This window comes from Allobosea sp. GW821-FHT09G06 (assembly GCF_059416005.1).
In genome coordinates this window covers 394,864-507,413 of sequence record NZ_JBWKOI010000002.1, presented here as the reverse complement: position 1 = coordinate 507,413, position 112,550 = coordinate 394,864, and the positions used below count along the sequence as shown (strand labels likewise).

The 112,550-nt window shown below is 67.4% G+C and carries 107 protein-coding genes, 1 tRNA gene and 2 riboswitches (2 of these 110 only partly in view); of the genes, 38 read left to right on the top strand and 70 right to left on the bottom strand.

Annotated features, from left to right (window positions below; translation table 11 throughout):
• Nucleotides 1–254 carry the beginning of an aliphatic sulfonate ABC transporter substrate-binding protein gene (locus tag AC07NY_RS12535; protein WP_494584111.1) on the bottom strand. The gene continues 709 nt to the left of window position 1, outside the view, so only the first 254 of its 963 coding nucleotides appear in the window; the start codon lies at nt 252–254; the stop codon falls past the left edge of the window.
• A 307-nt stretch (nt 255–561) separates the two neighbouring features.
• Here AC07NY_RS12535 and AC07NY_RS12530 point away from each other — a divergent pair, with 307 nt between their 5' ends.
• The 3 genes from AC07NY_RS12530 (at nt 562) to AC07NY_RS12520 (ending at nt 4,670) form a co-directional block, all read left to right on the top strand.
• The gene (locus AC07NY_RS12530) at nt 562–3,330 is read left to right on the top strand and encodes a [protein-PII] uridylyltransferase (RefSeq protein WP_494584673.1); all 2,769 of its coding nucleotides are present in this window, start codon (nt 562–564) and stop codon (nt 3,328–3,330) included.
• Between the two features lie 112 nt (nt 3,331–3,442).
• Nucleotides 3,443–4,045, top strand: coding sequence for a nucleotide exchange factor GrpE (gene grpE / locus AC07NY_RS12525; RefSeq protein ID WP_494584110.1), 603 nt, complete (start codon nt 3,443–3,445; stop codon nt 4,043–4,045).
• A 4-nt stretch (nt 4,046–4,049) separates the two neighbouring features.
• Complete coding sequence (locus AC07NY_RS12520; RefSeq protein ID WP_494584109.1) at nt 4,050–4,670, top strand: trimeric intracellular cation channel family protein; 621 nt, start codon at nt 4,050–4,052, stop codon at nt 4,668–4,670.
• Here AC07NY_RS12520 and AC07NY_RS12515 read toward each other — a convergent pair.
• The 3 genes from AC07NY_RS12515 to AC07NY_RS12505 all read right to left on the bottom strand — a co-directional run bounded on the left by AC07NY_RS12515 (nt 4,667) and on the right by AC07NY_RS12505 (nt 7,255).
• Nucleotides 4,667–5,290 (bottom strand): alpha-ketoglutarate-dependent dioxygenase AlkB family protein, encoded by a 624-nt coding sequence (locus tag AC07NY_RS12515; RefSeq protein WP_494584108.1) that lies wholly within the window; start codon nt 5,288–5,290, stop codon nt 4,667–4,669. The genes AC07NY_RS12520 and AC07NY_RS12515 overlap by 4 nt on opposite strands.
• A gap of 2 nt (nt 5,291–5,292) precedes the next feature.
• Complete coding sequence (gene dapB / locus AC07NY_RS12510) at nt 5,293–6,099, bottom strand: 4-hydroxy-tetrahydrodipicolinate reductase (protein WP_494584672.1); 807 nt, start codon at nt 6,097–6,099, stop codon at nt 5,293–5,295.
• 163 nt (nt 6,100–6,262) lie between these two features.
• Nucleotides 6,263–7,255, bottom strand: coding sequence for a Tim44 domain-containing protein (locus AC07NY_RS12505; protein ID WP_494584107.1), 993 nt, complete (start codon nt 7,253–7,255; stop codon nt 6,263–6,265).
• 241 nt (nt 7,256–7,496) lie between these two features.
• On the opposite strand from AC07NY_RS12505, the gene AC07NY_RS12500 reads away from it, so the two are divergent.
• Together AC07NY_RS12500 and AC07NY_RS12495 are read left to right on the top strand one after the other, a co-directional pair.
• Complete coding sequence (locus tag AC07NY_RS12500; protein WP_494584106.1) at nt 7,497–7,748, top strand: hypothetical protein; 252 nt, start codon at nt 7,497–7,499, stop codon at nt 7,746–7,748.
• Nucleotides 7,749–8,343: 595 nt separating this feature from the next.
• Complete coding sequence (locus AC07NY_RS12495) at nt 8,344–9,480, top strand: extensin-like domain-containing protein (protein WP_494584105.1); 1,137 nt, start codon at nt 8,344–8,346, stop codon at nt 9,478–9,480.
• Between the two features lie 131 nt (nt 9,481–9,611).
• On the opposite strand, the gene mepA is transcribed toward AC07NY_RS12495, so the two are convergent.
• Nucleotides 9,612–10,550: a penicillin-insensitive murein endopeptidase gene (gene mepA / locus AC07NY_RS12490; RefSeq protein WP_494584104.1), complete on the bottom strand. Its 939-nt coding sequence runs from the start codon at nt 10,548–10,550 to the stop codon at nt 9,612–9,614.
• A gap of 118 nt (nt 10,551–10,668) precedes the next feature.
• On the opposite strand from mepA, the gene AC07NY_RS12485 reads away from it, so the two are divergent.
• Both AC07NY_RS12485 and AC07NY_RS12480 read left to right on the top strand, forming a co-directional pair.
• Nucleotides 10,669–11,649 (top strand): tripartite tricarboxylate transporter substrate binding protein, encoded by a 981-nt coding sequence (locus AC07NY_RS12485; RefSeq protein WP_494584103.1) that lies wholly within the window; start codon nt 10,669–10,671, stop codon nt 11,647–11,649.
• Nucleotides 11,650–11,740: 91 nt separating this feature from the next.
• Nucleotides 11,741–11,911 (top strand): DUF3309 family protein, encoded by a 171-nt coding sequence (locus AC07NY_RS12480; RefSeq protein WP_492284546.1) that lies wholly within the window; start codon nt 11,741–11,743, stop codon nt 11,909–11,911.
• Nucleotides 11,912–11,931: 20 nt separating this feature from the next.
• On the opposite strand, the gene AC07NY_RS12475 is transcribed toward AC07NY_RS12480, so the two are convergent.
• The 7 genes from AC07NY_RS12475 to rpsA form a co-directional block, all read right to left on the bottom strand.
• Entirely contained in the window at nt 11,932–12,228 is a 297-nt protein-coding gene (locus AC07NY_RS12475) for a hypothetical protein (protein WP_494584102.1), read from the bottom strand.
• A 35-nt stretch (nt 12,229–12,263) separates the two neighbouring features.
• A complete protein-coding gene (gene lhpI, locus AC07NY_RS12470) occupies nt 12,264–13,211 on the bottom strand; it encodes a bifunctional Delta(1)-pyrroline-2-carboxylate/Delta(1)-piperideine-2-carboxylate reductase (RefSeq protein ID WP_494584101.1) in 948 nt (315 codons plus the stop codon).
• Nucleotides 13,211–13,549, bottom strand: a complete 339-nt coding sequence (locus AC07NY_RS12465; RefSeq protein ID WP_494584100.1) for a LapA family protein — start codon at nt 13,547–13,549, stop codon at nt 13,211–13,213. The genes lhpI and AC07NY_RS12465 overlap by 1 nt, the downstream gene beginning before the upstream one ends.
• Before the next feature lie 38 nt (nt 13,550–13,587).
• A complete protein-coding gene (gene ihfB, locus AC07NY_RS12460) occupies nt 13,588–13,872 on the bottom strand; it encodes an integration host factor subunit beta (RefSeq protein ID WP_199085290.1) in 285 nt (94 codons plus the stop codon).
• A gap of 28 nt (nt 13,873–13,900) precedes the next feature.
• Nucleotides 13,901–14,872: a signal peptide peptidase SppA gene (gene sppA / locus AC07NY_RS12455; RefSeq protein ID WP_494584099.1), complete on the bottom strand. Its 972-nt coding sequence runs from the start codon at nt 14,870–14,872 to the stop codon at nt 13,901–13,903.
• 70 nt (nt 14,873–14,942) lie between these two features.
• Nucleotides 14,943–16,232 carry an Hsp70 family protein gene (locus AC07NY_RS12450; RefSeq protein ID WP_494584098.1) on the bottom strand — a complete coding sequence of 430 codons (1,290 nt, stop codon included), beginning with the start codon at nt 16,230–16,232 and terminating at the stop codon, nt 14,943–14,945.
• Nucleotides 16,233–16,379: 147 nt separating this feature from the next.
• Nucleotides 16,380–18,083 (bottom strand): 30S ribosomal protein S1, encoded by a 1,704-nt coding sequence (rpsA, locus tag AC07NY_RS12445; RefSeq protein WP_492284552.1) that lies wholly within the window; start codon nt 18,081–18,083, stop codon nt 16,380–16,382.
• Between the two features lie 461 nt (nt 18,084–18,544).
• Here rpsA and AC07NY_RS12440 point away from each other — a divergent pair, with 461 nt between their 5' ends.
• The 3 genes from AC07NY_RS12440 to AC07NY_RS12430 all read left to right on the top strand — a co-directional run bounded on the left by AC07NY_RS12440 (nt 18,545) and on the right by AC07NY_RS12430 (nt 20,543).
• Nucleotides 18,545–19,102 carry a LemA family protein gene (locus AC07NY_RS12440; RefSeq protein ID WP_492284553.1) on the top strand — a complete coding sequence of 186 codons (558 nt, stop codon included), beginning with the start codon at nt 18,545–18,547 and terminating at the stop codon, nt 19,100–19,102.
• Between the two features lie 37 nt (nt 19,103–19,139).
• Nucleotides 19,140–20,201, top strand: coding sequence for a M48 family metallopeptidase (locus AC07NY_RS12435; protein WP_494584097.1), 1,062 nt, complete (start codon nt 19,140–19,142; stop codon nt 20,199–20,201).
• Between the two features lie 78 nt (nt 20,202–20,279).
• Nucleotides 20,280–20,543, top strand: a complete 264-nt coding sequence (locus AC07NY_RS12430) for a hypothetical protein (RefSeq protein WP_492284555.1) — start codon at nt 20,280–20,282, stop codon at nt 20,541–20,543.
• 19 nt (nt 20,544–20,562) lie between these two features.
• On the opposite strand, the gene AC07NY_RS12425 is transcribed toward AC07NY_RS12430, so the two are convergent.
• Together AC07NY_RS12425 and AC07NY_RS12420 are read right to left on the bottom strand one after the other, a co-directional pair.
• On the bottom strand, nt 20,563–20,760 hold the full coding sequence (locus AC07NY_RS12425; protein WP_494584096.1) for a hypothetical protein: 198 nt from the start codon (nt 20,758–20,760) through the stop codon (nt 20,563–20,565).
• Nucleotides 20,739–21,347 carry a 2-hydroxychromene-2-carboxylate isomerase gene (locus AC07NY_RS12420; RefSeq protein WP_492284557.1) on the bottom strand — a complete coding sequence of 203 codons (609 nt, stop codon included), beginning with the start codon at nt 21,345–21,347 and terminating at the stop codon, nt 20,739–20,741. The genes AC07NY_RS12425 and AC07NY_RS12420 overlap by 22 nt, the downstream gene beginning before the upstream one ends.
• Nucleotides 21,348–21,594: 247 nt before the next feature.
• On the opposite strand from AC07NY_RS12420, the gene AC07NY_RS12415 reads away from it, so the two are divergent.
• On the top strand, nt 21,595–22,827 hold the full coding sequence (locus AC07NY_RS12415; RefSeq protein ID WP_257735359.1) for an argininosuccinate synthase: 1,233 nt from the start codon (nt 21,595–21,597) through the stop codon (nt 22,825–22,827).
• 90 nt (nt 22,828–22,917) lie between these two features.
• Here AC07NY_RS12415 and AC07NY_RS12410 read toward each other — a convergent pair whose 3' ends face one another.
• Entirely contained in the window at nt 22,918–23,202 is a 285-nt protein-coding gene (locus AC07NY_RS12410) for a GIY-YIG nuclease family protein (RefSeq protein WP_494584095.1), read from the bottom strand.
• 161 nt (nt 23,203–23,363) lie between these two features.
• Here AC07NY_RS12410 and AC07NY_RS12405 point away from each other — a divergent pair, with 161 nt between their 5' ends.
• Entirely contained in the window at nt 23,364–23,714 is a 351-nt protein-coding gene (locus AC07NY_RS12405; RefSeq protein ID WP_494584094.1) for a hypothetical protein, read from the top strand.
• Between the two features lie 66 nt (nt 23,715–23,780).
• On the opposite strand, the gene AC07NY_RS12400 is transcribed toward AC07NY_RS12405, so the two are convergent.
• From AC07NY_RS12400 to AC07NY_RS12375, 6 genes are all read right to left on the bottom strand, one after another.
• Nucleotides 23,781–24,026, bottom strand: a complete 246-nt coding sequence (locus tag AC07NY_RS12400) for a DUF2188 domain-containing protein (protein ID WP_492284560.1) — start codon at nt 24,024–24,026, stop codon at nt 23,781–23,783.
• Nucleotides 24,027–24,080: 54 nt separating this feature from the next.
• Nucleotides 24,081–24,914 carry an enoyl-ACP reductase FabI gene (fabI, locus tag AC07NY_RS12395; protein WP_494584093.1) on the bottom strand — a complete coding sequence of 278 codons (834 nt, stop codon included), beginning with the start codon at nt 24,912–24,914 and terminating at the stop codon, nt 24,081–24,083.
• Between the two features lie 137 nt (nt 24,915–25,051).
• A complete protein-coding gene (locus AC07NY_RS12390) occupies nt 25,052–25,324 on the bottom strand; it encodes a DUF3303 domain-containing protein (RefSeq protein WP_494584092.1) in 273 nt (90 codons plus the stop codon).
• Between the two features lie 7 nt (nt 25,325–25,331).
• Nucleotides 25,332–26,558 carry a beta-ketoacyl-ACP synthase I gene (gene fabB / locus AC07NY_RS12385; RefSeq protein ID WP_257735365.1) on the bottom strand — a complete coding sequence of 409 codons (1,227 nt, stop codon included), beginning with the start codon at nt 26,556–26,558 and terminating at the stop codon, nt 25,332–25,334.
• Nucleotides 26,559–26,670: 112 nt separating this feature from the next.
• Entirely contained in the window at nt 26,671–27,183 is a 513-nt protein-coding gene (gene fabA / locus AC07NY_RS12380) for a 3-hydroxyacyl-[acyl-carrier-protein] dehydratase FabA (protein ID WP_047578039.1), read from the bottom strand.
• A gap of 112 nt (nt 27,184–27,295) precedes the next feature.
• Entirely contained in the window at nt 27,296–27,931 is a 636-nt protein-coding gene (locus tag AC07NY_RS12375) for a LysE family translocator (protein ID WP_494584091.1), read from the bottom strand.
• 185 nt (nt 27,932–28,116) lie between these two features.
• Between AC07NY_RS12375 and irrA the strand changes: the two genes are divergently transcribed.
• Nucleotides 28,117–28,581 carry an iron response transcriptional regulator IrrA gene (irrA, locus tag AC07NY_RS12370; RefSeq protein WP_306226588.1) on the top strand — a complete coding sequence of 155 codons (465 nt, stop codon included), beginning with the start codon at nt 28,117–28,119 and terminating at the stop codon, nt 28,579–28,581.
• 32 nt (nt 28,582–28,613) lie between these two features.
• Nucleotides 28,614–29,384 carry a YbaY family lipoprotein gene (locus AC07NY_RS12365; protein ID WP_494584090.1) on the top strand — a complete coding sequence of 257 codons (771 nt, stop codon included), beginning with the start codon at nt 28,614–28,616 and terminating at the stop codon, nt 29,382–29,384.
• 16 nt (nt 29,385–29,400) lie between these two features.
• Here the strand turns inward: AC07NY_RS12365 and AC07NY_RS12360 are convergent, their stop codons facing one another.
• Entirely contained in the window at nt 29,401–29,931 is a 531-nt protein-coding gene (locus AC07NY_RS12360; RefSeq protein WP_492284565.1) for an SH3 domain-containing protein, read from the bottom strand.
• A gap of 176 nt (nt 29,932–30,107) precedes the next feature.
• Between AC07NY_RS12360 and AC07NY_RS12355 the strand changes: the two genes are divergently transcribed.
• Complete coding sequence (locus tag AC07NY_RS12355) at nt 30,108–31,103, top strand: 2-hydroxyacid dehydrogenase (protein ID WP_492284566.1); 996 nt, start codon at nt 30,108–30,110, stop codon at nt 31,101–31,103.
• Between the two features lie 201 nt (nt 31,104–31,304).
• Here AC07NY_RS12355 and AC07NY_RS12350 read toward each other — a convergent pair whose 3' ends face one another.
• Nucleotides 31,305–31,985 carry an HAD family hydrolase gene (locus AC07NY_RS12350; protein WP_494584089.1) on the bottom strand — a complete coding sequence of 227 codons (681 nt, stop codon included), beginning with the start codon at nt 31,983–31,985 and terminating at the stop codon, nt 31,305–31,307.
• A 20-nt stretch (nt 31,986–32,005) separates the two neighbouring features.
• Nucleotides 32,006–33,010 carry a complex I NDUFA9 subunit family protein gene (locus AC07NY_RS12345; protein ID WP_494584088.1) on the bottom strand — a complete coding sequence of 335 codons (1,005 nt, stop codon included), beginning with the start codon at nt 33,008–33,010 and terminating at the stop codon, nt 32,006–32,008.
• Nucleotides 33,011–33,296: 286 nt separating this feature from the next.
• Here AC07NY_RS12345 and AC07NY_RS12340 point away from each other — a divergent pair.
• Nucleotides 33,297–33,383 (top strand) — tRNA-Leu (locus AC07NY_RS12340).
• Between the two features lie 378 nt (nt 33,384–33,761).
• Here the strand turns inward: AC07NY_RS12340 and AC07NY_RS12335 are convergent.
• Complete coding sequence (locus AC07NY_RS12335) at nt 33,762–34,649, bottom strand: LysR family transcriptional regulator (protein WP_494584087.1); 888 nt, start codon at nt 34,647–34,649, stop codon at nt 33,762–33,764.
• Nucleotides 34,650–34,734: 85 nt separating this feature from the next.
• On the opposite strand from AC07NY_RS12335, the gene AC07NY_RS12330 reads away from it, so the two are divergent.
• The gene (locus tag AC07NY_RS12330) at nt 34,735–35,310 is read left to right on the top strand and encodes an NAD(P)H-dependent oxidoreductase (RefSeq protein WP_494584086.1); all 576 of its coding nucleotides are present in this window, start codon (nt 34,735–34,737) and stop codon (nt 35,308–35,310) included.
• Nucleotides 35,311–35,346: 36 nt separating this feature from the next.
• On the opposite strand, the gene AC07NY_RS12325 is transcribed toward AC07NY_RS12330, so the two are convergent.
• The 16 genes from AC07NY_RS12325 to AC07NY_RS12250 form a co-directional block, all read right to left on the bottom strand.
• Nucleotides 35,347–36,966, bottom strand: coding sequence for an MFS transporter (locus tag AC07NY_RS12325; protein WP_494584085.1), 1,620 nt, complete (start codon nt 36,964–36,966; stop codon nt 35,347–35,349).
• A complete protein-coding gene (locus AC07NY_RS12320) occupies nt 36,963–37,385 on the bottom strand; it encodes a DoxX family protein (protein WP_494584084.1) in 423 nt (140 codons plus the stop codon). The genes AC07NY_RS12325 and AC07NY_RS12320 overlap by 4 nt, the downstream gene beginning before the upstream one ends.
• 2 nt (nt 37,386–37,387) lie before the next feature.
• Nucleotides 37,388–39,385, bottom strand: coding sequence for an amidohydrolase (locus tag AC07NY_RS12315; RefSeq protein ID WP_494584083.1), 1,998 nt, complete (start codon nt 39,383–39,385; stop codon nt 37,388–37,390).
• On the bottom strand, nt 39,385–39,654 hold the full coding sequence (locus AC07NY_RS12310) for a XapX domain-containing protein (RefSeq protein WP_494584082.1): 270 nt from the start codon (nt 39,652–39,654) through the stop codon (nt 39,385–39,387). The genes AC07NY_RS12315 and AC07NY_RS12310 overlap by 1 nt, the downstream gene beginning before the upstream one ends.
• A 61-nt stretch (nt 39,655–39,715) precedes the next feature.
• Nucleotides 39,716–40,552, bottom strand: a complete 837-nt coding sequence (locus AC07NY_RS12305; RefSeq protein ID WP_494584081.1) for an alpha/beta fold hydrolase — start codon at nt 40,550–40,552, stop codon at nt 39,716–39,718.
• Nucleotides 40,553–40,554: 2 nt separating this feature from the next.
• Complete coding sequence (locus AC07NY_RS12300; protein ID WP_494584080.1) at nt 40,555–41,208, bottom strand: hydrolase; 654 nt, start codon at nt 41,206–41,208, stop codon at nt 40,555–40,557.
• Nucleotides 41,209–41,338: 130 nt separating this feature from the next.
• Nucleotides 41,339–41,773, bottom strand: a complete 435-nt coding sequence (locus AC07NY_RS12295; RefSeq protein ID WP_494584079.1) for a response regulator — start codon at nt 41,771–41,773, stop codon at nt 41,339–41,341.
• A 62-nt stretch (nt 41,774–41,835) separates the two neighbouring features.
• Nucleotides 41,836–42,483 carry a response regulator transcription factor gene (locus AC07NY_RS12290; RefSeq protein WP_494584078.1) on the bottom strand — a complete coding sequence of 216 codons (648 nt, stop codon included), beginning with the start codon at nt 42,481–42,483 and terminating at the stop codon, nt 41,836–41,838.
• Nucleotides 42,480–44,060 carry a sensor histidine kinase gene (locus AC07NY_RS12285; RefSeq protein WP_494584077.1) on the bottom strand — a complete coding sequence of 527 codons (1,581 nt, stop codon included), beginning with the start codon at nt 44,058–44,060 and terminating at the stop codon, nt 42,480–42,482. The genes AC07NY_RS12290 and AC07NY_RS12285 overlap by 4 nt, the downstream gene beginning before the upstream one ends.
• A gap of 232 nt (nt 44,061–44,292) precedes the next feature.
• Nucleotides 44,293–45,735, bottom strand: a complete 1,443-nt coding sequence (locus AC07NY_RS12280) for a metal-dependent hydrolase family protein (RefSeq protein ID WP_494584076.1) — start codon at nt 45,733–45,735, stop codon at nt 44,293–44,295.
• 148 nt (nt 45,736–45,883) lie between these two features.
• Nucleotides 45,884–47,329 carry a GntP family permease gene (locus AC07NY_RS12275; RefSeq protein WP_494584075.1) on the bottom strand — a complete coding sequence of 482 codons (1,446 nt, stop codon included), beginning with the start codon at nt 47,327–47,329 and terminating at the stop codon, nt 45,884–45,886.
• A gap of 65 nt (nt 47,330–47,394) precedes the next feature.
• A complete protein-coding gene (locus AC07NY_RS12270) occupies nt 47,395–48,447 on the bottom strand; it encodes an urea transporter (protein WP_494584074.1) in 1,053 nt (350 codons plus the stop codon).
• Between the two features lie 145 nt (nt 48,448–48,592).
• Nucleotides 48,593–50,296, bottom strand: coding sequence for an urease subunit alpha (ureC, locus tag AC07NY_RS12265; protein WP_494584073.1), 1,704 nt, complete (start codon nt 50,294–50,296; stop codon nt 48,593–48,595).
• Between the two features lies 1 nt (nt 50,297).
• Entirely contained in the window at nt 50,298–50,609 is a 312-nt protein-coding gene (locus AC07NY_RS12260; RefSeq protein WP_492284584.1) for an urease subunit beta, read from the bottom strand.
• A 9-nt stretch (nt 50,610–50,618) separates the two neighbouring features.
• A complete protein-coding gene (gene ureA, locus AC07NY_RS12255; protein ID WP_310094298.1) occupies nt 50,619–50,921 on the bottom strand; it encodes an urease subunit gamma in 303 nt (100 codons plus the stop codon).
• A 30-nt stretch (nt 50,922–50,951) separates the two neighbouring features.
• Nucleotides 50,952–51,845, bottom strand: coding sequence for an urease accessory protein UreD (locus AC07NY_RS12250; RefSeq protein ID WP_494584072.1), 894 nt, complete (start codon nt 51,843–51,845; stop codon nt 50,952–50,954).
• Between the two features lie 338 nt (nt 51,846–52,183).
• On the opposite strand from AC07NY_RS12250, the gene AC07NY_RS12245 reads away from it, so the two are divergent.
• From AC07NY_RS12245 to AC07NY_RS12210, 8 genes are all read left to right on the top strand, one after another.
• The gene (locus tag AC07NY_RS12245; RefSeq protein ID WP_494584071.1) at nt 52,184–52,777 is read left to right on the top strand and encodes an urease accessory protein UreE; all 594 of its coding nucleotides are present in this window, start codon (nt 52,184–52,186) and stop codon (nt 52,775–52,777) included.
• Between the two features lie 60 nt (nt 52,778–52,837).
• The gene (gene ureG, locus AC07NY_RS12240; protein WP_494584070.1) at nt 52,838–53,488 is read left to right on the top strand and encodes an urease accessory protein UreG; all 651 of its coding nucleotides are present in this window, start codon (nt 52,838–52,840) and stop codon (nt 53,486–53,488) included.
• 3 nt (nt 53,489–53,491) lie between these two features.
• Nucleotides 53,492–54,187, top strand: a complete 696-nt coding sequence (locus tag AC07NY_RS12235) for an urease accessory protein UreF (RefSeq protein WP_494584069.1) — start codon at nt 53,492–53,494, stop codon at nt 54,185–54,187.
• Nucleotides 54,188–54,264: 77 nt separating this feature from the next.
• A complete protein-coding gene (gene nikR, locus AC07NY_RS12230) occupies nt 54,265–54,714 on the top strand; it encodes a nickel-responsive transcriptional regulator NikR (RefSeq protein WP_494584068.1) in 450 nt (149 codons plus the stop codon).
• Nucleotides 54,715–54,814: 100 nt separating this feature from the next.
• On the top strand, nt 54,815–56,347 hold the full coding sequence (locus tag AC07NY_RS12225) for an ABC transporter substrate-binding protein (RefSeq protein WP_494584067.1): 1,533 nt from the start codon (nt 54,815–54,817) through the stop codon (nt 56,345–56,347).
• A 9-nt stretch (nt 56,348–56,356) separates the two neighbouring features.
• Nucleotides 56,357–57,313, top strand: coding sequence for an ABC transporter permease (locus AC07NY_RS12220; RefSeq protein WP_494584066.1), 957 nt, complete (start codon nt 56,357–56,359; stop codon nt 57,311–57,313).
• Nucleotides 57,310–58,143 carry an ABC transporter permease gene (locus tag AC07NY_RS12215; RefSeq protein WP_494584065.1) on the top strand — a complete coding sequence of 278 codons (834 nt, stop codon included), beginning with the start codon at nt 57,310–57,312 and terminating at the stop codon, nt 58,141–58,143. Before AC07NY_RS12220 ends, AC07NY_RS12215 begins: the two co-directional genes overlap by 4 nt.
• Complete coding sequence (locus AC07NY_RS12210; protein WP_494584064.1) at nt 58,140–58,844, top strand: alpha/beta hydrolase; 705 nt, start codon at nt 58,140–58,142, stop codon at nt 58,842–58,844. Before AC07NY_RS12215 ends, AC07NY_RS12210 begins: the two co-directional genes overlap by 4 nt.
• 13 nt (nt 58,845–58,857) lie before the next feature.
• On the opposite strand, the gene AC07NY_RS12205 is transcribed toward AC07NY_RS12210, so the two are convergent.
• From AC07NY_RS12205 to AC07NY_RS12100, 22 genes are all read right to left on the bottom strand, one after another.
• Nucleotides 58,858–60,579 carry an alpha/beta hydrolase gene (locus AC07NY_RS12205; protein WP_125988456.1) on the bottom strand — a complete coding sequence of 574 codons (1,722 nt, stop codon included), beginning with the start codon at nt 60,577–60,579 and terminating at the stop codon, nt 58,858–58,860.
• 125 nt (nt 60,580–60,704) lie between these two features.
• Nucleotides 60,705–62,504, bottom strand: coding sequence for an SLC13 family permease (locus AC07NY_RS12200; RefSeq protein WP_494584063.1), 1,800 nt, complete (start codon nt 62,502–62,504; stop codon nt 60,705–60,707).
• 19 nt (nt 62,505–62,523) lie between these two features.
• The gene (locus AC07NY_RS12195) at nt 62,524–64,155 is read right to left on the bottom strand and encodes a complex I subunit 5 family protein (RefSeq protein ID WP_494584062.1); all 1,632 of its coding nucleotides are present in this window, start codon (nt 64,153–64,155) and stop codon (nt 62,524–62,526) included.
• A complete protein-coding gene (locus AC07NY_RS12190; protein WP_494584061.1) occupies nt 64,155–65,675 on the bottom strand; it encodes a complex I subunit 5 family protein in 1,521 nt (506 codons plus the stop codon). Before AC07NY_RS12190 ends, AC07NY_RS12195 begins: the two co-directional genes overlap by 1 nt.
• Nucleotides 65,672–65,977 carry an NADH-quinone oxidoreductase subunit K gene (locus AC07NY_RS12185; RefSeq protein ID WP_494584060.1) on the bottom strand — a complete coding sequence of 102 codons (306 nt, stop codon included), beginning with the start codon at nt 65,975–65,977 and terminating at the stop codon, nt 65,672–65,674. Before AC07NY_RS12185 ends, AC07NY_RS12190 begins: the two co-directional genes overlap by 4 nt.
• Nucleotides 65,974–66,906: a hydrogenase subunit MbhD domain-containing protein gene (locus AC07NY_RS12180; RefSeq protein WP_494584059.1), complete on the bottom strand. Its 933-nt coding sequence runs from the start codon at nt 66,904–66,906 to the stop codon at nt 65,974–65,976. The genes AC07NY_RS12185 and AC07NY_RS12180 overlap by 4 nt, the downstream gene beginning before the upstream one ends.
• Nucleotides 66,903–67,196 carry a monovalent cation/H(+) antiporter subunit G gene (locus tag AC07NY_RS12175; protein ID WP_492284600.1) on the bottom strand — a complete coding sequence of 98 codons (294 nt, stop codon included), beginning with the start codon at nt 67,194–67,196 and terminating at the stop codon, nt 66,903–66,905. Before AC07NY_RS12175 ends, AC07NY_RS12180 begins: the two co-directional genes overlap by 4 nt.
• Nucleotides 67,193–67,480 carry a monovalent cation/H+ antiporter complex subunit F gene (locus tag AC07NY_RS12170; RefSeq protein ID WP_494584058.1) on the bottom strand — a complete coding sequence of 96 codons (288 nt, stop codon included), beginning with the start codon at nt 67,478–67,480 and terminating at the stop codon, nt 67,193–67,195. Before AC07NY_RS12170 ends, AC07NY_RS12175 begins: the two co-directional genes overlap by 4 nt.
• Nucleotides 67,473–68,015, bottom strand: coding sequence for a Na+/H+ antiporter subunit E (locus AC07NY_RS12165; protein WP_494584057.1), 543 nt, complete (start codon nt 68,013–68,015; stop codon nt 67,473–67,475). The genes AC07NY_RS12170 and AC07NY_RS12165 overlap by 8 nt, the downstream gene beginning before the upstream one ends.
• Before the next feature lie 95 nt (nt 68,016–68,110).
• A complete protein-coding gene (locus AC07NY_RS12160; protein WP_494584056.1) occupies nt 68,111–69,169 on the bottom strand; it encodes an AI-2E family transporter in 1,059 nt (352 codons plus the stop codon).
• Between the two features lie 65 nt (nt 69,170–69,234).
• Complete coding sequence (locus AC07NY_RS12155) at nt 69,235–70,290, bottom strand: patatin-like phospholipase family protein (protein ID WP_494584055.1); 1,056 nt, start codon at nt 70,288–70,290, stop codon at nt 69,235–69,237.
• Nucleotides 70,291–70,350: 60 nt separating this feature from the next.
• Nucleotides 70,351–70,860: a DUF1269 domain-containing protein gene (locus AC07NY_RS12150; RefSeq protein ID WP_492284605.1), complete on the bottom strand. Its 510-nt coding sequence runs from the start codon at nt 70,858–70,860 to the stop codon at nt 70,351–70,353.
• Nucleotides 70,861–70,956: 96 nt separating this feature from the next.
• The gene (locus AC07NY_RS12145) at nt 70,957–72,090 is read right to left on the bottom strand and encodes an efflux RND transporter periplasmic adaptor subunit (protein ID WP_494584054.1); all 1,134 of its coding nucleotides are present in this window, start codon (nt 72,088–72,090) and stop codon (nt 70,957–70,959) included.
• Nucleotides 72,087–75,167 (bottom strand): efflux RND transporter permease subunit, encoded by a 3,081-nt coding sequence (locus AC07NY_RS12140; protein WP_494584053.1) that lies wholly within the window; start codon nt 75,165–75,167, stop codon nt 72,087–72,089. The genes AC07NY_RS12145 and AC07NY_RS12140 overlap by 4 nt, the downstream gene beginning before the upstream one ends.
• Nucleotides 75,164–76,264, bottom strand: a complete 1,101-nt coding sequence (locus AC07NY_RS12135; RefSeq protein ID WP_494584052.1) for an efflux RND transporter periplasmic adaptor subunit — start codon at nt 76,262–76,264, stop codon at nt 75,164–75,166. The genes AC07NY_RS12140 and AC07NY_RS12135 overlap by 4 nt, the downstream gene beginning before the upstream one ends.
• Nucleotides 76,265–76,455: 191 nt before the next feature.
• On the bottom strand, nt 76,456–77,727 hold the full coding sequence (locus AC07NY_RS12130; protein ID WP_494584051.1) for an MFS transporter: 1,272 nt from the start codon (nt 77,725–77,727) through the stop codon (nt 76,456–76,458).
• A gap of 3 nt (nt 77,728–77,730) precedes the next feature.
• A complete protein-coding gene (locus AC07NY_RS12125) occupies nt 77,731–78,684 on the bottom strand; it encodes an AraC family transcriptional regulator (protein ID WP_494584050.1) in 954 nt (317 codons plus the stop codon).
• Nucleotides 78,685–78,899: 215 nt separating this feature from the next.
• The gene (locus AC07NY_RS12120) at nt 78,900–80,018 is read right to left on the bottom strand and encodes an alpha/beta hydrolase (RefSeq protein WP_494584049.1); all 1,119 of its coding nucleotides are present in this window, start codon (nt 80,016–80,018) and stop codon (nt 78,900–78,902) included.
• 693 nt (nt 80,019–80,711) lie between these two features.
• Nucleotides 80,712–81,737, bottom strand: a complete 1,026-nt coding sequence (locus AC07NY_RS12115) for an amino acid ABC transporter substrate-binding protein (protein WP_494584048.1) — start codon at nt 81,735–81,737, stop codon at nt 80,712–80,714.
• Between the two features lie 35 nt (nt 81,738–81,772).
• The gene (locus AC07NY_RS12110) at nt 81,773–82,396 is read right to left on the bottom strand and encodes a L,D-transpeptidase (RefSeq protein ID WP_492284613.1); all 624 of its coding nucleotides are present in this window, start codon (nt 82,394–82,396) and stop codon (nt 81,773–81,775) included.
• Between the two features lie 14 nt (nt 82,397–82,410).
• Nucleotides 82,411–82,860 (bottom strand): hypothetical protein, encoded by a 450-nt coding sequence (locus AC07NY_RS12105; protein WP_494584047.1) that lies wholly within the window; start codon nt 82,858–82,860, stop codon nt 82,411–82,413.
• A gap of 827 nt (nt 82,861–83,687) precedes the next feature.
• A complete protein-coding gene (locus AC07NY_RS12100; RefSeq protein ID WP_492284615.1) occupies nt 83,688–83,954 on the bottom strand; it encodes a YMGG-like glycine zipper-containing protein in 267 nt (88 codons plus the stop codon).
• Between the two features lie 770 nt (nt 83,955–84,724).
• Between AC07NY_RS12100 and AC07NY_RS12095 the strand changes: the two genes are divergently transcribed.
• The 3 genes from AC07NY_RS12095 to AC07NY_RS12085 all read left to right on the top strand — a co-directional run bounded on the left by AC07NY_RS12095 (nt 84,725) and on the right by AC07NY_RS12085 (nt 88,016).
• Complete coding sequence (locus AC07NY_RS12095) at nt 84,725–85,603, top strand: LysR substrate-binding domain-containing protein (RefSeq protein ID WP_494584046.1); 879 nt, start codon at nt 84,725–84,727, stop codon at nt 85,601–85,603.
• 92 nt (nt 85,604–85,695) lie between these two features.
• Nucleotides 85,696–86,880 carry a trans-sulfuration enzyme family protein gene (locus tag AC07NY_RS12090; protein ID WP_494584045.1) on the top strand — a complete coding sequence of 395 codons (1,185 nt, stop codon included), beginning with the start codon at nt 85,696–85,698 and terminating at the stop codon, nt 86,878–86,880.
• 113 nt (nt 86,881–86,993) lie between these two features.
• Nucleotides 86,994–88,016, top strand: coding sequence for an amino acid ABC transporter substrate-binding protein (locus AC07NY_RS12085; protein ID WP_494584044.1), 1,023 nt, complete (start codon nt 86,994–86,996; stop codon nt 88,014–88,016).
• A 51-nt stretch (nt 88,017–88,067) separates the two neighbouring features.
• Here AC07NY_RS12085 and AC07NY_RS12080 read toward each other — a convergent pair whose 3' ends face one another.
• From AC07NY_RS12080 to AC07NY_RS12060, 5 genes are all read right to left on the bottom strand, one after another.
• Nucleotides 88,068–89,597 (bottom strand): copper resistance CopC/CopD family protein, encoded by a 1,530-nt coding sequence (locus tag AC07NY_RS12080; RefSeq protein WP_494584043.1) that lies wholly within the window; start codon nt 89,595–89,597, stop codon nt 88,068–88,070.
• A gap of 107 nt (nt 89,598–89,704) precedes the next feature.
• Nucleotides 89,705–90,217, bottom strand: coding sequence for a YcnI family copper-binding membrane protein (locus tag AC07NY_RS12075; RefSeq protein WP_494584042.1), 513 nt, complete (start codon nt 90,215–90,217; stop codon nt 89,705–89,707).
• 292 nt (nt 90,218–90,509) lie between these two features.
• A complete protein-coding gene (locus tag AC07NY_RS12070; protein WP_494584041.1) occupies nt 90,510–90,902 on the bottom strand; it encodes a hypothetical protein in 393 nt (130 codons plus the stop codon).
• A gap of 90 nt (nt 90,903–90,992) precedes the next feature.
• Nucleotides 90,993–92,120: a ribonucleotide-diphosphate reductase subunit beta gene (locus AC07NY_RS12065; RefSeq protein WP_494584040.1), complete on the bottom strand. Its 1,128-nt coding sequence runs from the start codon at nt 92,118–92,120 to the stop codon at nt 90,993–90,995.
• Nucleotides 92,121–92,203: 83 nt separating this feature from the next.
• Nucleotides 92,204–95,119, bottom strand: a complete 2,916-nt coding sequence (locus AC07NY_RS12060) for a ribonucleoside-diphosphate reductase subunit alpha (protein WP_494584039.1) — start codon at nt 95,117–95,119, stop codon at nt 92,204–92,206.
• 113 nt (nt 95,120–95,232) lie between these two features.
• A riboswitch (cobalamin riboswitch) is annotated at nt 95,233–95,432 on the bottom strand.
• Between the two features lie 152 nt (nt 95,433–95,584).
• A riboswitch (cobalamin riboswitch) is annotated at nt 95,585–95,787 on the top strand.
• Nucleotides 95,788–95,903: 116 nt separating this feature from the next.
• Here AC07NY_RS12060 and metE point away from each other — a divergent pair.
• A complete protein-coding gene (gene metE / locus AC07NY_RS12055) occupies nt 95,904–98,252 on the top strand; it encodes a 5-methyltetrahydropteroyltriglutamate--homocysteine S-methyltransferase (RefSeq protein WP_494584038.1) in 2,349 nt (782 codons plus the stop codon).
• A gap of 62 nt (nt 98,253–98,314) precedes the next feature.
• Here metE and AC07NY_RS12050 read toward each other — a convergent pair whose 3' ends face one another.
• Nucleotides 98,315–100,666, bottom strand: a complete 2,352-nt coding sequence (locus tag AC07NY_RS12050; protein WP_494584037.1) for a xanthine dehydrogenase family protein molybdopterin-binding subunit — start codon at nt 100,664–100,666, stop codon at nt 98,315–98,317.
• 425 nt (nt 100,667–101,091) lie between these two features.
• On the opposite strand from AC07NY_RS12050, the gene AC07NY_RS12045 reads away from it, so the two are divergent.
• Nucleotides 101,092–102,231, top strand: coding sequence for a GNAT family N-acetyltransferase (locus AC07NY_RS12045; protein WP_494584036.1), 1,140 nt, complete (start codon nt 101,092–101,094; stop codon nt 102,229–102,231).
• A 10-nt stretch (nt 102,232–102,241) separates the two neighbouring features.
• Nucleotides 102,242–103,240 (top strand): glycosyltransferase family 2 protein, encoded by a 999-nt coding sequence (locus tag AC07NY_RS12040; RefSeq protein ID WP_494584035.1) that lies wholly within the window; start codon nt 102,242–102,244, stop codon nt 103,238–103,240.
• 3 nt (nt 103,241–103,243) lie between these two features.
• On the opposite strand, the gene AC07NY_RS12035 is transcribed toward AC07NY_RS12040, so the two are convergent.
• Complete coding sequence (locus tag AC07NY_RS12035; RefSeq protein WP_494584034.1) at nt 103,244–104,506, bottom strand: lipopolysaccharide biosynthesis protein; 1,263 nt, start codon at nt 104,504–104,506, stop codon at nt 103,244–103,246.
• 265 nt (nt 104,507–104,771) lie between these two features.
• Between AC07NY_RS12035 and AC07NY_RS12030 the strand changes: the two genes are divergently transcribed.
• The 7 genes in view from AC07NY_RS12030 to AC07NY_RS12000 are tightly spaced (at most 13 nt apart) and all read left to right on the top strand, a layout consistent with a single transcriptional unit that may run on beyond the window.
• Nucleotides 104,772–106,196, top strand: coding sequence for a GumC family protein (locus tag AC07NY_RS12030; protein ID WP_494584033.1), 1,425 nt, complete (start codon nt 104,772–104,774; stop codon nt 106,194–106,196).
• Nucleotides 106,193–107,509 carry an O-antigen ligase family protein gene (locus tag AC07NY_RS12025; protein WP_494584032.1) on the top strand — a complete coding sequence of 439 codons (1,317 nt, stop codon included), beginning with the start codon at nt 106,193–106,195 and terminating at the stop codon, nt 107,507–107,509. Before AC07NY_RS12030 ends, AC07NY_RS12025 begins: the two co-directional genes overlap by 4 nt.
• Before the next feature lie 13 nt (nt 107,510–107,522).
• On the top strand, nt 107,523–108,320 hold the full coding sequence (locus AC07NY_RS12020) for a polysaccharide deacetylase family protein (protein WP_494584671.1): 798 nt from the start codon (nt 107,523–107,525) through the stop codon (nt 108,318–108,320).
• Nucleotides 108,317–109,543 (top strand): glycosyltransferase family 4 protein, encoded by a 1,227-nt coding sequence (locus AC07NY_RS12015; protein WP_494584031.1) that lies wholly within the window; start codon nt 108,317–108,319, stop codon nt 109,541–109,543. The genes AC07NY_RS12020 and AC07NY_RS12015 overlap by 4 nt, the downstream gene beginning before the upstream one ends.
• A complete protein-coding gene (locus tag AC07NY_RS12010) occupies nt 109,543–110,754 on the top strand; it encodes a glycosyltransferase family 4 protein (RefSeq protein ID WP_494584030.1) in 1,212 nt (403 codons plus the stop codon). The genes AC07NY_RS12015 and AC07NY_RS12010 overlap by 1 nt, the downstream gene beginning before the upstream one ends.
• A gap of 2 nt (nt 110,755–110,756) precedes the next feature.
• On the top strand, nt 110,757–111,662 hold the full coding sequence (locus tag AC07NY_RS12005; RefSeq protein WP_494584029.1) for a class I SAM-dependent methyltransferase: 906 nt from the start codon (nt 110,757–110,759) through the stop codon (nt 111,660–111,662).
• Nucleotides 111,659–112,550, top strand: partial view of a glycoside hydrolase family 5 protein gene (locus tag AC07NY_RS12000; RefSeq protein ID WP_494584028.1) — the 5' portion only. Its footprint extends 350 nt past the window's final position; only the first 892 of its 1,242 coding nucleotides appear in the window; the start codon lies at nt 111,659–111,661; its stop codon lies off the right edge, out of view. Before AC07NY_RS12005 ends, AC07NY_RS12000 begins: the two co-directional genes overlap by 4 nt.

The window sequence follows — 112,550 nt, the reverse complement described above, 5'->3', positions numbered from 1 at the left end:
GAGCCGAAATCGATCGAGCCGGCATTGAGGAATTCGAGGGCCTTGTTCGATCCAGCGGACAGGACCCAGCGCACCTTGATGCCGTCGGCCTCAAGCGCCTTCTCGAGGATGCCGCGCTCCTTCAGCACGAGACTGACGGGATTGTAGGTCGCGTAGTCGATCCGGATTTCCTTGGGCGCCTGCGCGAAAGCCGGCGCGGCAAGGGCGGCGGCGGCAACAAAAGCGAGCGCAAGGCGGCGGGTGATGCTGGTCATGGGGCCTATCCCTCTGTCGATGGTGCGAGGGATCGGGACGGGTGGCGTCCTGGGCCCCACGCTTTAGCTGCACTTGTTTCGCGCCCGCAAGCTGGTGGCTCAAATCGGCGCGTATCCGACCTATAGGTCCGATCGTTCTGTTTGTCAAACAACACGTGCGGCGGTGTTTTTATCTTAATTTCACATTAATAGATGTTTAATTTTATCCTCTCCCTGCCCCCTCGCCCATGTTACGAAAGGCGATGCTCGCCGGACCGGAGCCTTCGTGACCACGCCTCCCGCCAAGCCCGCCCTGTCGCTCGCCGAGATGCTGCATAGCCCCGAGGCCGGGATCGCGCGGCTGTTCGAGACCATCAGCCGGCGGGACAAGGCGCAGATGCGGCAAGCCCTGGTCACCGGGCTCAGGCAGGTGCTCGACGAAGGCCACGCCTCCGCGCGGGCGATCCTGGCGGGGCCGCGCGCCGGCCTGGCCTGCGCGCATCGGCTCTCGGCAGTGATGGATGCCGTGGTGCTGGGGCTGCACAGCGCGGCGACCGCCTATTTCTATCCGGCCGACAACCCCTCGCAGTCCGAGCGGATCGCAGTCGTCGCCGTCGGCGGCTATGGGCGCGGCACGCTGGCGCCGGGCTCGGATGTCGATCTGCTCTTCCTGTTCCCGCACAAGCAGACGGCCTGGGGCGAGAGCGTCATCGAATCGATGCTTTATCCCCTCTGGGACCTGAAGCTGAAAACCGGCCATTCCGTGCGCTCGATCGACGATTGCGTGCGCGAGGCCCGCGCCGACATGACGATCCGCACCGCCCTGCTGGAAGCGCGCTTCCTGGTGGGGGACCGTTCGCTGTTCGACGAGATGGTCAGCCGCTTCGATGCGGAGGTCGTCGAGGGCACGGCCCAGGCCTTCACCGAGGCCAAGCTTGCCGAGCGCGAACTCAGGGTGCAGCGGGCCGGCGCCTCGCGCTATCTGGTCGAGCCGAACGTCAAGGATGGCAAGGGGGGCTTGCGCGACCTCAACACGCTGTTCTGGATCGCGAAATATTCCTACCGCGTCCAGGACGTGCGCGAGCTCGTCGAGGCCGGGCTGTTCGACCAGCAGGAATTGCAGATGTTCCAGCGCTCGGAGGAATTCCTCTGGCGCGTGCGCTGCTGGCTGCATTTCATCACCGGCCGGGCCGAGGAGCGATTGTCCTTCGATCTGCAAAGGCAGGTCGCAGCCGAGATCGGCTATGCCGGACGCAGCGGGCAGGCGCCGGTCGAGCGCTTCATGAAGGCCTACTTCCTGATCGCCAAGGATGTCGGCGACCTCACCGCCATCGTCTGCGCCGCGCTGGAGGCGCGCCAGCAGAAGCCGCGCGCCACCCTCTCACGGCTGTTCGACACGCTCGCCAAGCGCAAGCGCGAACGCTCGCTCGGCCATCCCGATTTCAAGCTGACGAGCCAGCGCCTCGATGTCGTCGACGACAGTGCCTTCGAGCGCGATCCGGTCAACCTGCTCCGGCTCTATGCCATCGCCAGCCGCGAGGACCTCGCCATCCACCCGGATGCCAGCCGCCTCGTGACGCAGTCCCTCCGTCTTATCACGCCCGGCCTGCGCAACGAGCCGGAAGCCAACCGCATCTTCCTGGAGATCCTGACCGGCCGGCGCTCCCCCGAGGTCGTGCTCAGGCGCATGAACGAATCCGGGCTGCTCGGCCGCTTCGTCCCGGATTTCGGCCGCATCGTCGCGATGATGCAGTTCAACATGTACCACCACTACACGGTGGACGAGCACCTGATCCGCGCCATGGGCGTGCTGGCCGAGATCGATGCCGGCGTGCTGGAAGCCGAGCATCCGCTCGCCAACGAGATCATGCCGACCATCGCCAACCGGCGGGCGCTCTATGTCGCGCTCTTCCTGCACGACATCGCCAAGGGCCGGCCGGAGGACCATTCGATCGCGGGAGCCAGGATCGCCCGCAAGCTCGGCCCGCGCTTCGGCCTGACACCGGCGCAGACGGAAACCGTGGCCTGGCTGGTCGAGCATCATCTGGACATGTCGACGGTGGCGCAGAGCCGCGATCTCGGCGACCCCAAGACGATCGAGAGCTTCGCCGCCACCGTGCAGACGCTGGAGCGGCTGAAGCTGCTACTCGTCCTCACCGTCGCCGACATCAAGGCGGTCGGGCCCGGCGTCTGGAACGGCTGGAAGGGCCAGTTGCTGCGCACGCTCTATTACGAGACCGAGCTTGTTCTCACCGGCGGCCATTCGGCGGTCGAGCGCAAGGCGCGCGTGGCGATGAAGCAGGACGAATTGCGCCGTCGCCTCGCCGACTGGAGCACCGAGGAACGCGACGCCTATGTCGCGCGGCACTACCCCGCCTACTGGATCAAGGTCGATCCGGACGAGCAGGAGAAGCACGCGCGCTTCCTGCGCGAGGCCGAACAGGCCGGGCGCACCACGGCGACCATCGTCGAGACCGACAAGTTCCGCGGCGTGACCGAGCTCACCGTGCTCGCGCCCGACCATCCGCGCCTGCTCGCCATCGTCACCGGCGCCTGCGCCGCGGCCGGCGGCAACATCGTCGATGCGCAGATCTTCACCACCAGCGACGGGCTCGTGCTCGACACGATCTCGGTCTCGCGCGCCTTCGACCGCGACGATGACGAGTTGCGCCGGGCCGAGCGCATCGCCGCCGCGATCGAGCGGGCCTTGAAGGGCGAGATCAAGATCGCCGATCTCGTGGCGCAGCGCCGGGCTCCGCCGCCGCGCGGCCAGACCTTCCAGGTCGAGCCCGAGGTGGTGATCGACAATGTTCTCTCGGCCCGCCACACGGTGCTGGAGGTCTCCGGCCTCGACCGGCCGGGCCTGCTCTACGACCTCACCACGGCGATTGGTAAGCTCAACCTCAACATCGCCTCGGCCCATATCGCGACCTTCGGCGAGAAGGCGGTCGACGTGTTCTACGTCACCGACCTGACCCATGCGAAGATCGTCACGACCGGCCGGCAACTGACGATCCGCAAGGCGCTCATCGACGTCTTCAAGTTCGAGGCCGAGAAGCCGGCGGCGGCCAAGGCGAAAGTGCCGGCCCGCGCTTGATTTAAACGACCATAAGGCCGATATCCGGCACGAACGCGGCTGCAACCCGGCATGACCGGCCTGGCCCCGCAAGGGGCGGCGCAGCCAGCCAGTAAAGGGACGTGACGATAAAATGACGCAGAACCCTGCGACGGAAGACCCCAACCTCGAAGCCGGCGCGGACGCGCCCGAGCAGGTGGCCACCGCCGAGACAGGCCTCGCGGCGCAGCTCGCCAAGCTCCAGGCCGAACGCGACGACCTCAAGGACAAGCTGCTGCGCACGCTCGCCGAGATGGAGAACCTGCGCCGCCGCACCGAGCGCGAGATCGCCGATGCCAAGGCCTATGCCGTGACCAGCTTCGCCCGCGACATGCTCGGCTCCTCCGACAACCTGCGCCGGGCGCTGGAAAGCCTGCCGGCCGACGCGATGAAGACGGTCGACGCCGCGGTGAAGGCGCTGCATGAAGGCGTCGAATTGACCGAGCGCGAACTGCTCAAGACGCTGGAGCGCCACGGCGTGCGCCGGATCGATCCGCAAGGCGAGAAATTCGACCCCAACCTGCACCAGGCGATGTTCGAAGCGCCCGACGCCACTATCGCCAAGGGGCTGGTCTCGAAGGTCGTGCAGATCGGCTACAAGATCGGCGAGCGCGTGCTGCGTCCGGCCCTGGTCGGCGTCTCGGCCGGAGCCCCGAAGGCCCCGGACGCGCCGGCCGGCGAACCGACCCAGCACTGACGCCGTGTTCGAGGCCGCCGGCGTCGCCATCTTCGCGCTGACCGGCGCCCTCGTCGCCGCCCGCAAGGGCATGGACCCGTTCGGCTTCATCCTGCTGGCGACCGTCACCGGCGTCGGCGGCGGCACGTTGCGCGACGTCCTGCTCGGGCGCGGCATCTTCTGGGTGCGCGACCCCAGCGACGTCATCGTCTGCACCACGGTCGCGCTCTGTGCCTGGGGGCTGGCCTATATCCGGCCCGGCGTGCTCGAAGGCTGGGCCGGACGCAAGCTGCTGCTCTGGGCCGACGCCGCCGGCCTCTCGCTCTTCGCCGTGGTCGGCACGCTCAAGGGCCTCGATGCGGCCGCGCCCGTGCTTTCGGCCGTCGCGCTCGGCGCGATGACCGCGACCTTCGGCGGAATCCTGCGCGACATCCTCGCCGGCGACCGACCGATGGTGCTGTGGAGCCGCGATTTCTACGTCACCGCCGCGACCGCAGGCGCCGCCATGACGGCGCTGCTCACCGGGCTCGGCTTCTCCGGACCGATCGTTATGCTCGGGGGCATTGCAGCCTGTTTCGGCCTGCGGGCGGGGTCGCTGCTGTTCGGCTGGTCGTTCCCGAACCTGCCCGGCAAAGCGCAGGATTAGGCCTTCGGCTTCGTCACCCGCCGCATCGTCAGGTTGATCCGCCCGCCCTCCGGCAACAGCGTCGAGGACCCGGTCAGGATGCGGTCGATGCCGTGATAGGCGAGCCGCGCCTCGCCACCGAAGAGCAGCACGTCGCCCGAGGCGAGCTTGAGCGAGGTCGTCTTGCCGCCGCGTGTCGTGCCGCCGATGCGGAAGAGCGCGGCATCGCCGAGCGAAACCGACAGGACCGGGGCATCGAAATCCTGCTCGTCGCGGTCCTGATGCAGGCCCATCTTGGCGCCGGCCGCATAGAAATTGACCAGGCAGGCCTCGGGCGGATGCGGATAGCCGGCCAGTTCCCGCCAGAGATCGAGCAGGGGCGCCGGCATGATCGGCCAGGGCTCGCCCGTCTCGGGGTGTTCGGGCTGGTAGCGGTAGCCCCGCTCGTCAGAGACCCAGCCGAGCGAACCGCAATTGGTCATGCGGACCGAAAAGGGCGTACCGCTCTTCGGCATGCGCGGCTGGAAGAACGGCGCCTTGCGCGCGACCGCGCGCAGTTCCGCCACCAGCGCCGCCTGCTCCTCCGGCGCCAGCTTACCCGGCCAGTGGACGACGCCCGGCGCGACAGTGACGCGGGTCATGGTCAGAGCGCGTCGAGGCCGAGCACGTCGGCCATGGAGTAAAGCCGCGCTTCACGCCCCCTGCCCCAGAGCGCGGCCTTGACCGCGCCTTGCGCGAACAGGCTGCGGTCCTCCGCGACATGCGCGAGTTCGAGCCGCTCGCCGCTACCTGCGAAGATCACCTTGTGATCGCCGATGACGGTGCCGCCACGCAGGGCCGCGAAGCCGATCGTGCCGGGCTCGCGCGCGCCGGTGATGCCGTCGCGGCCGGCAACGCGCGCCTTTGCGAGATCGACGGCACGGCCCTCGGCCGCCGCCTCGCCGAGCAGGACGGCGGTGCCGGAGGGCGCATCGACCTTCATGCGGTGATGCATCTCGACGATCTCGATGTCCCAGTCCGTGCCGAGCGTCGCCGCGACCTTGCGCACCAGCGCCGCCAGCAGGTTGACGCCGAGGCTCATGTTGCCGGAGCGGATGATCGGGGTGCGCTTCGCCGCCTCGGCCAGTTCAGCGAGATGCGCGGGCTCCAGCCCGGTCGTGCCGACGACATGGAGGATGCCGACCTCGGCGGCGAGCTTGGCGAAAGCGACCGTCGCGTCCGGCGCGGTGAAATCGAGAACGCCGTCGGCCGCCGCGAAGGCCGCGGCGGCATCGCTCGTCACCTTGACGCCGGAGGCCGGGAGGCCGGCGAGAATGCCCGCGTCATCCCCGAGCGCGGCGGAGCCAGGGCGCTCGATCGCGGCGACGAGCGTGCAACCTTCAGCCTGATCGATGGCGCGGATCAGCATCCGGCCCATCCGCCCGGCGGCACCGACGACGACGAGACGCATATCACTCATGGAAGGCGGGCTCCGGGCTGGTTCTGCGGCGAAGGCAGATGTCTTCGCCAGTAGCGCAATAGGCTTCGCTCCGCCAGCGGCCCACCCGAAAGCCGGACACAGCAAAACGGCCGGGTTGCCCCGGCCGTTTCTCATTCTCTCACGCTGTCGGCGCTCAGGCCGCCTGCTGGATGCCCGAGAGCTTCCAGGCGCCGCCGCGCTCGCGCACGAAGGTCCAGTACTCGCTGACCTCCTGAGCCTGCGTGGCATTGCCATCGACGATCTTGCCGTTCTTGCGGTCATAGGCCGCGTTGATCAGGCTGAAGCGCATCGCGACGGTGGCGTAATCGACATCGCCCTCGTGCCAGGCCTGCGACAGGTCGCCCTGCAGCAGCTTGACGTCGGAGACGCGGTCGGCGACGCCGCGGCGGGCGTTGTCGCTGAGATCCTCGTCGAAGTAGCCGAACATCTCGGGCGTCGTCCGCTGACGCAGGCCGGCCTCGTCCTCGTTCGAGTAGGCGGTGTTGATCTCGCCGAGCAGGCGCTCGAACGCGTTGAAATCATCACCCGAAAGCTCGATCGGCTGCGGCTGCACGGCGGCAGCGGCCGCACCACCACCGAAACCACCCATGCGCGCGGCGGCAGGCTGCGGCTGCGGCGCATCATAGCCCTGACGGGCATAGGGCGCGCCCGCGCCGGCGAGCTGCGGCTCGGAACGGCGGCGGAAGAAGCGGATGGCGAGCATGATGATGCCGGCGATCAGACCGATCTGCAGCAGGAAGCCGAGCATGCCGGCGAGCGAGGCCAGGCCGCTGAAGAAGCCCGAGCCCGAGAGCAGGCCGAACAGGCCCGCGCCGAGCAGGCCGGCGCCGATGCCCATCATCATGTTGCGCGCGAAGGACGGGCGAGCGGCCTGCGCCGCCGCACCGGCGGCAGCGGGGCCAGCCATGGACGGCGAAGCCGGCGAAGCCGGAGCCGAGCGCTGGAAAGTCTGGGCGCCACCCGGCGTCGTATTGGTCGACGGCGGCGCGCTATTGGTGAACGACCCACGGCTGCCCGAGCTGCGGCCACCGCCCGGACGGGCTTCGGCAACGAGCGGCACGAGCAACAGGGCCCCGGCGACCAGGGCGACGGCACGTCCACGACGGGCGAGCGAAATCAGAGACATTGTTCCTCCCGGAGCCCACCACGGGCCCACCGTCCGACAATATGGAGAGAGCCCGCATCCGACGCAAGGCCCCTCCCGGCTAACAGTCTGAAATGCCTTACTATTTCAAATCGACACATAATTATTCGTTGCAATCGGACCGATATGATAGGCTGACGAACCGCTTCGCCCGACGAGACGCGGGGAGAGAGCCATGACCGGATCCGGACCGAGGCCTCACCGACACCGCATGCTGAGCTGGATGCTCGCGCTCGCGGTCTTGTTCCTTATCAGCGAAGCGGCGGCCGCAGGGGAACCAGCTCTCGCGCTGGACAGGCCCCGCCTCGCGCAGGCGCCGGAGCCGCTCTGCTTCTGCTGGAACGACGGCCGCAAGATCGCCGAAGGTTCCAAGTCCTGCATCAGGACCACGCAGGGGCGACGGCTCGCGACCTGTGGGCGCGTCGTCAACATGATGTCCTGGGAAGTGACGGAAACCGCCTGCCCGGAAAGCTGATCCCGCGCCATCCTGAAACTGCCAGCACAAACAAAAGCGCCGCCGGGATTGGTCCCGGCGGCGCTGTTTTTCATAGCTCTTGTGGTCCTAGCGACTTCGAGACTGACCCGTTGTCAGAACGCTCCCAGAACGATCGCCATCATGAAAACGAAGGCCGCACCCATGATCAATCGGTCGAGACGTAGCGTGACACTCATCACACCCTCCTGTGTCATTGACCTGTCGTGGAGGCTAACAGAACTGACGAAGGCCGCAAGGGGGCGGCATCGTGGCGCGCCCCGGGCGGAGGCTAGATCACCCTTAATCATCGGTTAAATCATTGAATAGATTTGGGGATATTTCTGGCTGCGCGATTTCGCCGCGAGCACTCTCCAAGGCACTGCCACGCCTTCGCCATGGTTCGACCTGCGAGCCCCGAGAGCTCGTCTTCGCGACATCCTGAAAGCGCCTCCGTGCTGCCGAAACGGCACCGGTTAAGGCCGGAAACGGCGCATTAAGGCCCGGTTCACCACGGTACCAAAGTTAATCCGCCTGTGGCGGCCAGGGCGCAGTCGGTTGAGAAACCGTTCACCAAGCGGTTCGCATTTGAATGGTCATGCGACGCGCTCATCTCGCCCTCATCGCACTCGGCATCGTCGGCGCAGCCGGCCTTGCGGGCTGCGGCAAGTTCCAGAAGCCGCAACGCGCCGCCTGGCGCGACCAGGCGGAGGCCGCCTGCATGGCCGCGCGTCAGGTGCAGATCTCGTCCTATGTCAGCCTGCGCGGCAAGGCGATCGACGGGCCCGGCACCTGCGGCATGCAGCAACCGCTGAAGGTCTCGGCCTTCTCCAACGGCGGCATCGGGCTGACAAGTTCGGCCACCCTCTCCTGCCCGGTCGTCGCGACCACCGACAAGTGGCTGGCCGAGGTGGTGCAGCCGGCCGCGATGAACGTGCTGGGAGCCCAGGTCATCGAGATGCGGGCCGGCTCCTATTCCTGCCGCGCGATGAACAACGGCACGGGCACGTCACGCACGTCGGAACATGCCTTCGGCAATGCCGTCGACGTCTTCTCCTTCCGGCTCAACGACAACCGCGTGATCACGGTGAAGGACGGCTGGCGCGGCTCGCCCGAAGAGCAGAACTTCCTGCGCGAGGTCTTCGTCGGAGCCTGCGAGCATTTTTCGACGGTGCTCGGCCCGGGCGCCGATCCGATGCATTACGACCATTTCCATATCGACCTGGCCCGGCATTCGAAGGGCCGGCACATCTGCAAGCCGGTGATCAAGTACACGCCGAACTACAACCTGCAGCCGCCGGACCCGGCACGGTCCTATTCCTCTGCCCAGACGCTGCCGCGCGGTGTGGCGCCGGCCGGCACCATGGTCGCTGGCGGCGGGCTGATGCGGCAGCCGAGCGAAGGCCTGCGTCCGCCCGGCGCCGTGCAGGGCGGCTATCCGGTCGCAAGCTACGGCCGCGGCCAGCCTCAGGGGCTCGACGCGCAGCAGCGCTTCCTGGAGCAATACGACGCGCGCCAGCGGCAGGGGCGCTACCAGCCGCAGCCCTTGCCGAGCGAGAACCGCGGACCGCTTGCCCTGCCGGGCGCTGTCGAGCCCTCGGAGGAAGAGGCCGCCTTTGGCGATGGCGGCGGCTCCGGCGTCATGGACCAGCAGGATTCCGAGGAGGCCTTGCCGATCAATCCCCGGAACGACCCCTTCGCCTATAGCTCCGGGCGCGTGCCGCCCCGGCGCTGAAGCAGTGGCTCATCATTCTCGGGCGGAGCGAAGCGCAGACCCGAGAATCTCCCGACGGACCCGCGCCGGAGCCTCCTTTGGCACGAGATGCTCGGGTCAAGCCCGAGCATGACGGCAGGCGGTGTCGAATCTCAGCGCGAAACCAGAACCTGCCGGCATTCCGGCGGCAGGGCGTCGAGCGACATCGGCGGCTTCGGCTTGGGCTTCGGACCCGGCTTGGGCTTCGGCGGATTGAAGATGGCGTCGTGCTGACGCTCGACCCAGCCGCTGAGCTCCGCCCCGCAGCCATCGCCGAAATTCGGCGGTTCCTGCCCCTGGCAGCTCGCCATGCCGGCGGGGCAGGCCAGCCGGATATGGAAATGATAGTTGTGGCCCCAGATCGGCCGCACCTTTTCCAGCCAGCTCTTGTCGGCCCCGGCCTCGCGGCAGAGTGCGACCTTGAGCGCCGGGTTGACGAAGATGCGCTCGACCTTCGGCTCGGCCGCGACAGTGCGGATCAAGCGGGTATGGGCCGGCGTCCAGTGGCGGGGATCGATATCGCGCCAGTCGGAACGGGCCATGTTGACCGCCGACATGTTCTCGCGCTGCTCGCGGTCGAGCCGGCCACGCGGCATCGGTGTCAACCAGACATCGGCATCGAGCCCGATCTGGTGCGAGGCATGGCCGGTCAACATCGGACCGCCGCGCGGCTGCGACATGTCGCCGACGAGGAGCCCCGCCCAGCCGGTGATGCGCGGCACGTCGCGGGCGAGCTTTTCCAGATAGTCGATCAAGGCGGGGTGGCCCCAGTTGCGGTTGCGATTGAGCCGCATGACCTGCCAGCTCGGCCCGTCGACCGGCAACGCCTCGGCGCCGGCCAGGCAGCCGCGTGCATAGGAGCCGATGGCACGGGCCTGCATGCTGGCCGGCTCGGTCTTCTGGCCGAAGAGCGAACGAGCGGCATCGGGCCAGGCCGCGATGTTGGCGGCGCGGGTCTTCGCCTCCTGATCCGCCGTCGACTGGGCGTGCCCTGCGGCCGGCAGGAGGGCGAACGGCACCAGAAGGGCCGCGATTCGGGAGATGCTGCGCATGGCCTGAGAATCGTCGCACCCCTCCCTCGCGGTCAAGCGCGATGGCTGGACAAGCGGCGCGGCGAATTGCAGCTTTGAGCAAAGGCGACGCGAGACGCGCCCTTCAGGGAGACCATCGATGACCATCACGATCGACCGCCGCGCGATTCTCGCTGGCGCAGGCGCTCTTCTTGCAGCTCCCTCTGCCGGCCTCAGTCAGCAGCCCTGGCCGCAGGGCCGGCTGCTCAAGCTCGTCGTGCCGTTCCCGCCGGCGGGCGCGACCGACGTGCTGGCGCGGCTCGTCGCCGACAAGCTCGGCCAGACCTGGGGCACCAATATCGTGGTCGAGAACCGGCCGGGCGCCGGCGGCAATATCGGCACCGATGCGGTCGCCAAAGCCGAGCCGACCGGCGACACCTTCCTGATCGTCTCCGTCGGCATGGCGACCAACCAGTATCTCTACCAGAAGCTGACCTATGACCCGGCCAAGGACCTCGCGCCGATCACCATGGTCGCGATGGTCCCCAACCTGCTCGTCGCCAGCAAGACCCTGCCGGTGAACAATGTCGCCGAACTGATCGCCTATGCGAAGGCCAATCCCGGCAAACTGACTTACGGCTCGTCCGGCGTCGGCACCTCCGTGCATCTCTGCGGCGAGCTGTTCCAGAAGCTGACCGGCACCAAGATGGTGCATGTGCCCTATCGCGGCACGGCCCAGGCGACGCAGGACCTGATCGGCGGGCGCATCGACCTGATCTTCGACAACATCCCGCAGGCCCTGCCGCATGTCCGCGCCGGCTCGATCCGCGGCTTCGGCATCACCACGGCGAAGCGCTCGCCGACAGCGCCGGACTTCGCGCCGATCGCCGATACCGTGCCGGGCTTCGACGTCTCCTCCTGGTTCGCGCTGTTCGCGCCGGCCAAGACGCCGCCCGCCGTCATCGCCAAGATCCATGCCGACACCAAGGCGGGGATCGCCGACCCGGCCGTGCGCGCCAAGATGGATGCGCTGGCGGCGGAGCCTGTCGGCAACAGTCCCGAAGAGCTCGGCGCTTTCCTGCAGGCTGAAATGAAGCGCTGGGGCGACCTGATCAAGGAGGTCGGGCTCAAGGTGGAATGATCGGACGCTAACCCAGCGGAACCGAGCGTCCGCAGCCGGCGTTTCCCGCTAGACCGCGCCCGGAACGGGCGCCGCGAAACGGGAGTTCGCCATGTCCACCGTCCTCATCATCGTGCTGCTCGTCCTGCTTCTGGGCGGCGGCGGCTATTACGGCCATCGCAGCTACGGAACGGCAGGGCTCGGCGGCGTGCTCGGCCTCGTCCTCACCATCGTGCTGATCCTGTGGCTGCTCGGTGCCATCGGCGGCGCACGGATCGCCTGACCCGAGACGGCCGCAACCGGTCAGGCCACGTCAGGCCGATCGGTTGCGGCGGGCTCGGCCGCGACCTTGGCGCAGACCGACTTGAACAGCGCGGCCGACCGGCACTGGCTGTGAATCCACCACAGGTTGAGCGCGAGCAGGCAGGCCAGAGCGAGCGCGACGGCCGTCACGTCGCCGATCCAGGCGCCGTGGGTGCCGAACAGCACGACCGGCGCGAGATAAGGCAGGGACGATAGAAATGCCGGCAGGAAGCCGGCATCCGCTACGGCCGCCTGCGCGACATAGCTGCGCTCCTCGTCCGTCAGATCGATCGCCACCGGCTATCCCTCCCCGGACTGAAGCAGAGTTCTGCTTACGCGCGACGCTCCCAGACCGCGACGGCGGCCGCCAGATCCTCGAGCGCCACACCGACCGACTTGAACAGCGTGATCCCGCCGCCCTCGACAGGCCCGGCGATCCGGCCATGGCAGAGATCGGCGAGCGTGCCCGCGATCCTGTTGGCGCTGTAGCTGCCTTCGGCGATGGCGACGGCGACATCACCGCCCTCGTCGATCGCCTTGCTGGAATCGACGACGACCCGCCCACGATGCAGCGCGTCGGCATCGGCCTCGCGCATCTGCATGGTGAAACCGCCGATCAGGTCGAGATGCGCCTCGCGCTTCAGCCAATGACCGTGGATCAAGGGCTCGGTCGCATTGGTCGCGCAGGAGATGATGTCGGCGGTGCGGGCCTCGCCTTCGAGATCGGTCGTGGCGCGGGCCTCGATGCCGTCCTTCGCCAGCTCCGCGACGGTGGCCTCGGCGGCTTCAGGCCGCCGCGCCCAGACCGCGATCTCGGTCAGCGGGCGTACGGAGCGATGCGCCTTGATGATGAAGGGCGCGAGCGCGCCGGCTCCGACCATCAGCATGCGGCTGGATTCGGGGTTGGACATATAGCGCGAGGCCAGTGCGGACGCCGCCGCCGTGCGCCAGGTCGTCAAACGGTTGCCGTCCATCACGGCGAGCGGCTCGCCGGTCGTGCCGTCCATCAGCAGATAAGCACCCATCACGCCCGGCAGGTTGCGCTTGCCGTTACCGAAGAAGACCGAGACGATCTTGGTGCCGATATAGGGATTGGCGACGTCCGGCCCGCTCCAGGCCGGCATGGTCAGCAGGATGGCGTCGGTCTCGTCCGGACGCTGGATCGCGTACTGGCCGCGCTTCGGCGCGATGACCTCGCTGCGGAAGGCGTCGTCGAGAATATCGATCAGGCCGGGATAATTCAGGGCCGCATCGATCTCGGCCGCATCGAAAAGTCGCATCAATTCCGTCCGTTGGTCAGTGCCGGCAGCGCGGAGTCGGGTACGGCCGAACGCAGCACCTGGGTTTCGGAGCGCAGCGCCTCGGCCTCGCGGCGATTACGGCGCGCCGCCTTGCGATGCTTGCCCTGCGCGATCCAGGAGGCCAGGCCGCCGACGAGCACCCCAATGGCGATGGCCGCCAGCACCACCGCGAAAAGCGGCAGCTCGTAGGAGAGCACGGGCAGGTCGCGGCTGAAGGGATCGAGCGAAACGCGCACCGCGCCGCGATTGGCGACCGAGAACAACACGATCACCAGCGCGACAGGAACGAGCACCAGTGCCTTGAAGAAGGCCTTCATCACAATCTCCGTGCGGCTGCGGGGCCTTACGCCTGCGCTCAATCCTTGCCGTTGAGGCGCAGCCGCAGCTCCTTGCCCGTCTTGAAGACGGGGACGAACTTCTCCTCGACCTCGACCGCATCGCCCGTGCGGGGGTTGCGGCCGATGCGGGCCGAGCGGCCCTTGCGCGAGAAAGCGCCGAAGCCGCGCAGCTCCACCCGGTCGCCCCGCGCCAGCGCCTTCACGATCTCGTCCAGGATAGCCGAGACGATGTTCTCGATGTCGCGCTGATAGAGGTGGGTGTTGCGGTCGGCGATCCGCTGAACGAGTTCGGATTTAATCATCGCGGGAGTATAACCATTTGTATCAACATCACTTTTCAGCGGCAGGCTGCCAGAGCGCCAAGGGCGCGTCAAGCCGCAAGCCGACCGGCTGGTCAGCCGCGCGCGCGATCGTCGCCGCGAGCGCATCAAGGCCGGCGCCGCGCGCCATCGCCTCGGCGAAGCTCCACAGGCCGTAGGACGAGGATTCGCTGCGGCGGCGCCAGTCGCGGACCTTCAGGTCCTTGGCGACGCTCTTCTCGCGCTCCATCCAGGTGATCGCCTCGGGCTCGCCACCGATCTGGTCGACGAGCTTCAGGTTCACAGCCTGGCGGCCGGAATGGACCCGCCCATCCGAGACCGTGGCGACCTCTCCCTCGGCGAGATGGCGGCGGTCACGCACCATGTCCTTGAACCAGGTGTAGTTGTCGTTGACGACGCGCTGCAGCGCGTCGCGCGCCTCGGGCGAGGTCGGCTCGAAACCGCTCGGCGCCGCCTTGAGCGGGCTCGACTTGATCGACTCGACCTTGACGCCGACGGTGTCGAGCAGGTTCGAAACGTTCGGGAACTGGAAGAGCACGCCGATCGAGCCGACGAGCGAGGTCTGGCGGGCGACGATGCGGTCAGCGCCCATCGCGGCGATATAGCCGCCGGACGCTGCGACGCCATCGACGACCGCGACCATCGGCTTCTTCGCGGCGAGCTGGCGCAAGGCCGTATGCAATGCCTCGGAGCCGGAGGTCGTGCCGCCGGGGCTATCGATGCGGAGCACGACGGCGGAGACGGCCTTGCTGTCCTCGACCGATTTGATCAGGTCGAGCGTGCGGCGATCACCGGAGATGAAGCCGGAAACGGTGATGCGGGCGATATGGGCGCTCGACAGGCTGCCCGTGCTGTCGCCCTTCCAGGCGAGGCCGCCGATCACCGCCGCGACGATCACGCCGAGCACGGCGAGCACGCGCCAGAGCGTCAGCTTGCGGCGCAGGCTGCGGCGGTCTGCGAGCAGATCGGCATCGGACGACATCGGGAGGCTCCTGAGGCTGGGTCCGTGATGTAGACCTGCAAGCCCAACCGGGCAAGGCAGGAGGGACGCCTCAGGCCGCGACCGAGGCGCGCGCCCGGTCTAGCGCGAGCAGCGCGAGGCCACTGGCGACCGAACGGAACGCATCGCCGATATGCACCTTGCCGGCGCCGAAGCGACGGTCGAACAGGCTGCGCACGGCCGGAACGTAGGAGGTGCCGCCGGTCATGAAGACCGCCTCGATGCGATCGCCACCGAGCCCGGCCTCGGCGAGAGCGCGATCGAGCGCACTCTCGATCGCCCCGACATCATCGGCGATCCAGCGCTCGAACTCCGCACGGCGGATCGGCTTCTCGATGGTGACGCCCATTTGATTGAAGCTCAGCGTCGTCTCCTCCCGGTCGGACAACGCAACCTTGGTTGCGGAGACCGCGCGGTAGAGCTCGTAGCCGAGATCGTATTCGATCACCGTTAGCAGGTCCTCGAGCTTGCCGGGCTCGACGGCTTCGCGGATCAGGGCGTTGAGCTCAGCCATGGTCTCGCGGCTCTTCATCAGCGAGAGCTTGTGCCATTGCGCGAAGGCGGCGTGATAATGGGCGGGCACCGGCAGGAGCTTGCCGAAGGAGCGGTAATCCGTGCCCTTGCCGAGTGCCGGGGACACGGCATGCTCGATGATGCGATAGTCGAAAGTATCGCCGGCGACGCCGACACCGGCATGGGAGAGCGGGATCGCCTCCAGGCCGCCATTGCGGCCGGGCTCGAAGCGCATCACCGAGAAGTCGCTGGTGCCGCCGCCGAAATCGGCGACCAGCATGGTCTGCGGTGTCTTCAGGTCGCGGGCATACCAGTAGGCCGCGCCGAGCGGCTCATAGGCGAAATCGACCTGCTTCATGCCGGCCTTGCCGTAAGAGCCCTTCAGGCGGCCGACCGCCAGCTCCTCGTCGGGGCGCTCGCCGGCGAAGACGACCGGGCGGCCGGAGACCAGCGGCAGGGCGTCATGGCCAGGCAGGTCCGCCGTGAGGTCGGACAGGAAGACGCCGATCAGATCCTCCAACTGGAAGAGCTTGCCGAAGAGCCGGGTCTCCTGGAAGGCGCGACTGGACAGATGGGTCTTGAGCGATTGCAGGAAGCGATGCTCGGTCGTCATCCCCAGGGCCATGTCGAGCGCATCGGGGCCGCTGACATGGGTGATGCGGGTCTCAGGGGGGCGCCCCTCGCGCCAGAACATCAGCGCCGAGCGATAGGCATCGACCGCGCCCTGCTTGGTCGCGAAAGAGCGCGTCATGACCGATCCGTCCGGCCCCGCCAGCGCGACGACGCTGTTGGTGGTGCCGAAGTCGATGCCGATGGCGGCGGGGGTCATGGCGAGCTCCTTAAATGAGTGCGTTGTCATTCCGGGTTCGGCCCTGCGGGCCGCCCCGGAATGACAACGCGGTTTCGAAACAAAAGCCCGCGCGGATCGCTCCGCGCGGGCTGACTTGGATGTCCGGCTGCTTTCGCAGCCGAAACCTCACTTCTTGTCGGTGGCCTTCTTGAGCGCAGCGCCCAGGATGTCGCCGAGCGAGGCACCGGAATCGGCGGAGCCGTACTGGGCCATCGCCTCCTTCTCCTCAGCCATCTCCAGGGCCTTGACCGAGACCTGGATCTTGCGGGCCTTCTTGTCGAAGAGCACGACGCGGGCGTCGATGCGCTCGCCGGCCGCGAAGCGCTCAGGGCGCTGCTCGGAGCGATCGCGAGCCAGCTCGGCGCGCTTGATGAAGGTCATCATGTCGGTGTCGGCGATCTTCACGTCGAGACCCGACTCCTTCACCTCGACCACCTCACAGGTGACGATCTGGCCCTTCTTGAACTCGCCGGCATCCACGAAGGGATCGCCGCCGAGCTGCTTCAGGCCGAGCGAGATACGCTCCTTCTCGACGTCCACATCGAGAACGACGGCCTGCAGGACGTCGCCCTTCTTGTATTCCTCGATGACCTGCTCGCCCGGACGGTTCCAGTCGAGATCCGAGAGATGGATCATGCCGTCGATATCGCCTTCGAGACCCAGGAACAGGCCGAACTCGGTCTTGTTCTTGACCTCGCCCTCGACCGTCGAACCCGACGGATGCTGCTCCGCGAAGAGCTCCCACGGGTTGCGCAGGGTCTGCTTGAGGCCGAGCGAGATGCGGCGCTTGACCGGATCGACCTCGAGGATCGCGACGTCGACTTCCTGCGAGGTCGAGACGATCTTGCCGGGGTGGACGTTCTTCTTGGTCCAGGACATCTCGGAGACGTGGATCAGGCCTTCGATGCCCGGCTCCACTTCGACGAACGCGCCGTAGTCCGTGATGTTGGTCACGCGGCCCTTGAGACGGGTACCGACCGGGTAACGCTCGGCGATGCCATCCCACGGATCGGCCAGCAGCTGCTTGATGCCGAGCGAGATGCGGTGCGTGTCCTGGTTGATCTTGATGATCTTGACCTTGACCGTCTGGCCGATGGTCACGACCTCAGACGGATGGTTCACGCGGCGCCACGCCATGTCGGTGACGTGCAGCAGGCCGTCGATGCCGCCGAGGTCAACGAACGCACCGTATTCGGTGATGTTCTTGACGACGCCGTCGATGACCTGGCCCTCTTCGAGCGAGGCGACGAGCTCGGAACGAGCCTCGGCGCGGGTCTCTTCGAGGACGGTGCGGCGCGACACGACGATGTTGCCGCGGCGGCGATCCATCTTGAGGATCTCGAAGGGCTGCGGCTGGCCCATCAGCGGGCCGACGTCGCGGATCGGACGGATGTCGACCTGCGAGCGCGGCAGGAAGGCCACGGCGCCGTCGAGATCGACGGTGTAGCCGCCCTTGACGGTGTTGAAGATCATGCCGGTGACCTTCTCGCGGGCCTCGAAGGCCTTCTCGAGCTTGACCCAGCTCTCTTCGCGGCGAGCCTTGTCGCGCGAGATGACGGCTTCGCCGAGCGCGTTCTCGATCCGGTCCAGATAGACCTCGACCTCGTCGCCGACGTTCAGTTCCTGGTCACGGCCGGGGCCGGTGAATTCCTTGAGGGCGACGCGACCTTCGGTCTTCAGACCGACGTCGATGATCGCCATATCCTTCTCAATGGCAACGACCTTGCCCTTGATGACGGAACCTTCGAGAGCCTCGTTACGGGTGAAGGACTCTTCGAGCAGGGCGGCGAAATCCTCGCGACCCGCGCTGTAGCTTTCAACTGCAGACATGTAATCTCCTGGGAGCCGGCCGCGTATCCCGCGGATGTCCAGCTATAGGCGCCGTGGTTGGTGCTGCGTTCCGGATCGCGGCCGTCGGCACCTCCTCTCGGAGGTATCCGCCTCCCCGTCAGACGGGGCCGGCGAAGGCGCCAGGACCAGCGGCTCGATCCGTATCCGGACGACCTGTTTCAAACACGAAACGGGAGCAGGCCTTGAAGACCGCCCCCGGCGCATGATCGATCACGGCCCTTCGGACAGGGGCGATGTAATGCAAGCGGGCCCTCAGGGCAAGGCCGAAGCCCCGCCCGAGGCGCCGGTTCCGTCTCATTTTTCCGCCCCAAGGACGACGTTTCCTCAGGGCTATCCCCTATACGAGGGAGCCGGCGCCTATCGATATCGCATAGCTTCCCCGGCCTGACGCTTCGTGCGAGGCTGCGGACGGATTTCGTCCACGATTTGGGAGGGGTGCCATGGGCTGGGCCATTCTGGGGCTGATCGTCGTCCTCGTCGTCTATCTGATCATGACCTATAACGGGCTCGTCGCGATGCGGCAGCGCGTGAACCAGGCCTTCGCGGACATCGACGTCCAGCTGAAGCAGCGCCACGACCTGATCCCGAACCTCGTCGAGACGGTGAAGGGCTATGCGACGCATGAGAAATCGACGCTCGACGCGGTGATCGCCGCACGCAACGCGGCGCAGGGCGCGACCGGCGTCCACGACAAGGCGGCGGCCGAGCAGCAGCTCTCCGGCGCCGTCGGCCGGCTGCTCGCGCTGGGCGAGGCCTATCCCGACCTCAAGGCCAGCGCCAATTTCCAGCAGCTCCAGGTCGACCTCGGCAATGTCGAGGACAAGCTCGCGGCGGCACGGCGCTTCTTCAACAATGCGGTCGGCGAGTTCAACGCCGCGATCCAGGCCTTCCCGGCCGTGCTGTTCGCGCCGCAGATGGGCTTCACCCAGCGCGAATTCTTCGACGTCGGCGAACAGACCCGCGCCCAGATCGAAGTCGCGCCCAGCGTGAAATTCTGACCGCAGAATAACATTTCTAGCAGGCGGAGCAGCTGCGATGGCCGAGGCCTTCGGGCTCTACACCCACCAGCGCAACAACCGGATCAGGTCGAACCTCCTGATCGCCGGGCTCTTCCTGCTCGTCTATCTCACCGCCTGGGGCCTGCTGCTCGTCGCCTTCGGCTATGGCGGCGTGCCGCGCGGACGCACCGCCTTCGGCGAGGCGGGCCGCGTCTTCCGCTCGTGGTTCCCCTTCATCACCGCGGGCGCGATGCTCTGGGTCTTCATCGGCTTCCGCATGAATGTCGCGATGATCAACGCGGTCACCGGGTCGAAGGGGCTCGCACGGGAGGACAACCCCAAGCTCTACCGGATGCTGGAAAATCTCTGCATCTCGCGCGGGCTGACGATGCCGAAGCTCGCCATCGTCGAGAGCGACGCGCTCAACGCCTTTGCCAGCGGCGTCAATGACAGCCAGTTCACGGTCAGCGTCACCACGGGGCTTCTCGCCCAGCTCAACGACGCCGAGGTCGAGGCCGTGCTGGCGCATGAACTCACCCATATCCGCAATGGCGACGTCCGCCTGATGGTGATCGCCGTGGTGATCGCCGGCGTCGTCTCCTTCATCGGGGAGCTCGTCTTCCGCGGCTTCGGACGCAGCCGGATCAGGATGTCCTCCGACGACGGCAAGAAGGGCAACGGGCTCGCCATCATCGTCGGCATCGCCGTGATCGCGATCTCCTGGTTCCTGGCGATCCTGATCCGATTGTCGCTGTCACGCTCGCGCGAATATCTCGCAGATGCCGGGGCGGTCGAACTGACGAAGAACCCGGATGCGATGATCTCCGCCCTGCTCAAGATCTCCGGCCGGGCCGATATCGACGGCGTGCCGTCCGGCGTGATGGATATGTGCTTCGAGAACGACCCGGACGATTTCGCCGATCTGTTCTCGACCCATCCGTCCGTGACCAAGCGCGTGCAGGCGCTGGTCGAGACCGCCGGCGGGCGAATGCCGGCGATGCCCCCGCACCCGCCGAAGATCGGCGAGCGGCAGGACCTGCCGACGATGGTCGAGGAAACCGCGGCGCGTGGCCCTTGGCAGAGGCCTCCGGCCGGGTAGCCCATCTGCATCGCGCGATCCGTGGACGATCGCTGCACCGTCGGCCTATCTTACGCTAGGTCAACACGGAGGATGGCGATGAAAGCGGTGTTCGCGATCACGCTCGGCCTTTATGCCCTGCTGGCAAGCTATCAGAGCGCCGGCGCGCAGGAAGCATGTCAGGCCGTGCGAAGTTCATGCTCGCAGATGAACGCCTCCTGCGAGCAGAAGTGCAAGACGGGCAACAATCCCAGCGCCTGCGTGGCGCGCCTCTGCTCGACTCCCTATAGCGGATGCAAGATCAACGGCATCTGGAGATCGGCCTCCAGCCCGACTTGCTTGAAGACGAACAACCAGACCTGACAGCGGCGAACGGCCAGGCTCAGGCGGCGAGCTTCGCCGGGTCGATCTCGAAGACCAGCGGATAGACGGTGCTCCAGCGATTCCAGCGCTGCGTGCCGGCTTCGCCGACCGCCCAGAGCTTGTCGTCCGGGGCGAGGCCGAGATTCTCGATGCCACCGGGAGCGGGATAGCGCGAGGATGACGGCGGTTGTGGGATCACCGCCCGTCCGTCGCCCATTCCAGCGCTTCCTCGAGGCGGTCGTCGCCCCAGAAGAGTTCGCCGTCGCCAGCGACGAAGAACGGCGCGCCGAAGATGCCGATCGACTTGGCATATTCGATCTCGGCCTTGAGGCGGCCCTTGATCTCCTCGCTACGCGAGAGCGGCATGGCGACATTGGGATCGCTGCCCGCCTGCTTCAGCGCGGCGCTCAGCACGGCCTCCTCGGCGATGTTGCGGCCCTCGCAGAAATGCGCGCGGAACAGCGCCTTCGAGAATGTCGGCGTCCAGCCGCCGTCACGGCCGGCGAGCGCCAGCCGCGCGGCCGTCAGCGAATTCTGGGGAAAATTCTCGGGCTTGACGATCGTGACGCCCTGCCGCCGCCCACGCCGCGCCGTGTCGCGCCACATGTAGCGGCCCTTGCTGGGATAGAGCGCGAAAGGCGAGGTGTTCCAGCCCTGCGCCGCGAAGATCGGCCCGAGCAGGAAGGGGCGCCAGCGCAAGGTGACACCGGCTTTCTCAGCCAACTCTTCGATTCTGAGGGCACTCAGGCAGGAATAGGGCGACGCGAACTCATACCAGAAGTCCAGAACGGGACGATTCGGCATTCAGCCTCCGAACAGGTCGTCATGTCGTGTCGCGCCCGATCGAGCCTGCGCTCTTCGCAACGCGACCGCAAGCGCCGCGAATGGCGCCTGTGGAATGGAGGGACGACGCATCCGCCCCGCGCCCATCCATCACCGGACGACGCGGGATCGATCAGAAGGTTCCGATTGCTTCGCCCCGAACGCTGCGATAGTGCGCCATTGCGTCCGAAACGCGGCCCATGGGGGCTGCCAGAAGGAAATTGAACAGATGGCTGACAGCAGCGTGAAAAAGGTCGTCCTCGCCTATTCCGGCGGTCTCGACACCTCGATCATCCTCAAATGGCTGCAGACCACCTATCGATGCGAGGTCGTGACCTTCACCGCCGATCTCGGCCAGGGCGAGGAGCTCGGACCGGCGCGCGACAAGGCGCTGCTGCTCGGCATCAAGCCGGAGAACATCTATATCGAGGACCTGCGCGAGGAATTCGTGCGCGACTACGTCTTCCCGATGTTCCGCGCCAACGCCGCCTATGAGGGCGTCTATCTGCTCGGCACCTCGATCGCGCGGCCGCTGATCGCCAAGAAGCTGATCGAGATCGCCGAGAAGACCGGCGCCGACGCCGTCTCCCATGGCGCGACCGGCAAGGGCAACGACCAGGTCCGCTTCGAGCTGACCGCCTATGCGCTGAAGCCCGACGTCGTCGTGATCGCGCCCTGGCGCGAGTGGGACCTGCGTTCGCGCGAACAGCTGATCGCCTTCGCCGAGCAGCACCAGATCCCGATCGCCAAGAACAAGCGCGGCGAAGCGCCGTTCTCCGTCGACGCCAACCTGCTGCACGCCTCGTCGGAAGGCCGCGTGCTGGAGGACCCGGCCGTCGAGGTTCCGGATTACGTCTACTCGCGCACGATCTCGCCGGAAGACGCGCCGGACAAGCCGACCATCGTCACGGTTTCCTTCGAGAAGGGCGATGCGGTCGCGATCGACGGCGAGAAGCTCTCGCCTGCGACGCTCCTCGCCAAGCTCAACGATCTCGGCCGCGACAACGGCATCGGCCGGCTCGACCTCGTCGAGAACCGCTTCGTCGGCATGAAGTCGCGCGGCATGTACGAGACGCCCGGCGGCACGATCCTGCATGCGGCCCATCGCGCGATCGAGTCGATCACGCTCGACCGCGGCGCGGCGCATCTCAAGGACCAGATCATGCCGCAATATGCCGAGCTGATCTATAACGGCTTCTGGTTCTCGCCGGAGCGCGAGATGCTGCAGGCCCTGATCGACAAGAGCCAGGAATTCGTCACCGGCGACGTGCGCCTGAAGCTCTACAAGGGCGGCGTCCATGTCATCGGCCGGTCGAGTGACTATTCGCTCTACGACCAGGACCTCGTCACCTTCGAGGAAGGCGCGGTGGCCTACGACCATCGCGACGCGGCCGGCTTCATCAAGCTCAACGCGCTGCGCCTGCGCACGCTCGGCCAGCGGAAGAAGAAGCTGGGGCTCTAAAAAACTCTGCTGAAGAGTGTCATCCCGCACGCGTTGCAGCACGGAGTGCTGCGGCGCAGATGCGGGATCGTCCCCCAACTAAGGCTCCTATCACCCGGCGAGGTCAGACCACGCCGGGTTTTCCTTTTCGATCAGCGCGATCTTCCAAGCGCGGCGCCACTTCTTCAGAACCTTCTCGCGCTCGATCGCCTGATTGGGATCGTCGAAGGTCTCGACATAGACCAGCCGGTCGATATTGTACTTCGCCGCGTGTCCTTTGATCGCGTGGGCCTTGTGCTCGGCGATCCGGCGTTCGAGATCACTGGTGATGCCGATATAGAGCGGGCCGTCCTTGCGCGTCGCGAGGATGTAGACGGCGTAGATGCGGGCGGTCATTCGGGCCTCGCGGCAAGGCGAGACCGCACTCTATCCTGCTGACGGTCCCGTGTCTGCGCAGCAGCACTTCGTGTCGCAGCGCGCACGGGATGACACCGGCCTTTGAACCAGCGCCGCTCTGAAGCGTTCAGCACTCACCGATCAACCTGAGTGCTCCCAGCATGCTTCGCTTCCTCGCCCCGGCCCTGATCTCCGCCGCGCTCTGCGCGCCTGCCCTCGCGCAGGAAGTCCCACCGAAGAGCGAGAAGCCGGCGACGCCGGAGGTCGCGACCTGCAAGGCCGCCGCGCTGCAGACGCTCCATGCCAAGGAGCCGGAAATCAAGGATATCTATATCGACGAGGACAGCGCCACGGTCGCGGTGTCGGAATCGAAGATCGAGGACATCCCGATCACGCGCATCGTCATGGGCGAGGCCTATCTGCGGACCGACCGCTCGGACAAGCCGCGCCGCTTCCTCTGCCTGCTCGGCGAGAAGAACAAGGTGCTGCTGACGTTCTTCACAGCGCGTTGAGCCCACCGCAGGCGAAGGCGAAAGGGCCGCATCGCGGCCCTCGTGCCGTCATCTGATGAACCGCCCTCAGCCGCCGTCGACGACCCGGGTCGCGGGCCGGTCATGGCCATCCGCCAGCTCCTCGTGCCAGCGGCCGTTCTGGTCCTGATAGACGATGCCGTCGGTGGTTCCCGCCACCGTCTGGCGGGCAGCTGCGCGGGTCGCCGCCTTCAGCGCCGCGTCATGCGTCGGAAAGGTTTCCGACAAGGCTCCGCCTGCCCTGTAGGCCCAGCCGCCGTCGTGCTCGACCACCTCGTATTTGACCATGACCATCGCGCACCCTCCTTTCGATCAAAGGAAAACCGCGCCCCGGCCCTGGGGTTCCGGCTAGTCGCCGTTGCCGCTATCGGCCGCGCGCAGCGAATCCAGCGCCGGCATCGAGGTGATGTGATAGCCGGCATCGACATGATGGACGTCGCCGGTGACACCTCCGGAGAGATCCGAGAGGTAATAGAGCGCCGAGCCGCCGATCTCTTCAAGCGAAACCGACTTGCGCAGCGGCGAATTCGCGCGTTGCCAGGACAGCATCGCGCGCGCATCGGAGATGCCGGCGCCGGCCAGCGTCCGCACCGGCCCGGGCGAAAGCGCGTTCACGCGGATGCCGCGCGGGCCATAATCGCCGGCGAGATAGCGCACGCTCGCCTCCAGCGCCGCCTTGGCGACGCCCATGACGTTGTAGTTCGGCATGATCCGGGTCGAGCCGCCATAGGTCAGCGTGATCATGCTGCCGCCCTTCGGCATGCGGTCAGCCGCGCGCCTGGCGATCTCGGTGAAGGAGAAGCAGGAGATCACCATCGTACGGGAGAAGTTCTCGCGGCTGGTGTCGGCATAGAGCCCCTTGAGCTCGTTCTTGTCGGAGAAGCCGATGGCATGGACGATGAAATCGAGCGTGTTGCGCTCGGGATCGCCACCCCAGGCCTCGTCGAGCGTCGCGAAGGCGGCATCGACGGACGCGGTGTCCTCGACATCGCAGGGCACGACCAGCTTCGAGCCGATGCTCTCAGCCAGCGGCCGGACGCGCTTGCCGAGCGCATCGCCCTGATAGGTGAAGGCGATCTCGGCGCCATGGGCGTGAAGGGTGCGGGCAATGCCCCAGGCAATCGAATTCTGATTGGCGACGCCCATGATGAGGCCGCGCTTGTTGTGCATCAGCGGGAGCATGGCAAACTCGGAAGGGTCTTCAGGACTAGCCCGAAGCGGGAGAACGAAGGAAAGTCGGCGGGTCTGGTCGGTCGAACTCTGAACGGCGTATCAGCATTGCCGGGCCATTGCCGGCCCCGGCATTGGCAGGTCTTGGGCTAGTCGGTCTTGGTGATCGCGGCAGCGGCGGCCTTCGAGGTGGAGACCGGCACGATCTCGAAACGCACGAGGTCGTTCCATTGCAGGGCCCATTCCTGCAGCAGGGCGATATCGTCGCATTCCATGATCTGGAAGCAGCGGCCGAGATCGGCCGAGACCCAGCTTTCGACATAGCGCACGCCGGCCGGTGCCATCCGCCCGCTATGCTGGAAGCGGGCGTAGACATCCTTCACGCGGGCCTGATCGAAATGCTCGATCACCATGAAGAACATGGCGCTCTCAGACCTCCAGCCGCTTCATCACGATAGTGGCGTTGGTGCCGCCGAAACCGAAGGAGTTCGAGAGCACGGTACCCAGGCCGGCATTGTCGATGCGCTTGCGCACGATCGGCATGTCGGCGAAGGCCGGGTCGAGCTCGTCGATATGGGCGCTCTCGCAGATGAAGTCGTTGTTGAGCATCAGCAGCGAGTAGATCGCCTCCTGCACGCCGGTGGCGCCGAGCGAATGGCCGGTCAGCGACTTCGTCGCCGAGATCGGCGGCGCCTTGTCGCCGGCGCCGAAGACCTCGCGGATCGCCTCGATCTCCTTGCCGTCGCCGACAGGGGTCGAGGTGCCGTGCGGGTTGATGTAGTCGACCTTGCTCTTCACGCCTTCGAGCGCCATGCGCATGCAGCGCACCGCGCCCTCGCCCGACGGAGCGACCATGTCGTAGCCATCAGAGGTCGCGCCATAGCCGACGATCTCGCCATAGATCTTGGCGCCGCGGGCCTTGGCATGCTCGAGTTCCTCCAGCACGACGACACCGGCACCGCCGGCGATGACGAAGCCGTCGCGGGCGACGTCATAGGCGCGCGAGGCGCGAGCCGGCGTGCCGTTGAAGTCGGAGGACATCGCGCCCATCGCGTCGAAGAGGACGGAGAGCGTCCAGTCCAGTTCCTCGCAGCCGCCCGCGAAGATGACGTCCTGCTTGCCCCACTGGATCAATTCATAGGCGTTGCCGATGCAGTGGTTCGAGGTCGCGCAAGCCGAGGAGATCGAATAGTTGACGCCCTTGATCTTGAACCAGGTCGCCAGCGTCGCCGAAGCGGTCGAGGACATGCCCTTGGGCACGGCGAAGGGGCCGACCTTCTTCGAGGAGCCGCTCTCGCGGGCCTTGTCATAGGCGTCGATCAGGGCGCGGGTCGAAGGACCGCCCGAGCCCATGATGATGCCGGTGCGCTCGTTGCTGATCTCGGCGGGCTCAAGCCCGGCATCGACGATCGCCTGCTCCATCGCGACCTGGTTCCAGGCCGAGCCACCGCCATGGAAGCGCATGGCGCGCCGGTCGAGCACGGTCGCAGGATCGAGCGTAGGCACGCCCGCGACCTGGCTGCGGAAGCCGTGCTCGGCGAATTCGGTGACATGGGAGATGCCCGATTTCGCCGAATGCAGCGAGGCCAGGACCTCCTGCGTGTTGTTGCCGATGGACGAGACGATGCCCATCCCGGTGACGACGACGCGTCTCATGCTCGCTTACTCCAGCTGTCAGCGCGCGGCGGGACAAGCCCGGCCGCCCTGCATACATACCGCGCAAATGGACCGAGCGGCAGCTGCACGCAAGGTCGGGCTACGTTTTTCCTCAGGCCGCTTCCGGCTTGAACAGGCCGACGCGCATGTCGCTGACCGTGTAGATGCGCTTGCCATCGGCCTCCAGCCAACCATCGGCGATGCCGAGAACGAGCTTGGACTTGAAGACGCGCTTGAAATCGACGCCGTAGACGACCTTCTTGACCGAAGGCAGGACCTGGTCGGCGAACTTCACCTCGCCGACGCCGAGCGCGCGGCCGCGGCCCGGCAGGCCGAGCCAGCCGAGGAAGAAGCCGGTGAGCTGCCAGAGCGCATCGAGGCCGAGGCAGCCCGGCATCACCGGATCACCCTTGAAATGGCAGTCGAAGAACCAGAGGTCGGGCTTGATGTCGAACTCGGCGCGGACGAGGCCCTTGCCGTGCTCGCCGCCCTCTTCGGCGATCTCGACGATCCGGTCGAACATCAGCATCGGCGGCAGCGGCAGCTGCGCATTGCCCGGCCCGAACAGTTCCCCACGACCGCAGGCGAGGATCTCCTCGTAGCTGAAAGACGACTGACGCTGCATTCCCGTGAGGCTCCCTCGCACAAGCCGGATTCGGCCGGTGTCTCGCCTGCCGTGCTAACACAGCGTCAGCCGGAAACGAAAGGGCGCAGGCGACCTTCAGCCGGGTGGACCCTCAAAATCCACGCCATCCCTGCCACAGCGTCCAGGCCGCGACCGCGATCAGGAGGGCGCCGACGCCGCGCCCGATGCGGTCGACCGCAATATCCCGCCCCGTCCAGGTGCTGCGCGCCTGCGCAACGGCCAGCGCCAGCCCGCCATAGACCAGCAACTGCGTGGCAGCGATGACCAGCCCGAGCGCAACCGCCTGAGCCCCGATCCAGCCAAGCTCGGGCCGCAAAAACTGGGGAAAGACCGCGAGCATGAACAGGTAGGCCTTGGGATTCAGCAGGTTGGTGAGAGCGCCGCTGCGAAAGGCGGCCCAGGCGCTCACGCTGCGCCGCTCACGGATCGCCTGCATCGCAGCGCCGCCGCGCAACAGACCGAAGCCGAGCCATGCGACATAGATCGCTCCGGCCAGCAGCATCAGCCGGAACGCCGCCGGCCAGAGCTGCAGCACGACGCCGACGCCCAGCGCGCCGACGACGACATGGCAAGCTCCGCCAGCGATGACACCGCATGTCGCCAGCAGGCCATCGCGCCGGCCGCCGCCAAGCGCATTGGCGAGCACCACGGTCATATCCATTCCGGGAACGATCACGATCCCGAAGACGAACAGGAAGAACACCCAGAGATGCGCCGCCTCGATCATGACCGGCCCTCGCCTGCGACAGGACCGGCCTTATCGGAGCCAGGACGGACAAGGACCGTCAGGAGCCGGGGCCGGGCTCTACGCTTGCGACCCGGGAACCAAGACCTTACATTTGTCGAATAAGAATCCACTCGACAGGCGGAGCGTCCGGACGTTCGTTGCGCATAAGGGGTTAAGAACGAGGCATGAGCGACCTGACCTCCCAGGACCAGGGTTACGGAACGCCGGTGCGGCAGGGCTGCCCCTTCAACGACATTCGCCAGAAGCTCCGGCGCGTCGGGTTGCGGCCGACCCGCCAGCGCGTCTCGCTCGGCTGGGTGCTCTTCGCCAAGGGCCAGCGCCATGTCAGCGCCGAGATGCTGTTCGAAGAGGCGATGAAGGAGCGTATCCCGGTCTCGCTCGCGACGATCTACAACACGCTGCGTCAATTCACGGAAGCCGGCCTCCTGCGCGAGCTCACGCTCGACGGCGCCAAGGCCTATTTCGACACGGCCGATCACGATCACCATCATTTCGTCGTCGATGGCGAGAACCGGGTGATCGACATCCCCGCCGACGAGATCGATGTCGCCAGCCTGCCGGTTCCGCCCGCAGGCTACGAGATCGCGCGGGTCGATGTCGTGGTGCGGCTGCGCAAGATCGACAGCTGACATAAGCTCCGCCCGTTCCGGAGACGATGAGCATGGCTTTCACCGATTCGCCGATCTCGCGACGCGCACTGGCAGGGCTTCTGCTCGCGGCCACCCTCCCCGCTACGCCCGCTCTGGCCGCGCCGCGCAGCTTGCGCGGCACCGTCTCCTTTCGCGAGCGCATTGCCCTGCCGCCCGGCGCCGTCGTCGAGGTGAAGCTGCTCGACGTCTCACTGGCCGACGCGCCGGCGCGCACGATCGCCGAAACCCGCGTCTCGGGCCGGCGAATCCCCGCCCCCTGGACGCTGCGCTTCGATTCCCGACGGATCGATCCCCGGCACAGCTATGCGTTGCAGGCGCGCATCACGCATCGCGGGCAATTGCTCTTCATCACCACGGAACGGCACAGCGTCTTCACGGGCGGGCCGGACAATACCGATATCTGGGTCCAGCGCGTGGCCGGACAGGAGCAGCCTCCCGCGCCCGCCAACTCGCCGGTCGGGAACTGGCGCCTCGCCAGCCTCGGCGGCGGCGAGACCCCGGCCGCGATCGCGACCACACTCGTCATCGCAGCGGACGGCAAGGTGTCGGGCCGCGGCGGCTGCAACGGCTTCGGCGGCACCGCGACCATTCAGGGCCGGGTGATCCGGTTCTCGCGCATGGTCTCGACGATGATGGCCTGCGAGCCCGACAAGATGGCGCAGGAGCAGCGTTTCCTCAAAACGCTGGAGCGCGTGCATCGCTGGAGCTTCGAGCGCCGAACGGGCCGGCTCGTCCTGCTCGATCGCGGCGGCCGGTCGCTGATGACGCTTGCGGCGCAGTGACGCCGGGGAGCGTCCCTCAGTCGACCTTTTCGTTGGGATAGACCCCCCAGAGGCGCTCCTGGCGGATGAAGCCGTTGATATTGCCGACGCTAACGCGGCACCAGGTGTTGGTGCAGGAGGCGACGCTGGCGACGACGCCGGACTGCAGCCTGGCGACGACGGCAGACTCTTCGTTCGCCGCGCTGCGCATCGGGAAGTTCTCGTCCTTCTTCTTCGACCAGGGCGCGACGAGCGCCGTCCGGCGGCCGGAGAGCAGACTGTGCAGCACCCAGCCTTCGGTGCCGTCGGCATCGCGGACGCGGCGCCAGGTCTCGAATTCGGCGGTGACCTCCACCGGCAGTCCGGCGCGCTGATAGACCCAGCGGGTTCGGTGCTCCTTCGAGGGGCCTTCGCGCAGGTTCACGCGGTCCGTCTTCAGGCTGACATAACGCGGCACGGGCAAGCCGGTGACCGATCCCGCCTGCATATCCTGCGCGGACGCGATCGCGGGCAGGCCGATGAGGGCCAGCGCCGCCAGGGCCAGGCAGCGCATCGACGAGACCTTCATGCCGCCACTCTCCTTCGCATCCCGCTTACCCCCGGCGAAGGGGCAAGTTGTCATCCGCCGCGCCGCCGCCTAGACAAAACATGCTGCCGCGCAGCAACTCCCATTCCTGGGCCACCAGGGTTAATGGCGGGTTGAGGAAATGCCGCCGATACGGCCGATGACGGAGGGGTGCCGCCATGACGAAGAAGAAGCCTGTGGTGGTGGTGACGCGCAAGCTGCCAGCCGTGGTGGAAACCCGGATGCGCGAATTGTTCGACGCCCAGCTCAATATCGACGACAAGCCGATGTCGCAGGCCGCGCTGGTCGAAGCGGTGAAGACCGCCGACGTGCTCGTGCCCACCGTCACCGACAAGATCGATGCCGCCATCATCGCGCAGGCCGGCGACCAATTGCGCCTGATCGCCAATTTCGGCAACGGCGTCGACAATATCGACGTCGCCAGCGCGGTGCAGCGCGGCATCACTGTCACCAACACGCCCGGCGTGCTGACCGACGACACCGCTGACATGACGATCGCGCTGATCCTCGCCGTCGCGCGCCGGATCGCCGAGGGCGCGCGCGTCATCCCCGACGACGACTGGGCCGGCTGGTCGCCGACCTGGATGCTCGGCCGGCGCATCACCGGCAAGCGCCTCGGCATCGTCGGCATGGGCCGCATCGGCCAGGCGCTGGCGAAGCGGGCCGCGGCCTTCGGCCTGTCGATCCACTACCATAATCGCCGCCGGGTCGATCCGCGCATCGAGGAGAAGCTCGACGCGACCTATTGGGATTCGCTCGACCAGATGCTGGCGCGGATGGACATCGTCTCGGTCAACTGCCCGCATACGCCGGCGACCTATCACTTGCTCTCGGCGCGTCGCCTCAAGCTGATGAAGCCGGACGCCATCCTGGTGAACACGGCCCGCGGCGAGGTCGTCGACGAGACGGCGCTTGCCCGCATGCTGGAAGCCGGCGAGCTCGCCGGTGCCGGCCTCGACGTGTTCGAGAGCGAGCCGGCGGTCAATCCGCGCCTGCTCAAGCTCGCGCGCCAGCACAAGGTCGTGGTGCTCCCGCATATGGGCTCGGCCACGCATGAGGGCCGCGCCGACATGGGCGAGAAGGTCATCGTCAACATCAAGACCTTCATGGACGGCCACAAGCCGCCGGATCGCGTGCTGCCAAGCATGCTCTGAAGGGCCAAGTCTCTCACCCCGTTGTCATTCCGGGGCGCGCCGCAGGCGCGAACCCGGAACCCACGACCGGGTGAGACGCCGGGAGTTCGTTGGCAAGGAATCTACCCAGTCGTAGGTTCCGGGTTCTTCGCTGCGCGAAGCCCCGGAATGACAAGGGTGGTTTAGGCCACGAGCGATCCGGCGGGGACCCAGGCCGGCAGCTCAGGCGGCGCGCAGCCCCGCAAGGCGCGCCGCTTCCGCCGGCCATTCCCTGAAATCGTCGATGACGCCCGCCGCGCCGGCCGCCAGCAGGCGCTCGCGCATGCGTGACTTGTCATGGGCGACGCCGGTGAAGCCCGCGACCTGCATGCCCGCCGCCTTCGCCGCCAGCACGCCCGGCACCGAATCCTCCAGCACGAGGCAGCGCCCGGCCTCAGTCCCCATCTGCGACGCCGCGAACAGGAAGACATCCGGCGCCGGCTTGCCGCGCGCCACCTGCGAGGCCGAGAAGACATGGGGATCGAACAGGTCGATCAGGCCGGCGAGCCCGAGATTGCGCCGGAGCGGCTCCAGCACCGTCGAAGAGGCAACGCAGCGGCGCCCCGCCATCGCGGTCAGCGCCTCGCGGACGCCGGGAAGCGCGCGCAGCTCCGCTTCCAGCCGCAGGGCGACCGCATCCTCGATACGCGTCTCGAAATCGGCCGGCAGAGGCCGCCCGAGCGCCGCCTCGATGATCTTCATGCCGTCGGCCCAGGGGATGCCGACGAGCTGATCAACATAATGATCGAGCGTCCAGTGGCTCAGCCCGGCCTCATGGCACATGGCGAGGCTGACCTCGCCATAGAGCGTCTCGGTATCGATCAGCGTGCCGTCGCAATCGTAGATGACGAGATCGAACGACACGGGGCTACTCCGTCCGCCGTTCAGCGGGCCTGGAGCGCGTCGAACTGGCCGGTCTTGCGGAAGCGCCAGAGATAGGAGGAGATGACCGCCTCGGACGAGGTCGGCGCCAGCCCGAGCCCGGCGAAGTCGCGGCCCTCGGCCTTGGCTTCAGCCGAGACGACATTGTCGCTCTCGAGCAGCGTGACCTGATCGCGCGTCATGACCAGCTCGTCCGGAATCAGGCCGAGCGTCAGGCCGTCGGCGACCTGCAGGACGCTGCCCATGATCCGCGCCAGCGGGAACGGCAGCGGCGCGAGCAGGCGCTTGCGGCCGGTCACCTTGCAGACCTCCTCGAAGATCTGGCGCAGGCTCTGCACCTCCGGCCCGCCAAGTTCGTAGACGCGGCCGCCCGCCACGACACCATCGACGGCGCGCGCGACGATCTCGGCGACGTCGCCGACGAAGGCCGGCTGGAATTTCGTCGCGCCGTCGCCGACCAGCGGCACCACCGGCAGCATGCGGACGAGAGAGGCGAACCGGTTGAAGAACGTATCCTCGGGGCCGAACATCACGGACGGACGCAGCACGACCGCGCCCGGCACGGAGGCGAACATCGCCGCCTCGCCCTCGGCCTTGGTGCGGGCATAGATCGACGCCGATTCGGCGGAGGCGCCAATCGCCGAGACATGGACCAGACGGGCGATGCCGGCAGCGGCGCAGGCCTGCGCGATGGCGCGCGCGCCATTCGCCTGCACGGCCGGGAAGCTCTGGCGGCCCTGCTCCTGCATGATGCCGACGAGATTGACGACGGCATCAGCCCCCTTCACGGCGGCAGCGACGGAAGCGGGATAGCGCAGATTGGCCTGAACGGCATGGATCTGGCCGACGCTGCCGATCGGCTGGAGGAAATTGGCGAGATCCGGCCGGCGCACGGCGACGCGCACCCGATAGCCGCGCTTGACGAGCGCACGCACGACATGGCGGCCGACGAAACCGGAGCCGCCGAAGACCGTGACGAGTTGCTGGGCCGGGGCCTGGGAAGCCATCGCGAAAGCTCCGTTTAGAATGCTTCTGCCCTCCTAGATCATGTTCCGCCAAAGTGGAAATGCCTTTTGCGGTCAGCGCCTCCCCTATCCCGCCCCTGCGGCGTTCCGCCCTATCCGCGACGCGGCCCTGCCCCTGTTCGACACCGATCCGCCGCTTCCGGAGGAAAACAGCCCGCAATCCGCATGATCCGCGAAGGTGGTTTCCACAGGGCGGCGAAAACAAATTCATTTCGCCGCGACAGGGCCGTTGACAGGACGACTCGGCCCCCGTAAACGAACCGCCGTTGCCCAGGTGGCGGAATTGGTAGACGCACCAGCTTCAGGTGCTGGCGCCTGCAAGGGCGTGGAGGTTCGAGTCCTCTCCTGGGCACCACTCTTTCTTCTCAGCAGGAGAAAGAGTTCCGCATTGACAAGAGGTTAGGTGATATCCGCTTTAGTATCGCGGCATCACCTCAAGGCCCCTGCAATGCCTCGTCCCCTCGCTACCAAGTGGGGACCGATTTTCCTGAGATGACGATAGCAAGGCCCTTTTGGGCCCTCGCCGGAGGTCGATGCGTGACCTGGCTGCGATGATGCACGGCGGGGTGCGTCCTTGCCCCGATTTCTTGAAGCGCCCAGCCACCATTCCAGGCGCCGGGCCAAGCGACGCACGTGCAAGCGAACGCGGCCGGCAACGGAAACGTATCCGCTATCAGGCCTCGTATCGTGGGCCTCTCCAGCCGGATCAGCCGATCGACCGGCCCCGTTCTCTTCAGCGCAACAACCCGCTGAGAATGCCGGCGACATGTTGAAGCGCGGCATCCTTCGCGCGGCGGCGATGCCAGGCCAGGTGCAAGGGGAAGCCGGCGACAGGAACGGGGGGCGGGAACGAGATGAGCCCCTCGAAATCGGCCAGGATGCGTGACGGAAGCAGCGCGATCATGTCCGAGCCCAGCAGCAGGCCGGGCACCATCTGGAAGTTCGGCACGACGAGTCCGACACGGCGCGACAGGCCGCGCCCGGCGAGTTCCGCATCGACGGGCGTGCGTGTGTCGCCGCGGCCGGAAACGAGGATGTGCGGATAGGCCAGCCAGGTTTCGAGATCGAAGCTCTCCGCTCCCGGATGCCCGGCGCGCATGACGACCCGATAGTGTTCGACGAAAAGTTCCTGACGATGCAGGTCATCCTCGGCCGGCGGGAACAGCGAGATCGCGATGTCGCTGGCGCCATCGATCAAGGCCGCGCGAGCAGCATCGGCACCGTGCCAGGGCTGGATCACGAGGTCGATCCCGGGCGCGGAGCGCTGCAATTCCTGCTGCAGCGGCGGGATGATGAACAGCGCCGGGTAGTCCGCCGTGGTGAGCCGGATGGTCTGGCGCATCTCCGAGAGCGACACCACCGGAGGATCGACCAGTTCGGCCACGCCTGCCAGCAAGGATTTGAGCGGGGCCCGCAGCGCCTCGGCCTTTGGCGTCAGGTGCATGGTCCCGCGACCGCGATCGAGAAGGTCGTCCCTGAACAAGTGCCGGCAGCGCTGCAGGGCCGCGGAGGCTGCCGGCTGAGACAGTCCCAGCCGGTCCGCCGCGCGGCTGACATGGGCCTCGTCCAGAAGCGCATCGAGAACGACAAGCAGGTTGAGGTCGATTGCTCTTAAATTCATGAAGCAGATAATATGATAGATTTATAATCGATTGGAGTAATTTTTACTGCAGTCACAGAGTCGCCCCATCGCAAAGGAGGCGACCATGACCAAGACCCTCATCCTGCTGTTTCACCGTGACCTGAAGGGCTCGAAAGCTAATGCCGCACTGGCCGCAGCTGCCGCCAAGGTACGCGGCGTCGAGATCGTCGACATGCAGGCGCTCTATCCCGATGGGATCGAGCTGTTCCGGGACGGCGAGCGCGAGGCTGCCCGACTCCTGTGCGCCGACCGCATCGTGCTGCAGTTCCCGATCCAGTGGTACGCGACCCCGGCCCTGCTGAAATCCTGGCAGGACGCGGTCCTGACCCGCATGTTCTACCTCGCCTACGAGCAGGAAGGCCGGCAGCTGGAAGGCACACCGCTGCTGATCGCGGCCACGGCCGGCAACGTGCCGGAAGCCTACACGCCGGGCGGGCGCAACATGTTCCCGATGATCGAGCTCATGGCGCCGCTGCGCGCGACCGCGCATCGCTGCGGACTCGGCTGGTCCGATCCGTTCATCGTCTACGCGGCGGACAAGCTCGCTCCCGAGGCGCTCGCGGCCGCTGCCGCCAGCTACGCGGCTGCCCTGGAAAACTGGATCGCCGCGACGCCGGCTACGCGGCGGGCAATCGCCTGATCCAAGGCAAGGCGGGCGGGAGACGCTTCGGCCGTGTCATACTTTCGCCCCCTCTCCCACCCTCTCCTCTTTCGGCGGCGGATCGAGGTGGAGGAAGTGGCGCACGACGGGTCCGTCCTCCCCAACATGGAAACGCCTGACCTCGCCCTGCAAGTCGGCGTCGGCCTTCGAGACGCGACGATGCTGGCGCAGATGCTCGGCCCAGGACGCGACCATGAACCATTCGACGAGCTTGTCGGGGTCGGCGGTGTCCTCGGTGACGCCCCAGCCATAGGCTCCGTCGCGCCGTCGCTCGACCGAGAGCGCGTTGATCGCGCGCAGGAAGGGCTCCCGATCGGCCTGCGGCACGCGGTACTCGATCAGGATCAGGACGGGGCCGCGGTCATGGGCGATCTCGGCGGCGACCAGCGGCTCCGGCCAATGGTTGGAGGGCGCGAGATCGGCCTCGCCGGCCGGCAGCTTGATCCGATGCATGACGAAACCGGCGACCAGGAGCGCGATTGCGCCGATGAGCAAGGTGCCGCGGATACCGGCAGCCTCCGCAACCGCGCCCCAGCCCAGGCTGCCCGCCGTCATCGCGCCGTTGAAGACGGTGAGATAGACCGCGAGAGCCCGGCCGCGCACCCAGTTCGGCAGGATCGCCTGCGCCACGCCGTTGAGCGTCGTCAACGCGACGATCCAGGCCGCGCCGAGCAGAAGCAGGACGGCGATCGCGAGCCATTGCGGCGGGCCGAGCGTCAGCGCCGCCATCACGGCAGCGGTGACGACGGCCGAGAGCAACAGCAGCCCGTCGGCATCGAGCCGGGCGCGCAGGCGCGGCAGCAGCACGGCGCCACCGATCGCACCGGCACCGACCGCGCCGAGCAGGACGCCGTAGAAACCGGCACCGCCGCCGAGCAGATTGCGCGCGACCAGCGGCAACAGGGCCCAGACGGCGCTGGCGCAAGCAAAGAAGATCGCCGCGCGCAGCAGCACGACATGCAATTCGCGGCTCGCCCGGGCGTAGCGGAGGCCTGCCCGGAAGGCTCCGGTGAAGCGCTCGCTCAGCGCATCGTCGGCGCCTTGCGGGCGCTTCCACCAGATCAGCGCGGCGATGACGATGACGTAGCTCGCGACGTCGGCGCCATAGGTCATGCCGGCGCCGAAGGCGGCGAGGATCAGCCCGCCCAAGGCCGGTCCGATGGCGCGCGAGATGTTGATGCCGAGCGAGTTCAGCGCCACCGCGCTCTTGAGATCGGCCTTGCCGACGAGCTCGGGCACGATCGCCTGCCAGGTCGGCGCCATCAATGCCGCGCCGACACCGCCGAGGAAGGTGAGGCCGACCAGCGCGGGCACGCTCAGCTGGCCGAGGCTCGCCAGCGCCATCAGCGAGAGGCTGACGCAGCCGAGCAGGATCTGGATCGCTATCAGGAACTTGCGGCGGTCGAGGATGTCCGAGAGCACGCCGGCCGGGATCGCCAGCAGGAAGATCGGCAATGTCGCCGCCGCCTGGACCAGCGCGACCGCGGCCGGCGCACCGGAGAGGTCGGTCACCAGCCAGGCGCTGGCGACGTCGCGCATGAAGGAGCCGATATTGCCGATGATCGTCGCCGCCCAGAGCACGGCGAAGACCTTCTGGCGCAGCGGCGCGAAGCCCGAGGCTGTTTCGGCACTCATCGCGCCGCGCTCTTCCGGCGCCCGAGATCGTCCAGCGCGACGATAATGAAGCCGCCAATCAGGCCGAGATGCTCGAAGAAGCTGTTCGTCGCCATCATCCGCCCCTGGCCTGCGGGCATTTCCCAGAAGCGGATGGCGATGAAGGTCGCGACGAGCGTGAAGCCGGCCAAGGCCAGCGCGGCGAGCCAGCGCCAACGACCGGTCAGGATCATCGCGGTGGCGGTGAGTTCGAAGACGATCACGCCGACCGCGAAGAGCGGCGCCGGGGTCAGGCCGAAATGGGTCATCTCGGCGATGGCGCCCTGAAAATCGAGGATCTTGGTCACCGGCCCCTGGATATAGGCGGCGCAGAGCAGGAGCAGTGCGAACCAGCGCAAAGCACCGGTCTTTGGCGTGGAGAGATGGCCGTCGCCCGCCATGCTCACACCGCCCAGCAGGCGCAGCCGAGCGCGCCCCAGAAACTCCTGAGATCGCCGACCGGCAGCTTGCTCGACCAGGCCCCGGCATGGTCATGGCCATGGACGCCGCAGGAACTGGCGCAACCGCAATTGCTCAGCGCGGCGCGGCGCAGCGAGTTCTTGCCGGCGCCGTCCGGTTCGCCCCAGGCGCCGTAGCCCTTGAAGGTGCGGACAGGTGACCAGTCCGGCATCGCTGGTGGCGGGGCGCTCTGGTCGGCGCTGGCGAAGTCCCTGATGCCATAGACGACCTTGCCGCCGACGATGGTGAGGTCGGCGCTGATGAACGAGATCTCGTCCTCCGGGCAGGCGAAGTAATCGCGGTCGGGCACGATCAGGTCGGCGAACTGGCCGACCGCGATCTGGCCCTTCTCGCCTTCCTCGTTGGAGAACCAGGTGACCTTCTCGGTCATCATCCGCAGCGCCGTCTCGCGGTCGAGGCAGTTGCGCTGCGGCGTCATGCGCAGGCCACCGACGGTCTTGCCGGTCACCATCCAGGCAAGCGCAACCCAGGGATTGTAGGAGGCAACGCGGGTGGCGTCGGTGCCGGCGGAGGTCCTGACGCCCTTCTCCAGCATCCGCGCCACCGGCGGGGTCGCTTCGGCTGCGGCGGCGCCATAGCGCTCGACGAAATACTCGCCCTGATAGGCCATGCGGTGCTGCACCGCGACGCCGCCGCCCAGCGCGGCAATGCGGTCGATCGAGCGCTCCGAGATCGTCTCGGCATGGTCGAAGAACCAATTCAGGCCCTTGAGCGGGATATCCTTGTCAACCTTCTCGAAGACGTCGAGAGCGCGTGAGATCGTCTCGTCATAGGTCGCGTGCAAACGCCAGGGCCAGCGGTTCTCGGCGAGGATGCGCACGACGCCTTCGAGGTCGCCCTCCATCTCCGGTGGCATGTCCGGGCGCGGCTCGCGGAAATCCTCGAAATCGGCGGCGGAGAAGACCAGCATCTCGCCGGCGCCGTTATGGCGGAAATAGTCGCTGCCCTGCTTGTACTTCGAGGTCTTCGTCCAGTTGAGGAAGTCGTCCTTCTCCTGCTTCGGCTTCTGCGTGAACAGGTTGTAGGCGAGGCGGATGGTGAGCTGGTTGTCGTCGGAGAGCTTCTGGATGACGGCGTAGTCGTCCGGATAATTCTGGAAACCGCCGCCGGCATCGATCGCGCCGGTGACGCCGAGCCGGTTGAGCTCGCGCATGAAATGGCGGGTCGAATTGACCTGATAGTCGAAGGGAAGCTTGGGCCCCTTGGCCAGCGTCGCATAAAGGATATTGGCGTTCGGCCGCGCCAGCAGCAGGCCGGTCGGATTGCCGTTGGCGTCGCGGGTGATCTCGCCGCCGGGCGGCTGCGGCGTGTCCTTGGTGTAGCCGACGGCGCGCAGCGCGGCACCGTTCAGCAAGGCGCGATCATAGAGGTGCAGGATGAAGACCGGCGTGTCGGGCGCGACCGCGTTGAGCTCCGCGATCGTCGGCAGGCGCTTCTCGGCGAACTGGTGCTCGGTGAAGCCACCGACGACGCGCACCCATTGCGGCGGCGGCGTCACCGCGACCTGCCGCTTCAGCATGTTCATCGCGTCGGCCAGCGAGCGCACGCCGTCCCAGCGCAGCTCCATATTGAAGTTGAGGCCGCCGCGGATGATGTGCAGGTGGTTGTCGATCAGGCCCGGCAGCGCGCTGCGGCCTTTGAGGTCGATCACCTTCGTGTCCGGCCCGGCATGGGCCGTCACTTCGGCTTCGCTGCCGACCGCAAGGAACAGGCCGTCCTTGACCGCGACCGCGCTCGCGGTCGGGTTGCCGCGGTCCAGCGTCGTGAAGCGGCCGTTGCGGAGAATGAGATCGGCGGTCATCGGGCGGGCTCCAGGGCCTGTAGATTGCGGGCCGGGCGTTTGGGCGTTGGCGCTGCCGAGCAGGCCGGTCAGGGCGCCGGCTGCGGCACCGAAGGTGGTCTGGCGGCGCGTCGGGGTCATCAGGCCTGTCCCTTGTCCTTGTCGTCGATCGGCTGGCGTGCCGGGAGCGCGCCGAAGACATGCTCGCCGCATTCGCGCTGCAGCCAGCCGAGGCTGAACCCCTGGCCCGAGACCAACCGCTTGGCGATCGGCACGATCTGCTCGCCGGCGAGGATGCCGAGCAGGCCGATCAGCGCGATCACGGGCGGGGCCGGCGAGCGCACGTTCAGCAGGCTGTAGAGGACGCCGACGAGCAGGCCGGCGCCGAGCGAGAACAGGTAGAGCTTCATCGCATCCCCCACGGCTGCGACCGGGGCGGCAGGGCCGCCCCGGAGCGGGTATCGGCCGGGCTCAGCCCTTTACGAAGGCGAGCAGGTCGGCGTTCAGCACCTCGGCATGGGTGGTCAGCATGCCGTGCGGATAGCCCGGATAGACCTTGAGCGTGCCGTTCTTCAGATGCTTGATCGATTCATGCGCGGAGGCGCCGATCGGAACGATCTGGTCGTCGTCGCCATGGGCCACGAGCGTCGGCACGCTGATCGCCTTGAGATCGCCGGTCTGGTCGGTCTCGGAGAAGGCCTTGATGCCGTCGTAATGGGCCTTGGCGCTGCCCATCATGCCCTGGCGCCACCAGTTCCTGATCACGCCCTCGTCGACCTTCGCGCCTGGCCGGTTGTAGCCGTAGAACGGCCCGGTCGGGACATCCAGGAAGAACTGCGCCCGGTTGTCGGCGAGCGCCTTGCGGAAGCCGTCGAAGACCTCGATCGGCAGGCCGCCGGGATTGCCGGCCGTCTTGACCATCAGTGGCGGCACGGCCGAGACCAGCACCGCCTTGGCGACGCGGCCCTGCGGTTCGCCATGCTTGGCGACATAGCGCGCGACCTGGCCGCCGCCGGTCGAATGGCCGATATGAACCGAGTTCTTCAGGTCGAGATGCTCGACCACAGCCGAGGCGTCGGCGGCATAGTGGTCCATGTCATGGCCGTCCCAGACCTGGGCGGAGCGGCCATGGCCGCGCCGGTCGCTGGCGACGACGCGATAGCCCTTGTGCAGGAAGAACAGCATCTGGGCGTCCCAGTCGTCGCTGCTCAGCGGCCAGCCATGATGGAACATGATCGGCTGGGCGTCCTTCGGCCCCCAGTCCTTGTAGAAGATCTCGACGCCGTCCTTCGTCGTGACGAATGGCATGGTCAGTGTCCTTCCTGAGCGCCGAACATGGTCTTCGCGTAGATGATGCCGAGCCCGTAGGCGCCGCCGAATGACTTCGCGATTCCCGTGGTCAGGTCGTAGGTTGCGGTACGAGCCCAGTCGCGCTGGAGCTCGAGCAGATATTGCAGCGAAGTCATCGGCCGCGCACCTGCCTGGACCATGCGCTCCATCGCGCGTTCATGGGCTTCGTCGGAGACGTCGCCGCAGGCATCTGCGATGACATAGACCTCGAAGCCCTGGTCGATCGCCGAGAGCGCGGGACCGACGATGCAGACGCTGGTCCACAGGCCGGCGAGCACGATGCGGCCCTTGCCGATCTCGTTGACGCGGGCGATGACGCCGGCATCCTCCCAGGTGTTCATCGAGGTCCGGTCGAGCATCTTCTGGCCAGGGAAAGCGCGGCCGATCTCCTCGAACATCGGGCCGGAGAAGCTCTTCTCGGCCACGGTGGTCAGGATGGTCGAGGCGCCGAAGCCGGCCGCGGCATGCGCGACGAGGGCCGCATTGTTGCGCAGCTGGACGGCGTCGATCGACTTGGTCGCGAAGGCCATCTGCGACTGAAAGTCGATCATGATCAGCGTGTGATCCTGCGGCGTCAGCAGGAGCTTGCCTGGAGCGGCTTTAGCGGTCGGCATGTCGTGTCCCCCTTTTGCGAATGGTCCGGAAAGGGCTCGGCGGGGCCGATCGCCGGACCCGTGAAGCATGGCGTTTCGATCCAAAGCCCGATGCTGTGAAGTGGTACGCAATGCGCTCCCATCGGGGCAATTATCCGGAGGTGTCGATCAGCCCCTGCCTAGGGATAGGGTGGCGTCCACGGGAGCCATCCGGGGAAGGTTCGGCCGGCTTCGTCCCGAGGCAAGCCAGCAGCGCCTCGGGATCGCAGGGCTTGGCCAGATAGCCGTCGAGGCCGCTGCGACTGGCATGCCGTTCCGTGGTCGCGTCGGGATAGGCTGTGATCAGAATCGCACGCGTGGAGGCCGCGCGCTCCTTCACTTCGAGACAGAGTTCGAGTCCGCTCATCATGGGCATGCGATGATCGGCGATGACGGCGAAGGCGGCGGGGAGCACGCTCGATGTCAGGAGATCGGTGGCAGCAGCAAAGACGCAGGCCTCGAAACCCATCGCTTCGACCAGTGCCGCCATGGCGGCGCGGGCCGAAGCGTCGTCATCGACAATGGCAATCAGCGGAAGCCCGGCCATCCGAACCGACCCCTTGGGGCGTGTGATCCGGCCATCCTGCTTTCGATGCGCAGGGACGGCAATTATACCGGGGTATCGCCTGACCTGTTCCCGGAGCCAGCGAGAGCCAGCCGATCGGCGATCCGCACGAGATCGGCGAGCGAATTCGCGCGCAGCTTGTGCATGACCTGCGCCCGGTGGACCTTGATGGTGACCTCGCTCAGCCCGAGCGCCTGCGCGATCTGCTTGTTCATCTGGCCGGCGGCGACAAGCGGCAGGATTTCGCGTTCACGCGGGGTCATGGTCGCGACACGGCCCTGCAATTCGGCGAGAGCAGCGGCCTTGGTGCGATCTTGCCGATTCTGCGCGATGGCGCGATGGACGCCGTCCAGCAGGTCCTGGTCGCGGAAGGGCTTGGTCAGGAACTCGACGGCGCCGGCCTTCATCGCTGCCACCGACATCGGGACATCGCCATGGCCGGTGATGAACACGATCGGCAGCGGATTGGCCGAACGGCCAAGCTCGCGCTGGAACTCCAGCCCGCTCAGGCCCGGCAGGCGGACATCGAGCACGAGGCAACCCGGCAGGTCCGGGCGGGTAGACGCCGCGAAGGCCTGTGCGGTCTCGAAGCAGAGCACGTCATGGCCGACCGAACGCAGCAGGCTTTCCAGCGAGGCGCGCATCGCGGGATCGTCATCGACCACGTAAATGAGGAAGCCGCTTTCCGTCATGGCGAGGCGCTCTCGCCGGGAGAGAGACCGGCCGCGGCAGGCAAGGTGAACTGGAAGACCGCACCGCGCGGCTGGTTGTCGGAAGCCCAGAGCCGTCCGCCATGGGCCTCGATCACGGTGCGGCAGAACATCAGGCCCATCCCCATGCCGTTCGGTTTCGTCGTGAAGAACGGCTCGAATATACGGTCGCGCCCGGCCTCTGCCAAACCGCTGCCATTGTCGGCGATGGCGACGAGAACCTCGCCATGAGGCTGGCGCCGCGAACTCAACACGAGCAGGCGCTGGCCGGGCGTCGCGCACATCGCATCGACGGCATTGTCGATCAGGTTGCAGAGGACCTGTTCGAGCTGGAGGGCGTTGCCGATGACGAGCGGCAGGTCGCCGTCGAACGCCGTCCTTACCTCGACACGGGCAAGGCGGACATCGCCCGCGAGCTGCCTGAGGGTCGCGGCGATCATCCGGTTGAGGTCCAGCGGCGCGCGCTCCTGCATCGGCTTGACGAACATGGCGCGGATGCCGGCGACGATGCGGTTGGCACGGTGGCCATCCGCGACGATCCGCTCCAGAGCCGCGCGTATCTCCTCGATCTGAGGCTGCTCACGGTCGAGCCAGCGCAATCCGGCCGAGGCATTGGTCACCATGCTGGCCAGCGGCTGGTTGACCTCGTGGGCGATGGAGGCCGAGAGGGCCTCCGTTGCGGTCAGGCGGTTCTGTCGAGCCCGGCGCTCGGCGATCTCGGCGCGGGCCAGCCGGGCATGGACCGTCGTCGCCTCGGAAAGCAGCACCAGCAGCACGACACCGGCCGAGATCAGGCCATAGATGCGCCCCGCCCACCAGCCGACGCTCAGCCGGACCGCTGCGCTGAAATAGGAAATGAGGATGATCTCGCTCAACAGCGTGACGAGCAGGACCATCAGCCAGAGATCGAGGGTCGTGCGTTTGCGCGCGGCAAGTGCGGTCAAGCCGGCGACATAGAGGACGACGGCAGCGGCGGGCACATAGCTCCAGAGCCGTGCGACGCTGCGGGCATCCGCCATGAAGGGCGGCAGCTTCGCGGCATTGGTGACGATCACCAGGCTGCAGGTCAGAGCCGCGATCATGGTTGCGAGGATGGTGCCGGCGAGGACGCGCTCCGTGGACCCAGGCCAGGGACGCCGGCTGAGCAGCGCATAGGCGAGGACGAAAAGCGGGAAGCTCAGGCGGCGCAAGGCCGCGATCGTGGCTGTCGCCTGCAGATCCGGCTCCGGAGCAAGCGTCGTGAAGACGCCGGGAAAAGTCAGGGCCCAGGGAATCGCGAGCAGGGCCGAGAACAGGAAGCCAGCCGCCAGAAGCAGGATCGCGCGCGAGCGCTGAATGGCGAACTGGGCGAAGAGCAGGGCGGCTGCGGTCAACTCGACGATGAGGATCGCCGCGGCGTAGGCGGCTACGAAAGGCTCGGTGCCGATCGTGGGTTGGCGCGCATAGGGGATGGTCACGGCCAGCACGCCGATCAGCAGCGCGATCAGGCCGCCTGCCAGAAGGTTCTGGCGTGGAGTGGGCGGCGACGCCAGCGGCGAGCGCTCGGTTTGTGCGGTCATCGCCTCGCCTTGAATCGCGTCCGGGGCCGGACTGGCGAGAGTTCGCGCACGATCCCCCGGCTTGCGTCAATCTCTTCGGCAAGCGGCCGGGCCTGAGCCAATCTCGGACTCGGCCTTCGCGTGATCGAGGACATCGAACTCGGCGATCAGGACCGGGGTTGCCTGCCCGTCCTGGGATGGCGCGAGCGACACGCGACGAGCCAGCCGCTCCTTTGGTGACGAACCCTGTGATTCACAGCGTGTTCTTGTGGACGCGGCCATCCTTCATGATCACCGCGAAATTCCTGTGCGGATTCTCAAGCAGCTTGATGTCGTCGAGCGGGTTGCCCGCGACCACGAGCAGGTCGGCGAAAGCGCCCTCCGCGAGCACGCCGAGCTTGCCCGGATAGGGATTGCGCATGTTGGAAAGGCCGAGCAGCTCGGCATTCCCCGCCGTCGCCATCTGCAGGGTTTCGGCGTTGCTGTACCAGTTGCTGAGATGGGTGAGCATGATGTTCTGGCGCGGTGTCAGCTCGGGCGAGAACAGGACGTCCGAGCCCCAGGCTGTCTTGATGCCGAACTTGCGGGCGAAGCCATAGAGCTGCGGCGTGCCGACGAAGATCTGCTCGGCGCGCTCGGTCCCCGGCCCGGTCTGTGAGGCCGCGTCCGCCATGGTCAGGAAGGGCTGCGTGCTGAGCCAGACGCCCTTCTCCGCGATCATCCGCGCCGTGGCCTCGTCGATGAGATGGGCATGCTCGATCGACGTCACGCCGGCGGCCACGGCGCGGCGAACGGCGCGCGTCGTATAGGCATGCACCGTCGCATAGGTGTTCCAGTCCTGCACCACGGCAACCGCGGCGCGCAGCTCGTCCTCGCTGAAGGTGAGGATGTCGAGCGGGCTGCGCGGCGACGAGACGCCGCCACCGCCCATCAGCTTGATCTGCGACGCGCCCTGCAGCAATTGCTCGCGGATGCGCATCTGCAAATCGCCGACGCTGTCGACGATCGCGGCCCCTCCGAACAGCTCGCCCTTGCTCAAGCGGCCGCCATCGCGCGGAAACTCGGTCTGCAACCTGAGGTCGCCGTGGCCGCCGGAAGTGGTGATCATGGCGCCCGACGGATAGATGCGCGGGCCGGGGATCAGGCCGGCATCGATCGCTTGCTTGAAGGAAAAGACGGGACCACCGAGATCGCGAACCGTCGTGAACCCGCGCATGAGCGTGCGGTTGGCCTCGGCGGTCGAGGAGGCATAGATGATGCCGGGATCGCCGTTCAGCAGGATGGGGAGCGGCACCGCGGCGAAGATCGTGTGCCAATGCGCGTCGATCAGGCCGGGGATGAGGACGCCGTTGCGGCAGGCGATGACGGTCGCGCCGGCTGGTGCGGGAGCATTGCTGAAATCGACGGAGGCGATCCTGCTGCCCTCGACTAGGACTTGCGCGCCCTCCCGCACCTTGCCCGTGACACTGTCGAACAAGCGCGCTTCGCGGAACAGGGTCTTGGTCGGCGGCGCGGCGGTCTGCGCCGAGGATTGCCCGGGCAGCATGCCGGACAGGGCAGCTGCCGCCGCGCCGCCGAGAAGGCCGCGCCGCGACAGGGTTTCGAGGCGGCGGGAAGCGGCGTGCAGTTCGGGATTGTGGCAACCGCACCCGGCGCGATGAGCCAGATGCCCGTATTTCTCACCGAGTCTCAGCATCGCATCTCTCCCTTAGGCTGGCCAGGCGACCTTGCCGCCAAGGCCCTCGCCAGCAGCCGCGGTGGGCCCGGAACGGCATCGCGGCGATCGGATCGTCGTTTCGCTCGATGCCCGCCCCGAACCGCTCATCAGCAGGCGGACTATACGCCTAGAACGAGCCGACGACCGAGCCAAGAAACAGCACGGCCACCAGCGAGATGACCACGCCGACGATCACGGTCATGACCATGTCCTTGTAGCTCTCGGCATGGGTCAGCTTGCTGATCTGCAGCAGCATCAGCACCGTGCCGTTATGCGGCAGGGCATCCAGCGTGCCGGCGCTGATCACGGTGATGCGATGCATCAGCGCGGGATCGACGCCATAGGTCGCGGCGAGCTTGAGGAAGTGATCGCCGAGCGCGGCCAGCGCGATCGCCGAGCCGCCCGAGGCCGTGCCCGTCAGCGCGGCAAGCGTGTTCATCGCGACCGTCAGCGAGATCAGCGGGCCGCCGGGGAGGCCGATGACGGCGTCCCGGACAAGATTGAACGCCGGGAGGGAAGCGATGATCGCGCCGAAGCCGACGAGGCTCGCGATCGTCAGCATCGGCAGCGCCGCGGAGTTGGCGCCCGCGTCGAGGCTCTCGCGAATATTGGGCATGCGGCGGAAATTCACCGCGATGACCGTCAGGTTCGCGGCCGCCAGCGCCAGCATCACCGACCAGACGCCGCCGATCGTGTTGATCGACGTGCTGCCCCAGGAGGGCTCGGCCAGGAAGGCGAAATTCATCCGCGGCAGCACCACGAGCGCCATCAGGAAATTCACGACGATGACGACGACGAGCGGAAGTGCCGCCAGCACGAAGGGCGGATGGTCTTCCGCGCGCTTGCCATGGTCGAGCTCGGCGGGGTCGAATTCGCCGGCGACCGTGGCCTTCTCGCGCAGCTTCTCGTCGATGACGGCCGGCTCCTCGGAGACCGCCCCGAAGCCCTCTCCAGCGGCACGGGCCTTCGCTTCCGCGCGGGCGAGCCACCACAGGCCGAAGGCCAGCGTGATCAAGGAGGCGACGATGCCGATGCCGGGGGCGGCGAAGGTGGTCGTGCCGAAATACGGCATCGGGATCGCGTTGTTGACCGAGGGCGTGCCCGGCAGGGCCGTCATCGTGAAGGTGAAGGCGCCGAGGCCGATGGTGGCCGGCATCAGGCGGCGCGGAATGTCGGCCGCCTTGAACATCTGCTGCGCCATCGGGACGAGCACGAAGAAGGCGACGAAGACGCTGACGCCGCCATAGGTGACGATGGCCGAGGCGAGCACGACGGAGAGAATGGTCCGCTTCGTGCCCAGGCGCTCCGTCAGGTATTTGGCGATCGAGGCGATCGAGCCGCTATCGTCCATCAGCTTCCCGAACAGGCCGCCGAGCAGGAAGATCGGGAACCATTGCGCCACGAAGCGGGCCGCGCCCGGCATGAAGGTCTGCGTCCAGTGCGCGAGGGCGGGCTCGCCGGCCAGGATCGCGGCGGCAAGGCCGGCGATCGGAGCGACCATCAGGATGCTCCACCCGCGATAGGCGAGCCACATCAGCAGCGCCAGGGCGACAAGGATGCCAATCAGTCCCACAGCCGAAACTCCTTCTCAAAAACACGTTTCGCGCCGGCGGTGCGGCGCGACTGAAATCCCGATGATCAATGCGCCGGCCCGGCGGTCGCTGCCCGGCCGGCGAGATGACGGCGCCGATTGTCCTCGGGCGTGGTCGCGTCGGGCGGCAGGACAGGGATCAGCGCCTTGAAGCCTTGCGCTCCGATCAGCATCAGCCAGGTCACGAGCACGAAGGTCGAGGTCAGCACGGGCATGCCGATCGGCTTCAGGAAGATCGCGACGGAAGCCCAGAGCCAGGTCGTCACGACGATTCCGAACAGCGTGTAGAGGAAGCTGCGCCAGGTCAGGACGAGGAAGAAGCCGCCGAGCGCCATCGCCGTCAGCGCGGCGTTGTAGCCGAACAGGCCGTCGCGGATCGCCCCTTCAGGCCCACCGAAGATTGCGGCGGTCGCAGCGGCCAGTCCCGCCCCGATGAGCGCCATCGCAGCGCTGATGCGCGAGTTCACGGCGATGCCGAGGACGATCAGGTAGCCGGCGATCCAGTTGTCCTGGAAGAAGATCTGCCCGATCGCGTTGCCGATCCCCATGTACCAGGTCGGCAGGATATAGGCCGCCGCCTGGGCGTACTGGTCCGGCGAGACCGGCTTCGCCAGCGGGCCGGCCTCGATATTCGCGAATTTCAGCACCGCGAAGAGAAATAGCCAGCCGACGAGGACGAAGGGCGCCGTCAGCGCCGCGACCTTGTGGGGCTGGAGCAAGGCGCCGATGGCCGAGAAGACCACGCTCGTCATGGCGGCGGCGAACAGGATGTAGACGAACATGGGGAAGGACGGCACCGCGCCGGTGCGGAAATTCGCGCTGGTGAAGGCGACGAGCGCGAGCCCGACGAGGGCGCCGTTGAAGCCGAACAAGCCGTCCGCGATCAACCCCTTATCGGCATCGAGCAGCCGCGCGGTCAGGGTCGAGACGACCGCACCCAGCAGGCAGATCGCGCCATAGATCCAGGAATTGAAGAAGAGCGCGCCAAGAATGATGGCCCCGGACACGGGGTTGTTCTGGAACACCACCTGCCCGATGCCGCGCAGGACATGGATCGCGAAGGCTGCGACGGCATTCCCCTCAAGCTGTCTCGTATCCATGCAAAGCGTCCCCTCCGACGGCAAGCCCGGCCGCATGCCGGGCCGTTCAACCTGCATCGGCCCGGCGGTCGTGGCTGGCCCTGGAGCAGGCGTTCCAGGGCCGATGGTGGCGGCGGCACGGCACGAGCGACCGGCCGCCTCTTCCTCAGAACAGGAAGTAGCGCTGCGCCATCGGCAGCGAGGTCGCGGGCTCGCAGGTGATCAGCTCGCCATCGACGCGGACCCGGTAGTTCTGGGGATCGACCTCGATCTTCGGCGTCAGCGAATTGTGGATCATGTCCTTCTTGCGGACGCCGCGCGTGCCCTTCACAGCCACGAGCTGCTTCTGCAATTGCAGCTTGTCGCCGATCTTGTCGTCGAATGCCGCCTGCGAGACGAAGGTCACGCCGGTCTTGCCCCGCGCCCGGCCGAGGACCGCATACATCGGCCGGTAATGCACCGGCTGCGGCGTCGAGATCGAGGCATTGGGATCGCCCATCGGGGCGGTCGCGATCATGCCGCCGAGCAGCACCAGCGACGGCTTGACGCCGAAGAAGGCCGATTTCCAGAGCACGAGATCCGCGCGCTTGCCGACCTCGATCGACCCGATCTCATGGGCAAAGCCATGGGTGATCGCCGGATTGATCGTGTATTTGGCGACATAGCGCTTGCAGCGGAAATTGTCGTTGCGCTCGCTGTCCTCCGGCAGGGGGCCGCGCTGCACCTTCATCTTGTGCGCGGTCTGCCAGCAGCGCAGCGTCGTCTCGCCGATGCGCCCCATCGCCTGCGAATCCGACGACATCATCGAGAAGGCGCCGAGATCGTGGAGGATGTCCTCCGCCGCGATCGTCTCCTTGCGGATGCGCGACTCGGCGAAGGCGACGTCCTCCGGAATCTGCGGGCTGAGGTGGTGGCACACCATCAGCATGTCGAGATGCTCGTCGATCGTGTTGATCGTGTAGGGCCGCGTCGGGTTCGTCGAGGACGGCAGGATGTTCTCCTGGCCGGCCGCGGTGATGATGTCCGGGGCGTGGCCGCCGCCCGCACCTTCGGTATGGAAGGAGTGGATGGCGCGGCCCTTCATCGCCGCGAAGGTGTCGGCCACGAAGCCGCTCTCGTTCAGCGTGTCGGAATGCAGCGCGACCTGGATATCCATCTCGTCGGCGACGGAGAGGCAGTTGTCGATCGCGGCGGGGGTCGTACCCCAGTCCTCATGCAGCTTGAGGCCGATGACGCCGGCCCGGACCTGCTCGCGCAGCGGCTCGGGCAGGCTCGCATTGCCCTTGCCGAGCAGGCCGACATTGATCGGCAGGTCCTCGACCGCCTCGAGCATGCGGTGGATGTACCAGGGGCCGGGCGTGACGGTGGTGGCGAGCGTGCCGACCGAGGGGCCGGTGCCGCCGCCGACCAGCGTGGTCGTGCCGCTGGTGAGCGCTTCCTCGGCCTGCTGCGGCGCGATGAAATGGATATGGGTGTCGATGCCGCCAGCGGTCAGGATCTTGCCTTCGCCGGCGATGACGTCGGTACCGGGGCCGATGACGATGTCGACGCCCGGCTGAATGTCGGGATTGCCGGCTTTGCCGATCGCGCTGATCCGCCCGTCCTTGACGCCGACATCGGCCTTCACGATGCCCCAGTGGTCGAGGATGACCACATTGGTGAAGACGAGGTCCGCGACCTCGGCAGCGTTGCGCTGGCCCTGGCCCATGCCGTCGCGGATAACCTTGCCGCCGCCGAAGCTGACCTCCTCGCCATAGACGGTGCGATCCTCCTCGATCTCGATCACCAGCTCGGTATCGGCGAGGCGGATGCGGTCGCCCTTGGTCGGCCCATAGAGGGACGCGTAGTTTTCACGGGTGATGCGCGCCATCTCAGCTCTCCAGCTTTCCCATGATCTTGGCATTGAAACCGTAGACGACCCGGTCGCCCGCGAGCGCGACAAGCCGGACGGTCCGCGACTGGCCGGGCTCGAAGCGCACCGCCGTGCCGGCGGGGATGTCGAGCCGGAAGCCGCGCGCCTTCTCGCGATCGAAATGCAGGGCCGTGTTGGTCTCGTAGAAGTGGTAATGCGAGCCGACCTGGATCGGCCGGTCGCCGGAATTGGCGACGTCGATCGTCTGGAGCTCGCGCCCGGCGTTGAGCTCGATCTCGCCGTCCTCGATGAAGAATTCACCCGGGATCATGTCAGCACCTCACGGGATCGGGCTGTGGACGGTGACGAGCTTCGTCCCGTCCGGGAAGGTGGCTTCGACCTGCACGTCGTGGATCATCTCCGGGACGCCTTCCATGACGTCGGCGCGCGTCAGCAGGGTCGCGCCATAGGACATCAGGTCCGCAACGGTGCGCCCGTCGCGCGCGCCCTCCAGGATCGCCGCCGAGATATAGGCGACGGCCTCTGGGTAGTTCAGCTTGACCCCCCGGGCTTTCCGCCTTTCCGCCAGCAGCGCGGCGGTAAAGAGCAGAAGCTTGTCTTTCTCACGCGGAAGCAGCTCCATCGCCTTCCCCCTCCTTCCCTATCGATCGTCTCAGGTAGCCCAGATGCGGGGCGTATCGGCCGGCTTGCCCTGCCCCAGCGTCCGAAGCACGTTCCATGCCCGCACGAACAACGCCTTGCCGTCTCCGACGCGCGGCCCGAGATAGCGGCAGACCACGACCTCATCGAGCTGGCTGACGGAAAAGACCGGGCTCTCGCCGATCGCGGCCCGCACCTGCTCGGCAGCATCCTCAGTGACCGCGCCGGCATAGATCATCGTGCCCCAGGTCGGCTGGCCGGCCAGCGAGTAGGCCGCTTCCATCAGGGGGGAGCCGCCCTGCAGCTCCAGGCGCTCGAACCAGATCGGCTTGTCGCCGCGCCGGATCTCGATGCGCTGGCTGAGCCGACCCATCTCGAAACGCTCCCCGGCCGCCGGACGGCCGAGGCACAGGAAATCCCAGCCGACATAGGTGGCATCGGGCGCGAGCGACACGCGGGTCTCCATGCGCGCGTCGCCGCCGTCGAAGACGATGGTTTCCTGCGGCAGGTATTCGCAGACCGCACCCGCCCCGACCTCGACATGGGTCGATTGCGTGCCGGCGCTGTATTCGCTGCGATAGAATTTCGTCGCGCCGGGGGTCGTCAGCAAGGCGCGGGCACCCGCATCGACATGGAAGCGCAGGTCGAGCCGGTCGCCCCCCGCGACCCCGCCCGGCGGGTGCAGCAGGTAGATATGGCAGGTTCCGTCCTTCTCCGGATGGAACGGGCGCTGGACGACGAGCGGGCCGAGATGACGTCGGCGAACGAGCCGGGTCTTACCGGCGCTCAGTGCAAACCACAGCTCCAGCTCGGCCAGCCAGGAGTTCTGCGGCGCCGCGTAATGGGCGCGCGCCAGAGCGGTCGACTGAACGGCCTCCGAAGGCGGAATGGGCACGATTGCGTTCATAGACCGCTCTTCAGTCAAGCCACTTCAAATCCACGCCAATCCAGCCCAGAATGAGGGCAAATTCCTAGCATGCACCAGAGAGGCCAGCAAACAGAAAGCCATATAAAGGAAGCGGAAAAGCCATTCCTGTACCGTGCGTCCCAGGCACCATGCAATTTATCTCAAATTAAAACACAGACACTTCGTTCGACTTCAGGAACAACGACGGCGCGTATACTGGAACGACGAGACCAATTGCACGAACGCCTGAACTTACTTCATTGTGAGAGCTTGACACGGCGTGCCCTCCGGGCTCACCGCGGATCGACGAACCGGCCTTGCCCGAAACGGAGTGAAGCATGTTGAAAGCGATAGCCGTCAGGCGGGCAACCGACGCCTCCCCATCTTCCGAGCCCGTCCTCGGCCGCGCCGTCCTCCAGCATGACGAGCGCCACCTGCGCCGGCGCATGATCGAAACGAATGACGGCCGGAAGGTCCTGGTCGATCTCCCTGAGACGGTCGTGCTGGCGGCCGGCGACGCGCTCGCGATCGAGGGCGGCGGCACCATCGAGATCGCGGCCGCCGAGGAGCCGCTCTACGCCATCCGCGGGCGGGACCCGCTCCATCTCACCGAGCTCGCCTGGCATATCGGCAACCGCCACCTCGCCGCGGCCATCGCGGCGGATCGCATCCTGATCCTGCGCGACCATGTCATCAAGGTCATGCTCCATGGACTGGATGCCGAGGTCGAGGAGATCGTGGCCGCCTTCAACCCGGTGCGCGGCGCCTATTCCGGCCATGGCCACAGCCATGCGCACGAGGATGCCGGCCACCACCACGGCCATGATCATCACCACGATCACGACCATGATCATGGCCACGACCATCATCACGATCACGGTCATCACACGCATTCCCACGCCCATGGGAAGCACCACCATCATCATGACTGACCCCGGCGCTGCGGCGTCCTGCGCCGCCGGCGGCCTCAACCTTGCAAGGGCTTTGCGCTCATGATCTCGAAGAACGGCCCTCTCCGCGTCGGCATCGGCGGCCCCGTCGGCTCCGGCAAGACGACGCTCACGGAGAAACTCTGCAAAGCGATGCGCGACGACTACTCCATCGCCGTCATCACCAACGACATCTACACCAAGGAAGACGCGATGATCCTCGTGCGCCTGCAGGCGCTGTCCGAGGACCGCATCGTCGGCGTCGAGACCGGCGGCTGCCCGCATACCGCGATCCGCGAGGACGCCTCGATCAACCTGCAGGCCATCGCCGAGATCAACCGCAAGATCCCCGATCTCGACATCGTCTTCATCGAGTCCGGCGGCGACAACCTGGCGGCGACCTTCTCGCCCGACCTCGCCGATCTCACGCTCTACGTCATCTCCGTCTGCCAGGGCGAGGAAATCCCCCGCAAGGGCGGCCCCGGCATCACCCGCTCGGACTTCCTCATCATCAACAAGAGCGACCTCGCGCCCTATGTGAACGTCGATATCGAGGTGATGCAGTCCGACGCGGCGCGCATGCGCGGAAAGCGCCCCTTCGGCTTCACCGATCTCTCGCGCGGCAAGGGCCTCGATGCCGTCGTCGACTTCATCGTCGAGCATGGCGGGCTGCAGGCCAGCCAGCGCAGCGAAGCGAGTCCGGCCGAGGCCTGACGCATGCAGGACAATCCAGCTGCCGATAGCGCCCAGGCCTCGATCCCGCTGCATCTGCTGCGCCTGGTGAGCCAGGGCCTGCCGGTGGGCGGCTTCTCCTATTCGCGCGGGCTCGAAGCCGCCGTCCATGCCGGCTGGGTCGCCAATGAGGCGGCGGCGCGCGACTGGATCCTCGGCACGCTGCGCGCCAATGTCGCGCAGCTCGACGGCGCCCTGTTCTGGCGCATGGCGACGGCGCTGGAAGCGGGCGACCGCGATCGCTTCCATGCCGTGAACGCCTGGCTCACGGCCGGGCGCGAAAGCCGCGAGTTCCAGCGCGAGGACAGACGGCAGGGCGAAGCGCTATTGCGGCTCCTCGCCGATCTCGACGTCCCCGCCGCACGCAAAGAACAGGGACAGGCCCTGACCTATGCCGCGGCCTTCGCGCTTGCCGGCCATCATTGGCGCATCGCGCCGGAAGCCGCGCTGAAGGGCTTCCTCTGGGTCTATGTCGAGGGGCAGGTGACCGCCGCGATCAAACTTGTCCCGCTCGGGCATACGGCGGGCCAGCGCCTGCTGATCGAGGCCGCCACGGCCATCGAGGAGGCCGCCGCCCGCGCCCGTTCGCTGGGCGATGACGAGGTCGGCAACCTCGCGCCTGCGCTGGCCATGGCGAGTGCCTGGCACGAGACGCAATATAGCCGCCTGTTCCAGTCGTGAGCTACGCCCAGCCTCGCAATTCCCGCCGAGCCGACCTATCCTGCGACGGACAGGACGCGCCGGGAGCAGGAACCAGGGTGGAACGGGTCACGATCACCATCGATGCCGAGCTTCTGGCATTCGTCGACGTGCTGAGCACGGCGAAAGGCTATGGCAGCCGCTCGGAAGCGATCCGGGACATCCTGCGCAAGGCTGCCCGCACCGAACAGCAGGCCGACCCGGCTGCGCCCTGCTTCGCGACACTGGCCTATGTCTACGACCACGAGACGCGCGATCTCGCGCGCCGGCTGACCAATCAGCAGCACGACCACCACGATCTCTCGATCGCGACGCTGCATGTCCATCTCGACCGGCACGAATGCCTGGAGGTTGCGGTGCTGCGCGGCGCAAGCGGGGATGTGCGCGCCTTCGCGGACGGGGTCATCAGCCAGCGCGGCGTCCGCCACGGGCAGTTGCACCTCTTGCCGGGGGCACCCGAGCATTCCCATGAGCCGGGCCACGCGCATTCTCATCCGCATGAGCACTGAAGCGCGGTGACTTGTGCCGATTCCGGCGCAGCTCCGCATTTGCTATCCCGCCCTTACGGCAGTATGATGTTTTTATCAAAATATCATACTGCGAGTATCCATGGCACGGCTCCTCATCGCGTCGCTCGCTTTGGCCCTTGGCCTGACCACGCCGGGCCATGCCACTTCGCGGGAGCAGCAGCCTGCCCTGCGCGTCGCCGAGATCTGGGAGATCTCCACGCTGGATCCGACCCAGGACGGCACGCTGATGAAGGAAAAGGCCATGGTCACCGAGACGCTGGTGACCGGCCGCCCCGACTTCACCCTGGCGCCGGGGCTCGCCACCGCCTGGAAGCGCGACAGCGACACGGTCTGGACCTTCGCCCTGCGCCGCGGCGTCACGTTCCATGACGGCTCGCCGCTGACCGCGCAGGCCGCCGCCGCAAGCCTGACCCACGCGCTCCGGCGCAGCGGCACCGCCCGCAGCTACACCAAGATCGCCAGCCTTGCGCCGCGCGACGAGCAGACGCTGGAGATCACCACCACCGAGCCCTTCCCGGCGCTGCCAGCCGCGCTCGTCTATGCCAGCACGGCGATCGTCTCCCCGGCCTCGCCGAGGATGGCGGACGGCACGATCGAGCGGCCGATCGGGACGGGACCGTTCAAGGTCACCGCCTGGCAGCCGGCGGCGCAGAGCTTCACGGTCGAACGCTTCGACGGCTACTGGGGCGAGAAGCCCTCGATCCCCGCCATCACCTTCCGGGGCATCCCCGACCCGACGACGCGCTCGCTCGAACTGCAGAAAGGCAGCGTCGATTTCACCTCCGAAGTCCCCTATGGCGACCTCGACACGCTGGTCGACAAGGGCTTCACCGTCTCGCGCAACGTGACGGCGCGCAATTACGTGCTGAATTTCGGCAGCCTGAAGGATACGCCCTTCGCCGATATCCGCGTCCGCAAGGCCCTGTCGCTCGCCATCGACCGCGACGAGATCGCGCAATATGTGCTGTTCGGCATGGGCCGCGCCGGCATCGGCGCTTTCCCCGGCACCATGGCTTTCGCGGACATCTCGATCGCGCCGCCGAAGACCGATCTCGCCGCGGCCCGCAAGCTCCTGACCGAAGCCGGCTATGCGCCGGGCCCCGGCGGCGTCATGACCAAGGACGGCAAGCCGCTCGGCTTCACCCTCTATACCTATGCGCAGCGGCCGGGCCTCGTGCCGATCGCAGGCGCGCTCCAGGCCCAGCTGCGCAAGCTCGGCGTAACCGTCGAGATCAAGGTGACGACCTTCTCCGCCATCGCGAAGGAGATGAAGCCCGGCGACGCCCGGCTCGCAGCCCTGGCTTCGGCGATGTATCCGCATCCGGATTTCTACCTGCGCCAGACCTATCACTCGAGCGGTGCCACCAACACATGGGGCTATGCGAACCCGAAGATCGACGCGGCGCTCGCCGCCGCGATCACCACGCGCGACGAAGCCGAGCGCAAGGCGGCCTATGACCTCGTCCAGCGCATCGCCGCCGAGGAGGAGCCCTGCCTGACCATCGCCCATTACGGCGTCAACGTCGCGATGCGGCCGGGCATCGCAAACTACACCTTCAATCCGATCGCCCATGACTACATGCTCGATCCGCAGATGACGCTCGCGCGCTGAGCCGCGGCGGTGGGGGCTTACGTCCTGCAAAGGCTCGCGCTCGCCATCGCGACGGTGCTCGCCGCGACCTTCCTGACCTATGTGCTCCTGCGGCTCGTTCCCGGCGAGCCGGCGCAAGTGATCCTGACCCGCGTCTTCCTGCAGGACCAAACGGCGACCGTCTCGCAGCAGGATGTCGCGGCCATCGCCGACCGTTTCGGGCTGAATGCGCCCTTGATCGTGCAATATGGCCGCTGGCTTGCCGGCGCGCTGACGGGCGATCTCGGCACTTCGATCCGGACCGGGCGGCCGGTCGCGCTCGAACTCGGCTGGCGGCTCTCGGCGACCGGGCTCATCGCCTTGCTGGCGACGCTTGCCTCGCTCGCCCTGACCTTCGCCACGGTCACGCTCAAGCGCTCGTTTCCGACGCCCGCAGCCGCGTGCGGCTTCGAACTCCTCGCCGTCGGCTCGATCGCGCTGCCCTCGTTCTTTCTCGGCGTCGTCCTGATCATCCTGTTCTCGCTCCGGCTCGACTGGCTGCCGGTCAGCGGCTTCGACAGCTGGGCGCATGTCGTGCTGCCGGTCGCCGTGCTCGCGCTCGGGCAGTTCGGCTTCAACGCCATCCTGCTCGACGACACGCTGAGCGAGGCGCTCGGTGCGCAACACATCACGACGGCGCGCGCCAAGGGGCTCGGCGACCGCGACATCCTCTTCACCCACGCCCTGCCGAACGCGCTGATCCCGCTGATCCCCTATCTCGCGCTTCAGTTCGCCTTCCTCGTCGGCGGCGTCGTCATCGTGGAGCGGCTGTTCTCGATCCCCGGGCTGGGCGCCTATCTCACCGACGCGCTCGACAGCCATGACGGCCCGGCCTTTCTCGGCGCGATCGGCGTGATCGCGCTGGCGGTGGCCGTCGCCAATCTCGCAGCCGATCTCATCCTTACCCGCGTCGATCCGCGCATCCGCCTGAAACGGACCGCGCCATGACGGCTCTTCGCCGGAGCGACTGGCTCCTTCTCGCAATCGCGGCGCTGTTCGCCCTCTCCATCGCATACGGGCTGATGTTCGACCCGGTCGAGACCTCGCTGCGCAACAGCCTGCGCGCGCCCGGAGCCGATTTCCTCCTTGGCACCGACCATCTCGGGCGCGATGTGCTGGCCCGGATCGCTCATGGCTTCCTGCTCGATTTCGGCCTGTCGCTGACGATCGTCGCCCTGTCCTTCGCCATCGGCGTCAGCATCGGCATGCTCGCCGCCGAGTTCGCCGGACCGGCCGACCGGGCGCTGACTTTCGTCATGGACGTGCTGACCTCCCTGCCCCAGATCGTCATCGCGCTCATCCTCGCGGCCCATCTCGGCGGCGGCTCGCTGTCGCTGATCCTCGCCCTGTCGCTGACCGGATGGGTCAAATATGCGCGCATTGCCCGCGCCACCGCCTTCTCGCTGCGGGAGCGCGAGTTCGTGACCGCCGCGCGCGTGGCTGGCGGCGGCCGACTCTATGTCCTGCGGCGCCATGTGCTGCCGCATCTGCTGCCGATCTTCTCCGGGCTGATCGCCCTCCAGTTCGGCCACAACATCCTGAACATCGCCGCGCTGGGCTTCCTCGGCATCGGGGTCCAGCCGCCTGCCCCCGAATGGGGCGCGATGATCGCGGAGGCCCGGCCCTATTTCTCGCGGGCGCCCTGGCTCGCCATTATGCCGGGCATCTACCTGTTCGCAATCACGCTATTCGCGCTGATGATCGCCCGCAGCCGCTGGATTCGGGAGATGCCTACGGCCTACAATCAGGGCTCGCCCGCCACCGAAACCCGATCATGAGCCAAGCCGAAACCGTCGTCATTCTTCACGGCCTGGCGCGCAGCAAGGCATCGCTCCTGCTGATCGAGAAGACCCTCGCGACCCTCGGCTACGACGTCGTCAACGAGACCTACGGCTCGACGACATGCGCGGTCGAGGACCTGCTCGACCATGTCGGGAACGCGGTCGGCGGCTGCGGCGACGCGCCCGTCCATTTCGTCACGCATTCGATGGGCGGCATCCTGTTGCGAGCCTGGCTCAAGCGGCATCGGCCGGCCAATCTCGGGCGCGTGGTGATGCTGGCGCCGCCCAATCACGGCTCCGAGCTGGTCGATGGTCTCGGCCGGCTGCCGGGCTTCGCATTGATCAACGGACCCGCCGGCCTTCAGCTCGGCACCGCGCCGGACAGCCTGCCCAATTCCCTGCCGGACGCCGATTACGAAGTCGGGATCATCGCGGGAAGCCTCTCGCTCAACCCGATCCTGTCGCCGTTCTTCACCGGGCCGAATGACGGCAAGGTCTCGGTCGAGAGCACGAAGCTGGAGGGCATGGCCGACCATATCACCCTGCCCGTGACGCACACCTTCATGATGAACAACCCGCTCGTCGTCGCGCAGGTCGTGACCTTCATCCGGACCGGGCGCTTCAACCACGGCCTGACGCTATCCGAGCTTACCCGGGATGTGGCGACCTATCTTCAGGAGCGGGTCGCTCGCTCCTGAAGACGCCTCATCCTCAGCCCCCGCGATTGTCGTAAGCGCCCTCTTCGCCATCGCGATCATCGCTGCCGCGCTGGGCGTGATCCCAGAGATGACGCTTCAACGCGGCCTGCGCCTCCGGCGACCAGCTCCCCGCCCCGGCCACCGCGACCCAGGCTTCGACATAGTGCTGCGGAGCGTAGACATGCCCGTAGCCCATCGGCGTCCTCGTCGCGAAGGCCATGTCGACGAGAAGCTGCAGGCCGGTCACGACGGGATACCAGCGGAACTGGGGCGAGACGTCGGGGCCGCGCGTCGGCTCGAGCCAGGCAGGCTTTCGGAAGAAGCTACGGCGATCGAAGAAGGTCACCGCGTCGCTGGCATATTGGAGATAGACGATCCGCATCACGCCCCAGGGCGTCGCAGGCGGAACCGTCGGCCCGTTCTGGTTCATGAAGCGGACGGCGCGGCCCTCCCGGTATTCCGGCAGCCAGGCCGGCGAACCCTCATTGCGCCGGTCGGTGATGTCGCGCCAGAAGCGGTTGCCGAAGGGCGGGCCGCTCCAGACGGCGCCATCGATCGGATCGCCGATCAATTCGAGCAGTTCGATCGATCGCTCCGAGTTCATCGAACCCAGGCTCAAGCCGTGCAGGTAGAGCCGCGGCCGGCGTTCCTTGGGCAGGCGCGTCCAGTGGCCATAGACCTCGCTGAACAGCGCTCGCGCCGCCTCGGAACCGTATTCCGGCTGAGCCAGCAGCGAGAGTGGGCTCGACAGATAGGAATATTGCAGCGCGACACTGGCGACATCGCCGTCGCCGAGATGCTCGATCGGGCTGATCGCCGAGGGATCGACCCAGCCGGTGCCGGTCGGCGTGATCACCACCAGAATCTTCCGGTCGAAGGCGCCCGAGCGCTTCAATTCCTCCAGCGCCAGCCGCGCGCGCGCCTCCGCCGTCCCGGCCGCGCGCAACCCGACATAGGTGCGGATCGGCTGCATCGCCGGCCGGCCCGACAGGGCGGTGATATCGGCCGCGCTCGGGCGCGAGGCCACAAACTCGCGGCCCGCCCGCCCCAGCTCCCGCCATTTCACCAGCGAGGCCTGACTGCCGGATTGAAGCGGGTCCGTCGGCTGCGGACTGGCCGGCTCGATCAGGGCGTCGCGTTCGCGGAAGGAGGAATCCAGCACGCGGAAGCCGACGCGCACCAGGAAGCCGTTGGCGAGCGACCAGACCAGAACCGTCGTGATCGCGAGGCCGGCCACGAGCGCGACCCGCCGCGGCATGAAGCCCAGCGGCCGGCGCGCCAGGAAGAGGGCCATCAGCCTGAACAGACGCGCCAGGGTCAGCAGCACTGCGAAGGTGACGAGCGCGATCAGGCTGACCTTGAACGGATGGGCGCTCTCGATCGGCTCCATCGACATCACGCGGCGGATGGAATTCTGCCATTCCGCCGCATTCGCGAGGAAGATGCCGGCGACCAGCAGGCAGATGCCGGCGACGACGATGTTGACGATGCGGCGCAGCCGCTCATTGGGCGCCGGCATCTCCAGATAGGTCCAGAGCCAGCGCCAGGCCGTGCCGAAGCCGTAACCCGCGGCAAAACAGACACCGCCGAGCACGCCCTGGATCACGGCCGTGCGCGGCACGAGCGTGGGGGTGAGCGAAGCTGCGAACAGGAAAGTGCCCAGCGCCAGGCCGATGCCGGACAGGCCACGGCTCCAGCGCAGCGGAAGCAGGAGGGCTCTCGTGCCGAAGCTCATCATCGCACCTGCTGTCCGTCACGGCGGACGATCGGGCTGCGATATCCATCGATCGCGGGCTGGGTCCGACAGCTTCGGCGGTTGAAGCGGGTTCGGGCGAGTGCCCGGCAAGCGCGAGGCGACATTCAGAAGCTCCAGACCATCGGAACGTAGAAAACGGATATGACGAAGAACCAGAGCATCAGCGGCAGCCCGAGCTTCCAGTAGCTGTTGAAGCTGTATCCACCCGGACCCATCACCATCATGTTGGTCGCGGTCGCGATCGGCGTCAGGAACGCGGCCGCGCCCGCGACGCAAAGGCTCATCAGCACGGGGCGAGGCGAAACGCCCAGTCCCTCGGCGGCAGCCATGGCGATCGGGATGACCAGCATCGTCGTCGCGGTGTTGCTCATCACCTGTCCGAGGGCAGCAGTGAGAACGAAGAGGCCGGCGAGGAAGACGAGCGGTCCCGCCTCACCCGTCAGCGTCACGAGATGGCCGGCCACGACCTTGGCCGCGCCGGACTGCACCATCGCGGTCGAGAGCGGCATCATCGCCGCGATCAGGATCACCGTCGTCCAGTTGATCGCGCGATAGGCCTGCTCCGGCGTCATGATGCGGGCGAGGATGAGCGCACCGGCGCTGAGCAGCCCCGCGACGGCCGGCGGCACGATGCCCGTCGCCAGCATCGCGACGAGGCAGCCCAGCACGGCAAGCGTGACGCCCGCGCCCGCCCCCATCGGAACGGCCTGGCGCCTGACCAGATCCGGCGAATTGACGACGAGCACGTCGGGATCGTCGAGATGCAGATCGAGTGCCTCCCAACTGCCTTCGAGCAGCAGGGTGTCGCCCGCGCGCAGGGTCTCTCCCGGCTCGATATCGGCGCCGGCCCGCTGCACGGCCAAGACGACGAGATCGCCGCTATCGGTCACCATGCCCGGAAACAGGGCGCGGCCGATCAGCGCCGAGCGCGGCGGAATCACGACCTCGGCGAGGCCCGAGCGCTTGCTCAGGAGCCCGCCCTGTTCGCCCTCTCCGCGCAAGGCGAGGTGCTTTTCCGCCGCGAAGCGGGCAACGGCCTCGGCATCGCCGCGCACCAGCAGATAATCGCCCTCGGTGATCGCGGGCGCGCGCAGTGGCGTCCCGGTTTCCCCGGCCTGCACCACGACGAGGCTGAGCCGCCCGTCCATCCCGAGATCCACGGCAGCGGGCGCGACGCCGATATAGCTGCAGCTCGGGCGCACGCGCAGCCTGAAGATGCCGTCACGCAAGCCGTAGTGCTCGACCAGGGTCTGGGCGTGCTGGCTGAAATCGGCCGGCAGCCGCGCGCTGCTCTGCTCCGGCAGGAGCCGCTTGCCCAGCAGCAGTATCAGCAGGATCGTGCCCACCAGCAGCGGCAGGCCGACAAGGGCGAACTCCGCGAAGGCGAAGCCCTTCAGGCCGGCATCCTCCAGCGCCTCGGAGACCAGGATGTTCTTCGGCGCGCCGGTCAGCAGCAGGTTGGAGCCGGCATGGGAGGCGAAGGCGAGCGGCATCAGGAGCTGCGAGGGCGACTGGCGCAGCCGCACAGCCGCCATCACCGCGACCGGCATCAAGGCCGCGATCGCGCCGCTGCCGGTGATGAGCGCACTGAGCGCGCCGGCCGCCGCCGTCATGATGACGAGCAGGCGCGTCAGCCCGTTGCTGCCGGCCCTGGCGATCAGGTACTGGCCGGCCCAGGCGGTGATGCCGGTCCGTTCCAACGCAGCGCTGACGATGAAGAGGCTGGCGACGAAGAGCGTCGCGCGATCGCCGAAGCCGGCGAAGGCCTGGTCGAGGGTGACCACGCCGGTCGCCCAGAGCGCGAGCGCCGCTCCCATCGCGACCACGACCACCGGCAGCCTGTTCCAGCAGAACAGGGCAATCGTGATGACGATGACGAGGGCGGTACTTGCGATCGGCGTCATGGCAGGGCCTCCGGCTTCGTCAGGCCCGGAGCATCAAAGCCCCGCCGAGCAGAATAGCAAGGGCGATCAACCCGAGCCCTGCTGCCGGCCAGCGCCTGAGATGGACGTCGATCTCCCCGATCCGGTTCGAGAGGCCGCGCATGAGCGGCTGCCCCGCCTGCGCCAGAACGACGATATCCCCTTCCGGAATCAGGCCGAGGCGTTGGGGCCAGCGCCGGACCAGCAGCATCGCTCCCGCACCAAGCAGCATGGGCCAGGTCACCTTCCAGAGCGCGTCGGGTGCGACCAACGAGGCCACGGTCTCCCCGGCGACAGCTGGATAGAGCGACCAGGGAATGACGAGCGAAGCGGCCGCAACGACCAGCCAGGGCACGAATTGCCCGAGCGGCGGCGAGGCTGCGGCATCCTCGGCCGCATAATCGCGCAGGAGCAACAGGAGATGGACCATCAGCATGGTGCTGCCGGCCCCGGCCAGCGTCATCGCGCCCGCGAGCCAGCCATAGCCAAGCAGCGGCTTGGTCGCGAGCTTGGCCAGCGCGCCGCTGGTCAGGGGCATGCCGCCGAGGCTGAGCGCAAGCACGGCCATCAGCAGGAACACCAGCCGGAAGCGGCGCCCGCCGGCCACGGCAAGGATGCCGACGCCGAGGAAGAGCGCTCCCTTCACCAGCGTGTGGTGGACGGCATAATAGGCCGTCAGATGCGTGGCTTCGGGATCGGCATTGGCGAGGCCGACGCCGAGAAGCACCGCCAGCAAACCCATCTGGCTCACCGTCGAATAGGCCAGGACCGTCTTGGCGCGCTTCTGGGTGACGCCGACGAGCACGCCGTAATAGGCCGTGATGACACCGGCACCGATCAGGACGGCGCCCCAGAGCGGCGCTCCGGCCTCGAAGGGCAGGAAGCGGATCAGCCCGATCACGCCGGCCTTGACCACGACGCCGCTGAGCACCGCCGAAGCCGGCGTCGGCGCGGCCGGATGCGCCAGCGGCAGCCAGACATGCAGCGGCACCAGCCCCATCTTCAGCGCGAAGCCGAGGATGAACAGCGCGACGATGCCGTCGCGCATCGGTGAGGCGGAGAGTTCCGCGACGACGCTGCGGATCGGCGGATTGGCATCGGGATGGCCCGCCGCGAGCATGACGAGCGCGATCAACAGGAGCGCCTCGGCCGCGAGCGCGAGCGCGACATAGATCACGCCGGCACGATAGGCCGGCGGGCTCTGCTCGTGGATGATCAACCCGTAGGCGGCGAGGCTCGCCAGCGTGAAGAGCAGATAGAAATTGACGACGTCGCCGACGACGAAGAGGCCGAGGCTGCCCGTCAATGTCAGGAGCCACCACACAGTGAAGCGTTGCCTGCCGGCATCGCGGGCCATGAGCGAGGCGGCATAGGCGCCGGCCGCGCTCCACAGCAATGCCGCGCCCGCGAGCAGGATCGCGCCGGGCTCGTCGAGCACCAGCGTCAGCCGGAAGGGCGGCGGGAAGATCGCGAAGCCGCCCTTCGGCACGAGGATCGCGGCCGCAAGCGCCGGCAGGGGAGCGAGGACCAGCGCGGACAGGGCGCGCGCCCGGAACCAGGGCGACAGGCAGCAGAGAGCCAACCCGAGCGGCACCAGCGGTACGGCGGCTAGGAGGAAGGTGGGAGCGCTCATCACAGCCCCGCCATCGCAAGGCCGCTGCGGCCGATCTGCAGGAAGCCGAAGGGGCGCAATGGCACGAAGCCGAGCAGCACGGCCGCGACCGCCAGAGCAAGCGCCGTCAACTCGAGCCGCCGCGGCACGGCTTGGCGCGACGGAAGCGGCCCTGCCGCAACCGCGAGCGCCTTGTCGATCACGCGGAAGACATAGCCGCCGGCAAGCAGCCCGCCGAGCAGGATCGTCACCGCGAGCCAAGGATAGCCCTCGATCACGGCCGCGGTCAGGAGCAGGCATTTCGCGACGAAGCCGCCGCTCGGCGGAACGCCCATCAGCGACAGCCCGGCCAGTCCAAAGGCGACCGCGCTGATCGGCAGCACCCGGCCGAAGCCACCGAGATCGGCGATGCGGTCATGACCATAGGTCTTGATGACGATGCCGGCCGCCAGGAACATCGCGGATTTGGCGAGCGCATGCGAGATCAATTGAAGCGCGCCGCCGGTCCAGGCGAGCGTCTCCCAGGGCGGCGTGCCGGCGCCGCCGGCCGCGAGCGGGAAGACGATGAAGAGATAGCCGATCTGCGCGACCGTCGAATAGGCGATCATCAGCTTCAGCCGGGCCTGCCGGAGCGCCATGACGCTGCAGAACAGGATCGAGGCCGCGCCGAGCACGGCGAGCAATTGACCGGCGAGCAACGCCACCTGTCCCGGTGCGACGTCGAGCACCAGCCGCAGGATCAGGAAGATCGGCGCCTTGATCACCAGCGCCGAGAGCACCGCGCTGGCCTGCGCCGGCGCGCCGGCATGGGCGGGCGGGAGCCAGAGATGCAGAGGGAAGAGCGCAGCCTTGGCCAATAGCCCGACGATCATCAGCGCCAGCGCGACCGACAAGGCGGGGTCGGACCGGCTCAGGCGCGACAGCGCCAGCAGGTCGAGCGTGCCGTACTGGCCGTAGATCAGCCCGACGCCAAGCAGGTAGAGCAGCGAGCCGAGAAGCGCGAACAGCAGGTAGCGCAGCGCCGCGTTGACGGTCTCGGTCCGGCCGTCGAGGCAGACCAGCGGCACTGCGGCGAAGGTCAGGAGCTCCAGCGCGACATAGAGATTGAAGAGGTCCTCGCCGACGAAGACGATGTTCAGCGCGCTCCAGAGCGCGAGCAGCATCAGCCAGAAGGTCGTCCGCTCCCGTTCGTTGCCCGTACCCTCGCGCAGCCCGTACTGGACATGTGCGAACAGCCCGACCGCGACCACGACCAGCGCCGTCATGACCAGCATCGCGCCCGAGAGCCCGTCAGCCCGCAAGGCGATCCCGAGCGGCGGGCGCCAAGCGCCGACGACATAGGTCAGGGCCGCGCCGCTCGACACCAACTCTACGGCGATCGCCATGGCGACGGCGAACCCGGTCGCGAGCGTTGCCAGCGCAATCCGCACCGTGCTGCGCGGGCCGCAGGCCAGGATTGCCAGCACGGCGCAGACCGGCAGGATCACGGCCAGGACGAGCAGGAAGCCGCCCGGCGTGGTGGCATGGAGGCCCGCGGTCACGCGTCGTCGCTCCGCGGCTCGGCGAGCCGCTTCAGCAGGGCGACCGCCAGCGCGCTCGCCGAGAAGGCGACGACGATACCGGTGATCACCAGCGCCTGCGGCACCGGATCGGCCTCGAATCCGGCACCGCCGCCGCGCCGCGCAACGGCTCCGAAGACGAGGAAGATGCCGGCGCCGAGAATGTTGCAGCCGACGATCCGCCTGAGCAGGCCGGGCGAGGTGGCGACAGCGAAGAGGCCGATGCCGACGAGCGCCGCGCCGCACAGGCCGAACAGGACACCGGGTTGCAGTAGCGCCGTCATCGCGCCGGCGCCTTCCGGGCGGGGCCGGCGACCAGCATGGCGAGCGCCGCCGCGACGGAGAGGGTCAGGGCTGCCTCGATCGCCAGGATCAGCGGCTTCGCCAGCGCCTTCGGATAGGCGAGGAAAGCATCGGCGAAGGCGAAGCCGAGAAAGGCGATCAACAGGAACAGGATCGGCCCGCCCGCAAGCGCGAGCCGCAGCGGCAGCCCCGCCGTCTCGGGCGGGGCGCGCAGGCCCGCCAGCATCACGAGGAGCCACATCGCCGCGAGCACGGTGCCGGCCTGGAAGGTGCCACCCGGCGCATCGGCGCCGACCCAGAACATGTAGACGCCGATCACCACGCCGAAAGGCGGCAGAACTCGCGCGAGATAGGCGAGCGGCTCCGGAACATTGGCGGGCTTGATTGCAGGCGCCCCGCCCCAGGCGGAATCGGGCGCCAGCGACCAGACGCCGATCAGGGCGAGCAGCACCACGACCTTCTCCAGAAGCGTGTCGAGCGCGCGATAGGCCAGCAGCACGGCCGTGACGGGATTGCCCAGCCCGGTCGCGGGAAGCGCCTCCGCCGCGGCCGGCGCGAGCGTCGGGGCCGGCGAGGCGAAGCTCAGCACGGCGAGGCCGAGCCCGGCGGAAATGGCGGCGCAGCCTGCGGCGATCGCGAGCTTGCCTTTGCGCGTCACCGCCTCCTCATGCTTGCCGCGGCCGCGGATAGCGGCCTCAGCCCGCAGCAGCAGGATTCCGGTCCCGCCGCCGCCGATAGCGATCTCGGTCAGGGCGACGTCGGGCGCCGCGAGCCGGACCCAGGCCAGCCCGAGCAGCAGCCCGAAGGCGAGGAAGGCGATGATCGCGCTGCGCTCGTCCGGCTCCCTGACGACATGGATCGCGAGCGCCAGCAGGCCGGCGACGAGCGCACCATCGAAGAGCAGCATCATCGATCGGCTCTGTCGCGATGGACGGCGCGCGCGAGCAACTGGCTCGCCGTCGCCGCCGAAAGCTGCGCCAGCAGCCAGATGCAGAGCAGCTTCAGGCCGCCCGCGATGCTCGCCATCTGCGGCAGCAGGCCGAGTACGATCAGCCCGAGTCCGAGATTGTCGGCCTTGCTGATCGCATGCAGCCGGCTCAGCGTATCGGGAAAGCGCAGCAGGCCGAGCGCGCCGGCGAGGAACAGCAGCGCGCCCGCGCTCACCAGAACGATGGTGGCGATATCGGCGAGGCCGCTCATGGCTTCTCCTCCGCCGGATCGGGCTCAGCGGCCGGCTCGACCATGCCGAGTGCGAAGGCCATGCAGGCGAACGCCGCGAACAGGGCGAGCAGCAGCGCGACATCGATCACGGCGGCAGAGCCGGAAGCGGCTCCCAGCAGCAGAAGCACCGCCGTGCCGCCGGTCCCGAGCAGTTGCAACGCCATCATGCGCTCGGCGAGGACGCGGGAGCGGAGCACGCGCAGCAGCGCAAGGAGCGTGATCGCCAGGATGAGGAATGCTGCCGCTGCGAGCATGTCAGCCATCGCGCCCCTCCGCCCGTAGGACACGGCAGAAAGCGATCTCGTCAGCGGCGACCTGCTCAGCGATGGGCTCGCGCAGGTCGAGGCAATGGATCAGCAGCATCCCGTCGGCCGCGACGGAAACGGGTAGCTTGCCGGGCTGCAGGCTCATCACGGCGCAGGCGGAATCGCGTGCCATGCCATCGGGAACGATCGAGCGGCAGGTCGCGAAACCCGGCCGCAGATCGGGATCACGCGCAAAGGCCCGCCGCGCCACATCGACGCCCGCGACAACGGATTGCGGCAGGAAACGGATCAGGAAACGGATCAGGCCGCGAAGAGAAAGCCCAGCGCCGACCGGCCACAGCACGGTACTGGCCCAAGCTCCGGCGGCGCTTGCGGCGATGCCGACCGGCAAATCCTTGAGCGCAGGCCCCATAAGGATCACCCAGAGCGCCAGCAGGCACAGCCCCCGGGCGAGGAGCGCCGAAAACCGCCTGTCATCGGCCACGGCCGCCCCATCCATCGCTTCCGCCCGCCTCCGGTCGATGCCTGCCAACGCCGCGATGCAGGGTAGCCATCGCCCGGACGGGCAGCATCAGCCGGGCGTCTCACCGCTGTGCGCCACGTCCCATTCTCCCCGGAAGCTGCGGGTCAGGCCGCCGGGCCGGAACCACCTGCGGCGCCTGCCTCCTTCGGCACCGCGCCGATCATCTCCGCCAGCCAGCGGCTCGACGGGTGCAGGGCGCAGAAGGTGATCAGGGCGATCGTGATGGGGACGCCGATGAAGGCGCCGAAGACGCCCCAGAGATAGCTCCAGAAGAAGACCGAGAACAGGACGATCGGTGGCGAGATCGAGAGCGCACTGCCGGCGACCCGCGGCTCGATATAGCTGCCGACGATGAACTGGATCAGGTTCAGGCAGGCGAAGACCGCGATGACCGCCTGCCAGGAGCCGAACTGCGTCATCGCGAACAGGGTCGGGAAGACCGTGGCGACGAGCGGGCCCATGAAGGGGACATAGTTCAACAGGAAGGCGATGAAGCCCCATTCCTCGGCCAGCGGCAGGCCGACGGTCCGGGCGAAGACCCAGACCAGCAGGCCGGTGATGACGCTCATCGCCGTCCGGACCAGCATGTAGCGGCGGATCTTGGCGGCCGTCGCGATGCTACCGCGCAGGATCAATTCGGCCATGTCGCGGTTGCGCATCACCTTGAGCCTGCGGCCGAAATCCTCGACCTCGAGCAGGCCGAGCAACACATAGACCAGCACCACCAGCCAGAAGCTCATCGTGCTGTTCAGCCGGCCGCTCACGGTCTGGACGGCGCGCAGCACCCAGGCCGAGCTGAAATTCTCCGACCAGAGCGCCGCAACCGCGATGCCATGCCCTTCGAGCCAGAGCGTGATCTGCTCGTAGAAGGCCTGGAAGCGCGCGGCATCGCTGACGATCCAGCGGCCGACCCGGCCGAAGGCCCAGACGATCAGCGAGCCGAAGGCAAAGAAGGCGACGACCATGACGAAAAGGCTCAGCGCCAGCGCGAGCAGCCGCGGCAGCGCGCCCTGCAAGGCCTTCTGCAAGGGCCAGACCAGCGCGATGATGAACAGCGCGAAAGCGACCGGCGCGAAGACGGAGCTCGCGATCGACAGCGCGACCACGAACAGGATGACGGCGATGATGACCTGCGCGGCCTGGGAGGTCTTGGCGCTCGTCATAGGCCAGCCCGGCTCCGGGCGTAAAACCGCGTCGCAGCGGCAGTTCTCTTCAGCGCAGGCACCCGTCAGACCCCCTTGGTGAACTCGTCGAGATCGAGCGTCGAATGCTTGCCGATCTCATCGCGATGCGCCCGGTAGAAGGCCTCGGCGGAGCGCCTGCCCTCGTCATGGAGCATCGTGAAGAACTCCCACTCGGCATTGAGCTTCGAGGAATAGCCGAGTTCGATCATGGCGTCGCTGGTGATGCGGTGGAGGCGCATGCGCGCCCAGCGCGCGCCCTCGCCCGTGCCGGAGAGCGCCTCGCGCTGCAGCAGCGCCATCATCCGCAGCTCCTTCAGCAGCACCGCGTTGAAGGAGACCTCGTTGAGGCGGTTCAGGATGTCCCGAGCATTGCGCGGCGTGCCCGGCCGCTCGACCGGGTTGATCTGGATGAGAATCGTGTCGCTGGCCGTGCTTTCCTCGATCAGCGGGGTCATCGTCGGGTTGCCGGAATAGCCGCCGTCCCAATAGCTCTCGCCGTCGATCTCGACCGCCTGGAACAGAGTCGGCAGGCAGGCCGAGGCGAGCAGCACGTCCGGCGTGATCTCGCCGTTCCGAAAGATGCGGTTGCGCCCCGTCCGGACATTCGTCGCGGAGATGAAGAGCTTTATCGGGCCCCTTGCGATGGCGTCGTAATCGATCGCCTCGGCGAGGATCTCCGTCAGCGGGTTCGTACCCGACGGGTTGAGGGTGTAGGGCGAGACGACGCGGGACATCATGTCCATCGCCACGAAGAGCGGCGAGGTGTCGAGCGTCCAGCGGCCGAGCAGCACATCGAGCGGCGAGCGCTGGAATGGACTGAAGCGGGCCGCCTCGGACACCTTCCGCCAGTAGCGGTCCAGCGCCTCGCGGGCACCTTCACGCCCGCCGAGCGCATAGCCGGAGGCCAGCACGGCGGCATTCATCGCGCCGGCCGAGGTGCCCGAGATCGCCTCGATCGTCAGCCAGTCCTCCTCGAGGATCCGGCTCAGCACGCCCCAGGTATAGGCCCCATGTGCACCGCCGCCCTGGAGGGCAAGGTCGATGTTCAGCGGAGCGCGCGCGTCGCTGCCGCGGCTGGAGGCGGAAGGCGTCTTGCTCACCGGAATACCTCTCTGGTCGGCGAAGCCCGCCATCGCATGACGGCGGGCTTCGGTCGCAGCTTACGCCTTCGGGGCCTCGGTCTCGGCCACGGCCGAGAGCGCCGCGCGCAGCTGCGCCTCCTTGGTCTCGTCGAAGGAGGTCTGCATCAGCGTGCCGCCGACGCCCTTGAGATCAGCAAGCACCTTGTCGGTCGTCATCTTGCGGATGAGCAGGAACAGGCCCGCCGTGTTCGGCTGCAGGGCCTCGGCCGCATCCTTCATGAACTGGTCGTTGATGCCGATATCGCTGAACTTGCCGCCGAGCGCGCCGGATGCGGCACCAAGTGCCGTGCCGATCAGCGGGTTCAGGAAGATGAAGCCGATCAGCGTGCCCCAGAGCGCACCGGAAGCCGCGCCCGTGGTGGTGAGGTTGATCATCTGGTTGAGCTTCACATGGCCCTTCTCGTCCTTGACCACCACGACGGCGTCACCCAGCTCGATCAGATATTCGCGCTGCAGGGAAAGGACCTTCTGGCGGACCTCCTCGGCCTTCTGTTCCGTCGGGAAGGCGATGAAGACGAGATCGCTCATGTCGATGACTCCGTACTCGTGGGGTGAGAAAGAACCGGCAACCGGCCGGTCAGGCCGGAAGGTTTCCGGTGCGAGAAAGACAGGCGCGAGCCTTCCTCACGGCCGCTGCGGCGAAGCCGCGGCGGATTGCGGCCCCGGCAGCGGCCTGACGCGCTGGCCGGGATGCAGGGCCTGCACGCCGGCCGAAACGATCACCTCGCCGGGCGCCAACCCCTGCGAGAGGATGATCTTGCTGGGATCGAAGCGCAGCACGTCGATGTCGCGCAGCGAGACCGTCGACTTGGCGGGATCGACGACCCAGACGGCCGGCGAACGGCCCTGCTGGGTCAGCGCGCTTGCGGGGATGGCGACGATCGCCGCGGTCGAGACCTCGATCGTGCCGACGACCGTCGAGCCAAGGCGCATCGCCTCCGGCGGGTCCTGCAATCCGACCCGGACGGCGAAGGTCCGCGTCACCGGATCGGCCTGCGGCGCGACCTCGCGCACCGAGCCATAGGCCGTGACACTGGGCGCATCGGCCAGCGAAACGCGGATCTTCGCATCGGCGAAGCGCGGATCAAGCAAGGCGGCCGGCACATTGAAGACGGCATCGCGGCTGTCGTCGCGGGCGATCTGGACGAGGACCTGTCCGGGCTGGACCACTTCGCCGGGCTCGACCTGGCGAGCCGTCACGACGCCGGCGACATCTGCACGGAGTTCGGTGAAGCCGAGCCGGTCCCGCGCGAGCTCGACCTGCGCTTCCGCGTTCTCAAGGGCAGCCTGCGCAGTCTCCTGCGCGCGCCGCGCCTGATCGTAGCGCGGCCGCGTGGTGAAGCCCTGCGCCATCAGGCGCTCCTGACGTTCATAGGTATTGCGGGCCGTGCTGACCTCGCCGCGCGCCGCTTCCAGAGCGGCTTTCGCGGCGGTCAGGGCATTCTGCTCCAGGGCCGGCTCCAGGCGGGCGATGACCTGCCCGGCCTTGACCCGGTCGCCGACATTGACCGGGCGTTCCAGCACGCGTCCGCCGATGCGGAAGGCGAGCCCGACATCCTTCTTGGCCTGAACCTCGCCGCTAAGCTGGACATCGTCGGAGAACTGCCCGGCGGCGACGGTGACGACGCCGACCGGGCGCGCCTCCGCCGGCGGCGCCTGCTCGTTGCGGCAGGAAGCGAGCGCCGCTGCGAGCAGCGTGAGACTTCCCATTCGGCGGAGCGCCTTCAGCGGAATACGCTTCGTCACGATCGGGCTCATGACAGGGTTCCTCCCGCGCTGGCCGGTCGCTTCGCCCCGCTCGGCCCTGTCGCAGCGCCGAAGACGGCGACATAGAGCACCGGCAGCAGAACCAGGGTCAGCACCGTCGCGACCAGCAGGCCGCCCATGATCGCGAAAGCCATCGGCCCCCAGAACACGGTCGGCGCGATCGGGATCATGCCGAGCACGGTCGAGACCGCCGTCAGCATGATCGGCCGGAAGCGCGTGCCGGCCGCGTCGATGGCAGCCTCGACGACACCCTTGCCGGCGGCACGCTCGTCCTCGATCTGCCCGACCAGGATCACCGCATTTTTGGTGATGATGCCGATCAGGGCGAGGATGCCGAGCAGCGCGACGAAGCCGAGCGGCTTGCCCGAGAGCAAGAGCGCCCCGACGACACCGATCAGGCCGAGCGGCGCGATGCTGAGCACGATCGCGAACAGCCTGAAGCTCCTGAGCTGCGCCATCAGCACCGTGAACATGATCAGCAGCATGACCGGGATCACGGCGATGACCGAGGCCTGCGACTTCGCGCTTTCCTCGACCGCGCCACCGACGGCGATGTCGTAGCCGGCGGGCAGGCTCTTGCGCAGCCCGTCGATCGAAGGTTGCAGGGCGTTGACGACGGCGTCCGGCAGGACGCCCGGCGCCACATCGGCCGCCACCGTCAGGTTCGGCACGCGATCGCGGCGCCAGATCAGCGGCGTCTCGAGCCCGTAGCTGAAGCTGACGAATTGCGAGACCGGAACCGAGCGGCCGCTCGGCAGTGCGACCTGCATGCTGCGCAGCGTGTCGAGCGAGACGCGGTCGCTGTCCTGCGCCCGGACGACGACATCGACCAGATAGATGGAGTCGCGCACCTGCGTCACGACGGTGCCGGAGACGACCGTGTTCACGATGGCAGCCACCGCCGCAGAGCTCAGGCCGAGCCGGCGCGCCTCATCCTGATCGACGCGCAGCCGCAATTCCCGCGAGGGCTCGATCCAGTCGAAATTGATGTGGCGGGCATTGGGATTGGCCGCCATCACTTGCCCGAGCCGCAAGGCGATGGAGCGCACCTCGGCCGTGTCCGGACCGCTGACGCGATACTGCACCGGCGAGCCCACCGGTGGGCCGAGTTCGAGCGGCGAGACGCGGGCGACCACGTTCGGAAACTCCTTGGCGAGCAAGGTCTCAAGCTTCGTCCGCACCCGCTCACGCGCCGCCACGTCCTTGGCAACGATCACGGCCTGGCTGAAGAAATCGTTCGGCAGTTGCGCATTCAGCGGCAGGTAGAAGCGGATCGCGCCGCGGCCGATATAGGTGCTCCAGCGCTCGATATCGGGGTCGCCCTTCAGGGAGGCCTCGAAGCGGTTGACGAGGTCCTCGCTCGCATAGATCGAGGCGTTTTGCGGCAACGTGAGATCGACCAGCAGCTCAGGCCGGTCGGAGGCCGGGAAGAACTGCCGCGGCACCAGCGGCAACGCCAGGATCGAGGCCGCGAACAGGCCGAGCGTGACTGCGATGGTGATCCAGCGCAGCTTGATCGCCCTCGAGAGCAGCGAGCGGAAACCGCGCTCGACCCGGCCCGGCTCCTTGCTCTGCGCCGAAGCCTTGGGCGCCTTCAGCATGGCGACGCCGAGCACGGGCGCGAAGAGAACGGCGACGAACCAGGAGACGACGAGCGCGATCGTCACCACCGCGAAGAGCGAGAAGGTGTATTCGCCGGCCGAGCTCGCCGCGAAGCCGATCGGCACGAAGCCGGCGATCGTCACCAGCGTGCCGGCCAGCATCGCAGTCGCGTATTTATCGAAGGCGAAAGTCGCCGCCTTGAGCTTCTCCTCGCCCGCGGCGAGCCGCGTGACCATGGCGTCGGTCGTCGTCATCGCGTCGTCGACGAGCAGGGCCAGCGCGATGATGAGCGCGCCGAGCGAGATGCGCTGCATGTCGATGCCGGCGACCAGCATGCAGGCGAAGACGATGGCGAGCGTCAGCGGGATCGCGAGCGCGACGACGAGGCCCGGCCGCACGCCGAGGCTGATGAAGCTGACGACCATGATGATGCCGACGGCCTGCCAGAGCGACATCATGAAGTCGTCGATCGCATGCGAAACCGTCACGGCCTGGTCGGCCACGAGGTTGGGCTCGATGCCGAGCGGCAGGCCGGCAGTGACCGCGTCCATCGCCTTCTTGATGTTGCGGCCGAGCGCGAGGATGTCGCCGCCCTCGCGCATGGCGATGCCGAGCCCGATCGACTCGCGGCCGTTGACGCGGAACATCGGCGTCGGCGGATCGGCCTGGCCGCGCCTGACGGTCGCGATATCGGCCAGCCGCACCATCCGGTCGCCGACCGGGAAGTTGATGTTCAGCAGGTCCGCTTCCGACTGGAAGGCGCCGGAGACGCGCACGAAGAACTTCTCGTCCTGCGTCTGGATCTCGCCTGCGGGCCGAACCACGTTCTGGGCCTGGAGGGCCGCGAGCAGGCCACCGCGATCGAGCCCGAGATTGGCGAGTTCCCGGACGGAGAACTCGATGAAGATGCGCTCGTCCTGCGCGCCGATGATCTCGATCTTCGAGACGTCCGGCACGAGCAGCAGCCGCGACCGGATGGACTCGACATGGTCGCGCAATTCGCGGCTGGTGAAGCCGTCCGAGGTGAAGCCGTAGATGATGCCGAAGGTGTCGCCGAAGCGGTCGTTGAAGAACGGCCCGAGCGTGCCGGCCGGCAAGGTGTGCCGCATGTCCGCGATCAGGTTGCGCACGCGGTACCAGGTGTCCTGCACCTGGCGGCCGGGCACGTCGCCCTTGAGGTTGACGAAGATCGTGGTCACGCCGGGCCGGGTGAAGCTGCGGACGCTGTCGAGGCCGGGCGTCTCCTCGATCTGCCGTTCGAGCCGTTCCGTGACCTGGCTCAAGGTGTCTTCCATGCTGGCACCAGGCCAGACGGCGGAGACCACCATGGTCTTGATGACGAAGGCCGGGTCCTCGTTGCGACCGAGCCTGATGAAGGCGAAGACGCCGGCGACGACCGCCACCACCATGAGATAAATGACGACCGAGCGGCTCTTCAGCGCCCATTCCGACAGGTTGAAGCTCATCGCGTCTCGGCTCCGGTCAGGCGCACCTGCTGGCCTTCACGGAGAAGCCCGGCACCGGCGGTGACGACGATGTCGCCGACCTGCAATCCCTTGGAAATGCTGGCGGCGGCGGGATCGGCATTGGCCACTTCCAGCTGGCGCAGCGAAACGGTCGATGTCTTCGGGTCGACCACCCAGGCACCCACCTTCTGGTCGCGCCGGGTCAGCGCCGTCGCCGGAATGGCGATGCCACCGGCACCCTCGGCGCGGATCGCACCCGAGACGGCCGCACCCAGCCGAAAGCTCGGCGCCGGATCGGTGAGGCCGACCCTGATCCTGAAGGTCCTGGTCACGGGATCGGCCTGCGGCGCGATCTCGCGCACCCGGCCCTTGGCCTCCGCGCCGGCCTCCCCACTCAACGCGACCTGCACCGGCATGCCCGGCGCGAGGCGGCGCACCAGATCGGCGGGAATCTCGAATACCGCGTCGCGCCCGTCACGCCGCGCCAGCTGGACGATCATCCGACCGGCGGCGACGACCTCGGCCGGCTCGGCACCGACGCGAGTGACGATGCCCGGCGCGTCGGCCTTCAGCGTCGTGAAGCCGACGAGGTCCTCGGCCGAGCGGACACGCGCCTGCGCGGCCTCGACCTGAGCACGTGCCGCGGTCAGCCCCTGCCGGGCGGCATCGAAATCCGCCTGCGTGGTGATGTGCCGCTCAAGCAGATGGCTCTGCCGCTGGAACTGGTTCTCCGCCTTGCGCAGGTCACCTTCGGCGGCAGCCAGCGCCGCCTGGGCCGAGCGGAGATCATTGAGCTCGTTTTCGGGATCGAGCCGCGCGACGACCTCGCCCTCGCGGACATTCGCGCCGACGCCGACGAGGCGCTCAGCCAACCGACCTCCGATGCGGAAGGCCAGCGCGGCCTGGTCCTGAGCCTCGACATGACCGGTGAAGGTGAGATCGGGCGCCGAACGCGGCGGCTCGACCGTCACGGTGCGCACGAGGCGCACCGGCGGAGGCGGCGCCTTCTCCTCGCTGTTGCACGAGGCGACGGCCAGCGCGACGGCCACCATGGCAAGCAGGCTGCCCGTGCCAGGGGAAGCGTCACCGCGCCTCATGCCAAGCCTCCGGCCATTGCTGCCGCGAGCTGCGCGCCAGGGTGCCGCAAGCCTTGCCTCTGCATCGAACTACATCCCCTGACGGCCACGGCTTCATCTGCGCACGGGCTTTTTTGCACCCGCGAAATCCCGCGAACGCTAGCAATACGGGCGGGAACACGGATCAGCTCAGAATCCCAACTCTGGGCTGCTCATCTCATTTGTTGCTGCGGCAGCTCCCCGGCGACGGCGCGCCGCAAGCCGTAGGCGACCGGCAGCAGCAGGAGCAGTCCCGCCCCGGCAACCACCGCCATGACGAGATAGATTCCCTCCCCCCAGCCCTCGTACAGCCAGCCGGACAGGGTCGTCAGAACCGCCATCAGACCGGCCCAGCCTCCGGCAAGCCAGGCCTGGGCGCTCGCCTGCATCCGGCCCGGCGCCAGCCGCGACAGCAGGAAGATGCTGCCGAGATGGGTGACCCCGAATGTTACGCCATGTGTCAGCTGAAGGCCCGCCAGCGCCGGCAAACCGGGGTCCTGCGCCATCGCCGCCCAGCGCAGGATCGTGGCCGCGGCCGCCGCAAGCAACAGGCCGGCGGCACTGCCGGCGCCGCTCATCCGATAGCCCAGACAAGCGAACAGGACGACCTCGGACAGAACCCCGAGCGACCACAATCCCCCCATCATCGGGCCGGAGATGCCGTTGGCCTGCCAGTGCAGCGCGCCGAACCCGTAGAACGCCGCGTGGCTTGCCTGCACCAGCGCCGCACCGGCAATCGCGCAAACGAGGAACAGCGGATGGGCCGGCCAGCCGTCGCCCTGCGCGCGGCCGGCGGCATGGCCTGCCGTCCCCTTCATGCAGCCTGCGGCCGCCACCGCCGTCGCGATCGCCGAAGTCAGCAGCAGGACGATGATCGATGCGGACGAAAACCATTCGAGGGCCCAGCCGGCAATGATGTTGGCGGCAGCAAAGCCCAGCGCACCCCACAGGCGGACACGGCCATAGGTCAGCTCCGGCCTGACCGTCCGGGCAAGGCGCTCCAGCGTCATGGTATCGGCCAAGGCGATCAGGGGGCCCTGCGCCAGCGCAATGGCGATGACGACAAGAAGGATCGGCCAGAAGCCGTTCGCAACGGTCAGAAGGCCTGTCCCCGCCGCGACCAGCACGGCGCAGAGCGTCAGCACCACGGCGATACGCCCGCTCCGATCAGCCAGCGCGCCAACGGTGGGATTGGCGATGATGCGGGTCAGCAGCGGAGCGGCCAGGACAATTCCGATCGCGTCACTGTCGAGGGATTGCGCCTTGAGCCAGAGCGGGAAGAACGGAAGGTTCACCCCGAGCTCGAAGAACAGGCATGCATAGAGCAGCGCCAGCCGGCCGACGGGCACCTCCGGCGCAATCGCACCCTGCCCGCCTGCAGATGCGGCGGGTTCGCTGCCAGTCAACATCACTGTCTTCTTGCGCAGAAACGTGAGGATCGGCACCGCTCAGCCCGGCACGGGGGCTTCGGGCTCATCGGCGAAATAGCGGATCAGGCCACGCTCGCGCGCTTCCGTGGGGCTGTAGCCGAACTCGCGGCGAAAGGCCCGGCTGAAGGTCGAGTGATCGGCAAAGCCGACTTCGTTTCCGATCGCGTGAATGGAACGCGCGAACCGATGGGAGCTCAGCCGGTAATGGGCCTCGCGCAGGCGCTCCCGGTTGATGAAATGAGCCACGCCGCCGCTGCTCTCGAACAGCCGGTAGAGCTTCGAGCGGGACATGGCCAGAAGCCGGGCCAGCCGCTCGGGCCCGAAATCGGGGGCGGCCATGTTCTGGCGCACGACGGCGCGTGCCCTGTCGATCAGGACCGAGCCCGGCAGATGCCGCGCCAGCTCGGAGCTGACCGGCCGGGGCGCGATGCAGGCTGCGACGAGCGCCTTGGTCGGCATCTCCAGACTTGCGGCATGCTCGGGGGTGACGAGAGGCAGCCGCCGGACAAGGCCATCCATGTAGCCGGCCAGCAAGGGCGCGAACTCCTCGCTCACGGTGAGACCATGGGCATCGTCGAGGCGCTGCTCATCCTGGGGGTGCCGGTCACGCGGAAGGTAGAGGGTGATGACCTCGCTGTCCTGGGCCTGCCCCTCGAAGGGAAGCGCCAGCGAACGGAAGCTCAGATCCTCGTATGGCGCGCCGTCGGCCGCCGTCGTTCGCGCCAGCACCACGCACCAGTGATCCAGATAGGATTTGGGACGGTGTCGCCATTGGCGGCCGGGAGCGCCCGCATAGACGACATGCGTCAAGACGAGCTCTCCCAGGTTCCAGGAGGAAAACTCGGCGCCGAATCCTGCGGACGCCTCCCCGATCGGAAGGAGCTCGATCGTATCCTTGTGCAGGGAACGCCAGGCGTCGAACTGATCCTGTGCCCGTAGCCCCGCCGTGCGCAAATTCGGCACCGCAAACATGTCGATGTCCCTTCTCACGCCGCCCCGAGAGAAAGCCGGTATCAGATCCCGTCACGCTGCATGCCGCGCCAAAAGAGCAATGCAGACAGCGAACTCTAACACTCGATGATTTCGAACAAAATTGATCCCGGTCAAACCGATCGGATCATGCAAATAATCGTAAAATCATACTTATCGTCATCAAGTATCACCCCCCACCATCATCAACGTCAACCCTATGGCACGGCCGCGGCATCGAAGACCCGGATCGGCGCGGTGACCAGCATCGTCGCAGCCGAACCGATCACACCTGCTGCCGCGACAGGGGCGGGAACGTCGGAATCGGTGATGACCTGGCCCTGCAGCAGGCGCCCACCGATCAGGCGCACGGCATCGGGGCTTGCGGCGAAAAGGTCGTGGTTCAAGCGATCGCCGGCGTTGACCGCGGACAGGTCGATCACCGTGATCCCGGCCTGACCGGCGAACTGGCGGCGATATTCCTCCTGCGTGGGATCGATGCCGCCGAGCCGCGTCGCCCCGCGCGCGATGAACCTTGAGACCTGCAGGGCCCGGTCGTGCTGCGCCGTGAACAGCGTGATCTGCGGGCGCTTCGGCCCCATATCTTCGATCTGCCGGCGGAAGACACCGACATCGAGGTCAGGCGACGCCAGGATGAGATTGCTAATCTTGCGCGGAACGCCGCCTTTCCGCAGCGCGATCTGCCTGACCGCTTCGACGGCGGGCCAACTCCCCATCGAGTGAGCGAGGATCACCACCTCGCGGACCTCGGGGCCGGCAACGGCCACTTCGAGCAGGTCCGCAAGATCCGACCGCGAATAGGAGGCGTTGTCGAAGTCCCGGCTGTAATCGAGCAGATAGCCGCGCGAGGGCCAGGAGAAGAGGACCGGGGCAGCGTCGGCGTCGGCGTCATGCGCCAATTGCGCGAAGCGGAAGACAGCGCGGTCGAACGGCGTGTTGAAGCCATGCACGAAGACGAAGACGCGTTTCCCGCGCCCGCTGGTCGACCTGAACCAGTTGGCGAGCCCGGCTTTCGACACCGGCGTGGAGGCCGTCACGACGAAATCCCTGGCCGGATCGCCCGGAATCGATCGCGGCAGCTGGATGGTACCGGGCTCGCGGCCCGGCGGAATCGAGACGATGATATTCCTGAACGAAACCTGCTCGCCTCGTTCGCCGGTGAAGAGGATTCCGGGATTGTCGGACGGGGCGCGCGTCGTGGCCGCCAGCATGTTGACGCTGTTCGTGCCGGGAGCAGGAGCCACCGGCAGCAGCAGCCCTTGTGGCGTCGAGGCGCAAGCCGCCAGCCCGGCCGCGAGCACGGCCGGCAGGAGCACCCGGGAGCGGGGCCACGCCGCGCCGAGACGGCTGCTTATCGACGTCAAGAATCTCATGCGGGACGGACCGTAGGTAACCGCTCCGGTGCCGACAAGCTCAGGTTTGCTGCACCGCGATGCCGGATCGGATTTTGGGACAGGAGATCAAGAATTGAGATTCTCCGCCAATATCCTGTCCGCGACAAGCCTCTCGCCGCCACCCGAAGGGCTGAAATCTATGCAAGAACGCAATCCGGCATGGATTCAGCGCTTGACCGGAGACCAATCGGCGCTTGCATGACAATGACAAACGCGACCAACGTATCGCACCGCCCCGATGCGGCACCGATAGCAAAAACTATACTTAAGGTTGCAAATGGAACGCAGGACATTTCTGATCGCGCTTTTCGGCGGCGTGCTGTCCGCCGCGACGGCCGAAGCCTCGCCGCGCGATGAGCAGGCAGCCGCGGCGGCAAACGCGCTCGACAGGCTGGATGCAGAATTCACGCAAGGACCGCCGCAGCCGCGGGCGCCCGGCGCGGCAACGCTTCCGGCCGGTCCCCGCGATACCCGGCCGCGGCGGAAGAACTGGCATCGCTATCGCCAGCGCAATCGCCGGCCATTGCCACCGCCGCCATGGCGCCGCGGACGCTGAAAACGGGATGGCAAGGTGCCGCGCCTTCAGAAAGCGCGGCACCACGCCAGATCCAGGCCTTACCGCAGCGGCGGCGCGTAGAGAACGCCGCCCATGCTCCAGAGCTGGTTGAGCCCGCGCGGAATGCCGAGCTTCGAGCCGGTGCCGAGATTGCGCTCATAGATCTCGGCATAGTTGCCGCCCGCCTTGACGGCGCGGACCGCCCAGTCGGCCTCGAGGCCGAGCGCCTTGCCGAAGCCGCCTTCCGCACCGGTGAAGCGGCGCGCATCGGGCTTCTGGGATTTGAGGGCCTCATCGAGATTGGCCGCGGAAATCCCGAGCTCCTCGGCGTTGACCAGCGCGAAATTCACCCATTTCACCAGCGTGAACCAGGGGAAATCGTCGCTGCGCACGACAGGCCCGAGCGGCTCCTTCGAGATCACGTCCGGCAGCACGATCGCCTCGGCCGGCGTTGCGAGCCTCAGCCGCTCGCCATGCAGGGCCGACTGGTCGCGGGTCAGCACGTCGCATTGCCCGGACTGGAAGGCGGAGAGCGCCTCGGCCGCACTCGGATAGACCTTCTCCTCATAGGTCATCGAGTTGGCCTTGAAGAAATCGGCGAGGTTGAGCTGGGTCGTGGTGCCGGCCTCGACGCAGATCTTCGCCTTGTCGAGCGACAGCGCCGTATCGACCTTGAGCGCGCGCTTCGCCAGGAAGCCCTGGCCATCGTGATAGGTGATGCCGGCGAAGGCCAGGCCCAGCTCGGCCTCGCGGCCCAGCGTCCAGGTCGAGTTGCGCGCCAGCAGATCGACCTTGCCGCCCTTCAGCGCATCGAAGCGCTGGCTCGCCGAGAGCGAGGTGAAGGCGACCTTGCCGGGATCGCCCAGCACGACCGCCGCCACGGCGCGGCAGAAATCGACATCGAAGCCGCGCCAGTTGCCTTGCGCATCCTTCTCGGAGAAGCCGATCACGCCTTCGCTGACGCCGCATTGCAGCGTGCCGCGCTGCTTCACGGTGTCGAGCGTGCCGGCACCGGCGGGAAGGGTAAGGCCGAGGAGGGTCGCGAGACCAAGACCGCCGCGGCGAAACCAGGAAACCTTCGACATGTCTGTCCGTTCCTTCTGCGATTCAGCGGTAGCGGTTACAGCGTCGCCTTGTGGCGGATGACGACCTTGGTCCCGACGGGCACGCGGTCATAGAGATCGGCGATGTCGCCATTGGCGAGACGGAAGCAGCCCGACGAGATCGCCTGGCCGATCGTCTCGGGCTGGTTGGTGCCGTGGATGCGGAAAACGGTCGAGCCGAGATAGAGCGCACGCGCGCCCATCGGGTTGCCCGGGCCGCCGGCCATGAAGCGCGGCAGATAGGGCTGGCGCTGCAGCATCTCCGGCGGCGGGCGCCAGTCCGGCCATTCCGCCTTGCGGCTGACCTGGACCTGGCCGGACCAGGTGAAACCCTCGCGGCCGACGCCGATGCCGTAACGCAGGGCCCGTCCGTTGCCCTGCACGATATAGAGGAAGCGCTCGGCCGAATGGATCACCACCGTGCCCGGCGCCTCGTTCGAGCGGAACAGCACCATCTGGCGGGCATAGGGCCCATCGGTGATGGTGGCTTCCTCGGTCGAGACACGGCCCGGCTCGTCGCCGATATCCATAGTCTCCTGAATCGCGGCGGGCGGGCGCGGCTGCGCCACCGCCGGCACGGCGAGAAGCGGCACCAAGCCGAGGCTGGTAGCGAGCAAAGCGGTGCGGATGCCGTGGTTCATCTCATCGCCTCCGGTCAGCCGCAGCGGCTGTAGATGAAGGTGCCGTAGCGGGCATTGGCATCGGGATCGACGAAGCGCGACACGATCTCCTTCGGCTTCACCGACAGCAATTCGCGATCCTGCGGATCGCCGGCCGGGGCCTCGAAGCCGAGATAGTTCTTGCCGCCGGGGCCGGCCTTCAGCCTGAGCTCATAGAGCTTGGGGTCATCCGCGACATGCATCATCACCCCGTCACCGGGACCTTTGGCGATCACATAGGGCTGCTTGCACTGGCCCCGTGCCTCGGCTTCCGTGCGCTTGCGGTCCTTCTCGGTATGGAAGGACGCGACACCCCAACGCCCGACCAGGGCATCGCGCGAAATATTGGCCGGGGCCGGCGCAGATGCACCCGCCGCGCTGCCGCTCGCGACGGGCGGCAGGCTCTCGCCTCCGCCGCAACCCGCGAGAAGAAGCGGCAGCGCCACGCTGCAGGCCACCGCACTGACGCACGGCCGCCGGGCGCTGCGAGAACACGCGGGCTTGCTTGTCATCGTCCCTCCTTGCGGCCTGGTCAGCGTCGAGGCCGGACCGGTTGCCGCCGCCTTTTCCCGAATGATCGGTCGCCCGGTCCGCCCGAAAGCTCGCCGGCCGCCGCACCGTCTTGTCGCCGCTCACCGGAGCCAAGCGGAACGCCGGGCATGAGAGCCGCAAATCCAGCCCCGATCAAGCCCGCCGGCCGGGACCATGCCGCGCCCTCGGTGAGGGCTGCAGCCCCGGAGGCGGCTGAAACCCGCAAATCTCAAGGCCCATTCGCGCCCGGCAGGATCAGCGGACCGATCGCATCATGATCTGAAATCGGCTGCGCAGGCCGCAAGGTCGCCATGTCCATGGCCCTGCATGCCTGCAACGATGTCGGGCAGGCACTGCCGCAAGCCATCAGGGCGATGCCGGCACCGGCCGCCGACGGCCCCGTGTCCGGCGCAAATTCACGCGCGGAGGGCGTTCCGGCCGGGTATGGGACTGCCGGCGGAGCTGCCGCTGACGATTGTAGTAGAGTTGCGGCCGCTGGCTGAATTCGACCTCGGCCCGATCAAGCGCGCTGGCCGTTTCCGGCGCCAGGGCCTCTGGACCCAAGGGCGCCGCACGGGTGGGAGGATTGGGTAGCAGAGCCGCCCCGGCCAATCCGAGAAACCCCGCCAGCACCGATCGCCTGCTCGTCATGCCATACCCTTCCCGCTCCGGCGCATCACGGATCATGCCGTCGGGCGGCGTCGCTGCGCAACACCGCCCGACGGCCGAAGCCGATGCGACCTCAGGGGCAGCGCGCCTCGAAGACGCGGCCCTGGCGATCGCGGTAGAGGCAGTTATTGGGCGTGGTCGCCCGGCCGATCACGGCCCCGGCGACGCCGCCGACGGCAGCACCGATCGCTGCGCCGCGGCCGCCACCGGCAATGCCGCCGACGATAGCCCCCGTGCCGGCGCCGATCGCGGCTCCGCCGAGCGTCCGCTGGTCGGCTGAATTGGTGTTGCACCCTGCAAGGGCCAGACCGATGGCGAGGACGGCAAATTTCAACCGCATCTGAGACATTTCCTCTTGAATTCAACAACCTTCAGGCATGCCGGACATGCAATCGACAACGAGACGCTATCGTCGCATTCGAGCACCTGAATCCAGCCGAGCCTAGGCTGCGGAACCGGGAATGCATCCTCCGAGAATCCCAAAATATGTACTTGCAATCCCAAATGCGGCACCCTCATCGTTCTCGACACCGATCGACTTGACACATGAAGCAAACAAACCCGTGATTGCCTCAGACAATCAAAATCACCTGCCGGAATGACCGACTTAAACAGCAACACCCAGATTCAAAACATCATTCTTGCGTCACATCGATACATCTGAGGAAATTTCTCAATGAACAGGCGATCATTCCTGCTTGGGATACTTGCTGCCAGCTCGGGGCTTGCCGGGGCATTGCTGATTGGAGATGCCTCCGCAGCCCCCACGGTTTGCGCCGCGGCATCGCCCTCCTGCACCGACGACGTCGTCGCGGCGCTGCCTGACGGGACCCAGGCGGATTGGTCGCAAGCCCATCGCGGCCGGCATCGTCATGGCCCGCCGCACCATCGCCGCCGGCATGCACGCCGCCAGGTGCGGGTTTGCCGCACGTTTCGGGACCGCTTCGGCCGGCGCGTCCGCCGTTGCCATTGGACCTGGGTCTGAACCGGCCCTCGCATCGGGCAGCCGATCCCAACGCCTTTGCCTGTTCGCCCTGGCCTATCGGATGGTCCGCTTTCCCGTGGGATGCGCTAGCATCACGCCGATTGCAGGGACCGGACGCGCGAACCTTGAACAGCCGCCAGATCGAAGTCTTCGCCGCCGTGATGAAGGCCGGGACCGTGTCCCGTGCGGCCGAGATCCTGGGCGTCACCCAGCCCGGCGTCAGCCGGCTGATCGCCGAGCTTGAGCGATCGCTGGGCTTTGCCCTGTTCGACCGGGTGCGCAACCGCATCGTGCCGACGCCAGAGGGGCGGACTTTCTTCGCCGAGGTCGAGGCCAATTTCCGCGGCATGGATCGGCTGCGTGCCGGTGCCGCCCGCATCCGCGACTATGGCGCCGGGCAATTGCGGGTCGCGACGCTGTCGGCACTGAGTTCGTCGATCGTCCCCAACGCCGTCCTGCGCTTCCGCAGCCTGCGCCCCGACGCGACCGTGACCCTGATGGTCCTGCCATCCCGCGACGTGCGGGACGGTGTCGCCTCCGGCATCTACGATATCGGGCTCGCCGCCGACGAGATCGACGTCACCGGCGTCGTGCACCAGCCCTTCGTGCAGCCGCGCGCGCTCTGCGCCATGCCGCTCGGCCACCCGCTCGCCGAGCGCGAGAGCATCGGCCCGCATGACCTGTCCGGCGTCGATTTCGTCGCCTATGTGCCGGAGGATCGCGCTCGCCAGCGCTTCGACATGATCATGTCGGAGGCAGGGGCGCCGCCGCCCCGCGTGGTGGTCGAGACGATCTATGCCGCGACGGTCTGCGCCTTGGTGGCGCAAGGCGTCGGCGTCGGGCTGGTCAGCCCCTATGCGATCGCCGGCCACGACCAGAGCCGGATCGTGCTGCGCCCGTTCGAGCCGCCGGTGCAGAGCCGGAGCTACCTGATCCTGCCGCCGGACCGGCCGAAATCGCAGCTGGTGCGGGACTTCATCGACTGCCTGATGGCGGCGCGCTGAGACCATAACAACCCGGCATCGAGCCATGCCTTTTGGCTGATTGCCCGCCTGTCCCGGGTGCCTGAGGATTTCCCGAGCGAGGGAAACCCACCATGCATGACCTGACACTTTGCGTTCACCACCCGGCCGTCAACGAGGACGGCTATGCCTCGCTCGCCGTGCCGACACACCGCGCCTCGACCATCGTCTATCCCGATGGCGCGAGCTTCATGGCCCGCAAATATCGCGGCTTCGACGGCTATACCTACGGGCTGCACGGCACCCCGACCACCCGCACGCTCGAAGCGCAACTGACGGTCCTGCACGATGGCGCCCGCACCGTGCTCGTGCCCTCCGGACAGGCGGCGGTCACCATCGTCATGCTGTCGGTGCTGATGCCCGGCGACAAGGTGCTGATCCCCGACCATGTCTATCCGCCGGTGCGCAGCTTCTGTGCCGAATACCTCGAACCGCGCGGCATCGCCTATGGCGTCTATGACCCGCTGATCGGGGCCGGCATCGCCGATCTCATCGACGAGACCGTCAAGCTGGTCTGGGTCGAGTCGCCCGGCTCGAACACGATGGAAGTGCAGGACGTGCCGGCCATCGCCGCGGCGGCGAAGGCGAAAGGCGTGCTCGTCGGCTGCGACAACACCTGGGCGACGCCGCTGATCTTCAAGCCGCTGGAGCATGGCGCCGATTTCGCCTGCGAGGCGCTGACCAAATATGTCGGCGGCCATTCCGACCTGCTGCTGGGCTCGGTGACGGTCAGGGACATGGCGCTGCGCCAGAGGATGAAGGAGATTCTGCGCGGCTTCGGCGTCGGCGTCTCGCCGGACGAATGCCAGCTCGCGCTGCGCGGCATCGAGACGATGGGCCTGCGCGTCGCCCATATGGGCGGGGTTTCCGAGGATTTCGCGCGCCGGCTCGTCGACCATCCCATGGTCGAGCGCGTGCTGCACCCGGCTCTGCCCTCCTGCCCCGGCCATGCGATCTGGAAGCGCGACATGGGCCGCTCCTCCGGCCTGTTCAGCCTCGTGCTGAAGCCCGTCAACGACGACACCATGAGTGCGGCCCTGAGTGCGCTGCGCGTCTTCGCGATCGGCGCGTCCTGGGGCGGAACACGCAGCCTCGTCGCGCCGCAGGCGATCACGCCGGATCGTACCGCGACGGCCTGGACCGCGAAAGGCCCGCTGCTGCGCATCAGCATCGGCCTCGAGGAACCGGGCGAGCTCTGGGCCGATTTGAGCCGGCTGCTTTCGGTGCTCGGGCAAGCCTCCGCAAGCAAGGCGGCCTGACCGGACGCAGGGCCAAGACTGCGACGACAAGGACACGGCGCGTCGCCCGCGCCGTGACGGGAGGATTTTGCCCGAAGACGGCCTCAGAACCACAAAAACGAAGGGGAACTACCATGAAGACGCTCTTTACAGGGCTGGCCACAGCATTTGCGGCAGCCTGCCTCGCGGCGCAGCCCGCGGCCGCCGACACGCTCAAGACGATCCGCGACCGCGGCAAGATCATCTGCGGCACGAGCACCGGCGTCGCCGGCTTCTCGACCCAGGATGCAAACGGTCGCTGGCAGGGCTTCGACATCGATATCTGCCGCGCACTCGCGGTGGTGATCTTCAACGACACGGAGAAGGCCTCCTTCGTGCCGCTGACCTCGAAGGATCGCCTGATCGCGCTGCAAGCCGGCGAGGTCGACGTGCTGCCGCGCACGACGACCTGGACGCTGGCGCGCAATTCCGGCCAGGGCGTCACCTTCACCGGCGTGAACTACTATGACGGCCAGGGCTTCATGGTCCCGAAGAAGCTCGGCGTCGCCAGCGCGAGCAAGCTCGACGGCGCCTCGATCTGCGTCGCGCAGGGAACGACGAGCGAGCTCAACCTCGCCGATTATTTCCGCCGCACGAAGATGAAATACGAGGTCGCCGCCTTCGGCACGTCGGAGGATGCCCTGAAGGCCTATGAGTCCGGGCGCTGCGATGCCTATACGACCGATGTATCCGCCCTCTCGGCGAACCTGCTCAAGTTCCGCGATCCGGGCGAGCACCTGGTGCTGCCCGAGGTGATCTCGAAGGAGCCGCTCGGTCCCTGGGTGCGCAGCGGCGACGATACCTGGTTCAACCTCGTGCGCTGGACGCTGTTCGCCCTGATCAATGCCGAAGAGCTCGGCGTGACCAAGGCCAATGTCCGGGAGCTGACGGAGAACTCGACCAATCCCGAGATCCGCCGTTTCCTCGGCAAGGACGGGAAATACGGCGAAGGCCTCGGCGTCAGCAATGACTGGACTATCAGGATCATCGCCGCGGTCGGCAATTATGGCGAGAGCTTCGAGCGCAATCTCGGCATGAGCTCGCCGATGAAGCTCCAGCGCGGCCCGAATGCGCTCTGGACCGAGGGCGGGCTGCAATACTCGCCGCCCTTCCGCTGAGCGACCCGGCCAAGTGAAGAGCGGGTGAGACTGCCTCGCCCGCTTTGCACATCAAGGCCGGATCACGACCACGTCCTTGATCCGCCGCATCTCGAAATCCGAGATCAGGATCTCAAGCTCGACCTCCCAGCGACCGGCCACCGGCAGGGTCAGCGCTTCGACCCGCCAGATGCCGTCCTGTCCCAGCCGCGCCCGGCGCTCGATCGGCTCGATACCGGCCGCAGCATTGCTGAAGCCAAGACTGAGCTCCTTGGCCGGCAGCGAGCCGAATTCACCGTTCATCAGCACGATCTCGACCGCGACAGGCCCTGCCCGGCCGGGCGTGACCGTGACATCCGCCATGGCCTGCAAGGTGTGGATATGGACGGAAGCCGGCTGCGCCTGCGCCGCGAGGATCGCCCGCGGCGGCGGCGTGAAGCGCCAGAGTGCCGCCGTGCCGAGGATCACGACCAGCGCCGCCAGCTCGATGGCTATGATGCGCGTCATGGCCCGAGCGGCCGGAAGGTCGCCGGCGTCGACCCGTCGTGTCAGGCGCCAGCGGTTGAAGCCCGCCAGCAGGAAGACGAAGGCGACGAGTGCGAGCTTGGCGAGAAGCACGCGGCCATAGGCCGTGGCCAGCAAGGCGGCCGGCGTCTCGACCTGCACCCAGGCCAGAACGACGCCGCTGAGCAACAGCACGGCGACGACGAGCACGATGCCAGAGGAGAAGCGCCGCAGCGCCGCCTTGCCTGCCTCGCTCCGCAAAGCCAGCGCGAGCGGGAACAATGCCCCCACCCAGGCGGCGATCGCGCTCGCATGCAGGAACAAGGCCGAGCGCATCAGCCATTGTGGGTGCGCGGCGCTGGCATGGCCGCTGCTCGCGAGGGCGAGGCCAGCAACCACCGCCGAGAAGAGCCCGACGATGCTCGCACCCCTTGCCTGCCAGCGGATGCCCACGAACGCCAAGGTCAGGGCGATGGCCGCGAGGATGATGGTCCAGAGATAGCTGGTCGCCGCAGCGGCTTTCCAGACGGCCGGCTGGAAGAAGGCACCCAGCGAAGCCCCGAGCGCATCGAGCCCTTGCGCGCCGAGAGCGACCGGCAGGCAGAGCAGGCCAAGGCCCGCCATAGCCGTCGCGAAACGCCTGACCCTACGACCGAGCGAGCCGACCCATGCCCGGCTCGCAGCCGCGCCGCAGGCGAGGAACAGGCCGAGATAGAGTCCGAAGCGGCTGAGCCAGACCAGAAGGCGGACCGGATTGTCGGCCTGCTCTCCAAGATCGGGCGCCGTTCCGCCCGGCGTCCCGACCGAGAAGACCAGCGCGCCACCGACAGGGTGGCCGTCCTCGGACACTACACGCCAGCTCAACGCATAGGTACCGTTCGCCAGCGCGGCGGGAAGCTCGATCGCGACGGTGCGGTCCTTCAGGGCGAAGCGGCCGAGCGCCTGTGCCCCGCCACCGGGGCCGACGAGCCGCAGCGCCAGGGGCGAAACCGGCTCGCTGAAGACGAGTTCGACCTGTTGCGGCGCGGCGGCGAGCACGCTGCCATCGGCCGGCGTCGCGCTGTTCAGCGCGGCGTGGCTCCAGCCGAGGCGAGGCATTCCGGCGCATGCCAGCAGGACGAGAACGAACAACAGGCAACGATTCAATCGGACAGGCATGGCGCATCCTCGTGGCGGAGCGCTCGGGCGCTCCGCCACTGACGGGGTCACTTGGCGGGCGTGAGCTTCACACCCGGGGCCGGGAACTTGTAGTCATCGGCAGACCTGCCGGCGGCGGGAATCTCGATCCAGCGCTCGACGCCGCCGCCCTCGCATTCCTGCACGACGGGAACGTAAAGCGTGGCGTCGGCCTTCAAATCCTTGGTGAGATAGCCGCGCAGCACGAATTCGTCGTAATGCTCGTCGAGCAGCCTGCCGCCGCTCCAGACCACTTCCTTGACGCCCTCGGTGGTCGGCGTGCCGTAATAGTCATAGGATTTCTCGTACTTTCCCTTGACGGTTTCGAGGGTCCAGCCAGACTTCGGCATCGGCTTCACGGCGATGACGCCCTCCGGAATCTGGACGCGGACCTTCGTGGTCGCGGCGCCCTTGCAGCCATGCGGCACGCGCAGCACCGCCTTATAGGTCGCGCCCACGGGAGCCGACTGGTTTTCAAGGGTGACATGGGCCAGCGCCGGGCCGGCCGCGACGAGGCCCGCGAGGGCGAGAAGATACTTCATGGCAATTGTCCTTGGTGACGAAAGCCGCTCGCGCGGCGGGGATGCGGCCGGCGGGCTGCCGGCCGAATGGGAGATCAAGGGGAGTGGAATTCGGTCGCGGCCGAGCCCCTAAAAGGACCGATCAGCGCAACGCCGACGGCGCATGCGCCGCCCGCGAGGCGAGCCTGGAGATGGGATGGCATGGCACCGGATTCCGCGCCGTCACGGCATCGGATCGGGACAGAAAGCCCTCACGACGACCGGCGGCAGGCTGAAGACGGCCGTCGCGGACGCCGTGGCGCCGGACGGCGGCTCAGGCGAGAGCGGGCGGTGCGCGCGGGTTGCCGGGCGAGTGGTCGGAGATAAAGCCGACTGGCCGGTCGAGGCGGCGGACAAAGGCGACGAAATCGGCCGGCCGCTGCGGCAGGATCTGGAAATCGGACTGGACCGGATCAGCCCCGGCGAGCATCGGGCAGCCGGCCGTGCAGCAGCTCATGCCGGCATGGTTCTGCGCCTTGTCGTGATCGCCGCCAGCGCTTGAGTCCCCGCTCGGCGCGCAATGCGTCAGAGCGAGCGTGCGGTCGAGCGAGAGCGCGTTGGCATAGCTGCCCGCCGCAAAGCCGGCGAACAGCGCCTGGACCACGAGCAGATAGGCCGCGAGGATCGCGACCCAGGACCTGCCACGGGATGATGCGCGGTGCTGCACGAGAACTCCCCCGCGCCATGCATAGCCTGCGAAGCGGGATCGCGGGAAGCGACAGAAAGTCACAAGGCCAGCGGCGCGGCGCCCGCCGCCTCACTCCCAGCTGAGCGCGCCGCCATTCTGGTATTCGATGACGCGGGTTTCGAAGAAGTTCTTCTCCTTCTTGAGGTCCATCGCCTCGGACATCCAGGGGAACGGGTTCTCGGTCTCGGCGAAGACCGGGGCCAGGCCGAGCTGAGCGCAGCGGCGGTTGGCGATGAAGTGCATATACTGCTCGCAGAGCGCCGCGTTCAGCCCAAGGAAGCCCCGCGGCATGGTGTCGCGACCGTAAGCGGCCTCCAGCTCGGCGGCTTCCCGCAGTATGCCGCGCACCTCCTCCTGGAAGGCCTTGGTCCAGAGATGCGGGTTCTCGATCTTGATCTGGTTGATGACGTCGATGCCGAAGTTCAGATGGATCGACTCGTCGCGCAAGATGTACTGGTACTGCTCGGCGATCCCCACCATCTTGTTGCGCCGGCCAAGCGAGAGGATTTGCGCGAAGCCGGTGTAGAACCACATGCCCTCGAAGATCACGTAGAAGGTGATCAGGTCGCGCAGCAGGGCCTGGTCGTTCTCGGGCGTGCCGGTGCTGAAATCCGGGTTCTCGATGCTCTGGGTGTGCTTCAGCGCCCAGGCCGCCTTGTCGGTGATCGAGGGCACCTCGCGGTACATGTTGAATAGCTCGCCCTCGTCGAGCCCGAGGCTCTCGACGATGTACTGGAAGGTGTGCGTGTGGATCGCCTCCTCGAAGGCCTGGCGCAGAAGATACTGCCGGCATTCCGGGTTGGTGAGGTGGCGATAGATCGCCAGCACGATGTTGTTGGCGACGAGGCTCTCTGACGCGGCGAAGAAGCCGAGATTGCGCTTGAGCATGCGCCGCTCGTCCTCGCTCAGGCCATCCTTCGACTTCCACAGCGCGATGTCGGCCTGCATCGAGACCTCGGTCGGCATCCAGTGGTTGTTGCAGCCGGAGAGGTATTTCTCCCAGGCCCATTTGTACTTGAGCGGCAGGAGCTGGTTCACGTCGGCGCGCGCATTGATCATGCGCTTCTCGTCGACGGTGACGCGCCCGCCATTGCGGTCGATCTCGCCGAGGCCGGTGGCGTCGGGCGCGGAGGATGGGTTGGTCAGGATGGCGGGATTGGCGGCGGGCGCCGGCTTGGTGTCGGACCAGTCGAGCATGGGGTGTTCCGTTCTTGAAACGTGAAGGGCGTCATGCTCGGGCTTGACCCGAGAATGACGCGAGGTTGGGACGATGGCGCGCGTTACTGGCAGGCTTCGCAGGTCGGATCGTCGAGCGAGCAGGCGTTCGGCACCGCCATGCCGTTCTCCAAGGATATGTCGACGATGATCGGCGCTGTGGACTTGGCTGCAGCCGGCACCGTCGCCGAGACTGCGTTGAGCTTGCCGTCGGTGCCCTTCAGCGTCGACTTCTCGACATGGGTCGCCGACAGAGCACGCAGGTAATAGGTCGTCTTCAGGCCCAATCGCCACGCCAGACGATAAGCCTCGTCGAGCTTCCGGCCGGAGGGCTGCGCCATGTAGAGATTGAGCGACTGGCCCTGGTCGATCCATTTCTGACGGCGCGCCGCTGCCCTGATCAGCCATTCGGTCGGGATCTCGAAGGAGGTGGCGTAAAGCGCCTTGAGATCGGCCGGGACGCGATCGATCCCGCTGACCTTGCCGTCATAGTACTTGAGGTCCGAGACCATCACCTCGTCCCATAGCCCCCTCGCCTTGAGGTCATGGACGAGCCCGGCATTCACGACGGTGAAGTCGCCCGACATGTTCGCCTTGACGTAGAGCTGGCTGTAGCTCGGCTCGATCGATTGCGAGACACCGACGATGTTGGAGATCGTCGCGGTCGGCGCGATCGCCATCGTGTTGGAGTTGCGCATGCCGGTGGTCTTCACCCGCTCGCGCAGGCCTTCCCAATCCAGCGTCGCCGAGCGGTCGAGCTCGACATCGCCGTCGCGGGCTTCCGAGAGGATGTCGAGCGAGTCGATCGGCAGGATGCCCTTCGACCAGAGCGAGCCCTCAAAGCTCGGATAGCGGCCGCGCTCAGCAGCGAGATCGACCGAGGCCGAGATCGCATGGAAGCTGATCGCCTCCATGGACGTATCAGCGAAAGCTACCGCCTGCTCCGAGGCAGCCGGGAGGCGCAGGGCCTGGAGCGCGTCCTGGAAGCCCATCAGCCCCAGCCCGACCGGGCGGTGGCGCAGGTTCGAGCGGCGCGCCTCGGGGATCGTGTAGAAATTGATGTCGACGACATTGTCGAGCATCCGCATGGCGGTCTTCACGGTCCGCGCCAGCCGGGCCTGATCGAGGCCCTGAGCCGTGACATGCGCCGCAAGGTTGACCGAGCCGAGATTGCAGACCGCGACCTCGTCGGCCGAGGTGTTGAGGGTGATCTCGGTGCAGAGATTGGACGAGTGCACCACGCCGGCATGCTGCTGCGGCGAGCGCAGGTTGCAGGCGTCCTTGAAGGTGATCCAGGGATGGCCGGTCTCGAACAGCATGGTCAGCATGCGACGCCAGAGATCGAGCGCCTTGATCCGCTTGAAGACCTTGATGCCGCCGCTGGCCGCCTTCGCCTCATAGGCCTCGTAGGCCGCCTTGAACGGCTTGCCATAGAGATCGTGCAGGTTCGGCACCTCGTCGGGCGAGAACAGCGTCCAGTCGCCGCCGGCCTCGACGCGCTGCATGAACAGGTCGGGAATCCAATTCGCCGTGTTCATGTCATGGGTACGACGGCGGTCGTCGCCGGTGTTCTTGCGGAGATCGAGGAACTCCTCGATGTCGACATGCCAGGTTTCGAGATAGGCGCAGACCGCGCCCTTACGCTTGCCGCCCTGGTTGACGGCGATGGCCGTGTCGTTGGCGACCTTCAGGAAGGGCACCACGCCCTGGCTCTCGCCATTCGTTCCCTTGATATGCGCGCCGAGACCGCGCACCGGCGTCCAGTCATTGCCGAGGCCGCCCGAGTACTTGGCGAGCAGCGCGTTGTCCTTCACCGCCTTGAAGATGCCGTCGAGATCGTCGGCGACCGTGGTCAGGAAGCAGGACGAGAGCTGCGGGCGCAGCGTGCCGGAGTTGAACAGGGTCGGGGTCGAGGCCATGAAGTCGAAGGAGGAGAGCAGGTCGTAGAACGCGATCGCCCTGCCCTCGCGGTCGATCTCGCGGATGGCGAGGCCCATGGCGACGCGCATGAAGAAGGCCTGCGGCAGCTCGAAGCGGTTGCCCCGGACATGCAGGAAATAGCGGTCGTAAAGCGTCTGGAAGCCGAGATAGTCGAACTGGAGATCGCGCTCGGGCTTCAGCGCCGCCGCGATGCGGGCAATGTCGAAGCGGCCTAGCTCGGTGTCGATCAATTCATTCTCGATGCCGGTCTTGAGATAGGCGGTGAAGTAGTCGCCGTAGCCGGCGGCCATCTCTTCCTGCGTCGCCTGTTCGGCATGGCCATGGACGAAGCTCAGCGCCTCGCGCCGCAGCTTGTCGAGCAGGAGGCGGGCCGAGACCTTGGCGTAGTTCGGCTCGCTCTCGATCAGCGTCCGCGCAGCGAGGATCGGCGCCAGTGCCAATTCGTCGAGCGAAATGCCGTCATAGAGGTTGCGGCGGGTCTCCATCAGGATCGGCTCGGCCGCGACGCCGTCGAGCCCGGCACAAGCCTCGCGCACGACCTTGTCGAGGCGGGCGGCGTCGAGCGGAACGAGCGTGCCGTCAGTGAGCTTCATCTGCAGCGACGGCGCGGCTGCGGCCGGCGCGGACCCGGCCTGCGCCCTGGCCCGCTCCTGCGCCCGTTCGGCGCGATAGAGGACATAGGCACGGGCGACCTTGTGATGCTCGCCGCGCATCAGCGCGAGCTCGACCTGATCCTGCACGTCCTCGATATGGAAGGTGCGGCCGGTCGCGGCGCGGCGAGACAGGCCGGAGACGACCTGTTCGGTCAGGTCGGCGACGACATCATGGATGCGGCGGGACGCGGCGGCGCTCGCGCCCTCGACCGCCAGGAAAGCCTTGGTCAGGGCGACCGCGATCTTTGAGGGGTCGAAGGGCGTCACCGCGCCGTTGCGGCGGATGAGCTGGTAGCCGGGCTCCGCCGCTGCGGCGCGCGGCGATGCAGCAGGTTCGGCACCCAGCGGGGCCAGTGAAGGCCGTTCGGCTTCAAGAGAAAGAGACATCGGCATCAACCCCAAGATGTTGGGGGCAAAGGCCGAGCGGTCGCGTCGAGAAGGCGCGCGACGATACGATGCCGCGACCTGCCAAGCGCACCACCGGGACACCCCGCCCGAGGACGTAAACAAAGGTCGCGGCAGGTCTCCTGGCTCGCGGGTCACCGCTCTCGTCCGTCTTCCCAAGGCCTTGCAGCCTCAGTGACAACGCTGGACTAAGAACTTACCGCTGACAGTTGCGGGGGCAGCGCCGGTCTCTCACCGGCTTCCCTCTTAGCTCTCGATCTTGCGATTCGAGAGACCATCGACAACTACATCTAGCGTTACTCTCCGCTCCGATGTCAATCGGTCGTATGCTCTTCCTCAACCGCATGTGGAAAGCGAGGACATCTCGGCGGCAACGCCCGAGCGCATGCCCGACATGAAGACATAAATATGTCTTTATATCTCTTGTTGACGACCCGCGAATGGCGGCCCATGATGCGGCGTCGAGGTTCTTCGGTGCGGCTTGCCGTATCGGAGCTAAGAGGGAAGCCGGTGAGAGACCGGCGCTGCCCCCGCAACTGTCAGCGGCGAGCTTTCTGCCCACCCATGTCACTGAGGCCGCGAGGCCTTGGGAAGACGGGCAAGAGCGACGACCCGCGAGCCAGGAGACCTGCCCCGACAACATGAACGTCCTCGGGCGGGGTGTCCCGGTGGTGCGCTTGGCGGCCCCGCCCGGATTCTTGCGTCCGGACGGTCCTCGTCCCGCGTCCGCTTTGGCCTTTGCCCCCAACTAGTCGGGGTTAAGCCTATGTCTCAATCAGTACCTGTCGCTGCACTCGGCACGCCGCGCATCGGTCCGCGCCGCGAACTCAAGACCGCGCTCGAAAGCTTCTGGGCCGGAAAATCCGACGAAAGATCGCTCGTCGAGGCCGCTGCGGGCCTGCGCGCGGCCAATTGGGCGCGCCAGAAGGCGCAAGGGATCAGCGTGATCCCGTCGAACGACTTCTCCTTCTACGACCAGGTGCTCGACACCAGCGTCATGGTCGGTGCGATCCCGGACATCTATGGCTGGAAGGGTGGGCCGGTGCCGCTTGGCACCTATTTCGCCATGGCTCGCGGCTCGCAGGGCGAAGCCGAGCCGCATACGTCCTGCGGCCATGCCCATCACAACCACGATCATGCCCATGGCGTCCCGGCGCAGGAAATGACCAAGTGGTTCGACACCAACTACCACTACATGGTGCCGGAGTTCGCACCGGGGCAGAGCTTCGAGCTCGCCTCGCTGAAGCCGGTGGAGGAGTATCGCGAGGCAAAGGCGCTCGGCTACGAGACGCGTCCTGTCCTGCTCGGCCCGGTGACGTTCCTGAAGCTCGGCAAGTCCAAGGACACGTCCTTCGATCCGCTGTCGCTGCTGGGCGAATTGCTGCCGGTCTATGTCGATGTGCTGCGCCGTCTCTCGGCGAATGGCGCGGAATGGGTGCAGATCGACGAGCCCTGCCTCGTGCTCGATCTCGATGAGGCCGCCCGCACCGCGCTGCATCGGACCTATGCGACGATCGCGCACGCCCTGCCGCAGCTCAAGGTGATGCTCACCACCTATTTCGGAGCACTGGGCGACAATCTCGACACGGCGGTATCCCTGCCGGTCGCAGGCCTGCATCTCGATCTCGTCCGCGCGCCCGAGCAGCTCGATGCGGTTCTGGCTAAAGCGCCGCAAGGCCTGGTGCTCTCGCTCGGCGTGGTCGACGGCCGCAACATCTGGAAGACCGATCTGGAGGCGGTCCTCGCAAAGATCGAGCCGGTCGCGGCCAGGCGCGGCACCGACCATGTCCAGGTCGCACCGTCCTGCTCCATGCTGCACTGCCCGATCGATCTGGAACTCGAAACCAGTCTCGATCCGGAGGTGAAGAACTGGCTTGCCTTCGCCGTACAGAAGATGGGCGAACTCTCCACGCTCGGCCGCTCGCTTGGCGGCGGGCGCGGCACCGTCAAGGACAGGCTGGCCGCCTCGACCACGGCAGCGGCCGCACGCAGGGCCTCGCCGAAGGTCAACGACAAGGCCGTCGCAGCGCGCATGGCTGCGGTCACGGAGGCCTTCGCTCGCCGCAAGAGCGGTTTCGCGGACCGCGCCAAGCTCCAGCGCGCCCGCTTCAACCTGCCCGCCTTCCCGACAACCACGATCGGTTCCTTCCCGCAGACGCCGGAGGTCCGCAAGGCCCGCGCCGCCCATGACAAGGGTCAGCTCGGCCATGCCGAATACGAGCAGTTCCTGCGCGAGGAGACCGCTCGCGCCGTGCGCTGGCAGGAGGAGATCGGCCTCGACGTGCTCGTCCATGGCGAGTTCGAGCGCAACGACATGGTGCAGTATTTCGGCGAGCAGCTCGCCGGCTTCGCCTTCACGCGCGGCGGCTGGGTGCAGAGCTACGGCTCGCGCTGCGTGCGTCCGCCGATCCTGTTCGGCGACGTTTCGCGGCCGAAGCCGATGACGGTCGAGTGGTGGCGCTATGCCCAGTCGCTGACGCAGCGGCCGATGAAGGCGATGCTGACCGGCCCGGTCACGATCCTGAACTGGTCCTTCGTGCGCGACGACCTGCCGCGCAGCGAGGCGTCGAAGCAGATCGCGCTGGCGATCCGCGACGAGGTGCTCGACCTGGAGAAGGCCGGTGCGGCGATGATCCAGATCGACGAGGCGGCGTTGCGCGAGGGTCTGCCACTCCGCAAGAGCGACTGGAAGCACTACCTCGGCTGGGCGGTGGAGAGCTTCCGCATCTGCGCGTCGGGCGTCGCCGACGAAACGCAGGTCCATACCCATATGTGCTACTCGGAGTTCAACCAGATCATCGACGCCATCGCGGCGATGGATGCCGACGTGATCTCGATCGAGACCTCGCGCTCGAAGATGGAGCTGCTCGACGCCTTCGTCGGCTACAAGTACCCGAACGAGATCGGCCCGGGCGTCTACGACATCCACTCGCCGCGCGTGCCGGATGTCGCCGAGATGACCGAACTCCTGAAGCTCGCACGCCAGCGGCTGAAGGACGACCAGCTCTGGATCAATCCGGATTGCGGCCTGAAGACCCGGAAGTGGGAGGAGGTCCGCCCCGCACTCGTCAACATGGTCGAGGCGGCACGGGAAATCCGCGCGGCCGCGCACTGACGAATGAAGCACAGCAGGCGCGACGGTGACGCCGCGCCTGCGATCCAAACCCGGCGACCATGTCAGGCCTTCGCGTGAATGGCCTTCCAGATCGCCAATGGCGTCGCCGGCATGTCGATATGGCGCACGCCATGGGGCGAGAGGGCATCGACGATCGCGTTCATGACCGAGGGCAGCGAGCCGGCGCAGCCAGCTTCGCCGCAGCCCTTGGCGCCGACCGGGTTGGTGCGAGTCGGCACGCCTTCGCTGATGAAGGTGAAGAAGGGCACATCCGCGGCACGCGGCATCGCATAGTCCATATAGGAGCCGGTCAGGAGCTGGCCGTTCTCGTCATAGGAGGTCATCTCGCAGAGCGCCTGGCCGATGCCTTGCACGACGCCGCCATGGAGCTGCCCCTCGACGATCATCGGGTTCACCAGCACCCCGAAATCATTGACCATGACATAGCTCGCGATCTCGACATGGCCGGTATCGGGATCGATCTCGACCTCGGCGATGTGGCAGCCATTGGGATAGGCTGAAGGAGCGGCCTTGAAGACGTGATCGACATCGAGCGTCCGCGGCAGGTCATCCGGCAGCGACGCACCCGCCTGCAGCTTGCGGGCGAGTTCCATGATGCCGATCGAGCGGTCGGTTCCGGCGATAGCGAAGCGTCCGTCGGTGAACTCGATATCGGCGGCGGCGGCCTCGAGGAAATGGGCGCTGAGCAACTTGCCCTTCTCGATGACGCGCTCGCTCGCCTCGATGATCGCCGAGCCGCTCGCCATGATCGATTTCGAACCGCCGGTGCCACCGCCCGCGATCAGGCGATCGCTGTCGCCCTGCACGAGCTTGATCTTGTCGAAGGGCACGCCGAGCTGGCTGGTCAGGACCTGCGCGAAGGGCGTCCAGTGGCCCTGCCCGTAATCGAGCGTGCCGGTGACGATGGTGACCGTTCCGTCCGCCTCGAAATGGATGCCGCCCATCTCGTTGCTGGGCGGGGCGGTGACCTCGAGATAGCAGCCGATGCCGCGGCCGCGCAGCTTGCCGGCCTTGCGGCTGGCGCGCTCGCGCGCCCGGTAACCCTTCCAGTCGGCCGCCTCCAGCGCGCGGGCAAAGAGGGCCGGGAAATCGCCGCTGTCATAGACCGTCCCGATCGGGGTCTTCCACGGTAGCTGGGCTGGCGCGATCAGGTTGCGGCGGCGGATGACGGCCCGGTCGATCCCCATCTCGCGGGCGGCGGTGTCGATCAGCCGCTCCATGAAATAGTTGCCCTCGGGGCGACCGGCCCCGCGATAGGCCGCGATCGGGACGGTGTTGGTGACGGCGCAGCGCGTCTGCACCTCGACCAGCGGCGTGCGGTACATGCCGACGCTGTTCTTGCCGATGTTCAGCGTCGCCATCAGCGGGCCGGGCTGGGAGAGATAACCGCCCATATTGCCGAAGCCGGTGAAGCGCGTCGCGAGGAAGCGGCCACTTGCATCGAGGGCGAGCTCCGCCTCGAACACCATGTCGCGGCCATGATGGTCGGAGACGAAGCTCTCGGAGCGCTGGTCGGCCCATTTCACCGGCTTCTTCAGAAGGCGCGCGGCATGGAGCAGCACGACATATTCCGGAAACACGGCCGACTTCATGCCGAAGGAGCCGCCGACATGGCCGGTGATGAGGTGCATCTTCTCCTGCGGCACGCCCATCGCGGCCGCGAGATTGTTGCGCATGCCGAAGGCACCCTGGCTCGGCGCATGGAGCGTGTAGCGCTTCGTCTTGCGGTCATAGGTTCCGATCGCCGCGCGCGGCTCGATCGGGTTCACGATGATGCGGTTGTTGACGATCCGCACCTTCGCGACATGGGCCGCCCCGGCAAAAGCCGCCGCGACCTTGCCGGCATCCCCGAAATGATAGTCGAGGATGAGATTGCCGGGCACGTCCTCGAAGAGCTGGGGCGCATCGGGGGCGAGCGCCGCCTCAGCGGAGGTGACAGCGGGCAGGATGTCGATATCGAGCGACACCGCCTCGGCGGCATCGCGCGCCTGCTGCACTGTCCGGGCGACGACCATGGCGACGGGGTCACCGACGAAGCGCACCTTGTCCGCCGTCAGCGCGTGCCGGACCGGCTTCCTCATCGCGGTTCCATCGCGGTTCGGCAGGTCCACCACGCATTTCAGCGCGCCATAGCCCTGCCCTTCGAGGTCCCCGGCCGTGTAGATCGCGACGACGCCCTTCATCGCCTTCGCGTCGGCGGTATCGATGCCACGGATGATGCCATGCGCATGCGGGCTGCGAACGAAAGCGGCATAGAGCTGGCCGTCCAGCGACAGATCGTCGGTGTAGCGTCCCTCGCCGCGTACGAGGGTCGCGTCCTCCTTGCGGGGAAGCGACTGACCGATGCCGGCGCGTCCTGCGAGGCGATCTGGCTTGGAAACATGCATGTTCATCGCAAGGCACCACAGTCGAGTGAAGGCCGGAGCGGTGATCCCGAGCGGATCGGCAGGAAGCGCTTCGACCTTTCGCGGGCGCGCCCCGGTTTTCAGAGTCGCGCTCAGCTGCCGGCGATCATAGGCATCCCCGGGCGCATTGGCGCCTGTTTCGTTGGCATAGCTCCATTGAACGTAGGGAAGCCCGCGGCACCGGCTCTTGGCGGCCGGACGATCCGCGATTCACCATAGAGCCTATCTTTTCTTTACTCATTCCATACAATTTGAACGTATAAGTTGTATCGACGTGATAACTCGCGTCGCCGGCGCCGGTTGCAGCGACCTCGGGAGCGGATGCCGGCCGTGACGACGTGGATGACCATGCCCAACCCGTGACCGGTGCCTCGAATCCGCCCCCGCGATCCGCCCAGCGAGGATGCGCCCCGATGCTGCAGATGCAGGAAGAGACGCTCGCCGAGGCACGGCCTGCGCAACGTGGAGCGGTGAGGCCCGCCAGGCCATCCGACATCCCGGCGGTCGCCCGGCTGTTCCTGAAGATCTTCAGGGATGCCGACAAGCCTGCCGGCGCAGACCTGCAGAACTACCTGCGCACGCTGCTGCTCGCCTCCCCGTCCTATCACGAGAGCCTGGGCACCCAGGTCTACGAGCAGCGGGACGGGCGCATCCGCAGCGCGCTTCTGGCCGTGCCGATGCGCTTCGTCGCCTGCGGCAACATCGTGCCCGGGCGGCTGCTCGGCGTGTTCATGACCGATGCCGACCGGGAGGCGGCGGGCGCGGCGCAGCTCATTCTCGCCCTGCGGCCGAGACGGGCCGATTTCGCCTTCTGCGACAGCGCCTCGCCGACGAGCTGCAACCATCTCCTCGCCATCGGCGGCAAGCCGATCACCTTGCAGAATCTCGAATGGGCCCGCAGCTTCCGTCCGTTCGGCGCCCTCGCTGGGCGCTTCGACGCGCGCTTCCTACGGGGCAGGTTTCCCAGCCTGCCGGTTCTCGCCCACCCGCTCGACAGCCTGCTGCGCCGGCTGTTGCCGCAGCCAGATGCGCAGGGGTCAGGGACGACGCGCGTCGCCGAGATGCCGGTTGCAACGTTCCTCGTCCAGGCGCCGCGACTGATCGCCCACTACGCGGTGCGGCCGCTCTGGACGGAGGAGGAGCTGTCCTGGCTGGTGTCGCTGGCCGCGCAAAACACGAAGCTCGGCGCCTTCACGATCCGCTCCGTCCTCGACCGCAACCACATGATCATCGGCTGCTTCGTCTATTACGCGGCGCCCGGGCGGACCGCGCATGTGCTCAACGTCCTGGCGCTGCCGGGGCAGGAGATCGCCGTGCTCGACGCGATGTTCCGCCATCTCGACGAGACCGGCCATGTCGAGGCGCGCGGGCGGGCGCAGCCTGCGCTGATGGCCGGGTTGTCGCTGCAGCGCTGGGTCGTCTTCCGGCACCGGGCCTTCACCGTCGCGCTGACGCGCATCCCCGAGATCAACGAAGCGCTGGCGCGCGGCGATGTCTATGTCGGTGGCCTCGCCGGCGAGGACTGGAGCCGGCTCCTCACCGATTTCCAGTGAGGCGGATGCGATGACGGTCTCGGTCATCCTCAAGGCGCTGAACGAGGAGGCGCGGATCGGCGCCGCGATCGAAAGCGTCCAGGCTGCGCTCGAGGGGATCGGCGGCGAGATCATCGTGGCCGATGGCGGCTCGCGGGATCGTACGCTTGCCATAGCGGCAAGCTATCCGATCCGGGTCGTCCAGCTCGCGGCGACGACGGCTCCGAGCTGTGGCATCGGCCCCCAGCTCGGCTTCCAGTACAGCCGCGCGCCCTTCATCTGCCTGATGGATGGCGACATGCTGCTCGATCCCGGCTTCCTGCCCGAGGCGCTCGCCTTCCTCGCCAACCATCCGCGTGCGGCCGGCGTGACCGGCCATGTCGAGGAGATGAACGACACGAGCCTCGAATATGTCCGGCGCGGACGCCGCGCCTCGCCGGAGAACCGCACGGGCGCGATCGACCGCATGAATGGCGGCGGGCTCTACCGACGCGAAGCGATCGAGCAAGCCGGCTATCTCTCCGACCGCAACCTGCACGGCTACGAGGAATTCGACCTCGGCGTGCGCTTGCGGAGCCATGGCTGGACGCTGCACCGGCTCGACCGCCGCTTCGTCCACCATTTCGGCCACGCGCTCAATGCCTACGCGCTGCTCGTGCGGCGCTGGAAATCCGGCTATCTGCGCGGGATCGGGGAATTGCTGCGCGGAGCGCTCGGCCAGCCGCGCTGGCGCCAGCTCGTCCGGGAGCTGCCGGAGCTGAAACTCTGGGCCGGCGTCTATGCCCTGCTCGCCGTAATGATCGTGCTGCCCTTCGCGATGCCGAGCCTCCTGGCTGGCCTTGCCGTCGATGCCGCGCTCCTCACTGGTGTCGTCGGCGCGATGAGCCTGCGCCAGCGCAGCCTGTCCCTCGGGTTTTACGCGGTCGTCGCCTGGTTCTTCCACGCCGCCGCCCTGCCGCTGGGTTTCCTTCAGGCGCGCAAGGCTCCCGACGCCTGGATCGAGAGCCGGATCGTCAAGGACACGCCGTAGCGTTCAAGCTGCCGCGTCCTGCTGCGAAAGGCTGCGCCGCGCGAGCCGCAGCAGCACCCACCAGGCGATCACGACGATCGCGCCCTCGATCAGATAGAGCGCGATGAAGGTGCCGGCCGGGGCGGCAAGCCAGGTCGCGACGGCGATAAGGACGCTGCCCAGAAGGTTCGCGCCGTTCAGGACCCAGGCCCGCGCATCCTGGCGCCCGGACGCGCCGAGAAGGTCGATCGCGGCGGCCCAGGCACCGACGAGAACGATGGTACCCGCGAGGCAGCGCACGAAAAACGACAGCTCCTGATATTGCCGTCCGAACAGGGCGGGAAGCGCCGGCGCCAGCAGGAAGAGCGCGAGGCCGGTGACGGCGCCGAGCGCCAGTGCCGCGACGAGCGCCCGCCTCGCCAAGGGCAATGCGCGATGCAGGCCGCCGCGGCTCTCGCGTGCCAGGCGTGGATAAAGCAGCCGGTTCAGGGCGTCGATCGCGAGGTAGCCGGAATCCACGACCCGGCGGGCGACGCCATAGCTGCCGACCGTCGCGAGCGGGGCGAACAGGCCGATGACCAGCAGGTCGACATTCGAGCGGACCGCCCGCATCACGAATTGCGAGCTGAACAGGATGCCGGGCTTCAGCTCCTCGCGCAGGATCGCGAAGCGCGGCCGGCCCAGAGGCCGGAGCCAGGCCGCACCGGCGAGCGCGTAAAGCAAATTCCCCGCACATTGCCAGAGCGCCCATTCGGACAGGCTCGAGACCCCGAAGACCAGGCAGGCCAACGCCGCCGTGGCCATACGCGCCAAGGCGAAACCGATCACGGCGCGGTTGGCGTCGTGAAACCGGCCGAGACCGAGGAAGACGGTCTCGACGAGCAGGATCACCCTGACCACGACGACATTGCCGAACAACAGCAGCGCCAGCGTGGCTGCGTCGACGGAGGGACCCGAGCCGATCCGCAGCCACGCCGATAGCCCGGCAACGCCAACGATGACGAGGGCAATCCCGGTGAAGGCGATCAGCAGGAGGTTGTGGCCGAGCAGGCCCGCATAACGCCCCGGCTCACGCGAAACCCCGCGCAGCAGGCTATCAGAGGCACCGAGGCCGCAAAGCTGCACCGCAATGGCGGTGACGGCCGAGACCTGCACGAACAGCCCGAACTCGCTCGGCCCGAGCGCACGCGCCAGAATGGCGAAGGTCACGAGCTGCGAAAGCGCCGCCGAAGCCAGCGAGCCGCTCGACATGAGATAGCGAACGAGACCCGGAAGAACGCGCCGCAACCTCCCGCCTCCAGTCGATCCCGGCATCCTCTGCGCCACCCACAAGTTAAGGTTAACGTTTAATTGAAAACACTACCTAAGGTTGTATTTTTCTACCCTAGAAGGATTACTTCAATCTGAAGACGATATTTCGCGAGTAACGCCAGTCCGGGTGACAGATGCTCAAGATTGCCGCCGCCAGCCTTCATCCAGCCTCCGACGCGCCGCCCGGGCCGACGCCGGCACGGCACGAAGCCGCCCCCCACGCTCACTGACGCAGATCGCCATGTACGTCACGACCGAAACCAGCCCGATGCCGGGCGGGAACGATGTCCCCTACCGACATGCCGTCGGCAAGGCTCTCCCGCCGGCCCATGCGATCAGCCCCACGCGGGTGCTGGGATGGCTCATGGGCGGCTGGCCGTGGCTGGTCGTGGCGGCTCTCGGCGGTGCTGTCGCGGCCCTTGGTGCCGGCCAGCTCGTGACGCCGCGCTTCACCGCGACGACAGAGCTGACGATCGCGCCCTCCAACCTGCTGATCGCGCCCAACGATCTCTACGCGACCAATATCCAGAGCGACAGCCAGATCCTGGATGTCGAGAGCAAGATGCGGATGATCTCGTCCGGCAATGTTCTGCGACGTGTCGTCGAGGATTTGGACCTCCGGAACGATCCTGAATTCGCGCCCAGCCCGTGGCTGCCGAGCTTTCTGCGGTCCGCCGAACAGCCTACCGATACGGCCGAGCTCGCCCGCACCATCGCCCGGCGCATCGCGGTCGCCCGGCAGGAGCGCTCCTATGTCGTCTCCGTCTCGGCCTGGGCGAGCAGCGCGGACCTCTCGGCCCGGCTCGCCAATGCCATCGCCGAAACCTTCCGCGCCGAGATTGTGCGGGCCGATGCCGAGCGCGTCGGCCGGGCGGCTCAGGGCCTTTCCTCCCGGCTCGGCGAGATCAAGGCCGCCGCGACCGAAGCCGAAGACCGGGTCGAAGCCTTCCGCAGGGCGCACGGCCTGCAGCAAGGGCTCTCGAAGCAGCCGCTGAGCTCGGAGGCGCTGGAACGGATGAGCGCCAAGCTGACCGACGCCAAGGCGCGGCTGGCCGAGGCGGAGGCGCGTAACAGCGAGGTCTCGCGCTCGGTCTCGGCGCAAGGGGCGCAGGGCGGCGGCGTGCAGTCGCCGACGCTGACCGGCCTGCTCGCCGACGAGGCGGGCCTGCGCCGGCAGGTCGCCGTGCTCTCCAAGACGCTCGGGCCGCGCCACCCCTCCCTGACGAACGTGCTGGCGGAGGCCGATGCGCTGGCCAAGGCGATCAAATCCGAGACCGAGCGCCTGCGGCGCGCGGCCCGTATCGAGCTCGATCAGGCAAGACGCGCGCTCGACACGCTGAACGGCGAGACGAAGGCGCTGCGCGGCAGCGTCTCTGTCGACGACCAGGCCCTGGTCAAGCTGCGCGAGCTCGAGCGCGAGGCCAGCGCCCGGACCGCGCTCTACCAGACCTTCCTGACGCGGGCCGGCGAGACCGCGCAGCGCCAGCAGATCGATGCCACAGATGTGCGCGTGATCACCCCTGCCACGGCGCCCGCGCGGCCGAACTGGCCGCCCCGCCCCATCGTCGCGGCAGCGGCCGGCCTGATGTTCGGCCTGCTGCTCGCGGCGGGCCTGCTCACGGGGCTCGGCTATCTCCGCGCCATCCGCAGGAGCGCCACGCCATGATGGACCACACGCAACCGCGCGCCACCGGCCTCGCAGCGCCGATGCTCTTCACGGCGACGCTGCTGTTCTACCTGGTCACGCTGACGCCGTTCATCGACCTCTCGGCGGCCGGCACGGGCGATGCCGCGGCGGCCAAGTCGAACACGCTCAACCAGGTCGTCTATCTCGGCCTGACGGCGGCGCTGTGGCTTACCGTGCTCCGGTCGAACGCCCGCCACCTCGTCGCCCGCCCGCGCGGCATCCTGATCGTGATGCTGGTCTGGTTCGCGCTCGTCTCTGCCGTCTCGGCGCAGCCCGACCTGGCACTGAAGCGCGTCTTCCTGGCAGTGCTGACGATCGTGAACGGCAGCATCCTCCTCCTGCTGCCGCGCTCCGAGCGCCAGTTCGCGGGCATGCTGACGCTTTGCTGCCTCGGCGCGCTGGCGCTGGCCTATCTCGGCGTCACGCTGATGCCGCATCTCGCCATCCATCAGCCCGGCGAAATCCGCGAGCCGATGAATGCCGGTTTCTGGCGCGGCCATTTCGCCCATAAGAACGTCGCCGCCGCGGCGATGGTGATGATCAGCTTCGTGGGGCTTTATCTCTTTGGCACCGGCCGTCGCATCGTCGGCGTCGTCATGGTGCTGCTGGCGGCAGCATTCCTTGCCCGGACCGGTGGCAAATCGGCGATCGCGGCCCTGCCGGGCATCCTCGCCATCGCCTGGGCCTTCGAGCGCTGGCGCGCCCTGCGTATCCCGATGGTCCTGCTCGGGATCGCCGCCATCAACATCCTGACGATCGGCTGCGCGATGTCCCCGGTCCTACGCAGCCTCGTCGCCCAGATCGGGATCGACCCGACCTTCACGAACCGCGTCGACATCTGGAAGATCGGCGCCACTGCCGTTCTGGATAAGCCGCTCACCGGCCACGGTTTCCAGCTGCTCTGGCAGACCGACGCGATGGTCCACAAGGGCGGCGCGGCAGCCGGCTGGGCGCACGCGGCCTTCAACGGCCACAACGCCTATCTCGACATGGCGATCACCACGGGTCTTCCCGGCCTCGCCCTGACGCTCGTCCTTCTCGTCTGGCTGCCGCTGCGCGACATCAGCCGGTCGGAGGCGACAGCCAACGACCCGGCGCTGACCCGCCTCTTCGTGCGGATCTGGCTCTACGGAATCCTCGCGGCCTGCGTCGAGAGCCTGTTCTTCCAGTCGGGCAGCCTGATCTGGTTCATGCTGGTCGTCGCGATCTTCGGCCTGCACCTCCAGGCCAGCGCACACGAGATCCGCGAACCGGCGAACCATCCCCGCAGCCTGGAGCCGGCCCATGCGTGATCCCGACGCGACGATGACGGCTGCCCCCGGCCACGCGGCGCGCCTGCCGGCGCTGCTCGACCACTATGCCGCCCGCCTGGAGAACCGGCTGATCCGCGCCGTCCCGCGGCAGGTCATGCAGGTCCCGGCGCGAGAGCCGATCGTGTCCTTCACCTTCGACGACGTGCCGGCTTCCGCCCTCGACGCCGGAGCGGCGATCCTCGAAGCCAACGGCGTCCGTGGCACCTTCTACATCTCGGGAGGGCTGGAGGGGCAGGTCGAACCCGGCCGCACGCTGATCGACCGCGCCGGCTGCCGGGACCTCGCGGCACGCGGCCACGAGCTCGGCTGCCACAGCTTTTCCCATCACGACCTGCGCCATGTCGCCGGCGACGCCTTGTCCGCCGATCTCGCCCGCAACGCGGCTTATCTCGACGCCGTCGATCCGCGAACCGCCCGCCGGAACTTCGCCTATCCCTACAATAGCGGCTCCCTCGGGAAGCGCGCCCTGCTCGGCCGCCTCTTCCGCAGCTGCCGGGCCGGCGGCGAGGGGATCAATCGCGGCCCGACGGACCCGGCCTTCCTGCGCGCAGTCGAGATCCGGCAGCCGCAGCAGCATGTGCTGGGGCTGCCGCGCTGGATCGACGCGCTGGTCGTCGATCCCGGCTGGCTGATCTTCTTCACGCATGATGTCTCGCCGCAGCCCACGCCCCATGGCTGCACGGCTCCCAGCTTTCACCTGCTCGTCGGTTACGCGCTCGCACGCGGCTGCCGGGTTCTGACCGTCGATGCCGCGCTCGACCACATGGGCCTGCGGGAGGCCGAGCGATGACGCGCGCGCGCCGGCTCCTGGCCATCAACAACTACTTCTACCGCCGCGGCGGCGCCGAAAGCGTCTTCCTCGACCATATCGACCTGTTCACGGCAGCCGGATGGGATGTCGTTCCCTTCGCGATGCAGCACCCCGCCAACCTGCCGAGCCCATGGTCCGGCTATTTCGTCTCCGAGATCGAATATGGCGCAGCCGGCGGACCGCTCACCAAGGCCCGGCAGGCCGCCAAGGTGATCTTCTCGCAGGAGGCCCGCCGCAATATCCGCAACCTGATCGGGCAGGCGCGGCCGACCGTTGCGCATGCCCATAATGTCTACCACCACATCTCGCCTTCGATCTTCGGTGCGCTGAAGGCCGAGGGCGTGCCGCTGGTGATGACCGCGCATGACCTGAAGATCGCCTGCCCGGCCTACAAGATGCTCAGCGGCGGCCGCATCTGCGAGCGCTGCCGGGGCGGGCGCATCCACAACGTCCTGCTCCATCGCTGCGTGAAGGATTCCGTCGCGGTCAGCGGGCTTGTGCTGATGGAGACGCTGCTCCATCGCAGCCTCGGCCTCTATCGCGACACGCTCGACCGCGTGATCGCGCCGAGCCGCTTCTACCGCGAGAAGCTGATCGCCTGGGGCTGGGACGCGGACCGCATCGTCCATATCCCGAACTGCATCGATGCCAGCGAGTACAGGCCCGCGACCGACGAGGGCGGCTATTTCGTCTATGCCGGGCGGCTCGCGCCCGAGAAGGGGCTGGCCACGCTCCTGCGCGCGGTCGCGCTCGCACACCAGAAGCTGGTGCTGGCCGGCAGCGGCCCGGAAGAGGAACGCCTGCGCCGGCTGGCCCAGGAGATCGGCGCCGATGTGAGCTTCGCCGGCCATCTCGACAAGCCGGCGCTCCAGCGCCTGATCGGCGAGGCGATTGCGCTCGTGCTGCCTTCCGAATGGTACGAGAACGCCCCGGTCAGCATCCTCGAGGCCTATGCGCTCGGGCGCCCTGTCATCGGCGCGCGGATCGGCGGCATTCCCGAGCTGGTCGTCGATGGCGAGACCGGCCTGCTGATCGAGCCCGGCAATGCCGCGAGCCTCGCCGACGCCCTCACCGCCCTCGCGGGCCTGGTCCCCTCCGCACGCACCGCGATGGGCGCAGCCGGGCGCGACTGGGTCCTGCGCGAGTTCTCACCCGGCCGATACCGCGAACGCTCCCTCAACCTGTACGAGGCGATCTGCTGATGTACACCCTGGTCCCGCCCCTCCCCGCCACCCTGCCCGAGAGAAAGGTCGTCTTCGTCGGCCTGCGCGGCGTCCCCGACATCCAGGGCGGGGTCGAAACCCATGTCGCGGCGATCTCGACACGGCTGGCGGAGCGCGGCTGGCGCGTCGAGGTGCTCGGACGCGCACCCTATCTTGCATCCCGGCGACCCTATGTCTGGAAAGGCGTCACCGTCACGCCGGTCTGGTCGCCGCGCTCGCGCAGCTTCGAGGCGCTGCTGCATACGATGCTGGGGCTGTTCGTCGCGGCCCGTGACAATGCCGATCTCGTGCATATCCACGCGATCGGGCCGGCCCTGCTGACCCCGCTCGCGCGCCTGCTCGGCCTCCATGTCGTGGTGACGCATCACGGCTTCGACTACGAGCGGCAGAAATGGGGCCCCGTCGCCCGGTCGATCCTGCGGACCGGCGAGGCCATGGGCATGCTGTTCTCACATGCGAATATCGGCGTGTCCAAGGCGATCGTCGATGCCGTCCGCCGCAAGTTCAGCGTCAGCGCGACCTTCATCCCGAACGGTGTCGAAAAGCCGCTCGCGGAACTGGGGACCGCCTATCTCGACCGCATCCAGGTCAGGCCGCTGCGCTACATCCTCTGCGTCGGCAGGATCGTCGAGGAGAAGCGGCATCTCGACCTGATCGAGGCTTTCGCGCGCCTCGCCGACCCCGATCTCAAACTCGTCATCGCGGGGGCGGCCGACCATGCCGGAAGCTACCAGCGCGCGGTCGAGGCCGCCGCCGTGGCGACGCCCGGCGTGGTGATGGCAGGTTTCCAGCGCGGCGAGGCGCTGTTCCAGCTCTACCGGCACGCCGCCCTGTTCGTCCTGCCATCGAGCCATGAAGGCATGCCGATGGTGCTGCTTGAGGCGCTGAGCTACGGCGTGCCCTGCCTGGCCAGCGACATCGACGCCAATCTGGCGCTCGGTCTCGGAGAAGGCAGCTATTTCCCGCTGGGCGCCGCGGACCGTCTCGCGGAGGCGATGCGCCGGAAGCTCGACACGCCCGACACCGCCGATGGCGCAGAGCGCGCGGCCCGCATCCTCGACTCCTTCGGCTGGGGGGCGATCGTCGATCGCACCATGGATGTCTACGAAAACGCGCTTCACGACTGGCGGCCGGGCAACGTCCGTCATGGCGGCGCCGGCTTCAGGAAACGCGTCGAGTTCGGAGGCTGACGATGAGGCTGGCGCTACGAAACCTCGAAATGACCGTGCTCGGCCTCGGCTTCCTCGGCCTCGCCTGGGGCAAGAGCAAACTCAACGGCTACACCACGCCGAACGACGTGGCGAGATCGGACGCAGACGGCCAGATCGCCTATCTGCTCGATATCTTCGCCTCGCTGCGGCGCTTCATGTCACCGGATTTCGACCTGCGCGGGCGGGACGTGCTGGAGCTCAGCCCCGGCGCCTCGCGCGGCAACGGCGTGCTCTTCCTCGCGCTCGGCGCCCGATCCTATCACGCGATCGACGTGTTCGATCTTGCCGCCGGCGAAGACCCAGCATTCTACGAGCGGCTGCTCGCACGCTTCCCGGAAGGTTCCACAGCCGACCGGGAACGCGCGCTGTCGCTCGCTTGCGCGCCGGGCTCCCGCGATTTCGGCTATGCGGTCGGGCGCGATTTCGACATTCCGCGCCTGGCCGAGGGGCGATTGTTCGACCTGATCGTCAGTTGCGCGGCCTTCGAGCATTACGACAACCCGGCCGCCGCCATCGCAGCCATGACGCAGGTCGCACGGCCCGGCTGCGAAGCGGTCCACATCATCGACCTGCAGACCCATTCGCGCTGGATTCGCGAGCAGGACCCCAACAACATCTATCGCTATTCCGAGCCGCTCTACCGGCTCTTCGCCTTTCCGGGGCAGCCGAACCGCCAGCGCCCCGCGGGCTATATCAGCGAGTTCGAAAGCTCAGGCTGGAGCGACGTTCGCTTCGTGCCGTCGCGGACGATCGAACCCGCGCTTCGCGAAGCCTCCTTGCGCGGCCTGGCCGCCCCGTTCGCAGGGCTGGACGGCATGACGATCCTCGATGGCGCCCTGACGGCACGCTATCGCGGCGGGGCGGTCGTCACGGAGCCTTCATCGTGACGAACCGCCGCTCTGTCCTCGCCGGCATGGTCGGTCTCGCGGCATCCGTCGCTGCCCGTCAGGGACAGGCTACTGGCCATTCCGACAGCGATATCCCGCAATTTCGGCGCGGCATCGGCGTCTCGCATGCACTGGGCTGGGCCGAGGTCGCCGCCGACGGCTCCTATGGCGAGGCGCCCTTCTCGGCCCCGCGCTTCCGTTTCGACGCGGCGCAGCGGCAGGCGATCCGCGCCGCCGGCTTCGATTTCGTGCGCTTGGCGGTCGATGCCGGGCCTTTCCTCGCGCTCCAGGGCGCGGCCCGCGACCGGCTCGATGCGCTTCTCATGAGCACGGTGCGCGACCTGCTCGATGCCGATCTCGGCGTGATCGTCGACCTGCATCCGAGTGCGATGCATCCGGCCTACCGGCCGGCTGCCCTGACTGCGGGCGTGGCCGCGCCCCACTTCCGGGCCGTGCTCGGCTTGCAGCAACGGCTGGCCGGTCTGCTCGGGCGACTGGCCGAGTACAGGGCGTCCACCGGCCTGCCGAGGCTCGCCTTCGAACTGATGAACGAGCCGGAAGTGCCCCAGCCGGTCTGGCAGCCCATGCTCGAAGCCAGCTACAGGGCCGCCCGCATGGGCTCGGCCAGGCTGCCGCTCGTTCTGGGTGGCGGGTCGATGAATGCGGCGGCAGCGCTAACGGCGATCGATACGCGGCCTTTCGCGGGCGATCATCGCCTGATCTATACCTATCACGACTACGCGCCCTGGCAGTTCACGCATCAGGGCGTGCGCGGCAGCCCGGCCCATGCGCTGGATGCGATCCCCTACCCGGCACCGCCCTCGGCCGACGCGATGACAGCGGCAACCCGACGACGCATCGCCAAGCTCGGCTTGGAAGGCGCTGCGC

Bases quoted from the DNA above. Each gene is read 5' to 3' on its own strand.
- AC07NY_RS12285 (WP_494584077.1), bottom strand. From the start codon at position 44,060: ATGACCGCACAAACCGAGCGCTCGCCGCTGGCGTCGCCGCCCACTCCA.
- AC07NY_RS12500 (WP_494584106.1), top strand. From the start codon at position 7,497: ATGCTCGCGCTCGCGGTCTTGTTCCTTATCAGCGAAGCGGCGGCCGCA.
- AC07NY_RS12450 (WP_494584098.1), bottom strand. From the start codon at position 16,232: ATGACCCCCGCCGCCATCGGCATCGACTTCGGCACCACCAACAGCGTC.
- AC07NY_RS12015 (WP_494584031.1), top strand. From the start codon at position 108,317: ATGACGCGCGCGCGCCGGCTCCTGGCCATCAACAACTACTTCTACCGC.
- AC07NY_RS12135 (WP_494584052.1), bottom strand. From the start codon at position 76,264: ATGAGGCGCGGTGACGCTTCCCCTGGCACGGGCAGCCTGCTTGCCATG.
- fabA (WP_047578039.1), bottom strand. From the start codon at position 27,183: ATGCAGCGTCAGTCGTCTTTCAGCTACGAGGAGATCCTCGCCTGCGGT.
- AC07NY_RS12180 (WP_494584059.1), bottom strand. From the start codon at position 66,906: ATGATGCTGCTCTTCGATGGTGCGCTCGTCGCCGGCCTGCTGGCGCTC.
- AC07NY_RS12435 (WP_494584097.1), top strand. From the start codon at position 19,140: ATGGCCGAGGCCTTCGGGCTCTACACCCACCAGCGCAACAACCGGATC.
- AC07NY_RS12425 (WP_494584096.1), bottom strand. From the start codon at position 20,760: ATGGGCGACGGACGGGCGGTGATCCCACAACCGCCGTCATCCTCGCGC.
- lhpI (WP_494584101.1), bottom strand. From the start codon at position 13,211: ATGCGACTTTTCGATGCGGCCGAGATCGATGCGGCCCTGAATTATCCC.
- AC07NY_RS12085 (WP_494584044.1), top strand. From the start codon at position 86,994: ATGAAGACGCTCTTTACAGGGCTGGCCACAGCATTTGCGGCAGCCTGC.
- AC07NY_RS12080 (WP_494584043.1), bottom strand. From the start codon at position 89,597: ATGCCTCGCCTCGGCTGGAGCCACGCCGCGCTGAACAGCGCGACGCCG.
- ureG (WP_494584070.1), top strand. From the start codon at position 52,838: ATGATCTCGAAGAACGGCCCTCTCCGCGTCGGCATCGGCGGCCCCGTC.
- AC07NY_RS12205 (WP_125988456.1), bottom strand. From the start codon at position 60,579: ATGAGCTTCGGCACGAGAGCCCTCCTGCTTCCGCTGCGCTGGAGCCGT.
- AC07NY_RS12115 (WP_494584048.1), bottom strand. From the start codon at position 81,737: ATGTCGAAGGTTTCCTGGTTTCGCCGCGGCGGTCTTGGTCTCGCGACC.
- ihfB (WP_199085290.1), bottom strand. From the start codon at position 13,872: ATGATTAAATCCGAACTCGTTCAGCGGATCGCCGACCGCAACACCCAC.
- AC07NY_RS12225 (WP_494584067.1), top strand. From the start codon at position 54,815: ATGGCACGGCTCCTCATCGCGTCGCTCGCTTTGGCCCTTGGCCTGACC.
- AC07NY_RS12290 (WP_494584078.1), bottom strand. From the start codon at position 42,483: ATGACGGAAAGCGGCTTCCTCATTTACGTGGTCGATGACGATCCCGCG.
- AC07NY_RS12260 (WP_492284584.1), bottom strand. From the start codon at position 50,609: ATGATCCCGGGTGAATTCTTCATCGAGGACGGCGAGATCGAGCTCAAC.
- AC07NY_RS12020 (WP_494584671.1), top strand. From the start codon at position 107,523: ATGACGGCTGCCCCCGGCCACGCGGCGCGCCTGCCGGCGCTGCTCGAC.
- AC07NY_RS12110 (WP_492284613.1), bottom strand. From the start codon at position 82,396: ATGAACCACGGCATCCGCACCGCTTTGCTCGCTACCAGCCTCGGCTTG.
- AC07NY_RS12355 (WP_492284566.1), top strand. From the start codon at position 30,108: ATGACGAAGAAGAAGCCTGTGGTGGTGGTGACGCGCAAGCTGCCAGCC.
- AC07NY_RS12145 (WP_494584054.1), bottom strand. From the start codon at position 72,090: ATGAGCCCGATCGTGACGAAGCGTATTCCGCTGAAGGCGCTCCGCCGA.
- AC07NY_RS12045 (WP_494584036.1), top strand. From the start codon at position 101,092: ATGCTGCAGATGCAGGAAGAGACGCTCGCCGAGGCACGGCCTGCGCAA.
- AC07NY_RS12440 (WP_492284553.1), top strand. From the start codon at position 18,545: ATGGGCTGGGCCATTCTGGGGCTGATCGTCGTCCTCGTCGTCTATCTG.
- AC07NY_RS12280 (WP_494584076.1), bottom strand. From the start codon at position 45,735: ATGCTGAGACTCGGTGAGAAATACGGGCATCTGGCTCATCGCGCCGGG.
- AC07NY_RS12430 (WP_492284555.1), top strand. From the start codon at position 20,280: ATGAAAGCGGTGTTCGCGATCACGCTCGGCCTTTATGCCCTGCTGGCA.
- fabB (WP_257735365.1), bottom strand. From the start codon at position 26,558: ATGAGACGCGTCGTCGTCACCGGGATGGGCATCGTCTCGTCCATCGGC.
- dapB (WP_494584672.1), bottom strand. From the start codon at position 6,099: ATGCGTCTCGTCGTCGTCGGTGCCGCCGGGCGGATGGGCCGGATGCTG.
- AC07NY_RS12030 (WP_494584033.1), top strand. From the start codon at position 104,772: ATGTACGTCACGACCGAAACCAGCCCGATGCCGGGCGGGAACGATGTC.
- AC07NY_RS12400 (WP_492284560.1), bottom strand. From the start codon at position 24,026: ATGGTCATGGTCAAATACGAGGTGGTCGAGCACGACGGCGGCTGGGCC.
- AC07NY_RS12420 (WP_492284557.1), bottom strand. From the start codon at position 21,347: ATGCCGAATCGTCCCGTTCTGGACTTCTGGTATGAGTTCGCGTCGCCC.
- mepA (WP_494584104.1), bottom strand. From the start codon at position 10,550: ATGCGCAGCATCTCCCGAATCGCGGCCCTTCTGGTGCCGTTCGCCCTC.
- AC07NY_RS12505 (WP_494584107.1), bottom strand. From the start codon at position 7,255: ATGTCTCTGATTTCGCTCGCCCGTCGTGGACGTGCCGTCGCCCTGGTC.
- AC07NY_RS12480 (WP_492284546.1), top strand. From the start codon at position 11,741: ATGTCCACCGTCCTCATCATCGTGCTGCTCGTCCTGCTTCTGGGCGGC.
- AC07NY_RS12270 (WP_494584074.1), bottom strand. From the start codon at position 48,447: ATGGATACGAGACAGCTTGAGGGGAATGCCGTCGCAGCCTTCGCGATC.
- AC07NY_RS12405 (WP_494584094.1), top strand. From the start codon at position 23,364: ATGCTTCGCTTCCTCGCCCCGGCCCTGATCTCCGCCGCGCTCTGCGCG.
- AC07NY_RS12160 (WP_494584056.1), bottom strand. From the start codon at position 69,169: ATGACGAGCGCCAAGACCTCCCAGGCCGCGCAGGTCATCATCGCCGTC.
- AC07NY_RS12320 (WP_494584084.1), bottom strand. From the start codon at position 37,385: ATGGCGGGCGACGGCCATCTCTCCACGCCAAAGACCGGTGCTTTGCGC.
- grpE (WP_494584110.1), top strand. From the start codon at position 3,443: ATGACGCAGAACCCTGCGACGGAAGACCCCAACCTCGAAGCCGGCGCG.
- AC07NY_RS12040 (WP_494584035.1), top strand. From the start codon at position 102,242: ATGACGGTCTCGGTCATCCTCAAGGCGCTGAACGAGGAGGCGCGGATC.
- AC07NY_RS12090 (WP_494584045.1), top strand. From the start codon at position 85,696: ATGCATGACCTGACACTTTGCGTTCACCACCCGGCCGTCAACGAGGAC.
- AC07NY_RS12195 (WP_494584062.1), bottom strand. From the start codon at position 64,155: ATGAGCGCTCCCACCTTCCTCCTAGCCGCCGTACCGCTGGTGCCGCTC.
- AC07NY_RS12175 (WP_492284600.1), bottom strand. From the start codon at position 67,196: ATGAGCGGCCTCGCCGATATCGCCACCATCGTTCTGGTGAGCGCGGGC.
- AC07NY_RS12375 (WP_494584091.1), bottom strand. From the start codon at position 27,931: ATGATCGAGGCGGCGCATCTCTGGGTGTTCTTCCTGTTCGTCTTCGGG.
- AC07NY_RS12360 (WP_492284565.1), bottom strand. From the start codon at position 29,931: ATGAAGGTCTCGTCGATGCGCTGCCTGGCCCTGGCGGCGCTGGCCCTC.
- AC07NY_RS12150 (WP_492284605.1), bottom strand. From the start codon at position 70,860: ATGAGCGATCTCGTCTTCATCGCCTTCCCGACGGAACAGAAGGCCGAG.
- AC07NY_RS12345 (WP_494584088.1), bottom strand. From the start codon at position 33,010: ATGGCTTCCCAGGCCCCGGCCCAGCAACTCGTCACGGTCTTCGGCGGC.
- AC07NY_RS12300 (WP_494584080.1), bottom strand. From the start codon at position 41,208: ATGCCGACCGCTAAAGCCGCTCCAGGCAAGCTCCTGCTGACGCCGCAG.
- metE (WP_494584038.1), top strand. From the start codon at position 95,904: ATGTCTCAATCAGTACCTGTCGCTGCACTCGGCACGCCGCGCATCGGT.
- AC07NY_RS12335 (WP_494584087.1), bottom strand. From the start codon at position 34,649: ATGAATTTAAGAGCAATCGACCTCAACCTGCTTGTCGTTCTCGATGCG.
- AC07NY_RS12075 (WP_494584042.1), bottom strand. From the start codon at position 90,217: ATGAAGTATCTTCTCGCCCTCGCGGGCCTCGTCGCGGCCGGCCCGGCG.
- AC07NY_RS12390 (WP_494584092.1), bottom strand. From the start codon at position 25,324: ATGTTCTTCATGGTGATCGAGCATTTCGATCAGGCCCGCGTGAAGGAT.
- fabI (WP_494584093.1), bottom strand. From the start codon at position 24,914: ATGCTCCCGCTGATGCACAACAAGCGCGGCCTCATCATGGGCGTCGCC.
- AC07NY_RS12365 (WP_494584090.1), top strand. From the start codon at position 28,614: ATGGCTTTCACCGATTCGCCGATCTCGCGACGCGCACTGGCAGGGCTT.
- AC07NY_RS12530 (WP_494584673.1), top strand. From the start codon at position 562: ATGCTGCATAGCCCCGAGGCCGGGATCGCGCGGCTGTTCGAGACCATC.
- ureC (WP_494584073.1), bottom strand. From the start codon at position 50,296: ATGGCGCGCATCACCCGTGAAAACTACGCGTCCCTCTATGGGCCGACC.
- AC07NY_RS12330 (WP_494584086.1), top strand. From the start codon at position 34,735: ATGACCAAGACCCTCATCCTGCTGTTTCACCGTGACCTGAAGGGCTCG.
- AC07NY_RS12215 (WP_494584065.1), top strand. From the start codon at position 57,310: ATGACGGCTCTTCGCCGGAGCGACTGGCTCCTTCTCGCAATCGCGGCG.
- AC07NY_RS12010 (WP_494584030.1), top strand. From the start codon at position 109,543: ATGTACACCCTGGTCCCGCCCCTCCCCGCCACCCTGCCCGAGAGAAAG.
- AC07NY_RS12200 (WP_494584063.1), bottom strand. From the start codon at position 62,504: ATGACGCCGATCGCAAGTACCGCCCTCGTCATCGTCATCACGATTGCC.
- AC07NY_RS12310 (WP_494584082.1), bottom strand. From the start codon at position 39,654: ATGAAGCTCTACCTGTTCTCGCTCGGCGCCGGCCTGCTCGTCGGCGTC.
- AC07NY_RS12245 (WP_494584071.1), top strand. From the start codon at position 52,184: ATGTTGAAAGCGATAGCCGTCAGGCGGGCAACCGACGCCTCCCCATCT.
- AC07NY_RS12050 (WP_494584037.1), bottom strand. From the start codon at position 100,666: ATGAACATGCATGTTTCCAAGCCAGATCGCCTCGCAGGACGCGCCGGC.
- AC07NY_RS12210 (WP_494584064.1), top strand. From the start codon at position 58,140: ATGAGCCAAGCCGAAACCGTCGTCATTCTTCACGGCCTGGCGCGCAGC.
- irrA (WP_306226588.1), top strand. From the start codon at position 28,117: ATGAGCGACCTGACCTCCCAGGACCAGGGTTACGGAACGCCGGTGCGG.
- AC07NY_RS12060 (WP_494584039.1), bottom strand. From the start codon at position 95,119: ATGTCTCTTTCTCTTGAAGCCGAACGGCCTTCACTGGCCCCGCTGGGT.
- AC07NY_RS12170 (WP_494584058.1), bottom strand. From the start codon at position 67,480: ATGGCTGACATGCTCGCAGCGGCAGCATTCCTCATCCTGGCGATCACG.
- AC07NY_RS12025 (WP_494584032.1), top strand. From the start codon at position 106,193: ATGATGGACCACACGCAACCGCGCGCCACCGGCCTCGCAGCGCCGATG.
- AC07NY_RS12125 (WP_494584050.1), bottom strand. From the start codon at position 78,684: ATGTTTGCGGTGCCGAATTTGCGCACGGCGGGGCTACGGGCACAGGAT.
- AC07NY_RS12235 (WP_494584069.1), top strand. From the start codon at position 53,492: ATGCAGGACAATCCAGCTGCCGATAGCGCCCAGGCCTCGATCCCGCTG.
- AC07NY_RS12250 (WP_494584072.1), bottom strand. From the start codon at position 51,845: ATGAACGCAATCGTGCCCATTCCGCCTTCGGAGGCCGTTCAGTCGACC.
- AC07NY_RS12515 (WP_494584108.1), bottom strand. From the start codon at position 5,290: ATGACCCGCGTCACTGTCGCGCCGGGCGTCGTCCACTGGCCGGGTAAG.
- sppA (WP_494584099.1), bottom strand. From the start codon at position 14,872: ATGTCGTCCGATGCCGATCTGCTCGCAGACCGCCGCAGCCTGCGCCGC.
- AC07NY_RS12305 (WP_494584081.1), bottom strand. From the start codon at position 40,552: ATGCCATTCGTCACGACGAAGGACGGCGTCGAGATCTTCTACAAGGAC.
- AC07NY_RS12325 (WP_494584085.1), bottom strand. From the start codon at position 36,966: ATGAGTGCCGAAACAGCCTCGGGCTTCGCGCCGCTGCGCCAGAAGGTC.
- AC07NY_RS12415 (WP_257735359.1), top strand. From the start codon at position 21,595: ATGGCTGACAGCAGCGTGAAAAAGGTCGTCCTCGCCTATTCCGGCGGT.
- ureA (WP_310094298.1), bottom strand. From the start codon at position 50,921: ATGGAGCTGCTTCCGCGTGAGAAAGACAAGCTTCTGCTCTTTACCGCC.
- AC07NY_RS12005 (WP_494584029.1), top strand. From the start codon at position 110,757: ATGAGGCTGGCGCTACGAAACCTCGAAATGACCGTGCTCGGCCTCGGC.
- AC07NY_RS12295 (WP_494584079.1), bottom strand. From the start codon at position 41,773: ATGGCCGGGCTTCCGCTGATTGCCATTGTCGATGACGACGCTTCGGCC.
- AC07NY_RS12465 (WP_494584100.1), bottom strand. From the start codon at position 13,549: ATGAAGGCCTTCTTCAAGGCACTGGTGCTCGTTCCTGTCGCGCTGGTG.
- AC07NY_RS12495 (WP_494584105.1), top strand. From the start codon at position 8,344: ATGCGACGCGCTCATCTCGCCCTCATCGCACTCGGCATCGTCGGCGCA.
- AC07NY_RS12065 (WP_494584040.1), bottom strand. From the start codon at position 92,120: ATGCTCGACTGGTCCGACACCAAGCCGGCGCCCGCCGCCAATCCCGCC.
- AC07NY_RS12410 (WP_494584095.1), bottom strand. From the start codon at position 23,202: ATGACCGCCCGCATCTACGCCGTCTACATCCTCGCGACGCGCAAGGAC.
- rpsA (WP_492284552.1), bottom strand. From the start codon at position 18,083: ATGTCTGCAGTTGAAAGCTACAGCGCGGGTCGCGAGGATTTCGCCGCC.
- AC07NY_RS12140 (WP_494584053.1), bottom strand. From the start codon at position 75,167: ATGAGCTTCAACCTGTCGGAATGGGCGCTGAAGAGCCGCTCGGTCGTC.
- AC07NY_RS12185 (WP_494584060.1), bottom strand. From the start codon at position 65,977: ATGACGGCGCTACTGCAACCCGGTGTCCTGTTCGGCCTGTGCGGCGCG.
- AC07NY_RS12100 (WP_492284615.1), bottom strand. From the start codon at position 83,954: ATGCGGTTGAAATTTGCCGTCCTCGCCATCGGTCTGGCCCTTGCAGGG.
- AC07NY_RS12485 (WP_494584103.1), top strand. From the start codon at position 10,669: ATGACCATCACGATCGACCGCCGCGCGATTCTCGCTGGCGCAGGCGCT.
- AC07NY_RS12315 (WP_494584083.1), bottom strand. From the start codon at position 39,385: ATGACCCCGACGCGCCGCCAGACCACCTTCGGTGCCGCAGCCGGCGCC.